This is a genomic window from Seongchinamella sediminis (genome assembly GCF_003457605.1).
Lineage (GTDB): Bacteria > Pseudomonadota > Gammaproteobacteria > Pseudomonadales > Halieaceae > Halioglobus > Halioglobus sediminis.
Genome location: NZ_QRAN01000004.1, coordinates 1 through 112,712, shown reverse-complemented (window position 1 = coordinate 112,712; position 112,712 = coordinate 1). Strand labels below are relative to the sequence as shown.

Sequence of the window (112,712 nt, the reverse complement as noted above, 5' to 3'; positions counted from 1 at the left end):
CTCCGTAAACGACGGCAGGCCCTGGCTCAGGTCGATACTGATTAGCGACTTGATCGTCGCGCTGGTACTTGCCGGCCGGCGCTCGATGAGTATCAATTGATATATGGCGTTGTCCAGTAATTCCCGCAGAGAGTCCGAGGTATGGACTATCCGCCGCTGCAATTGCTCTGCGGCGAAAATGAAGTAGGTGTCATCGGCATCGAACCGTACGGCACTGTGAAAAGACGTCGACAGCCTGGCGTGGTACGCGCTGTTGACAAAAGGCGCCGCTATATTGGCCTGTTCAATCTCCAGCGACTCACCCACCAGCCAGCCGCACAGCGCATGCCATATCAACAAGCCGGAGGCCTTGGCTACCGTGTCCTGGTAGTCCGCGCGGTCCCAGCCATCCGGCACCAGTGCCGCCGCCCCCCGTTCCGTGAAGCGTATCCGGTAGCCCAGCTTTGCGGTATGCCCCTCCGTTTCCAGCCACACCCGGTGGCCGATCATCGGGTACAGCATTTTTTCGTAGCGCTGGGCCAGACCGATCGCCTCCCCCAGGGTGCGAGCGCTGATCATACAATGGCACATCAGTTCGAAGGCCTCACTACCGATACCAGCCGCCCAGGGCAAGGGTTGCTTGAGTGCCTGCATCTGCAGCACCGCCTGCTTGTAGAGCCTGGAATACTGCTGGCCGGGTATGGTTTCGCCGGGTTCCAGCCGAAGGATGACCCGCCGCGACATCCCCGCGCGGGCGGCAATCGCATCCACATCCAGACCCAGCCGTTCGAGGTAATCAAACAGACGCAGGAATTTGTGGACAGGGATGTTGACTATGTGCATGACAGTGCCGAACGATTATGTTTATTAAAATGGCCCCCGTGGCCCTTTACTGGCCACAGGCCCAGCCTATCATAGTGGTCTGACAGGGCAATAAAAGGTCGCCGAAACAGGCGGTGCCCAACCTGGAAATAATTGCTGGAGAATCGCATGGGATTACTGGATAACAAAGTGGGTATCGTCACCGGTGCCGGCCAGGGCATCGGCCGGGCCATTGCCGTTCGCTGTGCGGCGGAGGGTGCCAGCGTGGTGGTGGCTGACTACAACCGGGAGATGGGCGAAGAGACCACGGCCCTGATTCGCGCCGCTGGCGGAGAGGCCACCTTCTGTTTCGGCGATGTCAGCGACGAGGAGTCGGTCAAGCAAATGCTGGACACGGTAGTCGCCAGCTATGGACGTCTGGATATCGCCTGTAACAGCGCGGCGCTCAGCAGGGGGTCGGGGCCGATCCACGAATACCAGCTAGAGGTCTTCGAGGAAACACTGCAGATGTGCCTCACCAACACCTGGCTGTGCATGAAGTACGAGATTCCGCTGATGCTGGCCGCCGGTGCTGGCGCCATCGTCAATATCTCCTCCAACGCCTCGCTGCGCGGCCAGGCGTTCAACACCGCCTACGCCGCCGCCAAGAGCGGCGTCAACCTGCTGACCAAGAGCTCCGCGGCGGAGTATGGCGCGCAGGGCATTCGCATCAACGCCGTGTCCCCGGGCGTTATCCGCACTCCCGGTGTCGAGAAGTATTTCGAGGAACAACCGGAGATGGCGGAAGGCCTGAAGCGCGCCGCGGCGATGAACCGCCTCGGGGAACCGGAAGAGATCGCCGAGGCAGTCGTGTTCCTGTGCAGCGACCGGGCCTCCTTTATCACCGGGCAGATACTCTCCGTTGATGGCGGAGGCGCGGTCAAGTAGGTTTCAGTCTGCTGGTTTCAGCAATTCCGGTGCCAGGTGTTCCACCTGGCTGCGGATCCCGTCACGCCAATCCACCCGGGTCGGGCCAATCAGGCGGTGCATTTTTTCCGTATCAATGGCCAGGCTGCCAAAGGCCCGGACGTTGTCGGCAAACACCGGTTCCAGGCCGGTGAGCTCACTGAGATATTCACACCACTGCTCGATACTGACCTGCTGTGAACCACCGAAATTAACGGTGGTCACGTCGCTGGACGCTGCCGCCAGCAGATAGGGTATTTTATCGATGTAATCATCCACGTGCAGCGGATTGTAATAATTGGGCTGCTCCGGGTGCAATTCGATGGGAATTCCCTGCTGCATCATCAGCAGGTGGTAGTACATCCATCCCCCATTGTCACCGTAGGGAACGCTCAGACGCGCGATCGTGGTGGGTATATTGCAGCTGTGGGCGACGAAGCGACACACCGTTTCCGCGGCAATTTTGGCAATGCTATAGGTCGGGAACATCACCCGGTGGTTATCCCCCAGGGGCGAATTTTCACTGCGCGGCTCGTGCCCGGCGTACTCATACACGGCTGTCGAGGAGAAGTGCAAAAAACCGCGGACGCTGGCACAACGTTGCATCAGGTGCCCCACACCCTCGGCGTTGGCCGCCAGGTCATAGTCAAAATCGCCGGTTTTGACTACGGCGAAGTTCAGTACGTAGTCGATATCCGCGGGGATTCCGTCCAGCGTTTCCGGCCTGGCAAGGTCCGCCTGAATGGCGGTGGCGCCCATGTCCTCGACCTTTTTCCGATCTTCTTCCTTGCTGTACCTCGCCAGGGCATAGACCTCGGCAATGGCCGCAAAATGCGCCACCACAGGCAGGGCGACCTGACCGGTGGGGCCCGTGATCAACAGCTTGCGTCCAGTGAGGTCTACCGCTTCGACGGGCATATCGGGCTCCCTGGTATTGTGTTACTGGTGTTTGTCGATAGCCAGCGGCGGGTAGTCGGTATAGCCCTGCGCGCCCGGCGTATAGAGAGTCGCAGGATCGAATTTGGCCAGTCCGGCACCCTGTCGCCAGCGTTCGGCCAGGTCGGGGTTGGCGATATAATTGCGGCCAAACGAGACCGCACTCAGCTGGCCACTGGCAACGGCGGCTGTCGCCTCCTCCTGGCTGAAACTGTCGTTGCCTATCAGCCGGTCGGCAAACCAGCGCTGGCCCAGGGCGATATTGTCGACCCGACCGGACGGCAGGCGAATCACATGCAGGTAGGCCAGGTCCATCGCGGCCGCCCGCTCCAGCAGGAAGTCAAAGGTCTCGCCCGGGTTCTCATCGGCGAGGTCATTAAAGGGATTGTCGGGGCAAATTCGCATGCCGACGCGACCGGCACCGCGGACACTGGCCATCGCCGCCAGCACCTCCAGTACGAAGCGGGCGCGGTTGGCAACGCTGCCGCCATACTGGTCGTCACGCTGGTTGCTGCCCGTGGACAGGAACTGGGCCGGCAGGTAGCCGCTGGTGCAGTGCAATTCCACCGCGTCGAATCCGGCGGCAAAGGCATTTTCCGTTGCCTGGCGGTACTCTTCCACCACCTGGGCCACTTCCGCCGTGGCCAGGGCGCGAGGCGTATCCATGGGTTGCATACCGGCCTGGTCGGTATAAATCTCGCCGCGGGCGGGAATCGCCGAAGGGGCAACGGTTTCCGCCCCCTCGGGCTTGTTGTAGTGGCTGGCCACCCTGCCCACATGCATTACCTGGGCCGCGATAATGCCGCCGGCCTGGTGTACCGCGGCAGTTACCCCGGTCCAGGCTTCCACCTGGGCCGCGGTATAAATACCCGGGGTGCGGCAATAACCCAGGGCATCGGCGCTGGGCGCTATGCCCTCGGAAACAATCAGTCCGGCGCTGGCGCGCTGCCGGTAGTACTCGACCATCAGCGCATTGGGTACGGCATCAGTGCCGGCGCGGCTGCGGGTCATGGGCGCCATCACAATCCTGTTGTTAAGCGGCAAATCGCCCAGTGTCAGCGGTGTGAATAAATCCATGGTTTGTCTCCTGAGGCTGTTCTGGTTGCTGTGACGAGGGCCTAGCGAACCCTGATTTTTGGATCCGGCGCCCCCCGGCGCATGGTTAGCAGAAACTGTTCCAGCGGCGCCGGTGGCGCCACCTGCGCTTCGTCATCGCCCGGCGGGTTGGCCCAGAATTCCTGCCACGAGGGCCACAGCTCATGGTAGGCCCCCTGGTAAGGTTCACGGTCCGGCCAGCGGATCTTGTTGTCCCCTACCGGCGGTTTGTTGATATCGCTTGCGTACCAGTAACAGGGCAGGCGGCGGCGAAAGTACCAGCGGCCGTCGATGCGTTCATAGTTATCCCAGTACAGCATCTGCATAATCACCCACTCGCTGCTGCCATCGGCACAGGGCGTCTCGTGTTCGTTCTTGCTGTACACCACGCCATGGGCATGATCGGCATCATCGAATTCGATCACGTGATTGCCGATATGGTGGGAGGTACCGGTGAACTGCAGGCGCAGGGTGTCATCCAGCCAGCGCTTGAGATGGGCGCGCCCCACTCGCTCACGACTCACCCGGATATCCTCGGCAAACAGGTTGACGTGGGCGTCCAGGTCGCGCATGTCCAGCGACAGGGAATACTTGGCAGCCAGCTGGCGAATTTCATCCAGTGACTCCAGTCGGTCGACGCGCTCCAGCAATGTCGGGTCCGTCATATACAGCTCTCCTTCCGGCAACAGTGACGAGCTTAGGTTCGCAGTGGCAAGCGGGCAACCACCAGAGCACTCATTTTCGCCGGCAATTGCGCTCGCCGGGAAAATACGCCGGGATGGTACAACTATTGTGGTATAACCCGGCCATGAAAACTCACTATATCGATACGGCTGATGGTGCTGCCGTTCCCTTGTACTGGCTTCACCAGGCGCCGGCGCGGGCCACACTGCTATTGCAACCTGCCCTTGGCATACAGGCCAGGCTCTATCACCGGCTGGCCCAGGGACTGGCCGAGCGGGGCATAGCCACCGCGCTGGTGGAGCAGCGGGGCCACGGCCTGAGCAGCTTGCGCCCCGGTTACCGCAGCAACTACTCGTTCCGGGAAACCCTGGATTGCGATATCCCGGCCGTCGCGCAGTGGCTACAACAGACCCTGCCCGGGGTACCGCGCTATATCGGCGGCCACAGTCTCGGTGGACACCTGTCGACCATTTACACCGGCATGCACCCCAATGCATTCCAGGGGGTTGTTCACCTGGCCTGCGCCTTCCCCTACGCCGGTGACTACCGGGGGCGGACCCGCCACATGTTGCGCCTGTTGACGGCCCTGATCCCGCTGTTCCATGTTGCCCCGGGCTACTACCCCGGTCAATTGCTCGGCTTTGGCGAACGGGAGTCGCTGGCGATGATGATGCAGTGGCGACAGTGGGCGCTGAGCGGCCAGTTTGACTTTAGCGAACGCCGGGGCCTGGCGGACGCGGTGGCCCGGTTCCGGGGCGAGGTGCTGTCGCTCAGCTTTGCCCGTGACCCTTTCAGCACCGATGCCGCGGTCGACCGGGCCCTGTCACCGTTTACCGGGGCACGGATCCAGCGGGCAACCCTGGATACTGACGAGCAGGGTGAGTTTCTCGGGCACACCGCCTGGGCAAAACAGCCAGAAGGCGTGGTGCGCCGAATCAGCGAGTGGCTGGACAGCCAGCCGCGCTAGCGCTTAAAACGGAAACACCCAGGGTAGTAGCACGATCACCACGGTGGAATACGCGATAGACAGGGGCAGTCCGGTGCGGAAATAATCCCTGAGCGTATAGCCGCCCAGGTTCTGCACCATGAGATTGGTGGTGTAGCCATAGGGGGTCAGGAAGCTGGCACTGGCACCGAAGGCGACCGCCATCACAAAGGGCATGTGCGACAGGCCGTAGCTCTCCGCCAGGCCATAGGCGATCGGGAACACCAGGGCCGCAGCAGCGTTGTTGGTCATCAATTCGGTCAACAGCAGGGTGCCGAAATAAATTCCGGCCAGGGCCGCGTAGGGGCCCAGCACGGCCAGGTGCTCATGCAGGAAGTTGGTCAGGATGCCAACGACGCCGGCATTGGTCAGCGCCTGCGACAGGGTCAGTGCTGAGGCGATAATCAGCCACAGCTCGAAGGGGAACCGGCGTCGCAACTCGGAGCCGCGCACCACGCCCATGATCAGCATGCAGACCAGCAGGAAGGCCATACCCTTGATCAGGGGCACAATGTCCAGGGTGGCCAGGGCGATCACCACCACCAGGGTGGCGGTAATACTGTAATTCTGCGCCGGGGTGGTCTTGACCCCGCCCACCGACTCGTCGACCACAACAAAGTTCTTGTCGAGGTTCTTGCGTTCGTTGAAATCCGCCCCCACCGCCAGCATCAGGTTGTCACCCGCCTGGATAGTAATATTGCCCAGCTTGCCGGACAGGCGTTTGCCGCCCCGGCGCATACCAACGACCGCGGCATCAAACAGGGAACGAAAGCCGCTGTCCTTGATGGTCTTGCCTTCGATGGAGGCGTTGGGCATGACGATTACCTCGATCATGTTCTCCCGCAGCAGGCCCTCCTCCACCGCGAACAGCCGCAGCCCGGCAAACTGCTCCAAAGCATTGACCTGGTGGATATCACCGGAAAAAATCAGCTTGTCCCCCGCCTCTATGAACTCGTTGGGTGACACCGGCGAAATCAGGTGCTCATCACGGACGATCTCAACCAGGAACAGGTCCTCCAGCTCACGCAGCCTGTTGGCCATGATCGTCTTGCCCACCAGAGGCGAATCGTCGGCGACTTCCGCCTCGATCAGGTACTCGTTAATATCGATGCTGGAGTCCTCGGACACCGGCAGCAAGCGGGAACTGGCCAGCAGCACCAGCAGACCGAGCACCGTTACCGACAGCCCAACCACCAGGAAGTCGAAGAACGCCAGGCCCTGGCCGGTGACGTCCTCGAGAAAGCTGCTGACGATAAGGTTGGTGGACGTGCCTATCAGGGTCATGGTGCCGCCGAGAATTGCGGCATAGGAAAGCGGAATCAGCAGCCGGGACGCAGCGTGATGTTTGTTGCTGCGCACGGTATGGGCCAGGGTGGCAACCACCGCCGTGTTGTTGACGAAGGCGGAGAAAAACGCGGTCACTGCCCCCAGGCGCAGCAGGCTCGCATTATAACCCGGGGTGATCAACTTGCCCGACAGACGGGTCAGCCAGGACAGTTTTTCCAGCCCCACCGACACCAGCAGTAGCAGGATCAGGGTCATCAAACCGCTGTTGGAGGCTTTCGACAGTACGTCCGCCGTATCCACCAGGCCGAGGAAGTAGGCTGATAACATGGCGCAGGTAAATACCCAGACCGCAGGCCAGTCGGTGAGGATCAGGCTGCCCAGCAGGCTCAGGAATACACCGGCAATCAACAACTGATCAATCATTAGGCAGTTCTGTGTTCCCCAAATTCCAGGGCCTAGCATACTGGGTTGTCGCCCGCGGGAACAGCGGCGGCGGGACTTAGTCTGGACAGCTAGACCAATCGTGCCGATCGCGTTGCGCAGCTGGCAATCAGGCATGCCGGGGCGATAATGCCTGTTCAGCGAGGTACCGACTTATGACAACCAGCCAATCGCTTTTCAGCCCTATCAACCTGGGTGCGCTTTCTCTGGCCAACCGCCTGGCAATGGCGCCCATGACCCGGGCGCGCGCGCCGGATCGCGTGCCCAATTCAGCCATGGTGAGTTACTACGCCCAGCGCGCTGGCGCCGGACTGATTATCAGTGAAGCCACCCAGATATCGGAGCAGGGCACCGGATCGATCGCTACCCCCGGGATTCACAGCGCCGGACAAATTGCGGGGTGGCGCCGGGTCACCGATGCCGTCCATGCCGGCGGGGGCTTGATCGTGTGCCAGCTCTGGCATGTGGGCCGGGTGTCACACACCAGCATGCAGCCCGATGGCCAGTTGCCCGTCTCTTCCTCGGCCACCGCCGGCGATATCAACACCTTCACCGCCAATGGCTTTGAACCGTGCACGCCGCCCCGGGCGCTGACAATCGACGAGATTCCCGGGGTGATAGAGCAGTACCGCCAGGCGGCGCTGAACGCGCGGCAGGCCGGCTTTGATGGGGTGCAGATACATGCTGCCAGCGGCTACCTGATCGACCAGTTTTTGCGCGACGGTGTCAATCGGCGAACAGACAACTACGGCGGCAGCGTGGCCAACCGGGCCCGCTTGCTGCTGGAAGTCACCGATGCGGTGTGCGCGGCCATCGGCGGGGAACGGGTATCGGTTCGCCTGTCGCCATTCACCGTGACCTGGGATTGCCGGGACAGCGATCCCGCGAGCATCTTCAGCCACGCCGTTGCCGAACTGGACAGGCGCGAGCTCGCCTTCCTGGAACTGGTCGAGCGCGGGTTCGACTCGGTCGCGGTGCGCACTGCCGCGGACGGTGATAGCGATGCTTTCTCTCCCGCCGACCTGCGAGCCCTCTACTCAGGTGCCCTGATGGTCAACGGCTGTTACGATCAGGATAGCGCCGCCCGCGCCATCGACAGCGGCTATGCCCAGGCCGTTTCCCTGGGTCGCCCCTTCATCTCCACCCCGGATGTGGTGGAACGCTACCGCACGGGAGCCTCGCTGAATCCGGACCTGGAGCCGATCTACTGGTACGGTGGCGGGAAGGAAGGTTACTGCGACACCCCCGCTCTGCCTGCCCATGGCCCCGGCTCCGGGGTAGGCAATTAATTGCATCGCTTTGTCCGCTCATGATATTTTGGGGGCAATAACTAGTTTTCCACGGATTCCGGGACGCAGGGAACGTGCTGGCGGAAAATCAATAAAAAGCTCCCAGGGCCGGGAGTAAGGGGCATTACGACATGATTTGTCTCAGGCACTTCCACGCCGCCATACCCAGCGCGTCCAGTCCCCTGTGAGCATCGCCACACGTTTCAGCCTGTTAATCGCCGCAGCTATTGCGCTCATGGGCGCGGTCGCGGCTGTGGCCGCTGCCGCTCTGGAGTACAACACCAGGCTCGAGCAGATTATTGCCAACACCCAGTCCCGCTTGCTGGGCAACCCCGGCCTGCAGTATTTCATTTACCGCGAAGACAGTGCCAGGCTGGCAGGCATCCTCGAGGACTTCGTCGCCGCACAGTCCAGCACTCACGCCCAGGCCTTCAACGGCCTCGGTGACAGACTGGCCCAGGTACAGAGCACCGGTGCGGCGCCCACCAGCCTCCCCGCTTTTGGCGTGGTGCGCGGTCCACTGCTGGCGGCTGACGAAGGATTCTTCGCCTTTGATCTCAAAACCGGCGCGCCACACGACGGTGGCTTCCGGGCTATCCTGACCGGCAAGCGCCCCGCCACTATCCAGAGCCTGCCGGTATTTACCGAAGTGAACACCGGCAAAACCGGGCTGACACCCGCCGACTTCGCCATTGCCCTGACTTCCGGCAGTGGCAGCGCCAGCCAGCGGGTGGTCGGCTACCTGCACGTGCTGCACGATGGCCGGGGCATCGCGGCTGGCGCCCTGGCCACCGGCCTGAACGTGTTCCTGCTCAGCCTGGGGGTGGCGCTTGTTGCCGGCCTGCTGGCCTGGGCATTCACCCGCCGGGTCACCCGCCCTTTCCGCGAACTGGCAAACATGGCGGATTCGGTAGCCGCAGGTGAGGTCAGGGAACTGATCACGGTCGGGGGTGGCGGCGAGTTACAGGACATTGCCCGCCTGTTCAACAGCGTCATCCAGGGCTTCAATGATTCGCGAAAGGTACACGAGGTCGACAAGCGGCTGCTGAGCCTGAAAGTCGAGGAGCGCAGTTCCCAGCTCAACGACCGGGAACAAGCCCTGTCGCGGGCGGCGGGCGAGGCGCAACAGGCACAGAGCAGGCTGCAGCAACTGGCCAACTACGACAACGTTACCGCCCTGCCCAACCGGAATCTGCTCACCGAGCAGCTGGACCTGCTGCTGAAGCTGAATCAGCGCCACGGGCACATCCTGGCATTACTGTTTATCGACCTCGACGATTTCAAGCGGATTAACGATTCCCTGGGCATCAGTGCAGGAGACCAGTTGCTGGTGGAGGTCAGCAGGCGGCTCACTCAAACCGTACGTGACAGTGACTCGGTTGGTCGCCTCAACAACACTGGAACCGACATTGACGTTGCCCGTCTCGGTGGCGATGAATTCACGGTGATTCTCAACCAGCTGGATTCACCCGCCGCGGCGGAAATCGTCGCCCGCCGCCTGCACCACAGCCTGGTCCAGCCGGTAACAGTCGAGGGCCACGAGCTGGCTCTGCATCCAGCGATCGGTATCGCCATCGCCCCCAATGACGGCAAGGACGTGGCCAGCCTGCTGAAAGCCGCCAGTGTGGCCAAACACCATGCCCGGCAGGCGGGCAATGGCGGCATTGAGATGTACACCGCCAGTATGGGCAGGGAGGGAGAGGAACGCATTCGCCTGGAAGCGGAGTTGCGCAAGGCGCTGGAAAACAATGCCCTGTCACTGCATTACCAGCCCCAGGTGGACACTCACTCCGGGTCGGTGGTGGGCGCCGAAGCGCTGCTGCGCTGGTCACACCCTGAGCTCGGCGACATACCGCCGGGCAAGTTCATCGCCATCGCCGAACAGATGGGACTGATGCAACAACTGGGGGACTGGGTTCTGGTAGAGGCCTGCCAGCAAATGCGCCGGTTTAGCGACCAGGGACTGAAGCTGGCGAAGGTGGCGGTCAATATCTCCGCCGAGCAGTTCAGCGATGCCTTTGTCCAGCGCGTGGGTGCCGTTATAGCGGAGACGGGCATCGAACCGGCACAACTTGAGCTGGGTCTGAGCGAAGCGGTTATGAGCAGCAACGACCCTGAGACCGTGGTGTCATTGCGAGCGCTCAAGGAGAGCGGTGTTTACCTATCAGTGGATGACTTCGGCACCAGTTCTTCGCCGCTGGGCTATCTCGCCCGCTTCCCGCTGGACGAACTCAAGATCGACCGCAGTTTCCTGCTGGACGCGGCCAATTCGGAGGCTGGCGCCAGGCTGGTGACGGCCATTATCGCCATGGCCAGAAACCTGGGCCTGAGGCTGCTGGCCACCGGCGTGGAGACCGAGGGGCAGTTCCACTTTCTCACTGACAATGGTGCCCACCTGATCCAGGGTTACCTGTTCTCAGCGCCGGTACCGGCCGCCGAACTCGGCCCCATGCTGACTCCCTGGCATTTTGTCGACCAGGTGCAGAAACTGGCGGATTCGGCGCCGGGGAAAACCGGCCCCGGGCGCCACAAGCCCTAGCGCCGGTAAGCGGCTGTAAGAGCAGCCACAAAGTCGTCGAGCATGTCCGCCGGCAGGTCGTTAATCCCCGCGGCTGCGGCGCGCCCTCCCCCGGTGGGAAACTGCATACACAGCTCGGCGGCGCCCTGCTTGTTGTCCAGCGGTGCCCGCACACTGACCAGGAAGTTGCCGTTGGCCTTGGCGGTCAGCACCGCGTGGGCACGCCCCGGGTTAGCCGTTGCCAGGTCATTGCTGTAGACGCCGCTGACCCGCCGCGCCCAGGGCTCGTCGGGTAGCTGGAACACTGCCGCGTGCTCGCTGGCATGTGTCGGCGCCAGGTCTGCCGCCATCGCCATGTCCGCAGCGTAACCCTCGCTGAGGCGGCTGAAGTCCGCCGAGTGATTGACAAAGTCCAGCGCACTCTCCGCCGCCAGCAGGCGTCGGTACAGCTCTTCCGGATCGAAGTGCAGGTCCTCAATCGCGGGGCCGTAACCATTGTAATTGATGCAGACGCCCAACCGCTCCAGCTTCTCCAGTTCGACGCTGGAAATTTCCAGCCCCCTTGCCAGCGTATGCGCGGTCTGCTTGAGGTTGTCGCCAAAGGCACCGGTGACTGCCCAGTCCAGGTAGGCGCCCTGGAGGTGGCCATTGACCAGCGCCGCGGTACACACGTCCGCCGCCTCGTTGATAATGCTGTGCAGCGCGGGATGCTCGGGCACCTCGCCGGGATAGTGATGGTCCACGTACAGCACCGAGGCGCCGGCCGCCAGCGCCCGCTGCAGACCCGCCTGGTTCTTGTCCATGGACACATCCAGCACCGTCAGCCGGTCACCGGCCTGCGCCTCGACCCGGTCGAGGAGCTTGATATCGCGCTTCACACCGGTAACCAGGGTGGCGTCCCTGGGCTCGGCCTTGCGCAGCTGCAACAGGGCGCAGATACCGTCGGCATCGCCATTGAAAACGTCGTAGTCCATGGCGCGGCGTCAGCTGTCGAGGGACTGGTAGTAGTCGGAGAGGATCTTCGCCACTTCCGGACGGGAGAACTCCGGGGGCGGCGCAATACCTTTGCCCAGCATTTCCCGCACTGCGGTACCGGACAGCAACACGAAGTCGTCCTTGCTGTGATCCGGCGCATCGCGCATCATCACTACCTTGTTCAGCTTCTTGCTGTAGGCGGTGTGGTCAGCCTTGTAAATTTCCAGTTCCAGCGCCCCCGCGCGTACCTCCTCGTCGAAGATGGTCTGCGCATCAAAACCGCCGTAGTAGTCCCCGACCCCGGCGTGGTCGCGACCGACGATCAGGTGGGTACAGCCGCAGTTCTGGCGGAATACGGCGTGCAGCACCGCCTCGCGGGGACCGGCGTAGAGCATGTCAAAGCCGTAACCGGTAATCATCACCGTATTGGCGGGGAAATAGACCTCGACCATCTTGCGGATTGCCGCATCGCGCACATCGGCGGGGATGTCACCGGGCTTCAGTTTGCCCAGCAGCATGTGGATCAGGATACCGTCGGCGCCGAGGTCGTCCATGGCCATCCGGCACAGTTCCTCGTGGGCCCGATGCATCGGGTTGCGGGTCTGGAAGGCAACAACCTTGTCCCAGCCGTGTTCGGCGATCTCATTGCGGATCTCCACCGCGGTGCGGAAGGTATCCGGGAAGTCAGCCTGGAAATAGGAGAAGTTCAGCACTTCGATCGGGCCGGACAGCATGGTCCTGCCCAGACCTTTGAACGTGGCAACGCCCGGATGCTGGTCATCCAGGGTGCGGAAGATTTTTTCCGCCATGAAATCAATCTGCTCATCGCTGACCGTTTCAACCGCCTCAACCTGCATAATGGCCAGGACCGGATTGCCTTCAGCATTGGGATCGCGCAGGGCAATACGACTGCCTGCCTCGATGCCGGCCTCGTTGGTCATGTTAACAATGGGTACCGGGAAAAACAGCCCACTGGTGGTATGCATACTCTCAGCTACCGCCATCGAGTCTGCCAGGTTCATGTACCCGGTGAGCGGATTGAAGTAACCGCCGCCCAGCATGACCGCATTGGCCGCCGCCGCGGAGTTGAGCAGCAGCGATGGCAGGTTTTCCGCCTCGGCGACGAGGGCGTGGCGCTTTTCGCTGTCGTAGACGAACAGGGGGTTCAGTTCATCTGAGCCGTGTGGCTTGATCATGGTGTTCTCCGCTTACTGGTTGATGATGCCGCGTTCACGCAGCACGGCAAGGATCTGCTGTACTTCTTCCTCCAGGCTCTGCTGGTCGGAGTGCAGATGAATCTCGGGTTTATCGGGCGCCTCGTAGGGATCATCGATACCGGTGAAGTTCTTGATCTCCCCCGCCCGGGCTTTCTTGTACAGCCCCTTGGGGTCACGGCTCTCGGCCGCCTCCAGGGAACAGTCGACAAAAATTTCGATAAAGTCCATGCCCGCGGCCTCGTGCAGTTCGCGCACCTGGTCGCGATCCGCGCGATAGGGACTGATAAAGCTGGACAGCGCAATCACACCACTGTCGACAAACAGCTTGGAGACCTCACCGATGCGGCGAATGTTCTCGGTACGGTCCTCGGCGGAAAAGCCGAGGTTCTTGTTGATCCCCATGCGCACGTTATCACCATCGAGGCGATATGACACAATGCCCATTTCGTTCAGCGTGCCTTCGAGTTCTACCGCGACGGTACTCTTGCCGGATCCGGACAGGCCGGTGAACCAGAGTGTGGCTCCCTTGTGGCCCAGAATTTTTTCGCGGTGTGCGCGGGTGATATCGCCTTCGTGCCAGTGCACGTTAGTGGCTTTTTGCTCTGCCATTGAAGTCTCCTGTCGGCTGTATGCCGGTGTTATTGATCATCGTGGGGAGCAGGTTACGGCTATTGGAGCCATATGTAAAACAGGATATTATGGAAGCCACCATCGGTTTTACCGATAGCCGGAGAACAGCCAATGAAGTACACCCTGCGCCAGCTGCAAATCTTCCTCGAGGTTGCCAGGCACCAGAGCATATCGGCCGCCGCGCAGCGCCTGCACATGTCCCAGTCGGCCGCCAGCGAGGCGCTGCAAAACCTGGAACACGCCTACGAGATCGCCCTTTTCGACCGGGTCAGCAATAAACTGACGCTCAACGCGGTCGGTCGAACCGTGCGCAAGGAAGCCCAGTCGCTGCTTGACCATGCCCAGAGCTTTGAGGAGGTCCTGAATTCCCACGAGGAAATCGGTCACATCAAGGTCGGCGCGAGCTTCACCATCGGTAACCACCTGGCGACCCGCTACCTGGCCGACTACCTGCACCATTACCCGGAGGCGGATGTTGCCCTGGAGATCGCCAACACTCCGGAGATCGTCACCCGGGTACTCAACTACGAAGTCGATATCGGCATGATAGAGGGTGAGGTCCAGCACCGCGAGCTGGAGTTGATACCCTGGCGCGAGGACGAACTGGTGGTGTTCTGTGCCGCCAACCACCCACTCGCCACCAAGCGCAGCCTGTCTATTCGCGACATCAAGGAAGCCGCCTGGATACTCCGGGAGCCCGATTCCGGCGCCCGCCTGACCTTTGACAAAGCCATGGCGGGCCTGCTGCCCGATATCAACGTGTACATGGAGTTCAGGCATAACGAGGCGATCAAGAACGCGGTCGAGTCGGGCCTGGGGATCGGTTGCCTGTCACGCATCGTGCTCCAGCGCAATCTCGCCAACGGCGATCTGGTACCCCTGGAGCTACCGCGACGGGACATGCGCCGGATCTTTTATTTCGCCCTGCCCCGCAAGCGGTTCCCGTTGGAGTCCGTGCAGTTCTGGATGGATACCTGCCGGGAAGCAGATGCCTAGGGCCTGATATGCGCCAGCGCAAGATCATTCATGTCGATGCCGATTCATTCTATGCATCGGTGGAAGTGCGTGAGAATCCCGCGCTGGCTGGCCAGCCGCTGGCGGTGGGTGGTAGTGCCCGTCGCCGCGGGGTTATTGCCACCTGTAACTACGAGGCGCGCAGGTTCGGCGTCCGTTCGGCCATGCCCAGCAGCCGGGCCCTGCAGCTTTGCCCGACACTGAAAATACTGCCGGCCCGCTTCGCTCTGTACCGGGAGGTGTCGCAGCAGTTTCACCGCATCTTTCGCGCCTACACCGACATCATCGAACCCCTGAGCCTCGATGAAGCATACCTGGACGTGAGCGATTGCGAGCAGCTCCACGGTAGCGCAACCCTGATCGCCGAGGACATCCGCCGACGCATTCGCGAGGAACTGCAACTGACGGTCTCAGCCGGTGTCGCACCCAACAAGTTCCTCGCCAAGGTCGGCAGCGACTGGGACAAGCCCGACGGCTGTTACACAATCGCTCCATCGCAGGTCGCCGATTTTGTCCGCGACCTGCCGGTATCGCGCATCAACGGCGTGGGCGCGGTAACCGCCGCCCGGCTCGAGCAACTGGGCGCGACCACCTGCGGGGAACTGCAGCAGGTTCCCCTGCAGACCCTGGTGCGGCGGTTCGGCAAGTACGGTGCCCGGCTGGCGGACCTGGCCCGTGGTATCGATGACCGGGAGGTCAAAACCAGCCGCATCCGCAAGTCGATTTCCACCGAGCATACCTACAGCAACGATATTGGCGACCCGGAGGCAATGGCCCGGGCCCTGTCGCTGCTGCTGGATGAACTGGAGACACGCTTCCACAGGATTGAGGAGCAATACCGGGCCCACAAACGCTTCGTCAAAGTGAAATTCAACAACTTCAGCCAGACGACGATGGAAGAGCTCATTGCCGAAAACGGGGAGCACTGGCTCAGGGAAGATGCATTCCAGGCCCTGCTCAACCGCGCCTGGCGCCGCGGCCAGCGCCCGGTCAGGCTACTGGGAGCGGGATTACGGCTGGAACCCCTGCGCGACGATCTGGCCCCTCAGCTGCTGCTGTTCCAGTGCTGACGATGCAACTGGTCGCAGCCAGGGGGCAATCTGTCGGCCTGGCGCTGGCGACCGACTGGCAGCCGTGGCATGGTGAAGGCACGCACTGGAAGGAATACTGCTGCCATGAAAATCCTGTTTCGAACGATCGTCGCGCTGTTGCTCATTGCCACTGCCGGCGGCATTTTCGCCGCCTACCAGTTGAGCCGGACATCGCCCTGCCCCGCCGACCAGTCTAGCGCGCTGCTGGTCGCGCCAGAGGGCAAGACCATGATGGCAGTGCGACAACACTGTTACGGCCCGCCCTCCAGCCTGGTCTATGCCCCGGTGCCCAGGCCGGCGCCGGGTCCTGGGGAACTGCTGGTCCGGGTACACGCGGCGGGGGTCAATCCGCTGGACTGGCACACCATGCGCGGTTCGCCTTATCTGATGCGCCTGGGATCAGGTTTCGGCGCGCCCGACGAGTCCCGTTTCGGCGTCGATTTTTCCGGGGTGGTGAGCGAGGTAGGCTCCGGGGTAACGCGCTTCAAAGTGGGCGACCGGGTATTCGGCGGCGCCACCGGTGCGTTCGCGGAATTTCTGCTGGTGCGGGAAAACCAGGCGATCAGCCTGGTGCCGGAGGGAATCAGTCACCAGCAGGCGGCGGCGGTAGCCATTGCCGGGCTGACCGCGCTGCAGGCTCTGCGTGACAAGGGCCAGTTGCAGGCCGGACAGAAAGTGCTGATCAATGGCGCCTCCGGCGGCGTTGGCAGTTTCGCGGTACAACTCGCCCGCCACCTGGGCGCCGAAGTCTATGGTGTGAGCAGCACCCGCAATGTCCGGCGGGTACTGGCCCTGGGTGCACAGCGGGTATTTGACTACACGCGCGAGTCCTATCTCGACAGCGATGAGCTCTTTGACCTCATCGTTGACATGGTCGGCAATCACTCGCCGCTGGCCAACACCGCTGCGCTGACCCCCGGCGGCCGGCTGGTGATTGTCGGTGGTCCTTCAGGCGACTGGTTGGGTCCCGTCACCGGGCCCCTGCTGGCAATGCTCAGCAAGCCCTTCGTCGACCAGGAGATGGTCATTCTGCTGGCGCAGCTCAACAGCGCCGACCTGGACACCATGGCAGAGCTCATGGACACCGGTGCGGTGACGCCGCTGCTGGATAGCCGCTACCCGCTGGCGGAGTACGCCGCTGCCCTCACCCACTCCGAAACCGGCAGGGCAAGGGGCAAGATAATCCTCGACATTCACCCCTAGCCCGGACCGCGCAGCAGCCAGCCGGTCTGGCTGGCACCGCGGGCACCGTCTTCAGCGACGATCAAACTTGGTGGCCAGGACGATGGCCGAGTCGGTATCCCGGACTCCGTCCATTGCGCCGATCCGGTCCAGTACCGCGTCCAGTTCTGCCGGCGCGCTTACCCGGATGATAGCCACCAGGTCGATCTTGCCGGAGACGGTATAGAGCGCCTCCACCTCCGTCATGCGCTCGAGCGCGTTGCCGACCTGGATCCCCAGGCGGGGATCCACCACCAGGTTGACATAGGCCTGGAAAGTGCCCGAGCGATAGCCGTCCCCCAACTTGACCTGGTAGCCGACGATGATGCCACTGGCTTCCAGCTGCGCCAGCCGCTTCTGCACCGTCGTCCGCGACAGGTCCAGTTCCCGGGACAGCTCACTGACGGTTTGCCGGGCGTTGCGCTGCAGGGCCTTGATCAGGCGGCGGTCATTGCTGCTGATATCCATTTTTAATCACTTTGTATAGCGGTATCTTCAATATGACACCAATATGATCATATTAACCAGTATTTGCAACTATTCCCTGAACACCCCTGGCTGGAGAATAAACAGAAAGCCAATAGCGAGTGAGTACCATGGCAGGCAGCGTTGCTAACGCTTTCGACAGGCCCGAAACAGCAAATTTCTACCGCAATGCGGCGGAAATCACCGGGCAGTTAAAGCCGGCGGAACCCCTCTACCTGTTCTGCCCAAGCGTGCTCGCGGCGCGGGCAGCCTGTTATCTGCAGCAGTTCCCCGGCACCATCAGCTACGCGGTCAAGGCCAACCCCGAGCAACGTGTGCTGGAAACGCTGGCTGCAGCCGGCTTGCAAAACTACGACGTGGCCTCGCTGGACGAGGTCAGGCGGGTCAGCGAGTATTGCCCGGGGGCCACCCTGCACTTCAACAATCCGATCAAGGCAGAAGACGCCGTCGCCGAGGCCTATCTGCGCTTTGGCGTGCGTTCCTTTGCCGTCGATGAAATGTCGGAACTGGCAAAAATACGGCGCTGCACTGGCGGTGACCCGGATGTCATCTACACCGTTCGTTTCAAGCTCGATCACGCCAGCGCCGCCTATGACTTCGGGAGCAAGTTTGGTGCCGATACCGCCACCGCCGTGCAACTGCTGCAGGCCGTCAAGTCACTGGGAGCGAGGGCTGCCGTCACTTTCCACCCGGGCTCACAGTGCACCGACCCCGGCATGTACGAACGTTACCTGCAGGCGGCCGCCGGCATCATCGCCGAGGCTGGCGTGGCAGTCGAATTCGTCAACGTGGGCGGCGGTTTTCCGGAGCACTATGCCGGCACTGCCCTGCCGCCGCTGGAGGAATACTTTGCCGCCATCTCCCGTGCCAGGGACAGCTACTTCACCGGGCCCGTGAAGCTCATGTGCGAGCCGGGGCGAGGCATTGTCGCGTCCTGTGTCTCACTGCTGACGCGGGTTATCCACGTGCGCAACTGCGGTAAGAACCTGTTCGTCAATGACGGGGTGTACGGCGGCATGCAGGAACAGTCCCTGGTGGACATCACCCTGCCGGTCAGGGTCTGGCGCGAGGGCAGGATCCTGCACACCCCGGATTCCGACTACCACGTATTCGGCCCCACCTGCGACCCGGTGGACCGCCTGTCCCGGGCCACCGCCATGCCCCAGGGCATCCGGACCGGTGACTATATCGAGTTCGGCCTGCTCGGCGCCTATGGCTCGGCCACCACCACCCGGTTCAACGGCTTCAACTCGAGCACCTATGTCAATGTGCTGGAGGCAACGCCCTTCGTACCCTGCTAGGGCCTGTTCAATCTGACTGGCTTGACCCCGGGGCCGGACGGTACCAGATCGGTGAGGACCAGGCGCGCTCCTGAATCAGCGGTCGGTGTTCGGCGGCACAGCAGCCCGCATAACCCTCGGTGATTGTCCCCGGGTCGTTACAATCGACCCCGGCGGCAATGCATTGCCGCTGACTCCAGCGGCAGCTGGGATTCTCCACCACCCGGGCGTAGTAATAGGCGCGGTGCTGCGGGTTGAAGTCCGGGTCGCGCCAGACTGCGCATAATTGCGCCGCGCCCTCACCACTGGGTTCACAGGTAGCCAGGTCAACAGAGGCGCCATTGTCGCCGTCGCCGGCGACATCAAACACCCGCTGCCGCGACTGGCCGCTGTCATCGACCCAGCCCTTGATCACCTGCAGCCGCTGCAAGGGCATACCCGGCGCGTCCGCTGTCCCCGGGTCCTGGCTGGCGGCAACCAGGAAACCGGGGGCGGTGCCTGCATCCGCTCCGAGTACTCCTCCCATGGGCACACCACCGGCATAGGCCCGGGCGATACGATCGGGTGCGGCACAGAGATCATCGGGGTAATGCCAGCCGCCGAAAAAACGACTGTTGATACGCGGTCCACTGGTGGCGTAGGCCTCCCGCCGCCGCAGCGCGGCAAAGATCGAGTCGCGGCTGTTTTCCTCGGCCCAGACCACCGCCAGCCCCCCCGGGTTGTACTCCAGCTTGTCGGGCAGCCCAGGGGGAATCTCCCCGCCGGCCGGCACACCCGCCCCGCCGTGACCGGGGAAACGGTCTTCCTCAACCGCCCCGGGTGTGCCGAGGTGGGTATCGGTACTGGCTATCACCCCCAGTTGATAGGGATTGACCCCGAGCTTCCGCTCCAGCGCCAGGCCCTCGCCCAGCACCTGGCGGAGGAAGCCGGTGTCCGGTTGCGGCGGTGAGTCATAGCCGGCGATATTGTCCTCGGGGAGTTGTTCAAAGGCGCACAATTCATCAGCACCCGGACCGGCGGCGAAATAGCACTCAGACGCTCCCTTGTGCTGCATGATTTCCAGCAGCGGTTCGAAGCGCCTGCGCTGTGCGGCATACCCGGCGCTCATTGGGCCGTCATCCAGTTCGCCGCTGAACATGTAACCGGCGCTGAGGTTGGCGTTGTGGGGAATGACCAGCGCATCACAGGCGCCCTCCGCCGCCAGGCAGTGGCGCTCGAGACTGCCCCAGAGAAGCGTGGCGGATGGGCTGTCGATGAAGCCGGCAGGCAGGTCCGGCACCTGGGCGTTGCGAAATACCACGTTGCGGTGCAGGTTGCCGCCGGAGGCCGCCTGCATTCCCGTCCACTCGTAGCCGACAAATGTCGAAAACTCACAGTCGCTGCTGCGGTCGTAAAAACGCTCCGCCGCCGCCTGCATTTCCGCCCAGGGTACCAGCGCCTGCATTCGGCACCTGAGGCCGGCTTCGCCACACATACCGAGGTGGGTCTGCCGCATGGAGGCCATGTAGTTGAACAGGTAATAGGCCCCGCGGGGAATGTGGCGGTAGAGCATACATTGCCAACTGTTGTAGCCCTCGACACCGGGCGTAGCACACATGCGCACCTCACCGATCAACTCGGCGTGGTCCGACACCATGGCGAAGTCAAGTGGGCGCCGCAGCTGCAGCGAACGGGCGGCGCGGCCACTATCATCCCAGGGCTGGATACCGATTGCCGCGCCGCGGGCAAACCGGTAAGCCTGGGCAGGCGTTGTCCGGGTACCCTGGGTACTGGCATCCAGCGAGTAACGGGTGTGCACGTGGAGGTCACCAAACAGTGGACGGCGCAGGGGATCGTGGTCGCTGCAGGGCTGGCGCTGCTCGCTGTAAGCCAGGGGGGCCGCCAGTGTCGCTGCGGGCATCAGCTGCAGGCTGGGCAACAAGAGCAGCGCGACAAACACCGGAAAACGTTGCGGGCGCTGGTTTCTGGCGCTCATCTCCATCTTCCTTTGCGCTTTCGTCAGCGGCAACAGTGCGGCCCGGACATCAGAACAGACTGGCCTGTTGCCGCCAGGCGCTGGGCGAGTGGCTACTCCAGCGCTTGAATGCGTGACTGAAGTTCGCCGATTCGGTATAGCCCAGCAGGGAAGAAATCTCTTCGATCGGCAACTGCGTGTTCCCCAGGTACTCCCGGGCCAGACCGTAGCGTACCTCATCCAGCAGCTCCCTGAAGGTACTGCCCTCGTTCTTGAGCTTGCGCCGCAGGGTTCGCGTGGACATGCCCATGCGCTCCGCCACGTATTCGATGTCGGGGAAAAACCCGGGGCGAGCGAGCATAAGCAGCCGAACCTCGTCGATGAAACTGCCGTGGGCAGTCAGCTTGGCGATCAGCATCCGGCACTGCTGCTGCAAGTGCCGGCTGGAATCAGGGTCACTGCGCGGCAGCGGTGTGTCGAGCAGTTCCCTGTCGAAGCAGAAGCGGGCATCGGCGGCGCCAAACTCGACCGAAGAACAGCCAAAGTAGTCGCGGTAGACCTGTTTACGCCCCTTGCCATCATGCGGCAACAACAGCTGCTGGATGGGGAACGGTGCTCCCATGATTTCGGAAAAATCCACGTTAGCGGCAGACATGTCCCGGTCGATATACAAATCGATCAGGTCCTGCTCAATGGGGGGCGGGTTGTCCATGGAGAACCAGCCCCTGCCTTCGCTGACGCCAAAGTGAAAACTGAAAAAACTGAAGGTCAGGCGACCGAAGTTTTCCGCGATTGCGAGGGCATGGCGAAAGGTCTCGGCGCTGAGCAGCGCGTAGCCAAACAATCCGTAGCGCTGGGGGATAAACGGCTCACCCAGTTTGAGCCCGATAACCGGACTACCACTGAGCTCAAGGGTGTTGCGATAAAACCGCAATTCCTGCTGCAGGCTGATACGCAGGTTGGGGTCCGCCAGTTGACTCAGCGACAGGCCGGTACCGAGCAGGCACTGGCTGGCGCTGTGGCCCAGCGTTTCCATGACTTCCAACGGTGGCAGCAAAACGCGGGCCGGATGGTTCGGCAACTCGCGCATCAATCGGGTCATTTTATTATTACCGACCTGTTTCCCAGAGCTGAAATGTAGCACGATGGCCTAAAATAACAAATGCGGCCGATGCTTCTTTTGCGCACACTGGCTGCGTTGCGCTGCCCCGGGGGCCGATGCCCCGGGGGCCGCTGCCCGGGGGCCGATTTCAGGTAGTTTTTCCCCACCTGGTTCGTCGCACGGCAGCCCTGGGGTATGATGCGCCGCATGCAAAAAAAGTACGCTCCAGAAAAATTCCCCTGGCTTCCCGTGGGCGCTGTTGGCATCTTCCTGCTGGCATTGATCGGCTTCGAAACCGGTGTCTCTGTTACCGAGCGGCCGGAACTGGCCAGTGCAGGCGTATTGGCCAGGGCGTATTACGCCCTGAGCCTGTTTGTGGTCGGGGGAGTGGATCTGGGGACGCCCACCGGCGGCCCCCTCGTGGGTCAGGTCATGGTCTGGGCGGCCTATTTCGGCGCCCCGATGCTGGCCGCGTGGGGTCTGATCAGCGCCCTGTTGAGGGCCTTCTCGCCACAACTCTGGCAGTTAAAGCGGCTGAACAACCACATCATCGTGGTCGGCGATGGCGAACTCAGTATCAGCTACCTGCGGGTGCTGAGAGAACACGACCGCAGGGTGCCTGTGGTCGTAGTGAGCAGTGGCGAGCAGACCCTGCGGGAAGAATTCAGGCAGAGCTTCGGTGCCGTGGTGGTCAGTGGCGATATCACCCACGAGTTCTTCCTGCGCGAACTGAAACCGGAGCGGGCCAGGAAAATCCTGCTGCTGGACAACAACAGCCTGCGCAGCTACGAAGCTGCCAGCGTCCTGCTCAACCTGGTGCCGGGGATTGCCGACCGGGTCATCATCCATTGCGCCAACCTGCGCTTCATGCGCTCCATGGCCAACACCCGGGTAGCCAAGAGTTGCCAGTCATTCAATACCTATCACCTGGCCGCGTCCGGGCTGGTGCGCAGCCAGATGCTGCATCACTTTATGGAAACCGATCCCAAGGACGTGGTAATCATCGCCGGTTTCGGGCGTTTCGGACAAACCATCCTGGAGGAATTGCAGCGCAGCGCCATCGAGGAACTGGACACTGTACTGATCATCGACAAGGAGGCGCACCGGCGGGTCATGGTGGCGGATGAGCAGATGGAGTTCATGGGCGGTTATCGCCGGGAAGTGTTTGATGGCGATGTGGCCAACCCGGAGGTCTGGGAACGGGTTCGCCAGGACGCCAACGTGGAGGGCAACAACACGGTTTTCGTCCTCGGCACAGGACGCGAAGAAGAAAACCTGCGTTCGGCCCTGTGGCTGCGCCGGAAGTATCCCGGCGCCATGGTCATCGCCCGCAGCAGCAAGGAGTCGCTGTTCGCCTCGGAGGTAGGCCGGGAGCACAACATCGTCAGCATCAGCATCGCCCAACTGGTGGAGGAGAACATACCGCTGTCGTGGCTGCAATGAGCGCAGTGCCCGGATTGTGCCGCGGGTTCAAACTGTTCATACTTGCCGGCCTCGTTGTACCCCATCAGGAGAACGCCAGATTGTTTCGACTCGCCACACTTTGTTTCAGCGCCCTCACCCTCGCTGCCTGCAGCTCCGATATCGACCAGGCGACGCAACTGCTGACCGACAGCATCCGCATCAAGAGCGATCTGGAAGTCAATGACGTCACCCGCTATCCCGGTGGCGTTGTCTGCGGCCAGTACAGCGCGTATCTCTCCTACAGTGAGCCGCGGCAGGAACACGCACCCTTTATCGTCAAGGACGGGGAACTGGACCGGGCGCCGGGCGCTCTTGACTGGCAGCTCCTGTGCACGGATGACCCGGTGACAGCCCTGGTTGAGGAGACCGGGATTGGTCCCTTCACCGAGAGCAATCGGGAGCTGATAAAGGTCAACCGGGATATGACGCTGTTAACGGCGGCGCTGGAAAACTACCACGCGGATAATTCCAGCTATCCCCTGGAGTCGGACGGCTTGCAGGCCCTGTTGAGCAAACCCCAAAATGACGCCTTTGCCCGCAATTACCGCGAGGGGGGCTACCTTGACGAGCTTCCCCTCGATCCCTGGGGGCGACCCTATCGCTATCAACACACCCGCTGGGGCCGCGTGAAGGGGCACTTCGAACTGAGCACGCTGGGCAAGTCCGGCACTGCGGGAGGCGAGGGGCCGGATGCAGACATCAGCTCAACACACCTGCCCTACCTGCAACGTATCGCGCGCCTGCTGGGTGTGGACTAAGGACTGGTCCGGCTCGTTTGTGCCGCGGCGGTCAGCGCCAGGATCAGCGCCCGCAGGCGGGCGGCATTGACCGGTTTGGAGAGAAAACGAAAACCCGCTGCTTTGGCGCGGTCGCGAATCACATCGCTGTCATCGGCACTGATGATAATGCAGGGCACAGAGTGGCCACTGCTGGCAATCACAGCCTGCATCGCGGCTATGCCGGTGTCATCGCCATCGAGGTGATAGTCAGCGAGCACGATATCAGGGGCCGCGGGTTCGGTGAATCCGGCGAGCAATTGCTCCCTGTCAGCAGCCACACGCACGGTCGCTCCCATGGTTGTCAACAGCTGTTGCATACCCTCCCTAATCCGCTGGTCGTTATCCAGGCACAACAGGCTCAGCCCCTCCAGGTCGCGGTGACCGCCCTCTTCCACCGGCGCGACAGGCTGGGCACCGGCGCGACCGTAGGTCACGGTAACGGAAAACATGGTCCCGTGGCCCCGGCGCGAACGCAGCTGCAGCGGGTGCCCCAGGAGTTTGGCGTAGCGCGAGACAATTGCCAGACCCAGTCCCAGCCCCTCTTCCCCCACCTGGGATGCTCGCTGCAAACGTTCGAATTCCTGGAAGACCCTGACCTGGTCTTCCTCGGCGATACCCGGCCCGGTATCAAACACCTGTAACTCCACCCCGCCAGGCCGGCGCCGGGCGCCCAGCATCACCCTGCCCGCGCCGGTGTACCTGATGGCATTGGAGAGCAGGTTTTGCAGCATGCGGGTAAGCAGCGATTGATCCGAGTACAGCCACAGTGAACTGGGCTGGATCTCCAGGCGCAGCCCGCGCATGGCGGCCATGGAGCCGAATTCCCGCTCCATCGCCGCAAACAGTTCCGCCACCGGGAAGTGGCTTCTGCGGGGCATCTGCCGGCCCGAATCAAGCCGGGAAATCTCCCGCAGTTCGGCAATCAACTGCTCGGCCCGCAGCAGGGAACTGTCAATCTGTTCGACGATATGCCGGGTCGACTCGTCCACCTGGTGTTCTAGCTGTGGCTTGAGTGCCGCCGTAAACAGCCTGGCGGCATTGATCGGCTGCAACAGGTCGTGACTGGTGGCGGACATGAAGCGGCTCTTGCTCTGGTGAGCTTCCCGCAGACTGGCCTCCATGCGGGCACGGGCGCGATTCTCTTCCCGCAGGCGGGCATTGATGTCACTCAGGCTCTGCGAGCCGAATGCGATTTTCTGCTCCAGTTCCTGCTTGGCTTCCTCCAGCTGGGTAACCATGTGGCGGTAGTCTGTTATATCGATATAGGTGGTGACAAAGCCGCCGTGGGGCAAGGGATTACCGTGGATGTCTATCACCATACCGTTGGGCATTACCCGTTCCAGCCGGTGGGAATTGCCCTCGCGCAGCCAGCTGAGCCGGCGCTGTACCTCTTCTTCCTGGCTGCGATCACCGCTGCCGAGAATACCGCGGGCAGCGTTGAAGCGGTACACCCGCTCAATCGGGCAGCCGACGTAGAGAAAGCGCTCGGGGTAATCAAACATCTCCTCATAGCGCTTGTTCCAGGCCACCAGACGCAACTCCTTGTCCACCACGGACACGCCCTGGAGCAGGCTCTCTACCGTGGTCTGCAGCAGCTCGCGATTGAAGGTGTGCAGACGGCTGGCATCGGTCACCATGCTCGCCAGATCACTGAACTCGAGCTGCTGACTGCGCTCCAGCTGCTCCATTGCCTGGTGGGCCGATGTCGCCCCGATAATCCGCGCGAGCACCGCCTCCACCTGGCTCACCACGAATACCGGCGCCCGGTCCCCCGGCAGCAGGCGTTGCTGGTAGCTGTCCTCGAAGCGCTGCCACATGGCGACAAGTTCATCGTGCTCGACAAAAGGTGGCAACAGCGCCTGCAACTGGCTGACCCTGATCAGGCTGAGCTCGTAATCCTTGTCTTCATCCAGGGCCTGGTCGGTGTGGTTCTCGATAAACAGCCTGGACTGGCGCACATCTGCCCGTGACGGGCGCAACAGCAGGGACAGCGCCACCAGTGCGAGGGTGTTGGCACAAAGACTCCAGCCGGTGGCATAGGCAAGCTGGTGCTGCGCCTCAAGGCCAAACAGCTTGACCGGACTGAGCCAGTCGATTCCCAGAGGGCCGAAGCGCAGAATATCGGATTCAGCTGGCAGCACCGAAGTGAGTACCGCGCAGTAGAACCACAGCAATAAGCCCAGCAGCAGTCCTGCGATCGCCCCCCAGCCGTGAGCCTGGCGCCAGTACAGCCCGGCGAGCATGGGAGGAGCCAGTTGCGCGGCGGCGAGGAAGGAAATAAAACCGATTTGCGCCAGCCAGGTTATGCTCATGATCTGCTGGGTGACCAGCCAGGCACAGGCGAGAATACCGACGATGGTGATCTGCCGGATCCGACGCAGGCTGTCCCCGAGTTTCAGCACCGCCGCCGGCGACCTGGCGTTTAAACGCATCACAATGGGTGCGATTACCTCGTTGGTAATCATGATCGCCAGGCTCACCGTCGCCACGATGACCATGCCGGTCGCGGCGGAGATGCCGCCGATAAATGCCACCACCGTCACCCACTGGGCGTCCAGGGAGATGGGCAATAACTGGACGTACACATCCGGGGAAATGGACTGGGACACGGAAAAGACGCTGGAGCCGGCGAGGCTGATCGGCACTACCAGCACCATGAACAAACCGATGTAACAGGGAAACAACCAGCGCGCGATACGGGTATCGGTGTCGCCCTGGGCCTCGACCACCATCACATGGAACTGTCGCGGCAGGCACAGTATGGCCAGGGCGCTGATCAGGGTGCGGGCCAGGAAGTCGGATGTAATGGTGAATTCACCGAGGGCCTGGGAACTGTGGTCCAGCCTGGCCTCAGCGGGCAGCCCGGCCAGGTAGACCAGAGCCAGTCCGGCCACGGCGATAAACGCCACCAGCTTGACCACGGACTCTACCGCTACGGCCGCCATCAGCCCCCGGTGCCGCTCGCGCCCATCCAGCCGCCGGGTCCCGAACAGAATAGTAAAGACCGCAAGAATGATGGCGACCAGTAGCGAGGTGTCGCCACCGATGGCCTCTACCTCAACTTCCAGGGAACCACCGCCAACGATCGCCCAGGCCTGGGACAGGGCCTTGAACTGCAGGGCGATGTAGGGCAGCACCGCCGCGGTAGCGACCAGGGTGACCAGGATTGCCAGTGACTGGCGCTTGCCGTAGCGGGCCCCGATGTAGTCGGCAATCGAGGTCACCCGATGGCGCTCTCCCACCGCCAGCATGCGGCGAATGATCGGCCAGCCGAACACGAACATCAAAATGGGCCCGATGTAAATCGGGGTGTGGCTCCAGGCGGACTCGGTGGCGCTGCCCACGGCCCCGTAGAATGTCCAGGAGCTGCAATACACCGCGAGGGAGAGTGCGTAAACCACCCCCCGCCAGCGCGAACTGGCAAACCAGTGAACGGAGCCATCACTGTCACCGGCGTGGCGGTCCGCATACCAGGCAACCGCAAAAAGAATGCAGATATACAGCAGCGCCAGGCTCAGCAGGTTGGAGGATGTAAGCATCAGCTTGTTAACAGGTTATCCTTTGCCTCGAGCATAGCATGACTGGTCGGCGCCGTGGGCAGTGGCGATTCCCCGCGGGCAGGCTCACGGCAGCGAAGAATTTGCACTACAATTATCGGCAATGCATATACCCCGACTACCTACCGTGCCATTCCTCACCACTCACGGCTTTCTGCCCGCGCTGGGTCTGCTGCTGGCGGTGTTGAGCCACGATGCCCTGGCAAGCCGCAAAACCGACGTTGTCACCCTGTACAACGGCGACAGGATCACCGGCGAGATCAAGTCAATGGACGGCGGCATTCTCAAGCTCAGTACCGACGCCATGGGTACGCTCAGTATCGAGTGGCCGGAGGTAGCCGGTGTCACCAGCGACTATCACTACGAATTGCGCCTGAGTGATGGCAAGCGCCTCTATGGTTCCTTCGGCGGCGAGGGGAGACCGGGGCAGGTAGAACTGGTCGACCTGTTCGGCAGGCACGATATCGAGTGGTTGCAGGTGGTTGAAATCCGGCCGATAGAAGACGAGCTCATGGATCGCCTGGATGTCTACCTGGCCACGACCTTCGCTTATACCAAGGCAACCTCGGTGGCCCAGCTATCCTTCAACACCGAGGTCAGTTACGAGGACCAGAGCTCGCGGACCTCACTCAACGGGCGCACCGACCTGACCACATCCGACAGCGGCGACAGCAACAGCTCGCGTTACGACGTGGAGCGCTGGTCGTGGCGCGAACAACGCTCCGACGCTTTCACGACCATTTTCGCCAACTATGAAAACAACGATGAACTGGGCCTGAATCGGCGGGTAGGCGTCGGTGCCGGCGTTGGCAAATACTGGAAAGACACCCACTCGACGCGTTTTACCGGTGCCCTGGGACTGCAGGCCATTTCCGAAAGCTTCACCGGCGAGAAAACCAACGAGGATGTGGAACTCTACCTGTCCACCACATTCAGCACCTGGAACTTCAATCACCCGGAACTGGATATCGATTTCAGCTTCAGCGTAATTCCCAGCCTGACCGAGCGCGGGAGATTGCGCACCGACGGCAATCTGCGCATTCGCTGGGAACTGATCGACGATTTGTATTGGGATATCTCCACCTGGGTGACCACCGACAACCAGACCAGCGATGAAGGCGCCAGCACGGACTACGCAATCACCACCGGCGTGGGTTGGACCCTGTAGCAGCGCTGTTTACCGACAGCGCCTTCCACTTCGATAACACCAGCGGACTGACGGATGGAGCGATATCACCACCGGCAATGTCGCTAGCCGCGGCGCAGCCGCACCGCGGTGGCCAGTTCCTGCAACAGTGACTCGGTAGCCTCCCAGTCGATGCAGGGATCGGTAATGCTCTGCCCGTAGGTCAGCGCCTGGCCGGCCACCACATCCTGGCGCCCCCCTACCAGGTTGCTTTCCAGCATGATGCCGAAAATACTGTTGCTGCCGCGGGCGACCTGGGTGGCAATGTCCGCTGCCACATCAATCTGCCGCGCGGGAATCTTGCGGCTGTTGGCGTGGGAGGCATCGATCATGATACGCGCCGGCAGCCCGCCTTTGGTCAGCATGGCACTGGCGTCGTCCACCGAGAACATATCGTAATTGGGGTGCTTGCCACCCCGCAAGATAATGTGACAGTCCTCGTTGCCGGCGGTCTGGAAAATCGCCGAGTGCCCCTGTTTGGTCACCGAGAGGAAGTTGTGGGGTTGGGAAGCAGACTTGATGGCGTCAATGGCCACCTGGATATCGCCGTCGGTGGCATTCTTGAAACCCACTGGGCAGGAAAGACCCGAGGCCAGTTCCCGGTGGGTCTGGCTCTCTGTGGTGCGGGCGCCGATAGCGCCCCAGGAAATCAGGTCAGCGTAGTACTGGGGACTGATCAGGTCCAGGTACTCGGTGCCGGTAGGCAGGCCCATTTCCGCCAGGTCCGCCAGCAACTGCCGCGCCAGGTGCAGGCCCTTGTTGATCTGGAAAGTATTGTTGAGGTCCGGGTCGTTAATCAGCCCTTTCCAGCCCACCGTGGTCCGCGGCTTTTCAAAATACACCCGCATGATTACCAGGATGTCGTCGGCCACGGCGTCGGCGGCGGATTTCAGGCGCGCGGCATAATCGCGGGCCGCCTCGGGGTCATGTATCGAGCAAGGCCCCACTACCGCCACCAGGCGATCATCTTCTCCGCTGAGAATGTTGTGGATACCGCGACGGGCGCCGGTGACCATGTCGGCGGCCTGATCGCTGACGCCAATCTCCCCTATCAGCTGTTCCGGTGAGATCAGTTCATTGGTTTTCTGGATCCGGAGATCGTCGGTGCTTGCTGTCATCTTGGCGCTTCCGTCTGCTGTAGGCGGGCATAGCCGCCGCAAAAGGCGCCTAATATACCACTAGTCCCGGTCGCTGGCATGGCCGGGGCAGCGCTGGTCCTGTGCTTCCAGCTGCGCCCCGTGCGCGGCGCAGAACGCCTGAACCGCCGGAACATCCTCTGCCGCCAGCTGCAGCCGGGCATCGATGCCCGTGCCGTAGTCGATCCCGTCCAGCTCACCCTGCAGCGCGGACAGCAGATGCCGCAGCGGCTGTTCCAGGCTGAAATCTCCCCGCAGGTGATAACGTCGCCAGTGGGTGAGCTGGCGGGCCGGGGCAATATCCAGCACCTGCTGGGTCGCACTTGCATAGGCCCGCACCAGCCCCCCGGCGCCGAGCTTGATGCCACCGAAATAGCGGCTGACAATCACCAGCGCATTACCCAGTTCGCCGTACTGCAGTACATTGAGGATGGGCCTGCCCGCGGTTCCCGCCGGCTCACCATCGTCGCTCATTCCCGCGCCGGCGGCATCCGCGGGCCTGCCCAGCAGGTAAGCCCAGCAGTGGTGCCGGGCATCGGGGTAGTCCTGCCTGGCGCGAGCGACGGCAGCATTGACCTGGGCGCGGTCAGTCACCGGCTCTAGGCGGGCGATAAAACGGCTCTTGCGCACCAGCAGCTCGGCTTCACACATCCTCGCCGGGACCATCAGACCCACGCTCAGGCCACCGCCCCGGACAGGCGCTGCTTATCGACCTGCAGCGGCATGGCACCCCGGCGCAGCATCAGCCGGCCGCTGCCGCAAACAGTCGCGACAGGTAGGGATTGAGAAAACGACCCCCGGGGTCCATTTGCCGGCGGATCTCGGCAAAATCATCCCAATGCGGATAGAGTTCACGGAAATCCGCCGCCGTGAGCGTATTGAGCTTGCCCCAGTGGGGCCTGCCGCCATACTTGCGGAAAATAGGCTCCAGGGCTGTGAAATAAGGCTGGTAGTCCTCCTCGAAGTAACGGTGCACCGCGATGGAAACAGAGTCGCGCCCCTGGAAGGGGCTGAGCCAGATATCGTCAGCCTTCACAAAACGCACTTCCAGCGGGAAAAAGACCTCATGATGGCTGCTCTCCAGGGTGCTGATCACCTCGCGCAGCGCCTGCAGCCCGGACTCCCGGGGCAGGTGATATTCCATCTCGTTGAAGCGGACATTGCGTTCACTGGCGTAATTGCTCCAGGAGTTTGCCACCGTGACTTCCCGGTCGAGGAAGCGGGCATAGGTGCCGAGGGCGAAACGCCGCAGGGCCGGCGCCGACTCCATCCAGTCGCGCACCGACTTCAGCGACATCACGCCCTCGTTGGGGTCTTCCCTGTCAGTGGCCCCGATCGGCTCGTCGGTTATATCGTGGGTATCGGTAAAGCCCCAGCCGGAAAATGGCACGTAGTAAAATTCAAAATTACGGTGGCTTGCGGCCAGCAGCTCGGCATTGGCGAGAATCTCCTCCAGCTCCATCCATATCGCTTCCCGGCGCAGGCGGTAGGGTTGGGTATTCTGCAGCCGTACCTGGGTAATCAGGCCCAGGCTGCCCAGGGAAACCCTCGCTGCCTGGAACAACTCCGGGTTGTTATCGGCATCACAGTCGACGACCTGTCCCCTGGCATCGACCAGTTGCAGTCCGGTCACAAAACTCGACATGCAGCCGAGGTCGATCCCGGTGCCGTGAGTCGCCGTGGCGATACAGCCGGCGAGCGTCTGCTCGTCGATGTCGGGCATATTCAGCAGGGCCTGGCCCGCGTCCTGCAGTGGCTGGCCAATATCACCGAGGCGGGTGCCGCCACCGATGGTGGCCTGCAGTGAGTCGGCGTCGACCGCACTGACGCCACCCAGGCGGGACAGGGACACCAGGGTACCGTCCGTGGGTACCAGCGGCGAAAAGGAGTGTCCAGCGCCGACCGGGCGCACCACGCCCGTGCTGCTGGCCAGCAATTCCTGCAGGTCCGCCACGCTGGCCGGGGCCACCCGCTGTTCCGGCAGGCAGTGCTGGGAACCAGACCAGTTGCGCCAGGGCAAACGGCGTTTTTCGGCAGCAAGCGCGCGCAGGCCGCCAGTACCGGCAACGGCAAGGGTCGCCAGGGCAGCGAGCAGGCGGCGCCGGTTCAACACGCTTATTCGCCTGCGGCCATGAACGTGATCAGGGCTGCAAACTGCTCGGCGTCGCAGTCCATGCACAGGCCGAAGGGGGGCATGCCGCCAAAGCCGTTGACCACATTGTCCAGCAGGGTATTCATACCCTTGGCCAGGCGCGGTTCCCAGGCGACCCTGTCACCGGTGAGCGGTGATCCCGTGGCGGCCACGGTATGACAGCTGCGACAACTGCGATCATAAATTTCCGCCAGCGCCGGGTCTGCTGGCCGCAGGGCCCGACTGGCCGCCTCCGCTGCCGGGCTGTTGCCGCCGGGTTCGCCGCAGGCCGTCAACAGCAGGGCCGCCGCGAGGCAGGCGGGTAGCGCGAATTTCATTAGCCGATTCTCTATGTTAGTTATAACTATGCTTCAGTATAGCCTCAACATCCGGAAACACAATCCGCCCCGGCGGCCCCGCGCCAGTGCTGGTCCAGCAGCTCACCCACGGTATTGGGACTGACCAGGTGCGCCGCATACCAGGTGTGCAGGCAGCGTATCCGGCTGCGGTCGGCAATTCCCCCGATACCTTTTTGCCGGAACACTTCGGCGAAGCCCAGCTGATCGATGGCCGCCCTCTCCTGCGCGGAGATGAAACTGTCGCGCAGGGCGATGTAGCGTGCATGGTCCGCGGCCATGGACGAGCGCAGCGCCGTGCTGGCATTGATATCAGCCTGCAGCCGGGCGATCAGGCCACCGGCCTCCTCCTGGTCGATGCGGTAGTTGAGGGCCCGGTCCACCAGCCAGAACAGGGTGGGAAACGGTTTGCGGTCGACCAGCGAGGCAACCCGGATCACCATTGGCCGCCCCCGGGAATCGCTTACCGCAATATCCCGCAGCCCCCGGGGCTCCCGGCCCAGCAATTTCGCCACATGTGCCCGTTGGGCATCGCTTACCGCCACGGTTTACCTCCTGTTTCTCCGGTGGCTGGTATTCTACGCCATCAGCCCTGCCAGTCAGGTCCCCTATTTGACAAAAAAACGGCGTCCGCCCACAATCCCGCCCACGCCAGGTGCCCGCCGCAGCAGTCTGTGGGGCGGGCTAAATGGGAAGTGTGGTTAGACGCCACCGCTGCCCCCGCAACGGTATACAGCAATGCGCTGCGAGCCCGATACCTGCCTGGACACTGCACCGATGAGGCGGAGGGCCTCGACCCAGGTTGCCCGGTCTGCCGATCGCGTTCCCTGCCCCCTCGCCTGATCTTTCACGCCACTTCCTATCCGGGTAGCCCTATGAGTGACGACAAGAAAAACGCCAGGCACAAAGCCTCCATGGAGAAACAGAAGGCCAGGGTCGATGCCCACATCGAGGCGGCGGACGTGGAGCGCGGCGTGGCCATACTGCTGACCGGCAATGGCAAAGGCAAGTCCAGCTCCGCCTTCGGCATGGTCATGCGCGCCCTCGGCTACGGCCACAAGGTTGGCGTCGTGCAATTCATCAAGGGGCAGCAACTCTCGGGGGAGGAAATCTATCTCAGGGAACATTGCCCGCAAGTGGACTTTTACCAGATGGGCACCGGCTTTACCTGGGACACCCAGGACCGGGACGGTGACATCAGGGCCGCCACAGCGACCTGGGCGGTGGCGCGCCCCATGCTCGAGGACCCGGCCTACGACCTGGTGGTACTGGACGAACTCACGTATATGCTCGCCTACAAGTACTTGCCCGAGGACGAGGTCCTCGACGCGCTGCGCAACCGGCCGCCACAGCAGAGCGTGGTGGTCACCGGCCGCGGCGGGGGTTCGGCGCTGCAGGACATCATGGACACGGTCTCCGAGGTCAAGGAAGTCAAGCATGCCTTCCAGGCCGGCATCAAGGCGCGCCGGGGCGTGGACTACTGACCGTGCCGGCGGCACTGATGGTCCAGGGAACCACCTCCGATGCGGGCAAGAGCGTGCTCGTCGCGGGCCTGTGCCGGGTACTGGCCCGCCGGGGTGTCAACGTGGCGCCCTTCAAGCCCCAGAATATGGCACTCAACAGCGCCGTCACGCCCGAGGGCGGGGAAATCGGCCGCGCCCAGGCCCTGCAGGCGGCCGCCGCCGGCATCAGCGCCCACACCGACATGAACCCGGTACTGCTCAAGCCCAGCAGCGACCGGGTGGCCCAGGTGATTTTGAATGGCCAGCCGCTGCAGGACATGGCTGCGGCCGATTACCACCAGTACAAGCGACTGGCCATGGACACCGTGCTGGCGGCCTGGCACCGGCTGCAGCAGCGCCACGAGGTGCTGCTGGTCGAGGGCGCCGGCAGCCCGGCGGAAATCAACCTGCGGGACCGGGACATCGCCAACATGGGCTTTGCCGAGGCCGCGGATGTGCCGGTGATCATTGTCGCCGATATCGATCGCGGCGGCGTATTCGCCCACCTCACCGGTACCCTGGCGCTGCTGTCTCCCAGCGAGCAGGCCCGGGTCCGGGGCTTTGTCATCAACCGTTTCCGCGGTGATATCGCCCTGCTGGAATCCGGGCTGGAGTGGCTGGAGCGACGCACCGGCAAACCGGTGCTGGGGGTAATCCCCTACCTGCACAACCTGCAGCTGGATGCGGAAGACGCCGTCGACAGCGCCCAGGTGGCCTCGGACCAGGCGCCATTACAGGTAGTGGTGCCGGTGTTGCCGCGCATCTCCAACCACACCGACTTCGATGCCCTGCGCATGCACCCCCAGGTACAACTGCACTACGTGGCTGAGCGCCAGGTGCCGCCTCCGGCCGACCTGATCATTGTGCCGGGCAGCAAGAACGTCCGTGAGGACCTGCGCTGGCTGCGGGACAATGGCTGGACCGATACCCTGCTGCGCCACCTGCGCTACGGCGGCAAGGTACTGGGTATCTGCGGCGGCATGCAAATGCTGGGCAGAACGATCGCCGACCCCCGCGGCATCGAAAGCGAGGCCGGGCACAGCACCGGCTTCGGCCTGCTGCCGCTTGAGACCGAGCTGCTGCCGGACAAAGTCCTGCGCCAGTGCAGCGGCCGGCTCCCCGCACTTGGCGGCACCGTGACAGGCTATGAAATACACTGCGGCAACAGCCGCCGCGATCCGGGCAGTGCCTGCTTCGCGGTGCTGGAGGACGGCCGCGAGGACGGCGCTATTTCCCCCGACGGCCAGGTGGCCGGCAGCTACCTGCACGGCCTGTTCGATCACCCCGATGCCTGCCGGGCACTGCTGGCCTGGGCGGGGCTTGCCGATGCCAGCGGCATCGACCGGGATGCGATCCGGGAGCGGGAACTGGAGCGCCTGGCGGATTGCCTGGAACAACACCTGGACCTGGACCAGCTGTTCCCGCAGTGGTTCAGGGCCGCGTGAACACAGCCCGCCAGACCCGTGCCCGCCAGCTGACCACGGCACTGCTGTTGCTGTTGCCGCTGAGCCTGCTGTCGGCCCTGGCCCTGGGCAGCGTCAGCCTCGGCTGGTCGGAAAGCCTGCAGGCAATTCTTGCAATCGGCCAGCAGCCCGCCGAGCGCACGGCGCTCATTATCAACCAGATACGCCTGCCCCGGGCCCTGCTGGCCGGGCTGGTGGGCGCCCTGCTGGGCATCAGTGGCGCTGCCATGCAGGGCATTTTCCGGAACCCGCTGGCAGACCCATCGTTGATCGGCGTTACCGCGGGCGCCTCGCTGGGTGCCGGCCTGGTCATCGCCGGCGCCGGCAGCTGGGTCAGCGGCCTCACCGGACTGACCCTGGTATCGCTGGGCGCCTTTACCGGCGGCATGCTTGCGGTGGTACTGGTATACCGGCTGGCCAGCTCTGAAAACGGCACCTCGGTGGCCACCATGCTGCTGGCCGGCATTGCCATCACCGCCCTGGCCGGGGCCATGAGCAACATGCTGGAACTGTTTTCCTCCAACGAGGTGCTGCGGCGGATCAGCCTGTGGCGCATGGGCGGCCTCGATGGCGCCGACTACCGGCGGGTGGCCATCACCGCGGCGATTTTCCTGCTGGTGATCAGCGTATTGCCGCGCTACGCCACCGCCCTCAACGCCCTGCTGCTGGGCGAGTCTGAGGCCCGCTACCTGGGCATCGACGTGGAACAGACCAAAACACTGATTGTTGTACTGGTGGCGGTGGCAGTCGGCACCTCGGTCGCCATGGCCGGCACCATCGCCTTCGTCGGCCTGGTGGTGCCCCATATCATCCGCCTGCTGATAGGACCCGATCATCGTTACCTGCTGCCCGCCTCCGCCATTGCCGGCGCGCTGCTGCTGATCTGCGCCGACATTCTCGCCCGCACGGTGCTTGCGCCCACGGAATTGCCGGTTGGCATCGTTACCGCCAGCGTCGGCGTCCCCTTCTTTATTTCCCTGCTGCACCGGCGCAGGGATTTCGGTATGCAGTGATGGACGGGCTGCAGCTGCGCAATCTCTGCGCGTCGCCCTGGGGCAGCCCCCTGCTCCGGGACATCAATTTTGCACTGGCTTCCGGGGACGTGCTGGGCCTGATCGGCCCCAATGGCGCCGGCAAAAGCAGCCTGCTGCACTGCATCGCCGGCGGTCTTCCGGCCAGTGCCGGCCAGCTATTGCTGGGCGGCGAACCGTTGGCGGACATACCCACCCGGCAGCGGGCCCGCTGCATTGCCATGCAGGTCCAGCATCCGCTGCTCAACTTCCCGTTCACGGTGGAGGAAGTCATCCTGCTCGGGCGCACCCCGCACGCCTCCGGCCAGCGCGGTGTCCGGCAAATCCTGCGGGAGGTGATGGCCGCCACCGATACCGCCGGGCTGGCCCGGCGGCCCTATACGCAGCTGTCCGGGGGCGAGAAACAGCGGGTGCAGCTGGCGCGGGCGGTTGCCCAGGTCTGGCGTGAAGAGGACGCGCCACAGCGCCTGCTGCTGCTGGACGAACCGAATTCCGCCCTGGACCTGCACCACCAGCAGATGGTACTGGAACTGGTAGGCCAGCTGGCCAGCCGGGGTTGCGCGGTGCTGCTCGCCAGTCACGATTGCAACCTGCTGTCTCCCCGCGTGGACCACCTGCTACTGCTGGATAAGGGCGCACAGGCCGCCTACGGCACGCCCGCCGAGGTTCTCACCCGGGAAATGTTCAGCCAGGTGTTTGCCGTGCAGGTGCACATACAGGCGCACCCGGGCAACGGCGCTCCCCTGGTGATCCAGCGATGATGTGGCGACGCCTTGCAGCCACCGGCGCGCTGCTTGCCGCGGTCACTGCCGGCCAGGCCGCTACCACCGTGGTCGATGCCAGCGGGCGCGAGGTCAGCCTGGAGCGCCCGGCGCAACGCATCGTCGCCCTGGCGCCGCACATCGTGGAAAACCTGTTCAGCGCCGGGGCCGGTAACAAGCTGGTGGGCGTGGTCAGCTACAGCGATTACCCTCCCCAGGCCCTTGCAATTCCGCAGGTGGGCAGCGCCTATGCCTGGAGCCTGGAAAGCGTTGTCGCCCTGGACCCCGACCTGGTGGTGTTGTGGGGTTCAGGCAACGGCCTGGCCGCCCTGCCCCAGCTCGAGCGCCTCGGCCTCACGGTGTACGTCAGCGAACCGCGGCAACTGGCCGATATCGCCAACTCGATTCGCGATTTTGGCATCCTCGCCGGCACCGAAACGTCCGCGCAAAAAAGCGCCGAGAAGCTGGAGCGCGAGATCCGCCAACTGCGCTCACGCTACAGTCACCAGGCAAGCCTGCAGGTGTTTTACCAGATCTGGAACCAGCCCCTGCAAACCATTAACGGCGAGCATATGATCAGCCACGTTATTGCCCTCTGCGGCGGCCGCAACATTTTCACCGACGAAGCCCAGCTGGCCCCGCGGGTCAGCCTGGAAACCGTGTTACAGGCCGACCCCGATGCGATTGTCGCCAGTGGCATGGATGAGTCCCGGCCGGAGTGGCTGGATGACTGGCTGCCGTACCGCAGCCTGCAGGCAGTTAACCGTGGGGCCTTGCTGCATATTCACCCGGATATCATCCAGCGCCCCACCGCCCGCATCGCCGCAGGCGCCGCCGAGCTGTGCCGCAAGCTGGACGCGGTGCGGACTCAGTCAGCGCTTGACAGGGAAACCACGGGTTCGGTTTCACCCCACTGATCGACGGCATAGGTGTAGACCACGTCGGTACTGGAATTGAGGGCGGTCTCTGCCGAGTCCTGGATGACACTGATAATAAAGCCCACCGCCACCACCTGCATCGACACGTCGAGGGGAATCCCGAACAGCGAACAGGCCAGGGGAATCAGCAGAAGGCTACCCGAGGGTACCCCGCTGGCGCCGCAGGCTGACAGGGCGCTGATGACGCAGAGTAACAGCGCCGTGGGCAGGGAAACGGCGATTCCCAGGGTATGGGCCGCCGCCAGCGTCAGCGTGGTAATGGTAATCGCGGCGCCGGTCATGTTGACCGTGGCTCCCACCGGGATACTCACGGTATAGAGTTCTTCGCTGATACCCAGCTTTTTCGCCAGGTTGAGGTTGACCGGGATATTGGCCGCCGAACTGCGGGTGAAAAATGCGGTAATGCCCGACTCTTCCAGGCAGCGAAATACGATTGGGTAAGGGTTGCGGCGCGTCAGCAGGAACACCAGCAGCGGATTGATGACCAGCGCCATCACCAGCATCGCCGCCACCAGCACCAGCGCCAGGCCAGCATAACTGGCGAGTGCCTCCAGCCCTACGGTCGCCACGGTAAAACACACCAGACCGAAGATACCCAGCGGCGCGAGGCGGATCACGTAGCGGACAATATGGCTGACCCCGTCCGCCAGCACCTGCAGGTGATCGCGAAAACCCGCCGGGGCAGAGCGGAAACTGAGGCCCAGCAGCACCGCCCAGCTCAGGCAACCGAGAAAATTTCCGGTCAACAGCGCGTTCACCGGATTGTCGATGAGCTTGAACAGCACATCGCTGAGTACCGAAGCCACTGCCTCCGGCGGCGCGCCCTCGGCCTGCCCGGTCAGGACTATGGTCTGCGGGAACAGCTGGCTCAGCAGCAGGGCCACCAGCGCCGCGCTGATCATGCCGATCAGGTACAGGGCCAGTACCATTAGCGTCCTGCGGCCGTCACTGCCACTGTCGTGGCGGTTGGCTATGGCCGACATCACCAGCACCAGTACCAGCAGCGGTGCCACCGCCTTCAGCATGCCAACAAACAGCTGGCCCAGCAGGCCCAGCGACTCGGCCAGCTGCGGCATCAGCAGCGCTGTTACAGCCCCGAGCACAACCCCGATCAGGATTTGTGGCACCAGGCCCAGTTCCGTCAGTTTCATCGGCGCTCCGGATTGCTCCCACGGTTTGCGGTGATGCCTCACTATAGCGAGAATTCCAGCCCACGGGTACAGCTTCCGGTTTGCCGAATTGCAGGGGTTTGCTAAGCTCTGCGGACCCTGGCTAACAGACCACAAGGACCGACATGAAACCAGAAACCATTGCCCTGCACGCCGGCTACGAGGGCGATCCATCGACCCGCGCCGCCACCACGCCCATCTACCAGACCACCTCCTTCACGTTTGATAACACCCAGCACGGGGCCGACCTGTTCAACCTGGCGGTACCGGGTAATATCTACAGCCGCATCATGAACCCCACCAATGCGGTTCTCGAGGCGCGGCTGGCAGAACTCGAAGGCGGCGTCGGCGCGCTTGCCGTCGCCTCCGGCATGGCCGCCATTCGCTATGCCATCGAGGCCATCGCCGAGGTCGGCTGCAATATCGTCAGCACCTCCCAGCTATACGGCGGCACCTACAACCTGTTTGCCCACACCTTCCCGCGCCAGGGCCTGGAGACCCGCTTTGCCGATGCGGACGACTTCGACCGTGTTCGCGCCCTCATCGACGACAACACCCGCGCCCTGTTCTGCGAATCCATCGGCAATCCGGCGGGCAATGTTGTCGATATCCAGGCCTGGGCGGATATCGCCCACGAGGCCGGTGTGCCGCTGATCGTCGACAACACGGTGGCCACGCCCCTGCTCTGCCGCGCGTTTGATCACGGTGCCGACATCGTGGTGCATTCCCTGACCAAGTACATCGGTGGCCACGGCACCACAATTGGCGGCGCTATCGTCGATTCAGGCAAATTTGACTGGGCCGCTCACCCGGAGCGCTTCTCGGTAATGACCACCCCCGACCCCTCCTATCACGGGGTGGTGTATACCGAGGGTTTTGGCCCCGCCGCCTTTATCGGCCGCTGCCGGGTGGTGCCACTGCGCAATACCGGCGCCGCGCTGTCACCGCACAATGCCTTCCTTATCATGCAGGGGCTGGAAACCCTGTCCCTGCGGATGAAGCAGCATTGCAAGAACGCCAAAAAGGTTGCCAAGTACCTGCGCGACCAGCCACAGGTGAAGTGGGTTAACTATGCCGGCCTCAAGGACAGCCCCCACTACCAGACCTGCAAGAAAATCTGTGACGGCAAGGCCGCGGGGATTCTCAGTTTCGGTATCGAAGGCGGTATCGAGGCGGGAACGAAGTTTATCGACGCCCTGCAGTTGATCCTGCGGCTGGTGAACATTGGCGACGCCAAGTCCCTGGCCTGCCATCCTGCCAGCACCACCCACCGGCAATTAAGCCCCGAGGAGCTTGCCTCCGCCGGGGTCAGCGAGGATATGGTGCGGCTGTCCATAGGCATCGAGCATGTGGACGATATCATCGCCGATATTGAGCAGGCGCTGGCCGCCGCACAATAAGCGGTCAGGCAGTTCACAAAAAAGCCCGGCAGTGCCGGGCTTTTCAGGTACCAGAGATACGACTAGAAGGCTGCGCTGAAGCGAGCGTACCAGAACGCGCCGTTAAAGCCGAAGGGTGACGTAACCGCGTACTCCGCGCCCAGGAACCCCAGGGTGCCATCCGCTTCACTGTCGGGGTACTCGTCGAAGATATTCTCCCCACCGACGCTAACGACATAATGATCGGCGAAGGTATAGCTCAACTCCAGGTCAACCAGCACAGTGCTGTCGTAGGTGGTCGCATCCGAGGCGTCCCCCGGACCGAAAAGTCCTCCGGTAGTGGACCACTCATCGTAATAGTTAACCCGCACCAGTCCGCGGAATGCGTCCCTTTCATAGTCGAAGGTGAGCACGGAACTGTTTTCCGGCACCTGATTCTCCAGGTCGAACACGCGGTCGGGACCGATAGAGCTGTTGTTGACACGGTCGATGTCCTGCTCGTTCCAGTTATGACGCCAATCCGCTACCAGCGTACCGCCACCCAGGTCGTACCAGGTGCTGACCGCAATATCGACACCCGAGACATTGGTGTCAAAGCCGTTGGCAAAATACGCGGCGCCAGCATTGAGCAGCAACTCTGCATTGTCGTAATCGATGGCAATCAGGTCATCAACGTTTTCCTGGTTGATGGTGTTCTGCACCAGGGCCAGGCGGTCGTCGATGCTGATGTCGTAGTAATCCACCGTGATGTTGTAACGGTCACCCGGTGTCCATACCAGACCTACCGTATAGCTCTTGGACTCTTCCGCCTCCAGCGGCTCGGACCCGAGCACCTGGGAGATAGGATGATCAACGGGATAGGTGCCGGTGGGAATCAGGTTCCCCGAGCTGTCGGCAGTAGTGGTGACATTAAGCGTGTTGACCTGGCCGGGCGAAGGGGCGCGAAAGCCGGTATTCGCCGTGGCACGGATCGCAAAGCTGTCGCTAAAATCGTAGCGGGCTGATACTTTCCAGTCAGTGGTATCGTCAAACTCGTCATAGTCTTCGTAGCGCAGTGCGATCGCAGCAGACAGGTTTTCGGTGATGTCGGTTTCCAGATCCACATAGGCGGCCCAGCTGTCACTCTCAAACTCGCCGGAAGATTCCGGGGCAAAACCCTGGAAACCATCGGAACCGAGACCGAATACGGCAAAGGTCGGGCCGACGGCAATTGAGGCGGCATCGCCCTGGTCGATCACGTATGTCTCGTTACGCCACTCGGCGCCAAAGCCGAGGTTGATCGGTGAATTGTCGAAGGTCTTGACGAAGTCGGCGTTGACGCTGCTTTCTTCCTGCGTGAGCGTGCCCGGGTTGAAGGAGGTGGGAGACAAGGCACCGAGGCTGGGGTTGATACTGTCCTCCAGGTTGTACTCGACCTCATTTTCGCCGTAGCGGGCGCGGACATCGTAGCTGAGTCCCGCGTCCATTAACTCACCCCGGCCACCAAACACGACCTCGTAGTCGGTGATATCGGCACCGAACAGCGGGCTGTAGCCGCCCGGATAACGGGTGTGGATCGGGTTCAGCAGATCATAACCACTGGGACTGTTGCCGTTGGCGGTCAGATAATCATTCGGCACCAGGCCCTGGGCGAGAATTGAGTCAACCAGGCTCTGGGAGGCCGCATCGGCAAAGCCATCGCCGTCGTTATCTATCTTGAGTGTCGTGCGCGCTGGCAGATCCCTGTTCAGGTCGCCCGGCAACACCGGACCGCGATAGAAGAAACCACCGGTGGTCTCCTGGTCCATGTAGGTAGCCGTACCATATAGCTCCAGGGCATCACCGAGGGCGTAGGCGGTATTTGCGGCGAATTTCCAGGTTTCAATCTCGGGGTCACCCCAGCGCTGGCCAAGACCATCGTAGGGGACCTGGCTGTCGCCCACGATATCGCCGACAGCAGCCGCATCCGGACGCGCGTTGCCGCGGCTGGTAGTGTCAGATTCCGAATATTCACCGGTCAGGTTCATGAAACCGGTGTCGCCGAGGGCAAGACCACCATTGACAGAAACCGAGGTACGCTCGCCGTCCCCTTCCTGGTACTCGCCATACTGGCCGTTTATGGAGAAGCCTTCAGCGGCATCCTTGAGGATAACGTTGACCACCCCGGCAATCGCATCGGAACCATACTGGGCCGATGCACCGTCACGCAGGACCTCTACCCGCTTGATGGCGGCGGCTGGGAAGGTCTGGAAATCAACGCCCTGGGACCCCTGGTTCACCGTCCCCAGTGGGGCCAACTGCAGGTTGACCAGCGCGGAACGGTGCCGGCGCGTGCCATTCATCAACACCAGGGTGTGATCAGGCGACAGGTTGCGCAGGGTAACCGGCCGCACGAAGGCGGTGCCATCAGCGATTGGAAACCGCTGGGTATTGAGCGACGGGGCAATTTTGGTGAGTGAGTCGGTCAAATCGAAGGCCCCCTGATTGGTCAGGACTTCGCCGCCAATCAGGTCGATCGGGGACAGCGTCTCCGTTGGCGTCAGCCCCTCTTTTCGCGTACCGGTGACAACCACCTCTTCGAGCTGGTTCATTCTTTCCTGCGCGCTGGCGTACGACGCCCCGATAGTGGGTGTCAAAGCCATGATGGCCGATGCCAGGATTGTCTTGTTTACTGTGTGCATTGCGATGCTCCCTGTCGATTAGGATTTCTTATAACTCTGAGTTTTTATTATCGGTTCTAGTCTAGCCATGGACGCTGAAGAATAAACCCGGATGTGACGTAACTATTTCATAACAAAAGTTCACTGACGGAGGCTGCTGCGTTGAGCAGCCAGGTAAAACGGCGGTCCGTCGGGCTACATGGACCGGCGCAGCAGCGGGGGAATATCCCTTATCGAATCGCCGTCGGCCGCCAGCGACTCGGCCAGCGGCTCAAGCGCCGGCCCCAACTGTGGCGTCACTTCCTGCGGCTTCAGGGGCTCGTTGCACTCGCTACAGGTCAGGGTGGGCCTGGTTTTGTTGCCGCACCTGAGGTGCACGTACTCCAGCGGCGCACCCTCTCCCCCGTCCATCCACTCATCGCCCCAGCGGGCCAGGCTCATCAGCACCGGGTACAGCCCCAGGCCCTTGCGGGTGAGGCGGTACTCATAGCGGAGGGGGCGATCGTTATAAGGGACCTTTACCAGCACGCCGGCGTCCACCAGCTTGCCCAGGCGCTCCGACAGCCGATGGCGGGTGATGCCCAGATTGCTCTGGAACTGGTCAAAACGGCGGGTACCAAGGAAGGCATCGCGGATAATCAACATGGTCCAGCGCTCGCCTACCACCGACAGTGACCGGGCCACCGAGCACACCTGCTTGTCTATGTCATCCCAGCGCATTGGTCGCATCCCCGCTCGTCTCTGTGCGCAACAATTTAGCACAGAAAGCCCGGATTGGAACGCGGAGTGACCGCGCCGCGTCCAGGACCTTGAAAAACACGCCTGTACCTGGCAGCGCTAGGCGGCCAACTCAGATTGCAGCAGGTCCATAATGCCGTTGTTACTGTCGCCGTGGGCAATAATCGCGGCATTGAAATCCGTTACGCCGGCATCCCGCAGCCGCTGGATGTCGCCGCGCAGCTGATTTTCATCGCCGACCAGGGCCAGTTCCGCCGGGCCCGAAACCCCTTCCCGGTCGAGCATGGCGCGATAGGAGGGCAGCATGCCATAGATCTTCAGCGTCTCAGCGATCATCTCCCTGGCCCCGTCGACATCGTCAGTCAGGCAAATTGGCAGGCCGCAGACAATCCGCGGGGCGGCGTGGCCGGCTGCCTCCGCCGCCGCTGAGATCGACGGGGCTATATGCTCGGCAATGGTTTTCGGCCCCGTCATCCAGGTGGTGGTGCCGTGGGCCGCGGTGCCGGCCAGTTTGAGCATTGCCGGGCCCAGCGCTGCCACCAACAGCGGCACTGGTTCCACCGCCGGCAAATCCAGCTGAATTTTACCGCTGAGGGTCTCGCCCTCGAAATCCGCCGCCTCACCGCGCAACAGCGGCGCCAGTACCTGCAGGTACTCGGCCATGTGCCGTGCAGGCCTGTCGTAGGACATGCCGAACATCCCCTCGATCACCATCTGGTGAGACAGGCCCACACCCAGTGTAAACCGTCCGCCGCAGGCGGCCTGGGTGGTCATCGCCTGTTGCGCGATCGCGCCGGGGTGGCGGGGATAGGTCGGGGTCACCGCCGTGCCCAGCTCAATATGATCCGTTTCCCAGCCGGCGATGGCGCAGGCGCCAATGGCATCGATACTGAAAATATTCGGCACCCAGACACTGTCGAAACCGCGACTTTCAGCATCCCTGGCGAAGTTGGCCAGCGCCTGCAGGTCGTGGTTGAGCTGGGGGTGGGTGCCGCTGAACAGGCCGATACGCATAAGAAACTCCTCTCATTCTCTGATAATCAGGTACAAATCGTGGACCCGTCGTCCGCCACAGCATAGAACAGGCAGTCCGAGTGGGCGATGGCGGCATTGTTGGTAATCATGAACAGCTTCAGCGGCTGGGCCGGGTACAACCTGCCCCCCGCAATACGCACCAGGCGCGATACCGCACAGTGGCCACCGGCATCCTGGGCGCTAAACAACTGTGGCGCGTCGGCCCTGGCCCAGCCAAGCACCGTGTCAGTGTCGACCGCGCCGAAATTATGGTGTTCAATATCGGGCCGTAGGGTGATGTCGTAGTTGGCGCAGGGCTCCTCGGCGTAAGTCAGGGTCACATTGTCCTTGAGTTCCAGCCGGATAGGGTCGCGCAATAATTCCAGCCCCCAGTCGGTGTCACCGGGGCGCAGCACATCCGGCGCTTCAAAGAAGCGACATAGCCCCTCGAAAGCCAGCTCATGAGCCTGCTCGTCCAGGCGTCCCCCTACCTCCACGGTGACCGTGGGACAGTTGTCCTCGCTGATTTCCATCAGTGCGCCCAGCCCCAGGCTGGAGATGATCAGGCGCTGGGTAAACAGCGACACGAGGGCCTCGTGGTTACGGTCCATAAAGGTACAAACGCCAAACGCGGGACCGGAGCCGGAGGTATTGTGCATGTCGATCACAGCCTCCGGGGCGTGCAGGCGCAAAATTTCCAGGATCTCCTCGGCCAGCACTCCCTGGGCGTCGTCGAAGGGTGGGCGGAAACAGCGATTGAGGTCCCGCGCCCGCGGCAACATCCGGTGGCTGAACAGGGGCTGCTCCAGCGCGGCGCCGACCGAGGCCACCACACAGACCACATTGACCGCCGGACGCCGGCCACTGCGCAGGTAGCGGTGCAAGGCGATGGTCCCCGAGGGTTCATTGCCGTGCAGCAGGGTGACCAGGGCCCGGGTACGGGAGCCGTCCTCTCCTGCCAGCAGGAAACAGCTGGGGCCGGCCATCCAGCGCAGGAACTCGGTCACGTTATTGCCGAGTTCCTCCGGCTGCGGATCCCTGACGAATTTGAAGCGTCTCATAGCGGCCACCGGGCGACGGGGACATTTTTCTCACTGAGGGCAATAAACGCCTCCAGCAGGGCATGCGCTGCCTCTCGCGATGACATCTCCTGCTTCAGTTTCGCCAGTTTAAGCCGCTGCCAGGCAGCTCCCGACTGGCGCTTGTCCAGGCGCTCTTCCACAATACCGATGTAGTGCTCAATTTCACTGTGCTCCAGCCCCATTGACTCCAGCCCTGCCCTCGCCACCGGCAGCATTCGCCTGATCACATCGACAACCGCCTGCTCCCGGTAACCGGACTGGTCCAGTTCCGGCCAGACCAGGCGGGCATCAAGGCCGTACTGGGCCGCGCGATAAAAGTTGTATTCGGCATTGCGAAACGGGATGGCCGGCAGCAGCTGATTGATCACCGGCCTGAGTCCCTCCGCTGCCCCGATCAGGAAAGCGGCATTGGCCACCATGTCGACCGCGCTGGGCCCGGCGGGCAGAGCGCGCATTTCAATGCGCAGGTGGCCATTATCGGCGTCATCGTAAATCGGCCTGTTCCACAACCAGACGGTGCTCTGGTGCAAGCGCAGTTCCGCCAGCGAGGGCGCCTGGCCGGCAGCCATTTCCTCGGCGGCGGTCCGGCCATTACACAGCGGCAGCAGTGGCGGGTAGATGCGCACCACCTCGCGAAACAGCTCCTCCGCGCCACGCCGGGCCCAGCCCTGGCCGAAATTAACCCGGGCGGGTTCTTTCCAGCCGTAGGGGTCGACATAGCGGGTGTCGATGGACTGCTTGAACAGGGGTATGCGCGTTTCGTCCCACAGGGTATGGCCGAATATACCCGGCGAATTGGCCCCGATCGCCAGCGCCAGGGGCGTTACCAGCTGGATCGCGTTAAAGGTATCGGCAAAGGCGTCGGGGGCAACCCGGTAATGCACCTGGAAGGAGGTGTTGGCCCCTTCCAGGGTGATGTCTTTCATGGTCATCTTCAGCGGATTTTCGCCATTGATATCGATGTTGAAGTGGCCGCCGCGACGCTTGATCAACTGCTGCACCAGGGCGTGATAGCGGCGGCGATCAGTCACGCAATGGGGGCCAAAGTCAGTATCGCGCAGGGTCGGCAGAATACCGATGGGCACTACCCGGCCGCCGCGCCTGGCGGCGACCTTGCCCAGCCTTGCCAGGCGCTCGAGTATGGCTTGTTCAGTGGCTGCAAAGGGGCGCTCGGCCAGGCCAAAGGGCGGCAGGTTGAACTCCAGGTTGTAGCGGTTGAGTTCCAGGGTCAAAGAGGGATCGGCTGCCTCCTCCAGGATTTCCTGGTTGGCATAAAGGGGAAAACCCTGGTCATCGACCAGGTACATTTCCAGTTCAGCACCGATAGAGCCGCTGCCCTGGCCAAAGTCAGGGCGCTGCAGCAACTGGTATAGCGCATTGAGGTTTTCCTCCAGGCTGGCGGAAAACGCGTCAAAGTCCGGTACGGAAAATTCTATCTTGTCTATCTCTATGCCCATAATTACTTATTGTGGACTCCCCGGACGCGCCCGTAGTTGATATAGATCGCTATTCGCCGTGGCTACTGTTTAATGGCATAAACCATCTGCACCACAACCCGGTAGCTGTTTTCTCCCGCCATGACCGGCACCGCACCGGCGACCGCATCGGCAGCCATGGCCCGCTCCATACGGTAGTGCTGCGGCATCGGCACAGGGGCCTGGTCTGCCAGGCTCAGTACCTCGCCCAGTTCGACACCGGCGGCGGCGGCCATGGTACGGGCTTTGGTCATGGCGTCGTGCACCGCCCGGGTTCTCGCCTCGGCCAGCGCGGCCGAGGGATCCTCGTTGCCAAACTGGACGCTGCCGCCCTCATTGACACCCAGGGTAACCGACTCATCGAGCAGCGCCCCCAGTTTGTCGAGATCACGCAGCCTCACCTGCAGGCTGTTGCGCACTGTGTAGCCCACCAGCTTCGGCGGATGCTCGTTGCGCGGCTGGGGATAGGTGTAGCGCGGCTGGATGGAAAAATTACTGGTTTGCAGGTCTTTCTCTGCAATACCCGCCGCGCGCATGGCCGCGATGACTTCCGCCATAGCCGCAGAATTCTGGTCCAGCGCGGCCCGGGCGCTGGTCGCCTCGCGCATGACCGTCAGCCGCAGGAACGCCATGTCCGGCGCCAGCGCGGTCTCGGCCTCGCCGGACACCCTGATCTGCGCTACCGGGTCGTCTGCCTGCGCCCCCAGTGACAGCACGATGAGCGTTGTCGCTACTGCCAGCAGGTGAGCGGGCTTGCAAAATCTGTTCATGATGAAGACTCCTTTATTGACTATTGACTACGCTGCCGTTCCAGCAACAGCGACACGGCGGGCGAGAGCGCGTCTCCCCCCTCCCGGGCGTAGGCTGACAACTGCCGGCGCATGGCCGGCGTCCAGAACTTCTGCAGGTGCTCGGCGGTTTTGCGGGCCGCCTCATCGAGGTTACGCTGTTCACCAAAGTTCAGTGCGATCTGGTTGGCCATTTTTACCAGGCGATCGATTTGCTGTCCCGTCATTAACCCTCCGCCTCCATGATCCGCTGCTCGCCACAGTACATGACCTGGCGCCCGGGCTGCACGAAGCCCACCAGGGAAATCCCCGCCTGCATGGCCTGTTCTACCGCCAGCACGGTGGGCGCGGACACCGCGGCCAGCACCGGTATATTACAGGCGGCGGCCTTGGCGACCATTTCATAACTGAGGCGACTGGTCAGCAACACAAAACCCGCCCTGTCACTGCCCTGTGCCGCCATCGCCCCCAGTAATTTGTCCAGCGCATTGTGTCGCCCCACGTCTTCCCGCAGCAAGCGGATATCCCCGTGAGGGTCGCACCAGGCGGCGCCATGCACGCCGCCGGTCAGCGCGCGCAGTTCCTGCGCCGCCCCCAGGGACTCGAGGGCCCGCTGCAGGGCAGCCGGACGGAGGCGGACATCCGCCTCAACCCGCCGCGGGGGAACGCTAGCCTGGGCAAGGGATTCCACCCCGCAGAGGCCACAGCCGCTGCGCCCGGTAAGGCTGCGGCGGCGCCGCTTCAACCCTTCAAATGGCTCGGCGGTAATCTCCATCGCCAGTTCCAGACCCTGCTCCCGCTGCTCGATTTCCACACCCAGCAGCTGCCCGGGACTGGCCAGGATACGCTCCGACAGACTGAAGCCCAGCGCCAGGTCCGCCAGGTCCGCCGGGGTGGCCATCATCACCGCGTGGGAGATGCCGTTGTATACCAGGGCCACCGGTGCCTCCTGGACCACCGCATCGCTGTCCCACCGCAGCTGGCCCTGTTGCCAGACCGTGCGCGCCAGGCGGACCGTGGATTCAGCCATCCACCGGGGCCCCGGCGAGCAACTGGCGCTGGTGCCTGTCCTGCTGTTGCTGCCGTGCCTGCCAGGCCGATGGTTCACTGACCCTGCTGACCTGGACCGCGGTCACCTTGTACTCCGGGCAGTTGGTCGCCCAGTCCGAGTTGTCGGTGGTCACCACATTGGCACCGGACACGGGGTGATGGAAGGTGGTGTAAATCACCCCCGGCTTGACCCGCCCGGAAATTTTCGCATGCAGGACAGTGGTGCCCACCCGGCTCTGGATGCCGACCCAGTCGCCATCACTGATGCCCCGCTCCTGGGCATCGTGGGCATGGATTTCCAGCACGTCCTCCCCGTGCCAGGTGCTGTTGTGCGTGCGCCGCGTCTGGGCGCCGACATTGTACTGGCTGAGTATGCGCCCGGTTGTCAGCAACAGCGGGAAGCGGCGATTGGCGCGCTCGTCGGTGGGCAGGTACTCGGTCAGCGCGAAATAGCCCTGGCCGCGCACAAACTCGTTCACGTGCATGGTCGGCGTGCCCAGTGGCGCATCCTGGTTGCAGGGCCACTGCAGGCTGCCAACCTCGTCCAGCAGGGCGTAGCTGACCCCCTCGAATGTCGGGGTGAGCCTGGCGATTTCAGCCATGATCTCCCCCGGGTGGCGGTAATCCATGTCACAGCCGAGGGCGTTGGCAAAGGCCATGGTCGCTTCCCAGTCGGCCTTGCCCGCCAGTGGCGTCATCACCCGGCGGACCCGGGAGATGCGCCGTTCCGCGTTGATAAAGGTGCCATCCTTTTCCAGGAAGGATGCCCCCGGCAGAAACACGTGGGCGAACTTGGCAGTTTCGTTGAGGAAGATATCCTGCACCACCAGGCACTCCAGGGCACCGAGCGCGGCCTCGATATGCTGGGTGTTGGGATCGGACTGGGCGACATCTTCCCCCTGGCAGTAGAGGCCGCGAAACTCGCCGTCGACCGCCGCATCAAACATGTTGGGGATACGCATGCCGGGTTCCGGGTCCAGCTGCACCTGCCAGTCCGTCTCGAACAGGGCGCGGGTGGCCGGGTCGGCAATGTGCCGGTAGCCCGGCAATTCATGGGGAAAGGAGCCCATGTCGCAGGAGCCCTGCACATTGTTCTGCCCGCGCATGGGATTGACGCCCACCCCCTCGCGGCCGAGGTTCCCGGTCAGCATCGCCAGGTTGGCAATAGCCATGACCGCAGTGGAGCCCTGGCTGTGTTCTGTCACCCCCAGGCCGTAATAGATCGCGCCGTTACCGGCAGTGGCGTACAGGCGGGCCGCCTCGCGCAACAGGGCGGGATCCACTCCGGTGGCCTCCGCCAGTGCTTCCGGCGATTGCCCGGGATCGGCGATAAACGCCCGCCAATCCGCAAACGCCTGGCGCTCACAGCGGCTTGCGATAAAGGCCGCATCGTGCAGGTTCTCGCTGACAATCACGTGGGCCATGGCGTTGAGCACGGCGACATTGGCGCCGGGATTGACCGGCAGGTGATAGTCCGCGCGAATGTGCGGCGCATTCACCAGTTCTATCTGCCGCGGGTCAATCACGATCAGCTTCGCTCCCTGGCGCAGCCGTTTCTTCAGCCGGGAGCCGAACACCGGGTGGGCCTCGGTGGGGTTGGCGCCCATGACAATAGCCACGTCGGTTTTCTCCACCGAGGCAAAGGTCTGGGTGCCGGCGGATTCACCCAGGGTGGTCTTGAGCCCGAAACCCGTTGGTGAATGACAGACCCGGGCGCAGGTGTCGACATTGTTGTTGCCGAAACCGGCCCGCACCAGCTTCTGCACCAGGTACACCTCCTCATTGGTGCAGCGGCTGGAGGTAATGGCGCCGATGCTGTTGCGCCCGTGCTGCTGCTGGATATTGCGGAATTTTTCCGCAGCAAAGCGCACCGCCGCGTCCCAGCTGACGCTGCGCCAGGGCTGGTCGATCCTGTCGCGTATCATCGGGCTGGTAATACGGTCGGGGTGGGTGGCATAACCAAAGGCAAAGCGGCCTTTCACACAGGCGTGCCCCTCGTTGGCCTTGCCTGCTTTCCACGGCGTCATCCGCACCACCTGCTCACCCTTGACCCCGGCCCGGAAGCCGCAGCCAACGCCGCAGTAGGCGCAGGTGGTAATCACCGTGTGCTCGGGAATGCCCTGCTCGATAATGCTGTTTTCAGTCAGGGTGGCAGTAGGACAGGCACTGACGCAGGCGCCGCAGGAAACACACTCCGAGCCGAGGAAATCACCTCCCCCGGGGTTGACTTTGGCATCAAAACCCCGGCCCTCTATGGTCAAGGCAAAGGTGCCCTGGGTTTCCTCGCAGGCGCGCACGCAGCGGGAGCAGACAATGCACCTGGCGGGGTCGAAAGTGAAATAGGGGTTGGACTGGTCTTTTTCCGCGGCCAGGTGATTGGCGCCGTCGACGCCGTAGCGCACCTCGCGCAGGCCGACCTCGCCAGCGGTGTCCTGCAGTTCGCAATCGCCGTTGGCGGGACAGGTCAGGCAGTCCAGCGGATGATCGGAGATATACAGCTCCATCACCCCGCGGCGCAGTTTCGCCAGTGCCGGGGTCTGGGTGCGTACCGCCATACCCGCTTCCACCGGTGTGGTGCAGGAGGCGGGAAGGCCCTTGCGGCCTTCGATCTCCACCAGGCAGATACGGCAGGAACCGAAGGCCTCGAGGGAGTCGGTGGCGCACAGCCGGGGCACCTTGATACCCGCCAGGGCCGCGGCCCGCATCACCGAGGTGCCCGCGGGCACCGCCGTGGTCACGCCGTCTATGGTCAGGCTCACGCTGTCCCCGGATTCCACCGCCGGAGTGCCGTAATCCGCTTCCGGTTCGTAGTACTGCAACATATCGCTCCCCTGCCTCAGGCAAAGTCCTCCGGAAAATATTTCAGGGCACTGCGCACCGGCTGCGGCGTCAAACCGCCCATGGCACACAGGGAACCCTGCTCCATGGTGTCACATAAATCCGCCAGCAGCTCGATGTTCTCCGCGCTGGCTTCCCTGGCGATAATCCTGTCCATCACCTCGGTACCGCGCACCGAGCCCAGCCGGCAGGGTGTGCACTTGCCACAGGACTCTACGGCGCAAAAGGCCAGGGCGAATCGCGCCTGCTGCGCCATGTCCACAGTGTCATCGAACACCACCACACCACCGTGGCCGAGCATGCCGCCGGCGGCGGCGAAGGCCTCGTAGTCCAGCGGGGTATCCCATTGCGATTCGTGCAGGTAGGCCCCCAGCGGCCCGCCCACCTGGATGGCCCGCATCGGCCTGCCGGAACGGGTGCCGCCGGCGTAGGTGGCCAGCACCTCCCGCAGGGTGACGCCGTAGGGAATCTCGATCAGCCCGCCCTGGCGGACATTGCCCGCCAGTTGCAGGGTCAGCGTGCCCCGCGACTTATCCCGGCCAAACGCGGCGTAGGCCTCGGCACCATCGGCCATGATAGTCGCTGCCGCGGCCAGGGTGAGTACGTTGTTGACCACCGTCGGCTTGCCGAACAAACCCTGCAGCGCCGGCAGCGGCGGTTTCGACCGCACCACGCCGCGGCGCCCTTCCAGGCTCTCCAGCATGGCGGTTTCCTCGCCGCAGATATAGGCCCCCGCGCCCTGGCGCAGTTCCAGCCTGAAGTCCCTGCCCGAGGAGCAGATATCGGTGCCGAGATAGCCCGCCGCCTCGGCCTTGGCGATGGCCCGGTGCAGGACCTCCCAGGTGTGGGGGTACTCCGAGCGCAGATAGATGTAACCCTGGCGGGCGCCCACCGCGAGGCCGGCGATAACCATGCCCTCGATGAGCTGGTAGGGATCGCTCTCCATCAGCAGGCGGTCGGCAAAAGTGCCGGAGTCACCCTCGTCGGCGTTGCAGGCGATAAACTTTTCGCTGCCCGGGGCATCGAGCACCGTCCGCCACTTGATCCCGGCCGGGAAAGCGGCGCCGCCGCGGCCGCGCAGGCCGGAGCGGGTGATCTCGTCGACAATGTCCTCCGGGGGCAGATGCAAGGCGTGTTCCAGGCCGTCGAAACCGTGACGGGCAAGGTATGATTCCAGGCACAGGGGGTCCTCCACCCCGGCGCGGGCAAAGGTCAGCCGCTGCTGGCCCGCGAACCAGGGGTGCTCCTCGGGTTTACCCAGGTAACGCGGGTGCCGGGGCCGGTCCGCCGGCGCCAGTGCCAGTAGCGCCGGCACCTCGGCGGCGACCACCGGGCCAAAGCCGACGCGCTCGCCGCCCTCCTCAATCTCCAGCAATGGCTCCAGCCAGAAGGCCCCGCGGGAACCATTCCTGACCAGGGTGGCGTCATTCCCGACGGCGGCAATTGCGCTGGCTACCGCCGCCGCAACGGCCTCGGCGCCGACCGCCAGCGCCGTGGTATCGCGAGGCACAAAGTAGCGCACACTCATGCGCTGCCCTCCCCCGGGCGCAGCCCGGCGATGAGAGCCTTCAGGCCCTCGCCATCCAGCCGCGCGTAGGTCTCGTTGTCTATGCGTACCGAGGGCGAGCAGGCGCAGTTGCCAAGACAGTAAACCCTGCCCAGCTCTATGGCCCCGTCTGCGCTTTTCTCTCCGAAGTCCACGCCCAGGGTGTCCCTGGCCACCTGTTCCAGTTCCCGTCCGCCGCTGGCCTGGCAGGATTCGGCGGCGCAGACCTGCAGCAAGTGCCGGGCACCGGGCCGGGTGCGGAAATCGTGATAAAAGCTGATCACCCCGTGCACCTCCGCCGCCGACAGGTTCATGACCTCGGCAATGGCGGGGATTGATTCAGGGGGAATGTAGCCCAGGTCTTCCTGGATGTCCTGCAGCAGGGGCAGCAGGCCCCCGGGGGTGTCCTGGTACTGGCACAGCAATTGGGCCAGCAGTCTTTCGGTTTCCAATGATGCCTCGCTTAAGCGCCTGTAGAATTCTGGGGGCCGCTCACACTGATTGTGCCGGACCCTAGCAGTATGGCCCAAAACCGGGGCGCCGTCAGGCGCCCCGCCCGCTCACAGGTGCGCCGCGTGGAAGGCGATATGGTCACCGATAAAACTGGCGATAAAAAAATAGCTGTGGTCGTAGCCCGGCTGCATTCTCAGCTCCAGCGGATAATCATTCTCACTGGCCGCCTGCTGCAGCAGTTCCGGCTGCAACTGTTCCGCCAGGAAATTGTCGGCATCGCCCTGGTCCACCAGCGCCGGCAGTTTTTCTTCGGCCCTGCGCAGCAGCGCACAGCTGTCGTGGACGGCCCAGGCGTCCCGATTGTCACCGAGGTAATTAGCCAGTGCCTTCTGGCCCCAGGGACAGGCTGACGGCGAGCTGATCGGCGCAAACGCCGACACCGACCGGAATCGCCCCGGGTTTTTCAGGGCGATGGTGAGAGCGCCGTGACCACCCATGGAATGGCCGGATATCGCCGTGCGCGTTGCATCAAGCGGACAGGCGTCCGCCAGCAGTGCCGGCAATTCGCTGACCACGTAGTCATACATGCGATAGTGCCTTGCCCAGGGTTCCTCGGTGGCGTTGAGGTAAAAGCCGGCACCGAGACCAAAATCCCAGGCGCCCTCCGGGTCATCGGGTACACCCTCCCCCCGGGGACTGGTATCCGGCGCCACCACCGCCAGGCCGAACTCGGCGGCGTAACGCTGGGCGCCGGCCTTGGTAACGAAGTTTTCATCGGTACAGGTCAGCCCCGACAGCCAGTAGAGCACCGGCACCCGCCCCCGCTCGGCCTGCGGCGGCAGGTAAACGGAGAAGTTCATGTCACAGCTGAGCGCGGTGGACCGGTGCCGGTAGCGCAGCTGGCGGCCATCAAAACAGCGGTTTTCAGCGATTATTTCCATCAGTTCTGCCTCAGTACAGGACCACAGAGCGAATGCTCTCGCCCGAGTGCATCAGGTCAAACGCCTTGTTGATATCCTCCAGCGGCATGGTGTGGGTAATGAGGTCGTCGATATTGATCCGCCCGTCCATGTACCAGTCGACGATTCGGGGCACATCGGTGCGGCCGCGGGCGCCGCCGAAAGCGGTGCCTTTCCAGCTGCGACCGGTCACCAGTTGGAAGGGTCGGGTGGAAATTTCCTGGCCGGCGCCGGCCACACCGACAATGCAGCTCTCGCCCCAGCCCTTGTGACAGGCCTCCAGCGCCTGGCGCATGGTGTTGACGTTGCCGATACACTCGAAGGTGTAGTCCAGGCCGCCGCCGGTCATCTCCACCAGGTGCCCTACCACATCATCCACGTCTTTCGGGTTGACGAAGTCGGTCATGCCGAACTTCCTGGCCAGGGCCACCTTGTCAGGATTCAGGTCAACGCCGATGATCCGCGAGGCGCCAACCATCTTCGCGCCCTGGATCACGTTCAGGCCGATACCGCCCAGCCCCCACACCGCGACTGTCGAGCCTGGCTCGACCTTCATGGTGAAGGCGACGGCGCCAATGCCAGTGGTCACGCCGCAACCGATGTAGCAGATTTTGTCGAAGGGAGCGTCCTCCCGCACCCTGGCCAGGGCAATTTCCGGCAGTACCGTGTGATTGGCGAAAGTGGAACAGCCCATGTAGTGCAGGATGGGTTTGCCGTCCAGGGAAAAGCGGCTGCTGCCGTCCGGCATCACCCCGCGCCCCTGGGTTTCACGAATGGATTGGCACAGGTTGGTTTTCGGGTGCAGGCAGAAATCACATTGGCGGCACTCGGGGGTGTACAGGGGAATAACGTGGTCGCCCGGTTTCAGGGAACTGACCCCGGGGCCCACATCCACCACCACACCAGCCCCCTCGTGACCGAGGATGGCGGGAAAGGCACCCTCCGGGTCGTCGCCGGACAGGGTAAAGGCATCGGTGTGGCAGACACCGGTTGCCTTGATCTCCACCAGGACCTCACCCGCGCGGGGTCCCTCCAGGTCGACATCGCATATTTCCAGTGGTTTGCCGGCCTCAAAGGCCACCGCGGCACGTGTTTTCATCGGGCTCTCCTCTCGGTTTTGCAGCTGTTGCAAATAAACTCAGGGCAATTGTGATCATTTCCAACTAGGGATTCTGGCTTCCGTCAGAATGACATTAACCAGAGATTCCTCAGTGTAATTAGCTACCATATGCAAGATAAACACCCTATTCTGCAAGTCACTGTTGCACCACAGCAACAATCAAGGGGCCAATCATGGCAACACATCGTTGGGAGAGTATAGAAGCCTTTGAGCGGGTCGTCCGCCTGGGCAGTTTCACCCGGGCTGGGACTGGTACAGCTGCCCGGTTTCTATCTCGGGCACGACATCCAGCAGGGCACGCTGGTGCCGGTGCTGGAGGCTTACCGGCCCACCGACAGCGGCGTCTGGGCGGTGTATCCCCACAATCGTCACCTCTCGGCCAAGGTGCGCCTGTTCGTTAATTTCCTGGCGGACAGGTTTAACCGGTAAGCGCTGAACACATCCCGACCGAATCTGTATACTCAGTCTCTTTTCTGACAACCGCAGCGGAGAATCGCAATGTCTGATCTGGTCACCATCGATATCCAGGACCACGTCGCCCACGTCCGGCTCAATCGGCCGGAAAAAATGAATGCGCTCAGCATGGCCATGTTCGAGGCCATCACTGCCGCCGGCCGGGAGGTCGCCGGCGACCGGAATGTGCGCGCCGCGGTGCTGTCGGGCGAAGGGCGGGCGTTCTGCGCCGGCCTGGACCTGGAGAATTTCGCCAACAGTGACCCGAATGACGATTTTTTTGGTGCCGGCAGGGGTGGATTCTGGCCCAACTTTTACCAGTTGCCCGCCTACGCCTGGAAGTCCGTACCGGTGCCGGTCATCTGCGCCCTGCACGGGGTCGCCTATGGCGGCGGGCTCCAGATTGCCCTGGGCGCCGATATCCGCATCGCCCATCCCGACACCCGAGTCTCGCTGATGGAAATAAAATGGGGGCTTGTTCCTGACATGAGCGCCTCCCAGACCCTGCGCGACCTGGTGCGACTGGATGTGGCCAAGGAACTCACTTTCACCGGCAGGGTCGTAGAGGGAAGCGAGGCCGCCGACCTCGGCCTCGTCACCCGGCTCGCTGACGATCCGCTTGCCGCCGCACTGGACATGGCAGCGGGCATTGCCGGCCGCAACCCGGATGCAATCACCCACGGCAAGTACTTGCTGGACAACAGCTGGCACGGTGACCATCTTGCGGGCCTGCGGCTGGAGGAAAGACTGCAGGACCGCACCATGGGCAAGCCCAACCAGCTGGAGTCGGTAATGGCGGGTATGGAGGGCCGCTCCGGCAACTATACACCGCGGCACATTGCAACCTTTGAGGACCTGGACAACTTATGAGCAACAACGAAACCGGCTACACCCCACCACCCGTGTGGACCTGGGACAGCGAGAGCGGCGGCCGCTTCGCCAACATCAATCGGCCGGTCGCCGGCGCCACCCACGACAAGGACTTACCCGTGGGCGAACAGCCCCTGCAGCTTTATTCGCTGGCCACGCCCAACGGGGTCAAGGTCACGATCATGCTGGAAGAAGTGCTCGCGCTGGGCAAAACAGCGGCGGAATACGATGCCTGGCTGATCAACATCAGCGAAGGTGACCAGTTTGGCAGCGGCTTTGTCGCCGCCAACCCCAACTCCAAGATTCCCGCCCTGGTGGACCACAGCACTGAGTCACCTACGCGGGTCTTTGAGTCCGGCGCCATCCTGATGTACCTGGCGGAAAAATTTGACGCCTTCCTGCCGGCGGCACAGCCGGCACGCGCCGAGTGCCTGTCCTGGCTGTTCTGGCAAATGGGTAGCGCGCCCTTCCTGGGTGGCGGCTTCGGACACTTCTACGCCTATGCGCCGGAAAAATACGAGTACCCCATCAACCGTTACGCCATGGAGGTAAAACGCCAGCTCGACGTGCTCGACCAGCGCCTGGCGCAGGCTCCCTATCTCGCCGGTGAGGACTACAGTATCGCCGACATGGCCGTGTACCCCTGGTACGGGGTACTGGTTACCGGGGAGATTTACGACGCCCAGGAGTTTTTGCAGGTGGACGGCTACACCCAGGTCAAGGCCTGGGCCGGGAAAATCGCCGCCCGCCCCGCGGTGCAGCGCGGTGAACGGGTGAATCGTGTCTGGGGCCCCGAGGAACTGCGGGTACCCGAGCGTCACTCCGCCAGCGACCTGGACTGAGCCTGGGGCTGTACCGTGACCTCGCCGGACCCAATCAGGGAACAGAAACGCATGGGCCTGGGCATGATGATCATGGCCTGGGTGGTGCTGCTGGGGCTCGGCGTGCTGTTCTTCGGCGATGTCCTGGAAAGACAGTTCAATCCCAACCAGCAACTGGAAACCCGCTATTCGACGGAAGGCATTCGCGAGGTGGTGCTGCAGCGCAACCGCTTCGGTCACTACGTGACCACGGGAAGCATCAACGGCAAACCGGTAACCTTCATGCTGGATACCGGCGCCACCGGGGTCGCCATTCCCGAAGCGGTGGCCCGGCGGCTGCAAATTCCCCGTGGCCGGCCCTACCGCACCCAGACCGCCAACGGTGTTTCAACCAGTTACGCGGCGACCCTGGACAGCGTGGCGGTCGGCGACATCGAATTGCGCAATGTCCAGGCCGGCATCGCGCCCGGCCTGGCCATGGACGAAATCCTGCTGGGCATGTCCTTCCTCAAACACATTGAATTCAGCCAGCGCGGTGACAGCCTGATCCTCAGGCAGTACCCATAGTACGGACGCACCGCGCTGGCCGGAACACAGTCAGCGCATGGTGAGTATCACCTTGCCCCTGGCCCTGCGCTCAATGAGACAGTTGAAGGCATCCTCGTACTGTTCGATGGGGAACACGTCGGTCACCACCGGGTTGAGTTTGCCGGCGGAGAACAGCTCCCACAGCGCGTGAATATTCTTCAGGTTTTGCTCCGGTTCCTCGCCGGCAAAGCGACCCCAGAATACACCCACCAGGGAGCAGCCCTTGAGCAGGGTGAGGTTTAGCGGAATCGCCGGTATCGGCCCGCTGGCAAAACCGATCACCAGGTAGCGACCTTTCCAGGCCATACTGCGCACCGCCGGCTCGGCGTAATCGCCGCCCACGGGATCGTAAACCACATCCACGCCCTTGCCGCCGGTCAGTTCCTTCACACGGTCCTTGAGCGACTCCTCGGAATAGTTGATCAACTCGTCGGCGCCCAGTTGCTTGCACAGTTCCAGCTTTTCAGCGGAACTGGCCGCCGCGATAACTGTTGCTCCCATCAGCTTGCCCAGTTCCACCGCCGTGGCACCCACGCCGCCGGCGGCGCCCAGTACCAGCAATGTCTCGCCGGGCTGGATATTGGCCCGCTGCTTGAGCGCATAGTAGGAGGTGAAATAGGTAATGCTCACCCCGGCAGCCTGCTCAAAGCTCAGCCCCTCGGGCATGGGAAAAACCCCGAACTCGTTGGCAACCACCTGCTCACTGAAGGCGCCTGCGCCTCCCATGGCCACCACCTTGTCGCCGGGCTTGAAGCGGCTGACCTCGCTGCCCACTGCACTGACGACGCCAGCGGACTCACCGCCGGGAATAAACGGCATGTCGGGCTGGGTCTGGTACTTGCCCTGGATCATCAACACATCCGGGAAATTCAGCCCCGCCGCATGCACATCGATCAGCACATCGTGCTCACCCATTTCCGGCTGCGGCCAGTCGGTGACCAGTTCCAGTTTTTCCGGCAGGCCGTGTTCCTTACAAACTACTGCTTTCATTCTCTTGCTCCTATTTGTCCACCAGGCCGAGACCTTGCATGGCTTTGCCGGTGAATTTAACCGTTTGCTCAAAACCGGCTTCCGGCTGGCGCTCTCCCTCGGGCGAGCTGATCTCATCCCAGTGGGCGGCGATCCCCTCTGGCGTCTGCTCCTCCGGTTTCAGCCATACCCCGTCGGTTTCGACGATCCTGGCCACGGCGTAGGCGCCGGCGCCGGCGCAGACGATGGTCTTGTTGGGTGCGTCCTCGCTGACCATGTACAGTACGGCGGGGGTAACGGTTTCCGGAGTCAGCAGGGCGAAGGCCTCTTCCGGAATCAGGCCCTCGGTCATCCGGGTTCCGGCGGTGGGCGCCAGCGCATTGACCCGGATATCGTATTTGCCACCCTCCTGTACCAGGGTGTTCATGAGGCCGATTACTCCCATCTTGGCGCTGCCGTAGTTGGTCTGGCCGAAGTTGCCATACAGGCCCGAGGAGGAGGTGGTGACCACAATACGGCCATAGCCCTGGTCGCGCATGATGTCCCAGCAGGCCTTGGTGCAGTTGACGGTGCCCATCAGGTGCACGTCAAGCACCAGCCTGAAGTCCTCGAGTTCACCCTTGGCGAAGCTCTTGTCGCGCAGGATGCCGGCGTTGTTGACCAGGATGTCCACCCGGCCCCACTTGTCCATGGCCTGTGTGACCATGGCCTGCACCTCATCGTAGCGGGCAACGTTGGCGCCATTGGCGATAGCCTCGCCACCCAGCGCCTCGATTTCGGCGACCACGGACCGGGCTGCCTCGGAACCGGCACCGGAGCCGTCGACGCTGCCGCCGAGGTCATTGACCACCACTTTGGCACCGCGTTTGGCCAGTTCAACAGCGTGACTGCGCCCCAGGCCCTGGCCGGCGCCGGTAACAATGGCAACTTTGCCGTCATAGCGAATAGACATTCTCGTTTCTCCCCCTTATCTCTCTAAGCCGTAACAACCATGGACAGCCACTCGGCCACCAGCGCTGGCGTTTCCTCACCCTCGATTTCCACCGACACACCCTGCTTGATCAGGAAACGCTTGTCGTCCTTGCGGGTCACGTCGAGCACCTCAACGTGGCTGCGCACGCGTTTGCCGGCGCGCACGGGCGCCAGGAAGCGCACCTTGTCGAAGCCGTAATTGAGTCCCATTGCCATGTTTTCGGGTATCACACCGTTGCCTTCTATCATCTTGCTCAGCAACGACAGGGTAAGAAAGCCGTGGGCAATAGTGCCGCCGAACGGCGTATTCTTTGCCGCCTCTTCATCAATGTGAATGAACTGGTGATCCTCGGTACAGTCAGCGAAGGTATTGATCCGGTCCTGGGTGATTTCGATCCATTTACTGGGCTCGAAGCGGCTGCCCACGGCATTGACCATTTCATCCGCGGGTACGACTTTAATCGCCATAAATGCTTCCTTATCTGTGTTCTTGCCGGGATTGGCAATTTTTGGAGCCCAGATACTAACAACCGGGACCCGCTGCTGCTGTCACCAAGGTGACACCCGGGAACGCGGTTTCGGCGCATACTACGGTCATTGCCAGCCGGCTACATTGTGCGCGGCTCTACAAGGGTAGCGTCGCCGTCGCGATTCGAGCGAGGACAATCTGATGAGACCACCTTCACTGGCACTGGCCCTGAGCGATGCACCGCGCGCCCTGGTGGACGCCGCCGCACTGCGCCTGACCACACCGCTGCTCCGGCGACTGCCCAGGGCGCGGCGACAGCATACGGTCATGGTGCTCCCCGGCTTTCTTGGCGATGATCTCGGCAACGGCCCGCTGATTCGCTTTCTGCGCGAGCTGGGTTACCAGGCGACGGGTTGGCAGCAGGGGCGCAACCTGGGCGTGGCCAGCTTTGACCAGGACAGACTGATCGCCACCCTCGCCGCCCTGGCCGAGCGCGGTGGCGGCCAGGTGTCGCTGGTAGGCCACTCGCTGGGCGGCATTTACGCCCGCGAAATCGCCCGGGAGGCGTCGCAGGGAATCCGCCAGGTCATTACCCTCGGCAGTCCCTTCGGCCCGGGCCACGAGGACGCCTCGCACGCCTCACGCCTGTATGCCAGGCTCAACCCGGGCAGCCCCCGGGGGCGACTGAACCCGGATCCACCGCCGGTGCCGACCACCGCGATCTACACCCGGGCCGATGGCATCGTCAACTGGCGCACGTCGCGACAGGGCGGTGCTCACCCCAATGTCCACAATATCGAAGTGCCGGGCAGTCATATCGGGCTGAACGTCAATCCCGTTGTCTGGTACTGGGTAGCGAAAAAGCTGGTGCAGCACTAGGGCCTGTTCACACTACCCGGGTCAGGCCTCCGGATCCTGCGCTCTCGCCCGTGCGACGTCTGCTTCGAGCTTGCGCGCCCCCAGCATGAAAAACACCACCCCCAGGCTGCTGATCAGCGCCACCGTGAGCATGGCGTAGCGCAGGCTGTCAGTACCCAGGCTGCCCTGGTAGAGATCACTGAGCACGCCGACCGTCAGCGGGCCCAGCCCGAGCCCGATCAGGTTCAATACAAAGAACAGCACCGCCGAGGCCATGGCCCGCATGGAGGCAGGCACCAGCGCGTGCGCCGTGGCGAGGACGGGACCGAGGTAGGTGTTGAGACAGAGCGAGACCAGGAACAGCAGCGCGAGGACCACCGCGGTATTGTCCAGTAGCAGGTAGGGAAAGCCCAGGGGTATGGTCAGCGCCCCCGCCAGGGCCGGCAACCACAGATACCAGCGCCGGTCCCCCACCCCCAGCCTGTCCGCCAGATAGCCGCCCAGGAAGGTGCCCAGCATGCCGCCGCCACCGCCAAGCAGCGCCAGGATCACCCCGACCTCGCCGACGCTGAAGCCGTGGTTGCGGATCAGGTAGGAGGGGGCAAAGTTGCCATTGCCGTAACCGGCGAAGGCGGTCACGCCCGCCGCCAGAGCGAGATACCAGAAGGTGGGCACCGAGGACAGGTGAGCCAGCGTCTGTTTCAGGCTGGGCCTGTTCAGTCTGGCCGCCGCATCGTCCCAGTGCCCGCGGACCGGCTCCCTGACCGTGAGCAGGAAAACCACCGCGAGCGCGATACCCGGGATGCCAACGGCGAAAAACGCAATACGCCATCCATAGATCTGGCTGACAACGCCACCGACGATAAAGCCCAGCAGCACCCCCAGGTGCACCCCGGTCGAGTAGATCGCCATGGCGGTAGCGCGCTTCTCCGGCGGGTAATAGTCGCTGATCATCGAGTGCGCCGGCGGGCTGCCGCCGGCCTCGCCAATGCCCACCCCGATGCGCGCCAGCAGCAGCTGGGTATAGTTCTGGGCCAGCCCCGAAAGCGCCGTCATCCCGCTCCAGACGGACAGCGCCAGGGCAATGATATTGCGCCGGTTACTGCGATCCGCCCAGTAGGCGATGGGAATGCCGGCAGTGATGTACACCAGGGCAAAGGAAAAGCCGCTCAGCAGGCCGAGCTGGGCGTCCGACAGCCCCATATCATTCTTGATCGGCTCCTGGAGGATGACCAGGATCTGGCGGTCGACAAAGTTGAACGCGTACACCAGGGTCAGCATGAACAGGCCGTAGCCTGCCGCCCTGCCGCTGATCGGCTCGCCCGGAGGGGCACCGGCTGTAGAACTCATGGCATTTCCTTGTTGTTATTGTCTCCAGTGTGCCACAGCCGGACAGATGCCGGCCGTCGCTTTCAGGCCTCCCGGCAGAACTGGGCGATACTGGCGGCGGTCTCCCGGCTGATATCGGGACAGGCAATGGCGAAAATCTCGATGCCGTGGATGGTACCCATGACCTGACGGCAACGGGCGGCAACGCCGGCCCTGAGCAGCAAGCGGTAAAACTCGATGCCCTCGTCACGCAGCGGATCACACTCGTTGACGCTGATCACCGTCGGCGGCAGGCCCGCCACGTCTTCCTCGCTGGCGAACGCGGGCCAGGCCAGCGGGTTGCCGGCGTTGAAGGCCTCAATACCGTAGGCCATGGCGCCGTAATTGCTGTGCAGGTCCAGCAACAGGCCGTTGTTTTCGGTCGATGAGGGATAGCGTTCCTGGGGCCAGGCGCCGGCAATGTAGGGGCACAGGGCATACAGCCCGCGAATCAGCCCCAGGTCATTGTCCTGTTTCAGCCTGAGTCCGGTTGCCAGGGTCAGGTTGCCGCCACCGCTCTCACCCGCCACGATAATATGCTCGCGGTCGATACCCAGGCTGTCGGCCTGCGCCGCCAGCCAGCGGACGCCGGACACACAGTCATTGAGACCGGCGGGAAAGGGGGCCACTTCCGGCGCCGATGACGGATTGACGCAATTGCGAAAATCCACCATCGCCACGGCGACACCCTGGGCGGCAATTATCTTGCCCCAGGCCCGGTACATACCGTAGTAGCAGGACATGGACTGCATCCCCCCGCCGTGGATGTAATACACACAGGGCAGGGGCTCGGGACTTTCCGGCCTGATGAACTGCACCTTGATGGAATTACCATCGGGCTGTGAGACAAATTCGTGATCGGTGATGACCAGGCCGGCCGATGGCGCCACCTGTTCATTATCCACCATGTCGAACATCGCCTTCATGTTTTCCAGGCGCTCGATGCTCTCTGGCTTGCTGGCTTCCTGCAGCAATTGCTCCCGCGACTCGACGTCTTTGGTCGGGGTGAGAGGCATGGATCCCATCAGCGCCTTGATGCGCGGGTCGATACGGGGGTCGTCATTCATGTTGCTCATATTGTCATCTCGGTAATCGGGGGGCCCCAGTATAAGCGGCAATTGCAGTGCTGTGCAGCAGGTCGGGCGTTCTGCGGCCAAAGAATGCTGTTTGCTATGTCTCCAGCGACACTTCCGCCGCCAGTGCCTCGAGGTCTTTTACGGTAATGCTGTCGCCATTGCGTTCAACAATTCCCCGTTCATGCCAGTCCCTGAATATCCGGTTCACCCGCTGCCGTGAGCCCAGCGCCAGACGGGCAAAATCGTTCTGGGTCAGCTTCATTTCCAGCGACACTTCACCGTTACTGTGAATGCCGTGATTGTCCAGCATGTGCAACAGGCGGCTGGCCACCCGGGCCCGCAGAGGGTAGAACAGTACCTCGCCCAGCAGGCTGTAGAGCTCCCGGGAACGGGCGACGTGATGCCGCAGCAGGTTGCGATACAGTCCGGGCCAGGCCTCGGCCACCTCCAGCATGGCGGACCGGGGTAGCACCAGTATGTGGGAATTCACCAGCGCCTCGGCACTGGCCGCCCGCCCCGTCTCGCTCACCAGTCCCTGCTCGCCAAACCAGGCGCCGTGGGTAAGGTCAGTGATGGCGAAGTGATGGCCACCCTCGCTGGAAATGGCGATACGGATGCGGCCGGTGACGACACAGTACACGTCGGTGTCGATTTCCCCTTCGGTGAACACATAGGCACCGCGGTTGAACGGGCGAATACTGGCGGCCTGGGCCAGCTGCTGCAGCAGCGACGCCGGCAGGCCGACAAACCAGGGCGAATCGCCAATCATGTCCAGGGGACTGACATCAACCATCACCGGCCCGCACGCTGAAACTGGAATACACTGGAGTTAGGGCCTGTTAAGTGGGGGGGCGCACATAGTAGCAGCAGCCCGGATGATAGGTAAAACCACTATGAGCAATAGCAACATACAATTAGATTAATGCCGTTTAATAGAATATCTTTATTCAGGTAAACCCACGATCGAAGGAGATCATCATGGCTATCGAACAAGTACCCAACGTTGTATTCAAGACCCGTGTCCGCGATGAGTCGGTGGAAGGCCCCAACCCCTACCGCTGGCAGGATATGACCACGGAGGATCTTTTTGCCGGCAAGAAGGTCGTTGTCTTCTCCCTGCCCGGCGCCTTTACCCCCACCTGTTCCTCCAACCACCTGCCGCGCTATGAAGAACTGTACGACGAGTTCAAGGCCAACGGCGTCGACGCCATCATCTGCGTGTCGGTCAATGACGCCTTCGTCATGTTCAAGTGGGGCAAGGAGATTGGTAACAAGAATGTCTTCCTGCTGCCCGACGGCAATGGCGAATTCACCCGCAAGATGGGCATGCTGGTCGACAAATCCAATCTCGGCTTCGGCATGCGCTCCTGGCGCTACTCCATGCTGGTGGACGATGGCAAAATTGAAAAAATGTTCATCGAACCGGATTTTGGCGACAACTGCCCGATCGACCCCTTCGAGGTTTCCGACGCAGACACCATGCTGGCCTACATCAAGGGCGCCGAGGCTCCCGGGGTAACCGAAGCCCGCAAGGCATTTGAAGGCTGATCGACCCACCTGGCGGGCTGTCAATTGAGCAGCCCGCCCCCTCAACTGAACCCGGTACGGCAGCCGCATACACCACTTGCGCCGCCGCTACACCCTACATCGCCACCCGGAAAGCTGTTACTGTTAGCGCCAGCCTGCACACCTGCCGACAGTACAAATTTTGAGCGACACAAGCATTTCCAAGAAGCAATCCGGCCACACCCCGATGATGGTCCAGTACCTGGCCATAAAGGCAGAGCACCCCCACGACCTGGTGTTCTACCGCATGGGCGATTTCTACGAACTGTTCTACGACGACGCCAAAAAAGCGGCGGAACTGCTGGACATCACCCTCACCGCGCGGGGCAAGTCCAACGGCGACCCGATACCCATGTGCGGAGTGCCCTACCATGCCGCCGAAAGCTACCTGGCCCGGCTGGTGAAAGCCGGGGTCTCGGTGGCCATTGCCGAGCAGATCGGCGACCCCGCCACCAGCAAGGGGCCGGTGGAGCGCAAGGTTGTGCGGGTGGTGACCCCCGGCACCCTGTCCGATGAAGCGCTGCTGGAAGAGCGGGTGGATAACCTGCTGCTGGCGGTATCAATGCGCGGCCAGGACTACGGCCTCGCCTACCTGGACCTGGCCAGCGGCCGCTTCCGGATACTGGAGGTGAATGGCGACGAGGCCCTCACCGGGGAGTTACAGCGCCTGAATCCGGCGGAAACCCTGTACTGCGATACCATTGGCCACACGGCGATCACCTCCCGCCGGGGCGCCCGGCCGCAACCGGAGTGGGAATTCGACGGTGACAGCGCCCGCCGTGCCCTCAACACCCAGTTCCAGACCCACGACCTCAAGGGCTTTGGCTGTGACGGCCTGGACCTGGCGATCGGGGCCGCCGGCTGCCTGCTGCAGTACGTCAAGGATACCCAGCGCTCCAACCTGCCCCACCTGCGCAGCATGAGCCACGAGAGCCGCGAGGCCAGTGTCATTCTCGACGCGGCCACCCGGCGCAACCTGGAAATTGACACCAACATGGCCGGCGGCGACAGCAACACCCTGTACTCGGTGCTGGACAAGGGCGTTACCGCCATGGGCAGCCGCCTGTTGCGACGCTGGTTGCACCGGCCGCTGACCGATATCACCGTCCTGGAAACCCGCCAGGACGCCATCGCCGCACTGTGCGCCAACTACCACTACGAAACCGTGCGCGAGGCCCTGAAGCCCATCGGCGACATGGAGCGCATCCTCACCCGGGTGGCCCTGCGCAGCGCCCGGCCCCGGGACCTGACCCGGCTGCTGAGTTCGCTGGCCGCCCTGCCCCGGCTGCGCTCGGAGCTGGGGCACTGCGCTGCGCCCCTGCTGGCATCACTGTCGCAACAGGCCGGCGACTACCCGCAGCTGACCGACCTGCTGCAGCGGGCAATCATCGACAATCCCCCAGTGGTGATTCGCGACGGTGGCGTCATCGCCGATGGCTACGATGAGGAGCTGGACGAACTGCGCAAAATCAGCACCGGGGCTGCCGACTACCTGCTGGAAATCGAACAGCGTGAACGGGAAGCCACCGGTATCCAGACCCTGAAAGTCGGTTACAACCGGGTGCACGGCTACTACATCGAAATCGGCCGGGCCCAGTCCGAGCGGGCACCGGCCGGGTACGTCCGCCGCCAGACCCTGAAGAATGCCGAGCGTTTCATCACCCCCGAGCTCAAGGAGTTCGAGGACAAGGCCCTGTCCAGCAAGAGCCGGGCACTGGCCCGGGAGAAAGCGCTGTACGATGAACTGCTGGAACGGCTCAACGAACAGCTGGCACAGTTGCAGGACACCGCCGCCTCGGTGTCCCAGATCGACGTCCTGTCATGCCTGGCGGAGCGCGCCGACAGCCTCAGCCTGTGCCGGCCGCAGTTCTGCCAGGAGCAGGTCTTCGAGGTGACACAGGGCCGCCACCTGGTGGTGGAACAGGTGCTGGCAGAGCCCTTTATCGCCAACGACACCCTGCTTGACGACAGCCGGCGCATGCTGCTGATCACCGGCCCCAATATGGGCGGCAAGTCGACCTACATGCGCCAGAACGCGGTCATTGCCCTGCTCGCCCATATCGGCAGCTACGTCCCCGCCAGCGCCGCGCGGCTGGCGCCCATGGACAGGATTTTTACCCGTATCGGCTCTTCCGACGACCTGGCCTCGGGGCGCTCCACCTTCATGGTGGAAATGACCGAGACCGCGAACATACTGCACAACGCCACGCCCCGCTCCCTGGTATTGATGGATGAGGTCGGGCGCGGCACCAGCACCTTCGACGGCCTCAGCCTGGCCTGGGCGGCCGCGGTCGAACTGGCTCGCAATGTTCAGGCCTTTACCCTGTTCGCCACCCACTATTTCGAACTCACCGCCCTGCCCGAGCTCTGCCCGACCATGGCCAACGTGCACCTGGACGCCACCGAACACCAGGATCATGTGGTGTTCCTGCACCATATCCAGGAGGGTCCCGCCAATCGCAGCTTTGGCCTGCAGGTGGCGAAACTGGCGGGCATACCCGCGCCGGTGCTGCGGGCCGCCAGTGACAAGCTCGCTGAACTTGAGGCCGACGGCGCCGGGCAACAGCGGGCGATGCCGGGGCAAACAGCGTCGCCTGCCGCTTCGCCGCAGGTGGATTTGTTTGCCAGCGCGCCAGCGCATCCGGTGATGGAGGAACTTGAGGAGCTGGACGTGGACGGCCTCAGCCCGCGCCAGGCCCTGGAAAAACTCTACGAGCTCAAGCACAAACTGTAACTGCCCGGGACTTCATTTCCCGGGGGCTTGCAGGTAAACTAACGCGCGCACGTCTGGAGTGCCCGCCACGGGAGTGCCCGCCACGGGAGTGCCCGCCACGGGAATGCCCGCCACGTGCGAACCTGTCACTGTCATTCCCGCCCGGCGGGAGGCCAGAGAGCGCAAACCCACTGGATCCGGGCCAGTCCATGGATGACGGTGAAGCAATACAGATAGAGGTTTTTTGAGCATGACATTTGTTGTAGGCGAAGATTGTATCAACTGTAAACACACGGACTGCGTGGAAGTGTGCCCGGTAGACTGCTTTTACGAGGGCCCGAACTTCCTGGTCATCCACCCCGACGAGTGCATCGACTGCGCGCTGTGTGAGCCGGAGTGCCCGGTAGACGCCATCTTCTCCGAAGACGAATTGCCGGAGGACCAGCAGGTGTTCCTCGAGCTCAATGCGGAACTGGCGGAAGTGTGGCCCTGCATTACCGAGATGAAGGACGCACTGCCCGACGCCGAGGAATGGGCCGGCAAGCCCAACAAGCTGGAATTACTGCAGCGCTGAAACCAGCACAGGAACACAGCCCCGCCACGGCGGGGTTTTTTATGCCGGCATCAACTACAGCGGGTGGACCCTGACCGCCAAAGTCTCGTAGCCGCGGACAAAATTGGACTGCACCCGCTGCGGCTCCGCCACCACTTCGACGCGACTGAAGCGTTGCATGATCTCCTCCCACAGGATGCGCAACTGCATCTCCGCCAGCCGGTTACCCATGCAACGGTGCACGCCGAAGCCGAAGGAAATATGGTGGCGTGGATTCTCCCGGTCGATGATGAACGCATTCGGATTGTCGATGCTGCGCTCATCCCGATTACCTGACATATACCACATCACCACCTTGTCGCCCTCGCGAATCTGCTGGCCACGAAACTCGAGGTCGCGGGTGGCGCGGCGGCGCATATGCAGCAGCGGCGTCTGCCACCGGATGATTTCCGAAACCATGGAGGGAATCAGCCCCGGGTCGTTGCGCAGCTTTTCGTACTCGGCCGGGTTCTGATGCAGGGCGAGCACCCCGCCGGTGGCGGAGTTGCGGGTGGTATCATTGCCGCCGACGATCAGCAACAACAGGTTGCCAAGGAACTCGATCGGGTTATCCACCATGTCGCGGGTATTGGGGTCGCGCTGCAGCAGGCTGATCAGGTCAAAGCTGTCACTGTCCGTTGCCCTGCGCGCGTGCCAGATCTGGGTAAAAGTGGCCAGGCAATCCAGCAGCGCTGCCTCGCGTTCCTGCCGGTCGGCATTACCGCCCGACAGTTCCGGCGCCGCAGTCGCCATGTCCGACCAGTAAGTCAGCTTCGATCTCTGCTCGAAGGGGAAGTCAAACAGCGTCGCCAGCATCTGGGTGGTGAGATTGATGGATACCCTGTTTACCCAGTTGAAGGTTTCACCCACCGGCAGGCTGTCCAGTATCGCGGCGACCCGGGAGCGAATAAGCGCCTCCATCTGGGCCAGGTTTTTCGGCGCCACCACCGATTGCACCGCCCTGCGCTGCAGGTCATGCCGGGGCGGGTCCATGGCGATGAACATGTCCAGCGGCATATCCTCTTCCGGATCGCCGATGACGATGACCGGCTCCGAGGAAAAATCCTGGTGGTTGCTGTCCACGGCAACAATATCGTCAAAACGGGTGACCGACCAGAAAGGCCCGAAAGGACTCTCCGCCTGGTAATGTACCGGGGCCTCGTCCCGCAGGCGGGCAAAATAGGGCTGCCAGCTGTCCTCGAGAAACAGCCGCGGGTCACTGAAGTCGATCTCGTCCAGGGGAGTGACTGCCGGGTCCGGCAGCTGCGCCATGTGGTTCATCTGATCTCTCCTCCCCTCACATCTGGAATTCAGGCAAGCGCACGACCATGCCGTCCATGGCCTCGGTTACCTCGATCTGGCAGCTCAGCCGCGAGGCGGCCTCCCGGTCGGGGCGCATGGACAGCATGGCGTCTTCCAGCGGATTGGAGTCACCCAGCGCTTCCAGCCACTGGGGCTCCAGGAACACGTGGCAGGTACCACAGGCGCAGGCGCCACCGCAGTCGGCGTCAATGCCGGGGATGCCGTTGTCGATGGCATTGAGCATCAGGGATTTACCGGTTTCGGCATCAATGGTGTGGTCAGCCCCGTTGAATTCCACCAGGGTAATTTTGGGCATTGCCGCTCTCCTCTCGGGTTATGCCAGACAGTGTACGGCGGCCAGCATCTGATGGGAGGTCATTTGTTGACACGAGGGGGTCATTTATCGACACTGCTGGCATGGCCCCTGACAGTGATCGCTATTTCATCCCCAGCAGCTATTCCCGCATCGTTGCCCGCGAGCTGGGCCTGCAGGAACGGGAGCTGCCGCGGCTGCTGGCGGGCACCGGCCTGCCGGTTGAGGTGTTACTGGCCGGTGACGAGAGCCGGCTGACCGGCGCGCAGCAGGTGCAGCTGCTGCGCAACGCCCGGGTCATGTCCGCTACGCCGGCCCTGGGCCTGCGTATCGGTCGGCAGCTGAATCCCGCAGCCCACGGCCCGATTGGCTTCCTGGCGCTGTCCAGCCCCGACCTGCTGACAGCACTGCAGTCGCTGCGCGATTTCCTGCCGCTGCGCATTCCTTTCGCCCGACTGGAGATCAGCGAGGACCAGCAGTGGCTCAAATGCGAGCTGCGGATCAAGTTACAGCCCGGGACCGGCGAGATCCGCATGCTGATGGAATGTTTCGCCATGGCAGTGCAGTCGCTGGTGGAGGCATTCCTGCGCCGGAAACTCACCGAGGCCCTGTTTCGCTTCCGCTTTGCCCGCCCCGACTACCACCGGGACTATCCGCTCTACCTGCACTCGATGATCAGGTTTGAGCAGCAGGAAAACTGCCTGCTGATACCCCGCTCGCTGGCCAGCGAGAGCAATCCCTCCGGCGATGCAGCGTCCTATGCGATTGCCCGCGAGTTGTGCGCGCAACTGCTGGCGGAAACACCGGTGGCCGCCCTGTCCATGACCAACCGGGTGCGCCGCTTTCTGCTGGCTCAGCCCATGGGCAGTGTCACCGAGGAAGACGTGGCGAGATCGCTGTATGTCTCCAAGCGCACGCTCGCCCGGCGCCTGGCAAGCGAGGGCACCGGTTACCGCGCCATTAGCGAAGAGCTGCTCTCGGAGCTGGCGTTGCGCCACCTGGCGCAACCGGACCTGAGCATCGAATCCATTGCCGTACTTCTCGGCTATCACGACAGCGCCAACTTCCGGCGGGCATTCAAGCGCTGGCATGGCATGCCACCGGCGGACTACCGCAGGCAGGCACTAATGCATTAGGATAGAGTCCCGGCTGACGCCCCACTGGCAAGGTCGCTCACAACCCGGATACCACAGGACTAACAACAATGGACAACAAACTGGTCGCGCCCATCGCCGCCATCGCGCTGACGGTGCTGTCGCTCTGACAATGCGCAAGCAGCGAGTCGTGCAGCGATGAGTGACGACAAGCCCGTTGGCCTGCTGGGGATGGACTGGCGGGTCGCCTTCGGCCTCACCGTCACCCTGGTCTGGATCAGCGCCGGCCTGGTCTACCTGATTTCGATTGTCGGCCTGAAGGGATTCGTCAACCTGCCAACTGCGGATATCGGCAGCTTCCTGGAAGGGGCATTTGCGCCACTGGCCTTCCTCTGGCTGGTCATCGGCCATTTCATGCAACAGAAGGAGATATCCGCCAACACCCGGGCCATATCCATCCAGGAGCAGAGTGCCCGCCGGCTGGAGGTCCATTCCCAGCGCGATTCCTACTTCAAGCTGCACGACCTCGTCCAGGACCAACTGGGGGCCATTGCGGCCTTTCATTACATGTCCGTCTGCGGTCCCACGGGAACCGGCGAGATTAGCGGCGAGGAATTTACCGAGCAACGGCAGCGCTCGGCCACCGGCGACAGCTCCTTCTTCATTCGCAAAATGATTGGTCTGGCGGTCAGCTATCGGGAAGACATGGACATGCTGTGCGATATTTTCTACGGCACCGATATCCGCCGGCGACACTCGAAAACCTTTACCCGCACCTTCAAGAAACTGCTGAACAACGCCGAGGCCGTCGATACCGACGACATGGTCGCCGATGCGCTGCTCAATGGCTCTCCGGCCGGCCTGCTGTACCGTATCATCCAGCACGTGCGCGGCGAGGAAGGTATCGAGCCCCTGATGGGCTTTCCCATCCAGTCGGACCTGCCGTTACCTGGCCAGCAAGCACCCGCAGAGGACGAGCCACGGTCATCACGCTGATGGCGACAGGCGAAATTTGTTGAGGTCAATCAATTGCCACTCAACAAACTCTGGACTAGCATCAAAAGACCCTGAGCCCAGCAAGGCATCGTCATGCGATATAAATCATCCCGGTTGATTTTGGCAGCATCCGTCCTGGTCGCGCTCCCCGCTATGGCAAATATATTCCAGGACGAACTGGATCAGGTCGACTATGCCCTGAAAAACAATCCCACCCATGCGCTGCAGCAATCCCTGGAATCCTGCCTGCGGCAGCGGAATGCCGCGGTGAAACTCAACAAAATGGGCGATGAGGTGCGGGCCCGACGCGCACTCCAATACTGCTTCGATTCCCTGAATCTCTCCAAAAAATACGTGGTACGGGTTGCCGCGCCGACCGAGGAAGAACTGCTGGCCCGCGCCAAAAAGGAATTTGACAAGGCACTCAGCCTGACCCCTGACGTGGCCAATGGCCTGGCAATCTACCGCGAGTGCGCCGCCTGCCATGAACCGGAGGGCTGGGGACGAACCACCGGCAGTGTGCCGCAAATCGCCGGCCAGCATCGCAAGGTCATCATCAAGCAGCTAGCCGATTTTCGCGCCGGCAACCGTGACTCGGTGCTGATGGTGCCCTACGCGACGGTGGAAAGCATCGGCGGCGCCCAGGCAGTTGCCGACGTGGCGGAGTATATTTCCACTCTCGAGATCAGCGTCGACAATGGCCTTGGCCCGGGCGACAATCTCGCCCTGGGTGAGGAACTGTATCGGCAGCACTGCCTCGACTGCCACGGGGCAAACGGCGAAGGCAGCAATGATGAACTGGCCCCGCGCATCCAGGCACAGCACTACAAGTACATGGTTCGTCAGTTCAAGTGGCTGCGCGAGGGCGCGCGTCGCAACGCCAGTGAAGAGATGACCAGCCTCAGCATGTCACTGGACGAGAACGAGATGGAGGCGGTTCTCGACTATGCCTCCAGGCTGCAACCGGCAGAAGAGTATCGGGCACCGCCGGACTGGAAAAACCCCGACTTCGAGCATTAACGGGCGCGGCCCGGCGCGACTGGCGCAGGAATCAGCTGAACAGCGACTCGCCGCTGAGGCCCTGGGTTTCCATGATACCCCGCAGTCGCTTCAGCGCTTCGACCTGGATCTGGCGCACCCGCTCGCGGGTCAGGCCGATCTCGCGGCCCACCTCCTCCAGGGTGCTGCTTTCGTAGCCGCGCAGGCCGAAACGGCGGGAGACGACCTCGCGCTGTTTTTCCGAAAGCTCATCCAGCCAGGAAGCAATACTGTCCTTGATGTCTGAATCCTGCAGCAGTTGCGACGGGTCACTCTCGTGGCTATCGGCAATGGTATCGACCACCGCCTTGTCGGAATCGGGCCCCACCGGCGTGTCCACTGACGTCACCCGCTCGTTCAAGCCCAGCAGGCGCTTTACATCGTCCGCCGGTTTGTCCAGCATTTCCGCGATCTCTTCCGCAGTGGGCTCGTGATCCAGCTTCTGGGTCAGCTCGCGCGCCGCGCGCAGGTATACGTTGAGCTCTTTGACCACATGAATCGGCAGCCTGATGGTGCGGGTCTGGTTCATGATGGCCCGTTCGATGGTCTGGCGAATCCACCAGGTGGCGTAGGTGGAGAAGCGGAAACCCCGTTCAGGATCGAATTTTTCCACCGCGCGAATCAAACCCAGGTTGCCCTCCTCGATCAGGTCCAGCAGGGTCAGTCCACGGTTGATGTAGCGGCGGGAAATCTTCACAACCAGGCGCAGGTTACTTTCAATCATTCGCTTGCGCCCGTTCTCGTCGCCTTTGATTGCCAGACGGGCATAGTGTTTTTCTTCCTCTGCGGTCAGCAGTGGAGAATAGCCTATTTCATTGAGGTAAAGCTGAGTGACATCAAGGGATTTCTCGACCTTGCGGGCTGTAGCCGTGCGAGCCTTGGCCTGGTCGAAACGAGCGGCTTCCGCTGCCTGGGCTGCACTGTCACCTGTCGGCTTGGCCGCTTTTTTTCCTGCCCCCGCACCGGACTTGCTCCGGCTACAGGTTTTGGCCTTCGTCTTCATCGCTGCCCCTGTTGCCCGTCCCGTATCCGAAGTCCGTTTCGGGCTGGTTGCGCTATCCAGATCCATGGCTATACCTCATCTTCTTCTAGTGGTATTGAGTGTATTTCCCGCCGGGCCAATCAGCCTAACCCAACCTGGAGATCAATTACAAGCAGCTATGCAAATAATTGCAGTGGCTAACTTCTGCTATCTGCCCCACCTGCGAGGACCACACGAGGGGGCCTGACTCAGCGCCTGGGCAACAGGCGCAGCGGGTCAATGGGCTTGCCTTCCTTGCGGATTTCAAAGTGCAGTTGCACCTTGTCGGTACCGCTGTTGCCCTTCTCCGCAATTTTCTGCCCCGCCTTCACCAGTGTCCCCTCCGCCACCAGCAGGCGATTGTTGTGACCGTAGGCACTGAGATAAACATCGTTGTGCTTGATGATGATCAGTTCCCCCAGGCCGACGATCCCGGTGCCCGCGTACACCACCTGTCCCGCGGCGACCGCTTCAATGGCGTCGCCGAGGTTGCCACTGATGTCGATGCCCTTGTGCACCGTGGATGAGTAGCGCCGCACGACCTTGCCGCTGGTTGGCCAGCGCCAGGTTTTAACCGGGCCGCCCACCGGCGCCGCAACGGCTGCTGGGCGGGTGGTGCCAGGTGTTGTAACAGGCCTGGATGACGGCCTGGTGACAGGCGGTTTGCTCGCCGGAGCGGCCGCGGGTGCCGGGCTGCCGGCGGAAGCGGCGGAAGGGCCGCCGGGAGCAGCAACAGGACGGGAACTGCTGGTGCTGGCGCTGCGCAGGGGGGGATCTGCCTCCCGCAACTGCAGGCGCTGGCCGGGATAAATCGTGTAGGGCAGTGCGATGCGGTTCGCGGCCGCCAGGCGCCGGTAGTCCAGCCCGTAACGGAAGGCAATGGAGTAAAGTGTGTCCCCCCGCTGCACGGTGTAGCCGTTGCCAGCGGAACCGGAGTCGCTGCGGGAGTGACGGTCCTCCACGGGCGCCGGGGGGTTGCCCCCGCAGGCAACCGCCAGGCACAGCAGCAGTGAACTGCAGATTACCGCCCTGATAGCGTAGTCTCCTTTGCCAGGCCCGCCGCAGCGGGCTGTTCAACGCACTGCTCAGGCAGCGGGCTCGCCCCAGCGCGCATCGATCACCCAGACGAGGATAAAGCCCAGTAGCATCAACCCCAGGCACAGGGGCACCTGGGCAGGTTCGCCGGTCAACACGGTAAACTCGACCGGACCCACCGGCACCTGTTGTGCCGGCTTGAGCTGGCCATGACTGCCTGCCACCCAGGCCAGCACCTGCTTCCAGGGCCACACCACCAACAGGGAACCGAACAGAAATCCGGTCAGCACCGCCATGGTAGCCGCGTGAAAGCGGTGGAGCAGGAAGTGCAGCAAGCGGGAAAAACACAGTAGCCCGACCACCGCCCCGCTGGCCAGTACCGCCAGGAACGCCAGGTCAAAGGCATTGACGGCGGCCAGCACCGTGCCGTACATGCCCAGCAACACCAGGATGAAGCTGCCTGAAATGCCCGGCAGTATCATCGCGCAAATGGCCAGGAAACCGGACAGGAAAACCCCGGCGAGACCAAACTGCATATCGACCACCGGAGCCAGGGCAATAGTTGCCGCCACGGCCACGCCTGCCAGCAGGCACAGGCCGCGGGCGGGCGTCCAGCCCCTGATCTGGCGCAACAGCACCAGCGCCGAAGCCAGGATCAGGCCGAAAAAGAACGCCCACAGGGGAACCGGGTGGTACGCGAGCAGCCAGCTAATCAGCCGGGCGAGCGTAATAATGCTGGTGATGATGCCGGCCAGCAAGGCCAGCAGGAAGCCGCCGTTGATGTGCTCCCAGGCGCCGCGCACATCGAACCTGAGCAGGCGGCGGACAAACTCGACATCCACCGAGCGGATACTGCCCAGCAGGGTGTCATAGATACCGGTGATAAACGCCATGGTGCCGCCGGACACACCGGGGACAATATCGGCGGCCCCCATCAGCATGCCGCGCAGGAAAACCCCGAGGGAAGTCAAGGCTAACGCACCGTACCCGGACGCAATGGCACAAAATTGACCGCCTCGACCACGGTGGTTTCAAAGCCCTCGTGGGTGCGATCGACCACGTGCAGGTACTGGGTATCCCCGCCCACGGGAATCACCAGCCGGCCGCCGGGGGCCAGTTGCTCCAGCAGGCCCTGGGGTATGCGCTCCGGCGCCGCCGCGGCGAGGATGCCGTCAAAGGGTCCGCGCTCGACCCAGCCCATGCCGCCATCGGCATGATTCATGTGCACGTTACGCAGCTTCAGCTGGCGCATCCGCTGGCGTGCTTTTTGCTGCAGTGGCTTGATGCGCTCGACGCTGTAGACCTCGTCCACCAGCTGGGCGAGGATGGCGGTCTGGTAACCGGAGCCGGTGCCGATTTCCAGCACCCGCCCGGGCGTACCACCCTGCAGCAGCAGCTCGGTCATGCGGGCAACGATATAGGGCTGGGAAAGCGTTTGCTGAAAGCCGATTGGCAGGGCGACATCCTCGTAGGCGCGATGGGCCATGGCCTCATCCAGAAACAGGTGCCTGGGGGTGATGCGAATCACATCCAGCACCGCCTGGTTGCTTATTCCCTGGTCGACCAGGCGCTGGATCAACCGCTCCCGGGTGCGCTGTGAGGTCATGCCAATGCCGTTGAGGTCTACCCTGCTCACTCCCCTTACCACTCCAACTCTGTCCCCATTTTATGTTTTAGTAATCCTGAACTACGCGTACCGGAAACACTCTCCCAGCAGCGCCGTGGCAAAGCTGCCGGCACCGAGTCGGAACTCCAGTTGCAGGCTGCCATGATCACAAAACTGCCAGCAAAAGTCATCTGGAACAAGGCGGCTGGCGCGCCAATCGAGATCCAGTCCCTGGGCCAGCAGGAAGTCCGCCACGCCGCAAAAATCCGCCACGGCCAGCGACCTGCGCTGCTGTGCGTCCCCGGCCAGCTGCTCTATGCCGCGCCCCCACAGCGGCAGCGCCGGGTGCAGGTCGGCGGCGGCGCAGCGCCGGGCGATATCGGCATCCGGCTCGGGGCAGAAAAACTGGCTGCGGGTGCCGGCCAGTATGCAGCTGTCCCCGGCCAGTACCCGGTTCCAGTCGCCAGTTCGCACCCGGTCCGCCAGCAGCAGGTTGAACAGCTGCGCGCGCAGTACCGAGAGATACAGGCTGCGTTTGTTGCGCGACAACCGGCGCCCACCGCTGTCAATCCAGCGCAGGGCCTGGACCAGGTTTGCCCCGCCGCGGCCAAAACGCTGCTCGCCGAAGTAGTTCGGTGCGCCCTGCGCGCGGATAGCTGACAGCCGCTGCTCGATGGCGCCGCGGTCGCCAGTCAGTTCCCGCAGCACCAGGCGGAAGCGGTTCGCCCTGTGCACGCCCCGTTTCAGCTTGCGCCGATGCCGGCTCACCTGCAGCACGGCGACATCGCCGCTTGCGGCGAGTTCAGTCCAGTCCGGCTCTGCCCTGCCCGCCATCCGCACACTGAACCACTGCCGGGTGACCGCGTTGCGGTCCTTCATGCCGCTGAAACTGATATCGCGCAGGTGAATGCCGCTCAACGACGCAATGCGCTGGGCCAGGTCGCTGGTGTTGAGTCCGGTTTTTTCCAGTCGCAGGAACACATGCTCACCGTCGCCGTCCGGTTCAAATCCCAGCTCCTCGTCCACCCGAAAATCGCCGGCAACGCTGCGCAAGCGGCCGCTGGCAACCGGACCACCCAGGGCACAGGGCCAGGGCTCGCTCATCCGCCGGCGGGTTCCAGCAACACCACCGCGTGGGCGGCAATCCCCTCTTCCCGGCCGGTGAAACCCAGTTTTTCGGTGGTCGTGGCCTTCACATTGACCCGCTCAACCGCCACTGCCAGGTCCGCCGCCAGGTTAGCGCGCATGGCCTCGATATGGGGCGCCATCCTCGGGGCCTGGGCGATCAGCGTCGCATCGAGATTGCCCAGCGCGTAGCCGGCCTGCGCCAGCATGGCGACCACCCGGCGCAGCAGCAGGCGGCTGTCGATATTTTCGTTGGCGACGTCATCGTCGGGAAAGTGGCGACCGATATCGCCGCCGGCAATCGCTCCCAGCAGGGCGTCACAAATGGCGTGAATCAGCACATCCCCATCCGAGTGCGCGGCAAGGCCCTTGTCGTGGGGGATGTGCACGCCGCCCAGCACCACGCCGCTGCCCGCCTCGAAACGATGCACATCATAGCCGTGACCTATACGCATGTGTTCTCCCCGGCGCCCAGGTACCAGCTCGCCAGGGCGAGGTCCTCGGGCACGGTAACTTTGAGGTTAGCGGCCGAACCCGGCACCAGCTGCACCGCATGGCCGGCCATTTCCATGGCCGAGGCCTCGTCGGTAACGGCCTGGCCGCTGGCAACCGCCTGCTGCAGGGCCCGGGTCAACTCGCCGAGGCGAAACATCTGTGGCGTCTGCGCCCGCCAGAGCCGGCCGCGCTCCAGGGTTGCCTCGATCCGGCCCCGGGCATCGGCCTGCTTGACGGTATCGACCACCGGCAGCGCCAGGATCCCCCCCTGCCCCGCCGACACGACCCGCTCGATCAGCCGCTGCACCGCCGCCAGCGGCAGACCGGGCCGGGCGGCGTCGTGCACCAGTACCCAGCCCTGTTCGTCACCCGCTATCGCCAGCAAGGCCGCCAGCACCGAGTCGGCCCGCTCCTTCCCGCCGGTGGTAAACCTCACTCGCAGGTCCTGCAGCAGGGGCAGCCCCCGTGCGCGGTCGTCATCGGGGTGAAGGGCGATGGTCAGGCTCGCCATGCCCGGCACCCGCAGCAGCGTCTGCGCGCTGATCTCCAGCAGGGTGCGCCCGTCTATCTGCAGGTACTGCTTGGGGAGCTCGGCTGCCATGCGGGCGCCGATACCGGCGGCGGGAATCACCCCGTGCAGCCCGGCGCTCACTCCGCAGCACCCGGCTTCACAGGCGCGGCGCCGGCCTCTTCCACCTGGTAAAAGATTTCACCCTCGCGCACCAGGTTCAGCTGCTCACGGGCCCGTTGCTCCACCCCGGCATTGCCGGTTTGCAGCTCCAGCACCTCTCGCTCCAGCACCGCGTTGCGGGCTTCCAGCTCGGCGTTGACCCGGGTGAACTCCTCCACCTGGGCCTTGAGGCGCTGCTGCTCGGCAATGCTGCCCTCGGCAATCCACAGGCGATACTGCAGGATGACCAGCAGGACGAGCAGTATCCCCAGCACCCAGCGCAAGCGTCTTCCGCCTAGCGCTTGAATTCCGCGATGCCGCGGTAGGGCGCCCTGCCCGCCAATTCCGCCTCGATGCGCAGCAGGCGGTTGTACTTGGCAACCCGGTCGGAACGACACAGGGAACCGGTCTTGATCTGGCCGGCGGCAGTGGCCACCGCCAGGTCGGCGATGGTGGTGTCCTCGGTTTCACCGGAGCGATGGGAGATCACCGCGGTGTAGCCCGCTGCCTTGGCCATGGCGATCGCGTCCAGGGTCTCGGTCAGGCTGCCGATCTGGTTGAACTTGATCAGGATGGAATTGCCCACCCCCATATCGATGCCCTGCTTGAGGATTTTGGTGTTGGTCACGAACAGGTCGTCACCGACCAGTTGCACCCGGTCGCCGATCTTGTCGGTCAACAGTTTCCAGCCATCCCAGTCGGATTCGTCCAGGCCGTCTTCAATCGAGATAATCGGGTGCCCCGCCGCGAGGTCCGCCAGGTAGTCGCAGAAGGCCTCGCTGGAGAACTGCTTGCCCTCGCCCGCCAGGTCATAGACCCCGTTGTTATAAAATTCCGAGGCGGCACAGTCCAGCGCCAGGGTAATGTCGCTGCCGAGCTTGTAGCCCGCCTTGTTGACCGCGTCGGCGATCGCTTCCAGGGCGGCCTCGTTGGAAGGCAGGTTGGGGGCAAAACCGCCCTCGTCACCCACCGCCGTGCTGAGCCCGCGGGAAGACAGCACCTTTTTCAGCTGGTGGAAGATCTCGGCGCCGGCGCGCAGGCCCTCGGCGAAGGTGGGCGCCGCTACCGGCTGCACCATGAACTCCTGGATATCGACGTTGTTGTCCGCGTGCTCGCCACCGTTGAGGATGTTCATCATCGGCACCGGCATGGTGTAGTCGCTGCTGCCATTGACCTCGGCGATGTGCTGGTACAGGGGAATACCCTTGGCCTGGGCCGCGGCCCTGGCCGCCGCCAGGGAAACCGCGAGAATGGCATTGGCGCCAAACTTTGCCTTGTTCTCGGTACCGTCAGCAGCGATCATCGCCTGGTCCAGGTCGCGCTGGGCCAGCGCATCGGCGCCCAGCAGCAGATCGCGAATGGGGCCATTCACATTGCCGACCGCGTTGAGCACCCCCTTGCCCAGGTAGCGGCTGTTGTCGCCGTCACGCAACTCCAGCGCTTCCCGGGAACCGGTGGAGGCGCCGGAGGGCGCACAGGCGCAACCCACCTGGCCGGATTCCAGCCGGACTTCCGCCATCACCGTGGGATTGCCCCGGGAGTCCATGACCTCGAATGCCTGTATGTCTGCGATGTTGCTCATTAGCTAGTGCTCCGTGTGTGCTAATCGATTTGCAGGGGGGGCATGGACTTCACCAGGTCATCCACCGCTTTTACCTGCGCAAGAAAGGGTTCCAGTTGCTCCAGTGGCAAGGCGCTGGGGCCGTCACACCGGGCGTTGTCGGGGTCCGGGTGCGCCTCCAGGAACAGGCTGGCCAGGCCGGTGGCCATACCCGCCCGGGCCAGTTCGGCCACCTGGCCGCGGCGCCCGCCAGAGGCCGCGCCCCCCGGGTCGCGGCACTGCAGTGCGTGGGTAACGTCAAACACCAGCGGCGCGTTGCCGCAGGCCTGTTTCATTACCCCGAAGCCGAGCATGTCGACCACCAGGTTGTCATAACCGAAATTACTGCCGCGCTCGCAGAGGAGGATGCGGTTGTTGCCGCACTCGGCAAATTTGTCGACCACGTTGGCCATCTGCGAGGGGCTGAGAAACTGCGGCTTCTTCACGTTGATCACCGAACCGGTCGCCGCCATGGCCGCCACCAGGTCGGTCTGCCGGGCCAGAAAAGCCGGCAGCTGGATAATGTCGACCACCTCGGCCGCCGGTGCCGCCTCCTCCGGGCTGTGCACGTCGGTGATCACCGGTACGCCGAAGGTCGATTTTACCTCGGCCAGAATGGCCAGTCCCTCGTCCAGCCCCGGCCCGCGGAAGGAGTGAATGGAGGAACGATTGGCCTTGTCATAGGAGGCCTTGAAGACATAGGGAATACCCAGTTCGGCGCACACCTTGACATAGTGCTCGGCCACCGACAGGGCGAAATCCCGGCTCTCGAGTACGTTAACGCCGCCCAGCAACACAAAGGGCTCGCGGTTGTCAAAGCGGATGTCTCCGAGAGTAACGGTCTGGTCGGTCACGGCCTGTCCTCTTTCTGCTAAGCCGGTCAGCCGGTGGCCCCGGCCTCGGCGTGGTCAATTGCGGCCCTGATATAGCTGGTGAACAGGGGGTGTCCACCCCGTGGCCGGGAGGTGAATTCCGGGTGGAACTGGCAGGCCACGAACCAGGGATGATCAGGCAGTTCCACCATTTCCACCAGCGAGCGGTCGGCTGACCAGCCGCCAATCTTCATGCCGGCGGCGCACAGCTGGTCGACATAATTATTGTTCACCTCATAGCGGTGACGATGACGCTCCTCGATGGTATCGACGCCGTAAATCTCCCGCACCCGGGTGCCGGGCTCCAGGTGGCAGGGCTGCGCCCCCAGGCGCATGGTGCCGCCCATGTCCGATGACTCATCGCGCTGTTCGGTGCTGCCGTCGGCGTTCTGCCACTCGGTGATCAGGCCGACAATGGGGTGTTTGGTGCTGGCGTCCATTTCAGTGGAATGGGCGCCCTCCAGGCCGCACACGTTGCGGGCGTATTCCACCAGCGCAACGTGCATGCCCAGGCAGATACCGAGGAAGGGGATGTTGTTTTCCCGGGCGTAGCGCACCGCGGTGATCTTGCCCTCGATACCCCGGTCGCCAAAGCCGCCAGGCACCAGGATGGCGTCCACCCCTTCCAGCGCGGCGGTGCCCTTTTCCTCGATTTCCTCGGCGTCTATATGGTCGATGCGCACCTTGGTCAGGGTTTGCAGGCCGGCGTGGGCCAGGGCCTCATTGAGCGATTTGTAGGCGTCCAGCAGGTCCATGTACTTGCCGACCATGGCCACCCGCACTTCTCCGGCGGTCTCGCAGAACTCGCGCTCGATCACGTCATCCCATTCCGACAGGTCCGCCGGCTTGCAGTCGATGCCAAAGCGCTCGACCACGAAGTCGTCCAGGCCGAAGCCGCGCAGCATGCCCGGGATCCGGTAAATGGAATCTGCGTCCTGCAGGGGGATGACCGCCCGTTCCTCGACGTTGGTGAACAGGGAGATTTTCTTGCGGGCGCTCTCCTCGATATCCACCGAGCAGCGGCACAGCAGGATATCCGGCTGCAGGCCCAGGGCGCGCAGCTCCTTCACCGAGTGCTGGGTAGGTTTGGTCTTGATCTCGCCGGCGGTGGCGATATAGGGCACCAGGGTCAGGTGCATCAGCAGCGCCCGGCCGGGGCCCATTTCAACCTTCAACTGACGGGCGGCTTCCAGAAACGGCAGGCCCTCGATGTCGCCCACGGTACCGCCGATTTCGATTACCGCGATGTCCGCATCGCCGGCCCCGAGCACCACCCGGCGCTTGATTTCATCGGTGATGTGGGGAATGACCTGCACCGTGCCACCGAGGTAGTCGCCGCGGCGCTCCTTGCGCAACACCGCGTTATAGACCCGGCCGGTGGTAAAGTTGTTGCTGCGTTTCATCGTGGTGTGGGTGAAACGCTCGTAGTGACCCAGGTCGAGGTCGGTCTCGGCGCCGTCCTCGGTGACGAAAACCTCGCCGTGCTGGAACGGGCTCATGGTGCCCGGGTCGATATTGATATACGGATCGAGTTTCAGCAGGGTGACTTTCAGCCCACGTGCTTCGAGCACAGCGGCAAGGGACGCCGCGGCGATGCCCTTACCCAACGAGGAAACCACACCACCAGTGACGAAGACGTAACGCGTCATGAAAAGCCTTTAATTACGCTATATTTCGGGATACACAAACCCTCCACGACGCTCCCTGCGGGGCGGTGGAAGTCCTGTGAAAAGATGGGAAGCCAGCGTACCAGAAAGCCCTGATCAGCTCAATCGCGGCAAGCGGTATTTGTCGCTTCCCAGACCAGCTCCCAGGGGGCCTCCGCATCCTGCCCCCGGTCGCCCCAGCGAGTGCTGTGGCAGGCCCCGATGGCACCGATGGCGACCAGCTCCTGCCCCAGGTAGAGCAGCGGCACGCGCCGCCGCCACCAGGGCGGCACGGCCGCCTCCTGCAGCACCTTTTTCAGGGTTTTGCTGCGCTTGTCACCGGCCAGGCGAACCCGCTCGCCACCGTCGCGCCAGCACAGTTGCAGCTCTTCGTCCGCCGCCAGCCAGATACCCTCTCCCTGGCAGCGCCGCAGGGCAACTCGCCCCACACCGGGAATATCCCGGGCCTGCCCCGGCGCCAGCACTGTATCCTCCTCCGGCGGCGGGCTGTCCGCCGGCAGCAGATACAGGTGCTCCCGATACCGCTGCAAGCGGTAGCTGCCGGTATTCAGCAGGGGCCGGGCATCTGTCCGCGCCTGGCGCAACTGGCGCAGGAATTCCTCCAGTAGCGCCTGGTCCGGCAGCTGCAGGCCCAGCGTTCGCAGCCAGCTGCGAATAAGCAGCACCGCATGGTCGTCAGCACTGCCGGCAAGGAAATCCAGCGGCAGCCCGGGGTCACCCAGGCTGCTGTAGCTGGTAGTAGGCACAGGCAGGGCCTGCTCCCGGCCCAGGGACAGCCCCGCCAGGTGCCTGGCGGCCCGGCTGACGGTCTGCCGGTAGGCCGGCCAGCGCTGTTGCACCCGCGGCATCACCTCATGGCGCAGGTAGTTGCGGTCCTGGCTGGTGCCGGCGTTGGAAGGATCATCGATCCAGCGCAAACCCTGGGCCTCGGCGTAGGCCTGCAACTGTGAGCGACTGGTATCGAGCAGCGGCCGCAACAGGCGGCCGCGCCCCAGCTCGCGCTCCCGCGGCATCGCGGCGAGCCCCTCCACCCCGGCGCCGCGCAGCAGGCGCAGGAAGAAGGTCTCTACCTGGTCATCCAGGTGGTGGCCCAGAAACAGCAGCTCGCCCTTCCCCAGCTGTTCCTCGAAGCAGGCGTAGCGCGCCTCGCGGGCTGCGGATTCCAGCCCCTTGCCGCGCACCGAAACTTCCGCGCGCAGGGCGCTAAAGGGGACATTGAGGAAGCGGCAGATCCAGGCACAGTGATTCTCCCATTCGGTGGCCTGGTCCTGGATACCGTGATTGACATGCACGGCGCTCAGTGGCGGCGCGTCCTTGTGGGCGCGGCACCACTGGTTGAGCAACTGCAGCAGCGCGGTTGAATCCACACCGCCGCTGAAGGCCACATACCAGTGCGGCGCCTGCAGATGATCGGCGAGCGCTTCATCCAGCAGGGTATGGCGGATGACCCGGGCCATGTCAGAGGCAGGTGAAAGTATTTAGTTACCGTAGGACATGAGGCGCTGGTAGCGCTTGGCCAGCAGGTCTTCCAGCGGCAGCTGCTCCAGGCCCTGCAGTTGCTCCAGCAGGTGGGCCTTGATGCGCTCGGCCATGGCATCCACATCCCGGTGGGCGCCGCCCAGGGGCTCGGGAATGGTGGCGTCGACGATCCCCAGGTCCTGCAGGACGGCCGAGGTCACGCCCATGGCCTCGGCCGCATCGGGGGCGTTGGCCGAATCTTTCCAGATGATATTGGCGCAGCCCTCCGGCGAAATCACGAAGTAGGTGGAGTACTGCAACATGGCCAGGTGATCGCCAACGCCGATGCCCAGTGCGCCACCGGAACTTCCCTCGCCTATCACCACGCAGACAATGGGCGTGGCCAGGCGGGACATGACCGCCAGGTTCTGGGCGATGGATTCACTGATGCCCCGCTCCTCGGAATCGATACCGGGGTAGGCTCCGGGGGTGTCGATGAGGGTGATCACCGGCATCTTGAAGCGCTCGGCCATTTCCATCAGGCGCAGCGCCTTGCGATAGCCTTCCGGTTTGGGCATGCCGAAGTTGCGCATGACCTTGTCCTTGACCGCCCTGCCCTTCTCCTGGCCGATGACCATGACCGGGCGACCATCCAGCCGGGCGATGCCGCCGACGATGGCGTTGTCATCACCGAAATGGCGATCACCGTGCAGCTCGTCGAACTCGGTGAAGATGCGCGGAATATAATCCAGGCTGTAGGGCCGCAGGGGGTGGCGCGCCACCTTGACGATGTCCCAGGAGCTGAGGTTGGCGTAGATTTTCTCGGTCAGCCGGGTGCTCTTCTCCCGCAGGGTCTCGATTTCCTCGCTGATGTTGAGCTCATTATCAGAGCCCACCAGCTGCAGTTCCTCGATCTTTACTTCGAGTTCGGCGATGGGCTGTTCAAAATCAAGGTAATTGGGGTTCATCAGCTATCCATTGGTGGCATTCGGGCAAGGCCACAGTGTACAAAAATTCAGGGGGCTCCACCAATGGCAGAATGCCCCAAACTATCGGCCAGGTAGATCCGCACATCCCGGAACTCCACCGACTCATCCAGGTCCGGCAGGGTGCAGCTGTCCCGCCTGCTGAGCGCCCGGTAGGGGGGATAGTCGAAGTCCTTGACCCGGGAATCGGCGACCAGTACCTGCGGTGCCCGGGCTGCGAACCGCTGCAGCCAGGGCAGATTCTCCCGGTCGTAGAGAACATCGGCAACGATGATGATATCCAGCTCGCCGCTCACTGCGAAATAGTCATCACTGAGGCTCAGCTCGACCCCGTTGAGACGGGCGTTGACCCCGGTGGCGGCGAGCGCCAGGGGGTCGATATCGCAGGCGATCACCTCCCGCGCACCGGCCAGGGCGGCGGCGATGGCAACCACCCCTGAACCGCAGCCGAAATCCAGTACCCGCCTGCCCCTCACCCGGGCCGGGTTATCCAGCAGGTAACGGGCCAGTACCTGCCCCGAGGCCCAGCAGAACACCCAGTACAGCGGGTTATCCATAATCCGTTGCATCTCGGCTGCACTGAGATTTCCGCGCGGATAATCGGGCGACAGCAGCAGTAGCTGCATCTCGGGGACATCGGGCAGGGTCATGGTCGCCAGCTCGCCGCCGGGGATAATGGCAGCGAGTGCGGACTGTAAAGCTTCTCGAGGGTCAGACATGGGCGCGGATTATAACGCTTGTGCTGGCGGACACGGGTATTACACTAGCGGCCATGTCCGAACTGCCCCCCTACCTCGTCCCCCACAGCCAGGAGGAAATCCGTATCCTGTACGCGGACGAGCACCTGTTGCTGGTGCGCAAACCGGACCTGCTGCTGAGCATTCCCGGTCGCCATCCGCTCAACCGGGATTGCCTCATTACCCGCCTGCAGCGGGACTATCCCAGCGCCAGCATCGTCCACCGGCTGGACCTGGACACCTCGGGCATCATGATCATCCCGCTGGACAAGCCGACCCACGCCCATATCAGCCGGCAGTTCCAGCAACGCAAGGTGGAGAAAAGCTACCACGCGGTGGTCTACGGCCGGGTGGCGGAGGATGAGGGCAAGATCGAGCTGCCCATTCGCTGCGACTGGGAGCGTCGCCCGCTGCAGATGATCGACCATGAACGGGGTAAATACGCCCTCACCCACTACCGGGTGCTGGAGCGACAGGCTGATCGTACCCGCCTGTTGCTCAAACCGGTGACCGGGCGCTCCCACCAGCTGCGCATTCACCTGCGCGAGCTGGGTCACCCGATCCTGGGCTGCGACATGTACGCCCATGCCGAAGCGCTGGCGATGGCGGACCGCCTGCTGCTGCACGCCACGAGCATCGGCTTCGAGCACCCGGCCACCGGCCAGTGGCTGAGCGCTGAGTGCCCGCCGGATTTTTAAACGCCTAGAAGTGGTTGAGGATATAGCCCAACACCATCACCTGCGGCACCGTGATCAACGGCAGGTACAGGGCGATCTTCCAGGAGCGGGAGGTATCCCTGATTGACATCACCTCGGTATAGTCGGTGGCCACTCCCGCCATCAGGAAGGTAAAGGCGTTGCCCGGCGCCCCCGCCCGGTTGAGCAGGTCGGCTGCGATCGGTGTGGAACCCTCACTGCAGACTTCGATGATGGTGGTCGCCAGCAGGGTCAGCCACAGTCCGCCCATGGTGGCGCCGAACCAGGTGGCGAAACTCTCTTCCGGCATCAGCGCGCGAATCGCCCCCGCCAGGATAAGGCCGAACAGGGACCAGCGGATAACCACCCGCGAACCGGCGAAGCCATCCCTGAGGATACCGGCGGTGCCACTGGCGGAGAGCGTCATCGACTGGCGCAGCTCGGCCCACATTTCTCCCAGCGGCCGCTCCTCACCCAGTTCCTCCCGCGAGGGATTTTGCGGCAGGGTACCGCGGGCGACCAGGGCGTCAAAGATAAGCCCCGAGATAATCCCGATCACCAGTGACAGGACAATAAACAGCAGCGTCCAGCCGACACCGATCAGACCGAACAGGATCAGGGTCAGCGAAAAGGAATTCCAGGGACTGGCCAGCAGGAAGGCCATCACCTGGCCAATGGTGGCGCCCCGTTCGTAGAGTTTCATGCCCACGGCGAGAATACCGTGGCTGCAGAGGTCGAGAAACACGCCGGCCAGCGTGGCCCGCAGCAGCCCGTGCAGGCCGCCATCGCGTCCCAGCACGCCCATCACCAGCTCCCGCGGCACCCGGCTCAGCAGGCCCACGAAGACAATACCCAGGGCCATCCCCCACCACATTGCATTAAACAGTTCAAAGATACCGCCGGTAAATACCCCGAAGGCCGTGTCATGGTCGTGAGGAGCCAGGGCACCCAGGGGATAGGCGACAGCAACAATCACCAGGCAGGTCCAGAGGAAATAGTCCCTGTTGGCCGGGGTTTCACAGCAGCTGTCGTCACTCTGCGCCGGGTGACAGCTGGCGCTGGTCTCCGCCGCTTGTTGGCTGGCGCAGCAGCTGCCTTCCCGGCGCTGGTCGCCCTGTTGTTGGTCAATGGCTGTCATGGGCTGCGCTCCTCACCGTGGGCCAGGTCTTCGAGAATGGCGCACTCCGGTCCCTCGTCGCCCCGGCAGCGGCTGGCCATATCCTCCAGCACCCCCTGCATCGACTTCAGCGCATCGATGCGCTGCTGCAGCTGGGCGCTTTTTTCCAGCACCAGCTGGCGGGCATGGCGGCTCTGGCGCCCGCTATCCCGGTGCAGGTCGAGCAATTGCCGGCACTCTTCCAGGTCGAAGCCCACTTCCCGGGCCCGGCCCAGGAACTGCAGCTCTTCCACCGCCGCGTCTTCATACTGGCGGTAGCCATTGTCGCCGCGCCGGGGGCTGGCGATCAGGCCGATGTCTTCATAGTAACGAATGGTTTTACTGCTGAGCCCGCTGCGACGGGCCGCTTCCGAGATATTCATCAGCACCTCCTGGCTGTCCATAGCGCCAATGTAAACCTTCCTGTAGCTGGAAGGTCAAGCCCCTTGCCGGAATGTTATCGGGGCCCGCTTCAAGCGGACAGCGACCCGCTTCCCGGGACTCCCAGCTCGCGCCCCAGGTACTCGGCAAACAGCCGGGCCCGGGCGCTGACCGCCTCCGGCAGGTCAGTCACCAGGTAATGGGAGTGTCGGGCCTCGACGGTGGGCCCGCCCAGGGCCACCAGGGAACCGTTGCGCAGGTCGCTGGACACCTCTATGCGGTCCGCCAGGAATACGCCGCAGCCATCCCTGGCGGCGGCTATACCCAGGTAGGAGTCCTGGACATAGATATGCGACCGGGCATCGCGCTCGCGCAGCCCCTGGTTTGCCAGCCAGCGCTGCCAGCGTCCATGGCGGTCGTGAATCAGCGGCAGACGCAGCAAGTCGCGGGGCTCGCTGACAGCACCCTCCGGCGGCAACAGGGCCGGGCTGAGCACCGGGCCATAGGATTCGCGAAACAGCTCCCGCACCACTTTTTTGGGCGCCCGGGGTTCGCCAAAGCAGACCGCGACCTCGACGTTGGCGGGCAACTCCTGCTGCAGGGGATTGATGTTGTCGAGACGGATCTCGATTTCCGGGTAGCTGCGGTTGAAGTCGGCAATCATGGCCAGCAACCAGCAGGCGGAAATTGACGGGGGCGCGGCGATCACCAGTTCCCCGGGCAGGGAGGTCGGATCCACCGACAGTGCGCCCTCGGTCAGCCGGTCCAGGGCCTCGCTGACGGCCCGGGCCAGGCGCCGTCCCTCCAGGGTGAGCGCCAGCCGGTTATTGCTGCGATCGAACAGCTGTGTTCCCAGCTGCGCTTCCAGCTGGCGGATCTGCCGGGAGACCGCGCCGTGGGTGACCCCCAGTTCGTCGGCGGCTCGCCGCAGGTGGCAGTGGCGGGCCGCCACCTCAAAGGCCCGCAGGGCATTGAGGGGCAGGTTGCGACGGGTAATGTCCATGGGCTCGCCTTTGGTTACTTTTAATCACCAATAATGTGCAAATATATCGATTGTAGTGAGATATGCAATACGGACAATAAGCACCATGCAAACCGTAGCGGAACCAGGCAAGCCCATGAATCTCCACCTCCATGACCCCGCCCTGCTCCACGCCGACAGCTTTATCGACGGCCAGTGGCGCGGCGCGCAGCAGCGCTTTCCCGTCTGCAACCCCGCCAGCGGCGAGACCATTGCCGAGGTGGCCGATCTCGGGGCGGCCGCCACCCGCGAGGCGATAGCCGCGGCACAGCGGGCCATGGCCAGCTGGCGCGAGCGCCCGGCGACAGAGCGCAGCACCCTGCTGCGGCGCTGGTTCGAGCTGATCCTGGCCCACCGGGAGGACCTGGCCCGGCTGATGACCGCGGAACAGGGCAAGGTGCTGGCGGAAGCACGGCTGGAAATCACCTACGCGGCATCCTTTGTCGAGTGGTTCGCCGAGGAGGCCAAGCGCATTTACGGTGACCTTATCCCGGGCCCCGCGGATCGCAGGGCGATCGTGATCAAGCAGCCGGTCGGCGTGGTTGCGGCAATCACCCCCTGGAACTTTCCCAGCGCCATGATCACCCGCAAGGTGGGACCCGCCCTGGCCGCCGGCTGTGCCGTGGTACTGAAACCGGCGGCGGAAACGCCGCTGTCGGCGCTGGCGCTGGCGGAACTGGCGGACCGGGCCGGCATTCCCCGCGGCCTGCTCAACGTGGTTACCGGCACGGATGCCGAGGCCATCGGCCGGGAACTGACCGCCAGCGATACCGTGCGCAAACTCACCTTCACCGGCTCCACCGCGGTGGGTAAAAAACTGCTGTCCCAGAGTGCGGATACGGTGAAAAAGGTATCCATGGAGCTGGGCGGCAACGCGCCCATCCTGGTGTTCGCGGACGCCGACCTGGATGCCGCGGTGCAGGGCGCCATCGCCAGCAAGTACCGCAACGCGGGACAGACCTGCGTCTGTGCCAACCGCCTGCTGGTGGATGACAGTATCTACGACAGCTTCCTGGAAAAATTTGCCGCCCGGGTGGCCCGCTTCACCGTCGGCGACGGCATGGACGAAAACACCACACTCGGGCCGCTGATTGATCCCCGCGCGCGGGCCAAGGTCGGTGCGATGGTGGAAGATTCAGTTGCTGCCGGCGCCCGCCTCGTCACGGGTGGCCAGGCACTGGATGAACTGGGCCCCAGCTTCTACCAGCCCACGGTGCTTGCGGATGTGACTGCCGATATGCGCGTGTTCCGCGAGGAAATTTTTGGCCCCGTGGCCCCGGTGCTGCGCTTTCGCGATGAGGCGGAAGCCATTGCCATGGCCAACGACACTGAGTACGGTCTCGCCGCTTACCTCTATACTGCAGACATTGGCCGGGTATGGCGGGTCAGCGAGGCCATCGAGTACGGCATGGTAGGGGTTAATGAAGTGGCCATTACCTCGGAACTGGTACCCTTCGGCGGCATGAAGGCGTCCGGGCTGGGACGGGAAGGTTCCCGTTACGGCATCGATGACTACGTCGAGGTCAAATATATTTGCATGGGCGGAATAAACCCGGCCTGAGCACGGCGCAACAACAGGAGACAAGATCATGTCCGCAGTCATCTACCCCACCACCAACCTGGCGGCCACCGAGCAACTGAAGTTTGAGCGCGGCGAAGGCGTGTATGTTTACGACCAGGACGGCAAACAGTACCTGGAAGGACTGGCCGGCCTCTGGTGCACCGGCCTCGGCTACGGCAACCGGGAGCTGATCGATACCATTACCGAGCAGCTGGGCAAACTGTCCTACACCCACACCTTCGGCGGCAAGACCCACCAGTCCGTCATCGACCTCGCCGACAAACTGGCCGCCATGGTGCCGGTCCGCGATGCCATGGTGTTCTTCGGCAACTCGGGCTCCGACGCCAACGACAGCCACATCAAGCTGTTGCGCTACTATTTCAATGCCATCGGCAAACCGGAGAAGCGCAAGATCATCACCCGCCAGCGCGCCTACCACGGGGTGACCGTCGCCGCCGGTTCCCTGACCAGCCTGCCCGCCAACCTGGCCCATTTTGACCCGCCGCTGGAGGCCCTCGGCATTCTGCGCACCGACCACCCGCACTACTACCAGGGCGCCCAGGGCAACGAAACCGAGCCGGAGTTTGTCGCCCGTATCTGCAACAACCTGGAACAGCTGATCCTCGCCGAGGGCCCGGAAACCATCGCCGCCTTTATCGCCGAGCCAATTACCGGCGCCAGCGGGGTCATCGTGCCTCCCGCCGGTTACTACGAGAAGGTACAGGCCATCCTCGACAGGTACGACATCCTGTTCTGGGCAGACGAGGTCATTACCGGTTTCGGCCGCACCGGCAAACTGTTTGGCTGCGACACCATGAACATCCAGCAGCCGGCAATGATGACTTTCGCCAAACAGCTGTCCTCCGCCTACTACCCGATCAGCGCCGCGGTCATTCGCGGCGACATGTACGAGCCGATGGTGGCCGCCAGTGAAAAAGTCGGCGTTTTCGGCCATGGCTTTACCTACTCGGGGCACCCGGTCGCCTGCGCCGCCGCGCTCAAAACCCTGGAAATCTATGCGCGCGACGGGCTCTACGACAACGCGGCAGTCCAGGGTGAGTACCTGCAGTCGCGGCTGGCGGAATTCATGGACTTCGAGCAGGTGGGGGAAGTCAGGGGCAAGGGTCTGCTGGCGGCCATCGAGCTGGTGGAGGACCGCCGCAGCAGGTCGCCCGACATCGCGCTGGCCAAGAAAGTAACCCAGGCGGCCCAGGACAACGGCCTGATTGTGCGCAACGTTGCCGGCAACGCGCTGGCGATGTGCCCGCCGCTGATCATCACCCGGGCACAGGTCGATGAGATGCTGGAGAAACTGAAGCTGGCTTTGCAGCAATCCACCTGAAGTCGCGGTGCCTGTGATGGATCCCGGCCTTCGCCGGGATGACGATTGCGGAACACGGATGAGCGGAAGAAATTTATAAGCCGCTGTCATCCCGGCGCACGCCGGGATCCATAACTACTCGAGTTATACGGCCCGCAGGTACTCCACCATCAACTGCAGGCTCCTGTTGCCCCGGAACTCGTTGACATCGAGACGGTAGGCAATTTCCACCTGGCTGGCTGCCGCGTCCGGCCATCGCTCCAGGTCCACGTTGAAAGCAATGGCATCGACGACCCGCGAGGTGCCGGGCGCCGACAACACCAGCTTGAGGTGTTTCTCCCCCACCAGCCGCTGCTGGACAATATCGAACACGCCATCGAATACCGGCTCCGGGAAATGCTGCCCCCAGGGGCCGGCGAAGCGCAGCTCAGTGGCCAGCTCCAGCCGCATTTCGTCCGCGGCGAGCTCGCCGTCCGACTCCACCACCGCCTGCAGGTGGACATCGTCGGCATGGCGCGCGACCTCGGCGACAAAAGCGCGATTGAAGTCATCATAGGCATAGGCGGGAATGCTCAACCCGGCGGCCATGGCGTGGCCGCCGAATTTGAGGATCATCCCCGGATGCCGTGTCGCCACCGCGTCGAGTATGTCGCGAATGTGGATACCCTGGATAGAGCGGGCGGAGCCCTTAATCTCGCCGTTGTCGCCGTCGGCAAAGGCGATCACCGGCCGGTGCAAGCGGTCCTTGATGCGCGAGGCCAGAATGCCGATAACCCCCTGGTGCCAGTCCGCCTGGTACAGCGTCATGGCCACCGGCAGCCCCTCTTCTTCCAGCGGCAGCTGGTCCAGCAGTTGCAGCGCCTGCTGCTGCATGTCCTGCTCGATCTGGCGGCGGTCCTGGTTTTTCTGGTGCAGTTCCGCCGCCAGGGTTCTGGCGCCAGCCCGGTCCTCGCTCAGCAGGCACTCGATACCCACCGAAATATCGTCGAGCCGGCCCGCGGCGTTGATCCGGGGCCCCACGGCAAAGCCGAGGTCGGAGGCGACTACTGAATGCAGCGGTCGCGCGGCGACCTCCAGCAGCGCCAGGATGCCGGCACGCGCCTGGCCGGCGCGAATGCGCTGCAGCCCCGCCGCCACCAGTATGCGGTTATTGCGGTCCAGCGGCACCACATCGGCCACCGTGCCCAGCGCCACCAGGTCGGTCAGCCGGCCCAGGTTGGGCTCCTCGCGCCCGGCGAACCACTGGCGCCGGCGCAGTTCGGCGCGCAGGGCCAGCATGATGTAAAAAATCACCCCCACGCCTGCCAGGCTCTTGCTCGGGAACTCACAGCCGGGCTGGTTGGGATTGACGATCACGTCCGCCAGCGGCAATTCCTGCCCGGCCAGGTGATGATCGGTGATCAGGGTGGCTATGCCCTGCTCCCTGGCGGCCGCTACCCCGTCGAGACTGGATATCCCGTTGTCCACGGTGATGATCAGGTCAGGCCTGCCGCGGGACAGGGCCAGTTCGACAATCTCCCGGGTCAGTCCGTAGCCGTATTCGAAGCGGTTGGGCACCAGGTAGGAGACCTCACTGGCACCAAAGGAGCGCAACGCTGACAGTGCCAGTGCGGTGCTGGTGGCTCCGTCGGCGTCATAATCGCCGACCACGAGAATACGCTGCTGGCGGGCAATGGCGTCCGCCAGTAACACGGCGGCGCGGTCGGCGTTGAGCAGTTTCGCCGGCGGCACAAGCTGGCCCAGACCCAGCTCGAGCTCCTCCGGGGATCTTATCCCGCGGGCGCTGTATACCCGGGCCAGCAGAGGATGCAGGCCACCGCCAGCCAGCGCTGCAGCGGCTGCCTGGCGGCGGCGGATGTGTCTGTTCATCGCGGCGCCCGTCAGGCGTTGAGGTTGGCCACCATGAATGACTGCACCGCGGCCAGCTCGTTGGGCAGAACTTCACAGCGCTCGGGCCGCTCGAACAGGTCCCGCAGATGGTGGGGCAGGAAGGGTTCGTCGTCCAGGCCCGCCTTCTTCACCGCGCCGGGAAACTTGGCCGGATGGGCTGTCGCCAGGGTCACCACCGGCACACCGGCGGGCAGGTCCGCGGCGAACGCCGCTTTTACCCCAATAGCGCTGTGCGGGTCGAGCATGTACTCACAGCGCCGCCAGGTCTCGGCCATTTGCGCGCAGGTGCCAGCGTCATCCACGCACTGGCTGGAAAACAGGGCGCGCGCGCGGGCCATTGCCTGCTCGGAAAAGCTGATGTCGCCCTGGTCAAAATCGGCCATCAGGCCGGCGATGGCGCTGCCGTCCCGGTCGTACAGATCGAACAGCAGGCGCTCGAAGTTGGATGACACGGTAATGTCCATGCTCGGCGACAGCGAATGCGCCAGGGGCTGACGGCCGTAACTGCCCCGGGTCATCACCCGGTGGAGGACATCGTTGCGGTTGGTGGCAATGATCAGGCGCTCCACAGGCAGTCCCATCTGCCTGGCCAGGTAACCGGCGAAGATGTCGCCGAAATTGCCGGTGGGCACCGAGAAAGCGACCTTGCGCGCCGGGGCGCCCAGCGCCACCGCCGCGTAAAAGTAGTAGACGATCTGGGCCATGATGCGCGCCCAGTTAATGGAGTTGACCGCCACCAGGCTGCGGTCCCCGGCCAGGAAGCTGCGATCATTGAAGCTCGCCTTGACCATGGCCTGGCAGTCGTCGAAATTGCCCTCAATGGCCAGGTTGTGGATGTTGTCGCCCACCACCGTGGTCATCTGCTTGCGCTGCACGTCGGATACCCGCCCGTGGGGATGGAGGATGAAAATATCGATGTTCTTGCAGCGCTTGCAGCCCTCGATCGCCGCCGAGCCGGTGTCGCCGGAGGTCGCCCCCATGATGACGACTTTCTGGTGCTTGCGCTCCAGCACGTAGTCCAGCAGGCGGCCGAGCAGCTGCAGGGCAAAGTCCTTGAAAGCCAGGGTCGGGCCGTGGAACAGTTCCAGCACCCACTGGTTGTTCGCCAGTTGCACCATCGGCGCCACCGCGCCGTGGCGGAATTCGGCGTAGGTTTCGTCGAGGATGGTTTCCAGGTCGCTCGCCGGAATACTGCCGGCGACGAAGGGCGCGATAATTTTCTGCGCCAGCCGGGGGTAATCCAGCTCGGCCATGGCCGCGATTTCCTCGGCGCTGAATGTCGGCAGTGACTCGGGCACATAGAGCCCGCCGTCGGCCGCCAGCCCGGTCAGCAGGACCTGTTCAAAATCGAGGGTGGGGGCCTGGCCCCGGGTACTGATGTATTTCATGTCCTTACCTTAACCGTCCAGGTCTTCCACCCGGATCCGGGCTACCTCGCCGGACACCGAATCCAGCGCTTCAATGGTCGCCACGGCCTCATCCATATTGCCCTGGGCCGCGGCATTGGTCAGCATGATCAAGGGCACCCGGGTTTCACCGGCCGCCGGCGCCTTCTGGATAAGCGCCTCGATGCTGATTCCGTGTTCACTGAAAATCGACGTGATCGACGACAGCACGCCAGGCTTGTCCTCGGCTTCCATGCGCAGGTACCAGGGCGTGACCACCGCTTCCATCGGCAGCACCGGCAGGTCTTTGAGCCTGGCGGTGGCGAAGCCAAGGGCCGGCACCCGGCAGACCTGGCCCGCCGAAAGTTCCCGCGCCAGGTCAACGATGTCGGCCACCACCGCGGAGGCGGTCGGCTCGGCCCCGGCGCCGGCGCCATAATACAGAGTCGGTCCCACCGCGTCGCCCTCGACCAGCACCGCGTTTTTCACCCCGTTGACGTTGGCGAGCAGGCGGGCCTCGGGTATCAGCGTGGGATGTACCCGCAGTTCCACACCCTCATCGCCCTGCTTGGCCACACCCAGGTGCTTGATGCGGTAACCCAGTTCCTCGGCGTACTCCACATCGTCCGGCGTCACACGGGCAATGCCCTCGGTGTAAACCGAGCTGAACTGCAGGGGCATGCCAAAGGCCAGCGAGGCGAGAATAACCAGCTTGTGCGCGGCATCGATGCCCTCGACATCGAAGGTGGGATCGGCCTCGGCATAGCCCAGCGCCTGGGCTTCCGTCAGCACCTCGGCAAAATCCCTGCCCTTGTCGCGCATTTCACTGAGAATAAAATTACCGGTACCGTTGATAATGCCCGCCAGCCATTCCACCCGGTTGCCCGCCAGCCCCTCGCGCAGGGCCTTGATAATGGGGATGCCGCCGGCCACCGCTGCCTCGTAGCGAATGACCACGCCGTGCTGTTCGGCAAGGGCGAACAGTTCGTTACCGAACTCGGCGATCAGCGCCTTGTTGGCCGTGACCACGTGCTTGCCATTGGCAAGGGCTTCCTCGACCAGTTCTTTTGCCACCGTGGTGCCACCGATCAGTTCCACCAGCACCTGCACCTGCGGGTCGCGGGCCACCGCAAAAATATCGCGGCTTACCGGGGTGTCGCCCAGCGGGCAGTCCGGGTTGTCGCGCCGCGCCCCGACCAGGGCAATATCGATATCCGCCTGGGCGCGGGCACTGATGGCTTCTGCGTTGCGGCGCAGCACCTTGAAGGTGCCGCTGCCCACGGTACCCAGACCACAAATACCAATTTTTACTGCTTGCGAAGTCATTCCTTCCTACTGTCTCCGGTGGTTCCGGCCGCGCCTCAGGCGTGGCCGTCGTTCTTGATCATCTTGCGGATATTGCGGATCGCCTGGCGGGTCCGGTGTTCGTTTTCGATCAGACCGAAGCGCACGTAGCCCTCGCCGTATTCACCGAACCCGATCCCCGGCGACACGGCGACCCTGGCCTCCCTGAGCAGCTTCTTGCTGAAGTCCAGGGAGCCCATCCCGGCGTAGAACTCGGGAATTTTCGCCCACACGAACATGGTCGCCCGCGGTGGGTCGACGGGCCAGCCGGCATCGCTGAGACCGCTGCACAGCACATCCCGACGCGACTGGTACATGGCGTTGATTTCGGCAACACAGGACTGGTCGCCCTCCAGTGCCTTGATCGCGGCGACCTGGATGGGCGTGAACATGCCGTAATCCAGGTAGGACTTGATGCGGGCAAGCGCGCCCACCAGGGTTTTATTACCGCAGCAGAAACCCACTCGCCAGCCCGGCATGTTATAGCTCTTGGACATGCTGAAAAACTCGACCGCCACATCCATCGCGCCCTCTACCTGGAGGATGGAAGGCGCCTGGTAGCCGTCGTAACAGAGATCGGCGTAGGCCAGGTCCTGCACCACCCAGATCTTGTGTTCCTTGGCAATGGCGACCACCCGCTCGAAAAACTCCAGTTCCACGCAGTAGGTGGTGGGATTGGACGGGAAGTTGAGCACCAGCATCTTGGGCCGGGGCCAGCTGGTGTGAATCGCCTTTTCCAGTTCGACAAAAAACTCTTCCTCATTGGCGCCCATGGGCACATGGCGAATATCGGCGCCGGAGATCACGAAGCCGTAGGGATGGATGGGATAGGACGGGTTGGGCACCAGTACCGCATCGCCGGGACCGGTGGTCGCCAGCGCCAGGTGCGCCAGCCCCTCCTTGGAGCCGAGAGTGACAATGGCCTCGGTATCCGGATCCAGGCTCACCTGGTAGCGGCGCTGGTACCAGTCACAAATCGCCTTGCGCAGGCGCGGGATTCCCTTGGACTGGGAGTAGCGGTGGGTGTCGCCGCGCTGGGCGGTCTCCACCAGTTTGTCGACGATGTGATCGGGGGTCGGCTGGTCCGGGTTACCCATGCCAAAGTCGATGACGTCCTCCCCTGCCGCTCGCGCCTGCTGCTTTAAATCACCAATAATATTGAACACATAGGGAGGAAGGCGCGATATCCGCCGAAACTGATCGTCCACGGTAAATAACTCTGGTTTGGTGGCCCGGGGGGCCATGGGTGATAACAAAAAAGGTCAGAAACAGTACGGTTTCAGGGTGGGTATGTCAACGCGGGGATGACAGTGATTGAGCCCGCAACAGTGGAACTCGTCAACAGCAGCCTACGTCATCCCCGCCCAGGCGGGGATGACCGGGAGGACGGGAAGAAAAGTTTCCGAATAGGCCCTAGTCAAGCCCCAGGGTCACCATCAGCTGGTCGGCGCTCTGGTAGCCGGGAATCATCTGCCCGGTTTCAGTCACCATGGCCGGCGTGCCGCGAACGCCCATCTGCTGGCCCAGCTGGTATTGCGCCTGCACCGGATTGTCATCGCATTGCTTCACCGGCACCGCTTCCTTGTTTTTCAGCCGGGTCAGGGTGTCCTGGGGGTTGTCCGCGCACCAGGCCCCCACCATCTGGCGGTAACCGGCGGAATCCACCCCGGAGCGCGGATAGGCCAGGTAGCGCACCTCGACACCGCGCTTGTTCAGCTCGGGCACCTCCTTGTGCAACTTCTGGCAGTAGAAACAGGTGACATCGGTAAACACGGTGATGTGGGCGCGGGTTTCCCCTTGCGCCGGAAAAATAATCATGTCGTCGGTGCTCACGCTTTCCAGCTGGGCGACCCGTTCCCCGTCCCGGCGCTTTTCCGCCAGGTTAACGTACTGGCCATTGCTGACCTGGAACAGGTCACCGAGCAGGAAGTAGCCGCCATCTTCGGTGGCGTACACCAGCGGCCCGGATTCGAACTGCACGGCATACATGCCGGGTATTTCGCTGGTTTCCACCGACGCGACCTTGAGGCCCATGGCCGGACTGTTCAGCGCCGCGCTCAGCCTGTCGCTGAGCGCCTTGTCGACGGGGTTTCCCGCCTGGGCGAAAGCAGCCAGCGTCAGCAGCATCAGCGCGATAAAATTGCGGTGGAGTCGGGTGAGCATGGTGTTTCCTCTGTTACAGGTGACGGGGGTCGCCTGGCCATCACCAGGTGGGTGTGTTGTGTTTGAGCGTCATATACGCCAGGAGTTCCTCAACCCCGCGGATGATGCCGGGCGTGCAGTTCCTGCATCCGCTGCCTGGCCACATGGGTATATATCTGGGTAGTGGTCAGGTCGCTGTGCCCCAATAGCATCTGCACCACCCGCAGATCAGCTCCGTGATTGAGCAGATGGGTTGCAAAGGCGTGGCGCAGTGTATGGGGCGACAGGGCCTGCTTCAGCCCCGCGCGCTGGGCATACAGTTTAATACGATACCAGAAGGTCTGGCGAGTCATCTGCCGCCCTCTTTTGCTGGGAAACACCACTTCCGAGGGAATACCCTTCAACAATTCCATCCGCGGCCCCGCCAGATAGCGCTGGAACCAGCTTAGCGCCTCCTCGCCCATGGGCACCAGCCGCTCCTTGCTGCCCTTGCCAAAAACCCGGACCACCCCCTGGTTAACACTGACCTGGTTGACCTGCAGGCTAGTCAGCTCGGTCACCCGCAACCCGCAGGCATAGAGCAACTCGAGCATGGTGCGGTCGCGAAATTCCAGCGGGATGTCCAGGTCAGGGGCTTCCAGCAGTTTGTCCACGTCCGCCTCGGACAGGGACTTCGGCAAGGGCCGCCCCAGCTTCGGGCTGTCCACGTCCAGCGTGGGATCGACGGTCAGCCGGCCCTCGCGCAACAGATACCTGTAAAAACCCCGGGCACAGGACATAAAGCGGGCGGTAGAGCGCTGCGACTGACCCTGCTCCAGGCGCGCGCCCAGATAGGCCTGCAACTGGGAGCGATCGGCGCGGATCACGGAGCTGTTCCTGTGCTTGTCCAGCCACTCGTTGAACTGGCGCAGGTCGCGGCGGTAGGAACTCAGGGTGTTGTCGCTGAGACCCTTCTCCATCCACATGGCGTCGATGTAGCGTTCGATTTCGGGGTGTTCGATGAGTTCGGTCGACATTCCGTTAAGGTAGCATGAAATGTTGTTCTTTTGACTATCCGGTCCGGCGCCGGGGAGTACCTTGCTCCACGGCCACAAGCTCCGCCGCGTGTGCGGGCTGCTGCGCAACTCGACCATTTTTCGCTGCGCGAAAAATTGGGACTCAGACAGTGCTCGCAGAAAGCCCCCGCACACCCGGCTGCGCAAAAAGCAGTGGCCTGATTGTTCCGCAAGGAACTCCCCGACACCGGACCTACCACTGCTCACGAGCCCAACCGCGGGCTTGGTAGGAAGAGGTTTAGAGAAGGACGAGGTGAGGGTGATCCCGACCGCTCACCGTGTGCGCAAAAAATCGCCAGGGACAAAAAAACGGCCACTGGGGCCGCTTTCGGAAACTGCTGGAGAAAAGCTGGCTTAGCCCAGCTTCTCCTTGATGCGGGCCGCTTTACCAGACAGCTCACGCAGGTAGTACAGCTTGGCCTGGCGCACGTCGCCGCGACGCTTGACCGCAATGCTGTCAACCAGCGGGCTGTAAGTCTGGAACGTACGCTCAACGCCGACACCGTGGGAGATCTTGCGAACGGTGAACGCAGAGTTCAGGGCGCGGTTACGCTTGCTGATAACAACACCTTCGAACGCCTGCAGACGCTCGCGGTTGCCTTCCTTTACTTTTACCTGAACAACCACGGTGTCACCGGGGCTGAAATCAGGCAGCTGTTTTTCCATCTGTTCAGCTTCAAGCTGAGAAATGATCTTGTTGGTGCTCATGGCGCGCTCCTGTTGATTTCCAATCGTAGCTTCACAGCTAGCGGGTTAAATAATGTTCACTCCCGTTCGCGGAGATATTCCGCCAACAATTCCTCTTCCTCGGCCGTCATCGGCCGGCCGTGCAACAGGTCGGGGCGGCGCTCCTGCGTCCTGCCCAGTGCCTGCTTCAGGCGCCAGCGGCGAATCTGTTCGTGATTGCCACTGAGTAATACATCCGGTACCTGTTTACCCCGGTACTCCTCGGGCCGGGTGTAGTGCGGGCAGTCGAGCAGCCCATCGGCGTAGGAATCTTCCTGCGCGGACAACTCATGCCCCAGTACCCCGGGCAACTGGCGGGTCACCGCGTCGATGACCACCATGGCGGCGAGTTCGCCACCGCTTAACACATAGTCGCCAATGGAGAGTTCTTCATCCACCTCGGCCTCGATCAGGCGCTCGTCCACGCCTTCGTAACGGCCGGCGACCAGGATCAGCCCCTGCTCCTTCGACAGCGCCACCACCTTGTCGTGGTCCAGGCGCCTGCCCTGGGGCGACAGGTAGATGACTTTTGCACCCTGCCCTGCCTTGCCCCTCGCTGCAGCGATAGCCTGCTGCAGCGGATCTATCTTCATCAACATCCCCGGGCCGCCGCCGTAGGGCCTGTCGTCCACCGTGCGATGTTTGTCGCTGGTGAAATCCCGCGGGTTGCTGTGACTGATATCCACCAGCCCCTGCTTTACCGCCCGACCAGTTACCCCGTGCTTGCTGACCGCATCAAACATTTCCGGGAACAGGCTGACCAGTGCTATGCGCATCCTATTCCTCGAGGTACCAATCGACCTCCATCAGCCCCTCTTCCAGGCTCACCCGGACGACGGTGTCGTTGGGGAGATAGGGAATCAGGCGTTCCCGCTCGTCGATACTGCCGGCGCTGGCCTTGACCACCAGCACGTCATTGGCGCCGGTTTCGATCAGGTAGTCCACCTCACCCAGCAGTACCCGCTGGTCGCTGGTTCCGGGCTCCCGACCCCACACCTGCAAACCCTGCAGCTGGTGCCAGTAGAAGTCGCCCTCGTCCAGCGTGGGGAGGCTGTCGCCATCCACCACAATGTCGAGCCCCTTGAAGGACTCCGCCAGGGTGCGGTCATCGACCCCGGCAATATGGGCAATCATGCCCTTGCCGTGGCGCTTCCAGGCGTCGAACTCAATGCTTTCCATCGAGCCCCGGCGCTTGAGCTGCCACTTGCCGAAACGGAACAGGTTCTCTTCCGGATCGGTATATGAGTGTATTTTCACCCAACCCTTGATGCCGTAGCAGCCGGTAATCTTACCGGCAGTCAGCGAGTTGGCTCCGGACTCACCCATTAAAGACCGGTCGCCCGGCCTTAAGCCGCGGCGGCAGAGGCGTCCTTAACCAGCTTGGCGACGCGCTCGGACAACTGGGCGCCCTGGCCCTGCCAGTACTCGATGCGGTCGATATCAACGCGCAGGCGCTCTTCCTGGCCGCGCGCAACCGGGTTGAAGAAACCCACGCGCTCGATGAAGCGACCATTCCGCGCAGTGCGGTGATCGGCGACAGTCAGGTGGTAGAAGGGGCGCTTCTTGGAGCCGCCACGTGCAAGACGAATTGTTACCATTTGTATTAATTTCCCAATAAATTAGAGGCATCTGACGCGATCTCGATCATCTGCCCACGACAAAACCCGACACACGGGCCGGAAAGGTGGCGTATCATACGGAAATCACACCGGGAAAGAAACCCTGTAAACAGAATTTTTTCAGGTAATTCCGCGGGTTAGGGGCGTTAAGGGAGGACGACCAGGGCCGGGTCACTTCTGGCTTACCGGCGACCGTCATCCCGGCGCACGCCGGGATCCATATCTCGAATTTCGGTAAGTCACTCAAAGGCAATGGATTCCGGCGTGCGCCGGAATGACGAAGAGTTGGCCATGGGTTCCGGCGTGCGCCGGAATGACGAAGAGTTGGCCATGGGTTCCGGCGTGCGCCGGAATGACGAAGAGTTGGCCATGGGTTCCGGCATGCGCCGGAATGGCGAAGAGTTGGCAAAGTATCCCGTTGCGCCGGGATGACCTTCGGAGAACCGAAGGTCACTTGAATGGCGGCATCCCGCCGGGACCACCCATGCCGGGCGGCATACCGCCACCGGGGCCGCCCATCATGCCGCCCATGCCGCGCATCATCTTCTGCATGCCGCCGCCCTTCATCTTTTTCATCATCTTCTGCATCTGCTTGTGCTGCTTGAGCAGACGATTGAGGTCCTGCACCTGGGTGCCGGAGCCCTTGGTGATGCGACGTTTGCGCGAGCCCTGGATCAGCTCGGGTTTGCGGCGCTCGGCCGGGGTCATGGAATTGATCATCGCCTCCATGCGGGCAAACTGCTTCATATCCAGGTTCTGCTGGGCCATCTGGGCCACATTACCCATGCCCGGCAGCTTGTCCAGCATGCCGGTGATGCCGCCCATATTGTTCATTTGCTGCAACTGGTCGCGGAAATCTTCCAGGTCGAAGCGTTGGCCTTTCTTGACCTTGCGCGCCAGTTTCTCGGCCTTCGCCTTGTCGACCTTCTGCTCCGCCTCCTCGATCAGCGACAGCACATCGCCCATGCCGAGGATGCGCGAGGCCAGGCGATCCGGGTGGAAGGGGTCCAGCGCCGCGGTTTTCTCGCCCACACCGAGAAACTTGATCGGCTTGCCGGTCACCGAGCGCACTGACAGCGCCGCACCGCCCCGGGTGTCGGCATCGACCTTGGTCAGGATTACCCCGGTCAACGGCAGGGTCTCGCCAAAGGCCCTGGCGGTATTGGCCGCGTCCTGGCCGGTCATGGCGTCAACCACAAACAGGGTCTCGACAGGGTCGAGGGCCTTATGCAGGGCGGCAATCTCGGCCATCATGTCGGCGTCGACGGCCAGCCGGCCGGCAGTATCGACGATCAGCACATCCGCGAAGTTTTTGCGGGCGTGACTGAGGGCCGCATTGGCAATATCCACCGGCTTCTGCGAGGGATCAGAGGGGAAAAAGTCCACGCCCACCTCTGCCGCCAGGGTCTCCAGCTGCTTGATCGCCGCCGGGCGGTACACGTCCGCCGACACCACGGTGACTTTTTTCCTGTCACGCTCCCTGAGCAGCTTCGCCAGCTTGGCCACCGAGGTGGTTTTACCCGCGCCCTGCAGGCCCGCCATCAGGATGATTGCCGGCGGCTGGGTGGCCAGGTTCAGGCCTTCGTTGGCACTGCCCATGACCGATTCCAGTTCACTCTGGACGATCTTCAGGAACACCTGGCCCGGGCTGAGGCTCTTCATGACCTCCTGGCCAAGGGCGCGCTGCTTCACCGCCTCGACAAAGTCCTTGACCACCGGCAGGGCGACATCGGCCTCCAGCAGGGCCATGCGCACTTCCCGCAGGGTATCCTGAATATTGTCTTCGGTGAGGGTGGCCTTGCCGGTGATGGAACGCAGGCTGTTTGACAGGCGATCGCTGAGACTCTGGAACATCTTGATACTCTCGAACTACTTTTAAGGAGAGCGGCCGCTATTGATTCTACCGGGCCACTTCTGTACAAAGGTGCGAAGTATACGCCACCTCGGTCCAACCCCCAAACTGATGTCAGCCAGCCTCCTAGCACCCATCGTCGCGCTGCTCTACCTCGCCGCGACGGCCCTGCACGTGATGCACATATTCCAGCACCGCCAGGGGCTTAGCCGGGGCGTTGCCGTGCTCGGCGGGCTGGCGATACTCTGCCACAGCGTGGTTGCGGTCCAGGGCGTTAGCGGCGTCGGCGGACTGAGCCTGGGCTTCTACCGGATATCCGCCCTGATGTTTCTGGCCATCAACCTGGTCTGCGTGCTGCTCATGCTCCGGCGCCCATTGCAGAACCTGCTGGTAGTACTGTTTCCGCTCTCGGCCATGTCGGTGCTGGTCTCGACCTTCGCCCCGGAGACCGCGGCCATCACCACCCGGCTGCCGGGGGGAATGCTGCTGCATATCGGCAGCTCGATTCTCGCCTATGCGGTGCTGACCCTGGCGGCGGCACAGTCGGCTTTGGTGGCGGCCCAGGACTACCAGCTGCGCCATCGCCACACCCGCGGCATCGTGCAGATCCTGCCGCCCCTGCAATTGATGGAAACCATGCTGTTCGAATTGTTGCTGGTGGGCGTCATCCTCCTCACCGTGGCCATCGTCAGCGGTTTTATATTCATCGACGACATCTTTGCCCAGCACCTGGTGCACAAGACCGTCCTGACCATGCTCGCCTGGGTGTTGTTCTCGGTGCTGCTGTGGGGGCACTACCGACTGGGCTGGCGCAGCCAGCTGGCGGTGCGCCTGACCCTCGCCGGCTTTGCGGCGCTGATGCTCGCCTTCTTCGGTTCCAAGCTGGTACTTGAAGTGGTGCTCCAGCGGGGCTGAAACCAAAGGTTGCGGGGCTTGCCCCGACCCGGCTTTTTCTTCAAGATACCGTCTCAGAAATTACTACAGGTTTGCTTTTCTCTTGAACGAAGCACCGCTGGGTCTCCTCTTCTCGATTCTGGCTGCACTCATACTTCTCTCCGGTTTCTTCTCCAGTTCAGAGACCGGCATGATGTCCCTCAATCGATATCGGCTGAAACACCTGCAAAACAACAAACATCGTGGCGCTATCCGCGCCGGCAGGCTGCTGGAACGGCCGGACCGGCTGATCGGCCTCATCCTCATTGGCAACAACCTGGTGAATATCTTCGCCTCCGCCATCGCCACCATTATCGCCATCCGGCTGTGGGGCGATGCCGGTATTTTCATCGCCACACTGGCGTTGACGCTGGTAATCCTGATATTTGCCGAGATCACCCCCAAGACCATTGCCGCCCTGCACCCGGAAAAAATCGCCTTTCCGGCCAGCCTCATCCTGCTGCCGCTGCTGAAAATGCTCTATCCAGTGGTGGCCGCGGTCAACTGGATCACCAACGGCCTGCTGCGAATGCTGGGTGTCGATCCCGCCAAGCAGAACGATGAACACGTCTCTTCCGATGAGCTGCGCACTATCGTCACCGACGCCGGGCAGCTGATACCCGCCCGGCACCGGGGCATGCTGCTCAATATTCTCGACCTGGAGCAGGTCAGCGTCGACGACATCATGGTGCCGCGCAACGAAGTCTTCGGCATTGACCTGGATGACAGTGACGATGAGATCCTGCGCCACATCCAGAACAGCGCCCATACCCGCCTGCCAGTGTGGAGAGAGGACATCAACAATATCGTGGGCATGTTGCACATGCGCAACATAAGCCGGGTAATAGACGCCCAGGGCCTGGATCGGCGCGCCCTGGAACGGGAAATAGACGAGCCCTACTTCATTCCCGAAAGCACGCCTCTGCATACCCAGTTGCTCAACTTCCAGAAGCAGAAACACCGCCTGGCCGTGGTCGTGGATGAATACGGGGAAGTGATGGGCGTGGTGGCGCTGGAGGACATCCTCGAGGAGATCGTCGGTGAGTTCACCTCCAGCATCGCCGGCGCCGAAGAAACCATATTCCCCCAGCGGGACGGCAGTTTCATCATTGTCGGCAATGCCAATATCCGCGAGGTCAACAAGTCACTGGACTGGAGCCTGCCGACCGACGGGCCGAAAACGCTCAGTGGCCTCATCCTGGAGTACCTTGAAGGCTTCCCGGACGGCAACGCGGGGCTTTCCATCGACGGCTACCGGCTGGAAATTCTCGAACTCCAGGGCAATGTGGTGCAGGCGGTACGCGCTGACGTCATACCCGCGGCGCCCTCGATGTAGGGCCTAACCCAGGCGGATATGGCTTGATTCCCTGCGCCGGGCAATGGCTTTTTGCAGAATGTCCTGTTTACCCTCGGGCGTTTCCATAAACCAGTCGGTTATCTCCTTGGCGCTGCGAAAGCAGCCCAGGCAGATGTCATCGTCATCCAGCACACAGATTGACACGCAGGGTGACGGCACTTCGTTATCGTTCACGATTGTTCCTCCAGTTCCCGCAGGTAACGCCGGGCGTTGCCGACGTAGTGATCCGCATTGTGCTGCAGCGCCAGTTGCATCTCCTTACTCAACTCCCGTACCACCTTGGCGGGCGACCCCAGCGCCATGGAGCCATCCGGAATCTCGGTGCCCTCGGTCACCAGGGCGTTGGCGCCGATCAGGCAACCCTTGCCGACCCTGGCGCCGTTGAGCACCACCGCATTGATGCCGACCAGGGTGCCGTCGCCGATATGACAGCCGTGGATCATGGCGTTGTGGCCGACGGTGACATTTTCACCGATCACCGCGGGAAAGCCGGGGTCGGCGTGAATCACGGTACCGTCCTGGATATTACTGCCCGCGCCGATTTCGATCCGGTCAGCATCGCCGCGCAGCACGCAACTGAACCAGACGCTGGCATTTTCGTGCAGTACGACATCACCGATCACCGCCGCGTTGGGGGCGATAAAGTGACCGTCGCCCTGCAGGTCCGGCTGCTTGTCCCCGAGAGAATATTTCATGGTTTGCTATTCCAGTTGCGTTGTAAATCGAGCCCGGCATCGTAGGCAATATTGGCCAGCAGCGCCAGCACCGCGGCAGTAACGCCCCAGATATTGTCCCCCTCCATCCGGTAGTGGGGAACCTTGCGCGGGCGCCCATCCACCCTGATGGTCTCGAGCCGGAACAACTCGCGGTCGGCAAAGCGATACAGTGGCTGGGTAAACACCGAATCGAATTCCTCGCGGTCGACGGTCAGGTCCAGCGCCGGCGGCACCCGGGCGATACAGGGGTGCACCTCGAACCCGGTGCGGGTCACCAGGGGCTGCAGTTCCCCCAGGGCATGGACCAGGTTCTCATCCAGACCCACCTCCTCCAGCGCTTCCCGCCTGGCGGTAACCCAGGGCGTGCGGTCCTGGGGCTCACGCTTGCCACCGGGAAAGGCGATTTCCCCCGGATGCAGTGTCAGGTGCAGGGCCCGGCGACCGAGGATCACCCGGGGCTGGTCCTCGTCGGACAGGGCCACCAGTACCGCGGCCTGGGGCAGCGAGCTGTGATCCCAGGTCAGGCCATCCAGCGCCAGCTGCTGTTCCAGGGTTTGCAGCACGGGAGACGACAGCGACATCAGCCTGCCCAACGGCTGGCTGGCATCGCTGCTGCCGCCAGCCGCCTAAACGCCACGGTCCTGCGCCGCGTAGAACCCGCTGGCGAACTCATCCAGCCTGCCCTGCTCTATTGCAGTGCGAATGCCCTGCATATGCTGCTGGTAGAAGTATAGGTTATGAATGGTGTTCAGCTGCGAGCCGAGAATCTCATTGCATTTGTCCAGGTGGTGCAGGTAGGCGCGGCTGAAGTTCTGGCAGGTATAACAGCCGCACTCCTCGTCCAGGGGCAGGGTGCTGGTCTTGTGGCGGGCGTTGCGCAGCTTGAGCACGCCGCGGGAGGTAAAAATATTGCCGTTGCGGGCGTTGCGGGTGGGCATCACACAGTCGAACATATCGACCCCGCGACGCACCCCTTCCAGCAGGTCCGCGGGGGTGCCAATCCCCATCAGGTAGCGCGGCCTGTCGACCGGCATGATCGGCTGCATCACCTCCAGCACCGCCATCATCTCCTCCTTGGGTTCACCGACGGACAGGCCGCCAATTGCATAGCCGTCGAAACCGATATCGGTGAGGCCGGCCAGGGACTCAGTGCGCAGGTGTTCGTACATACCGCCCTGGACGATACCGAACAGGGCCGCCGGGCTGTCGCCGTGGGCCGCCTTGCTGCGGGCAGCCCAGCGCAGGGACAGCTCCATGGACGCCCGTGCTGCTTCCTCGGACGCCGGATAGGGCGTACATTCGTCGAAGATCATCACAATATCGGCGCCGAGGCTGCGCTGGATGGCCATGGATTTCTCCGGATCGAGGAACACCGGGGAACCGTCCACCGGCGACTGGAACTTCACGCCCTCCTCGGTGATCTTGCGCATATCGCCCAGGCTGAATACCTGGAAGCCGCCGGAATCGGTGAGGATGGGGCCGTCCCAGTGCATGAAGTCGTGCAGGTCGCCGTGCTGCTCGATGATATCGGTGCCGGGGCGCAGCCACAGGTGGAAGGTATTACCGAGGATGATCTCGGCGCCGATTTCGCGGATATCCCGCGGCAGCATGCCCTTGACCGTGCCGTAAGTCCCCACCGGCATAAACGCCGGGGTTTCCACCGTGCCCCGGGGAAAATGCAGGCGGCCCCGGCGGGCGTTACCGTCGCTCCCCAGTCGCTCAAAGCGCATATGGCAGTGGCGGCTCATGCGTGCCCTGCCCCGGCGGTAATAAACATGGCATCTCCGTAACTGAAAAAGCGGTAGCGATTCTCCACCGCCGACCCATAGGCATTCATTATATGTGCCTTGCCGGCAAACGCACTGACCAGCATAAGCAGCGTGGATTCGGGCAAATGGAAATTGGTGACCATGGCATCCACCGCGCGAAACCGGTAGCCGGGATAGATAAAAATGTCGGTATCGCCGGTGAAAGGGGCTATGTCGCCCCCCTGGCTGGCGGACTCCAGCGAACGCACGGCGGTAGTGCCGACAGCGACTACCCGCCCGCCCCGCGCCCGGGTTTCCCGCACCGCGGCGCAGACCGCCTCGTCCACCTCCACGAATTCCGCGTGCATCACATGGTCCTCGATATTGTCGGCCCGCACCGGCTGGAAAGTGCCGGCGCCCACGTGCAGGGTGACCGTCACACTGCGCACCCCCAGCCTGGCGATATCAGCGAGCAGTTCCCGGGTAAAATGCAGGCCCGCGGTCGGTGCAGCCACCGCCCCTTCCCGCTCGGCGAATACCGTCTGGTAACGCTCCTGGTCGGAACCCTCATCCTCGCGCTCGATATAGGGCGGCAGGGGCATGTGGCCGATGTCGCCCATGATGTCGGCCAGAGCCGGGCCGCCCTCGCTGGAAATGGCGAACAGGGCATCCTCCCGACCCGTCACCTGCAGGCGATAGCGGCCCGGTTGGGCGCCCTCCTCTGCGGCCAGCAGGATAGCGGTGCCGGGTTTCGGCGATTTACTGCAGCGGATATGGGCCAGGGCGGTGTGGGAACCGGTGACCCGCTCCACCAGTAGCTCCAGCCTGCCGCCGGTCTCTTTCTGCCCCCACAGGCGCGCCGGAATGACCCGGGTATTGTTGAATACCAGCAGGTCGTCGGGGCGCAGCAGGCTTGTGAGGTCGGTAAAGCGGCGATGTTCTACCTGGCCGGTCATCCCGTCCAGGCACAACAGACGGCTGTCGCTGCGACCCGGGAGGGGGTACTGGGCGATGAGCTCTTGCGGAAGCTGGTAATTGAAGTCACTGCGTTTCATGCTTGCCCGTGAGGAACCCGGGCCGGCCAAACGCCAGCCCATTGACAGAAAAGCCGGCACTGGGCCGGCTTCGGGTTGCGGAACCGGGGACGTCAGTCTGCGCTGGCGTCGCCCTCTGCCTCGGCCGGCGCCTCATCGGCAGCGGCTTCATCTTCAGCCGGTGCTTCCTCGGGCTCGGCGGGCAGGGTCACCTTGATCAGCTCCTCGGCAACCAGGATTTTGACCTTCTCCTCACCATTGACCGGCTTCTTGTCCGCATCCTTGACCGCGTAGCGATCGTCGCTGCGCTTGTAAATGCTGTAGTCGGCAGTTTTCTTTACCAGTTTCATGGCCATGTTCTTTTCTCCTCAAAAGGTACTCAGATCACCCGCCCGCGGGCGGTGCGCGTGGTTAATAATTGCTCGAATCGGAGCTGGCGCGCAGTGTACCGCCAATTGCCGGTGGGGTTAAGGAAAAATATTGCAGTTTAAAGGCCGGTTGCTATAATCCCGCGCTCTCCAGATGGACACTTTCCGGTCCATTCCCCCTCTGTGCCGGAGTGGTGAAATTGGTAGACACAGGGGATTCAAAATCCGCAAGCGATTTTGTATCCTAGAGGGAAATAGTTACAATCTAAGCAGTGCCAGAGTGGTGAAATTGGTAGACACAGGAGATTCAAAATCTCCCGCCAGCAATGGTGTGCCGGTTCGAGTCCGGCCTCTGGTACCATCCTCCTTTCCTTTTTAAACCCAACGGATTATTTCCTGCCCCAAACCATAGATTTGGTCTTGGGATGCATCTGGGATACAAACTGAAGAACCTGGCTCTCCCCCATTAAGGGGGGATGGGCCGATATTCACTAAACCCGGTTAATAATGCCATCCCACCCGCAGTGGGTTAAGACGCGTAATCGGTAATTCTCAAAATTCCTGAATCCATAG

General features: G+C 62.9%; 107 protein-coding genes, 1 tRNA gene and 1 riboswitch (1 of these 109 running past the window's edge). Of the genes, 35 read left to right on the top strand and 73 right to left on the bottom strand.

The genetic code is table 11. The annotated features are described in order from the left end of the window. Positions 1-822 carry the 5' portion of an AraC family transcriptional regulator gene (locus tag DWB85_RS05165; protein ID WP_117953142.1) on the bottom strand. It extends 267 nt beyond the left edge of the window, so the window shows 822 of its 1,089 coding nt (coding positions 1-822); it begins with the start codon at positions 820-822; its stop codon lies off the left edge, out of view. Positions 823-969: 147 nt separating this feature from the next. On the opposite strand from DWB85_RS05165, the gene DWB85_RS05160 reads away from it, so the two are divergent. Then, positions 970-1,728 (top strand): SDR family NAD(P)-dependent oxidoreductase, encoded by a 759-nt coding sequence (locus DWB85_RS05160; RefSeq protein ID WP_117953141.1) that lies wholly within the window; start codon positions 970-972, stop codon positions 1,726-1,728. Positions 1,729-1,731: 3 nt separating this feature from the next. On the opposite strand, the gene DWB85_RS05155 is transcribed toward DWB85_RS05160, so the two are convergent. The 3 genes from DWB85_RS05155 to DWB85_RS05145 are packed head-to-tail and all read right to left on the bottom strand — an operon-like array spanning position 1,732 to position 4,442. Beyond that, a complete protein-coding gene (locus tag DWB85_RS05155) occupies positions 1,732-2,664 on the bottom strand; it encodes an NAD-dependent epimerase/dehydratase family protein (RefSeq protein ID WP_117953140.1) in 933 nt (310 codons plus the stop codon). Positions 2,665-2,685: 21 nt separating this feature from the next. After that, on the bottom strand, positions 2,686-3,759 hold the full coding sequence (locus tag DWB85_RS05150) for an alkene reductase (RefSeq protein WP_117953139.1): 1,074 nt from the start codon (positions 3,757-3,759) through the stop codon (positions 2,686-2,688). A gap of 41 nt (positions 3,760-3,800) precedes the next feature. Continuing rightward, positions 3,801-4,442 (bottom strand): nuclear transport factor 2 family protein, encoded by a 642-nt coding sequence (locus DWB85_RS05145; RefSeq protein WP_117953138.1) that lies wholly within the window; start codon positions 4,440-4,442, stop codon positions 3,801-3,803. A gap of 113 nt (positions 4,443-4,555) precedes the next feature. Between DWB85_RS05145 and DWB85_RS05140 the strand changes: the two genes are divergently transcribed. Next, a complete protein-coding gene (locus DWB85_RS05140) occupies positions 4,556-5,428 on the top strand; it encodes an alpha/beta hydrolase family protein (RefSeq protein WP_162846013.1) in 873 nt (290 codons plus the stop codon). A 3-nt stretch (positions 5,429-5,431) separates the two neighbouring features. On the opposite strand, the gene DWB85_RS05135 is transcribed toward DWB85_RS05140, so the two are convergent. Further along, the gene (locus DWB85_RS05135; protein WP_117953137.1) at positions 5,432-7,156 is read right to left on the bottom strand and encodes an SLC13 family permease; all 1,725 of its coding nucleotides are present in this window, start codon (positions 7,154-7,156) and stop codon (positions 5,432-5,434) included. 173 nt (positions 7,157-7,329) lie between these two features. On the opposite strand from DWB85_RS05135, the gene DWB85_RS05130 reads away from it, so the two are divergent. Both DWB85_RS05130 and DWB85_RS05125 read left to right on the top strand, forming a co-directional pair. After that, on the top strand, positions 7,330-8,463 hold the full coding sequence (locus tag DWB85_RS05130) for an alkene reductase (protein ID WP_117953136.1): 1,134 nt from the start codon (positions 7,330-7,332) through the stop codon (positions 8,461-8,463). Positions 8,464-8,647: 184 nt separating this feature from the next. After that, the gene (locus tag DWB85_RS05125; RefSeq protein WP_117953135.1) at positions 8,648-11,002 is read left to right on the top strand and encodes a putative bifunctional diguanylate cyclase/phosphodiesterase; all 2,355 of its coding nucleotides are present in this window, start codon (positions 8,648-8,650) and stop codon (positions 11,000-11,002) included. Here DWB85_RS05125 and DWB85_RS05120 read toward each other — a convergent pair. From DWB85_RS05120 to cysC, 3 genes are read right to left on the bottom strand one after another with little or no spacing between them, the layout of a single operon-like run. Continuing rightward, positions 10,999-11,955 (bottom strand): DHH family phosphoesterase, encoded by a 957-nt coding sequence (locus DWB85_RS05120; protein WP_117953134.1) that lies wholly within the window; start codon positions 11,953-11,955, stop codon positions 10,999-11,001. The genes DWB85_RS05125 and DWB85_RS05120 overlap by 4 nt on opposite strands. 9 nt (positions 11,956-11,964) lie before the next feature. Continuing rightward, positions 11,965-13,152 carry a sulfate adenylyltransferase gene (gene sat / locus DWB85_RS05115; protein ID WP_117953133.1) on the bottom strand — a complete coding sequence of 396 codons (1,188 nt, stop codon included), beginning with the start codon at positions 13,150-13,152 and terminating at the stop codon, positions 11,965-11,967. A 12-nt stretch (positions 13,153-13,164) separates the two neighbouring features. Further along, positions 13,165-13,782, bottom strand: a complete 618-nt coding sequence (gene cysC / locus DWB85_RS05110; RefSeq protein ID WP_117953132.1) for an adenylyl-sulfate kinase — start codon at positions 13,780-13,782, stop codon at positions 13,165-13,167. 132 nt (positions 13,783-13,914) lie between these two features. Between cysC and DWB85_RS05105 the strand changes: the two genes are divergently transcribed. From DWB85_RS05105 to DWB85_RS05095, 3 genes are all read left to right on the top strand, one after another. Next, positions 13,915-14,799 (top strand): LysR substrate-binding domain-containing protein, encoded by an 885-nt coding sequence (locus tag DWB85_RS05105; protein WP_117953131.1) that lies wholly within the window; start codon positions 13,915-13,917, stop codon positions 14,797-14,799. Positions 14,800-14,807: 8 nt separating this feature from the next. After that, complete coding sequence (dinB, locus tag DWB85_RS05100) at positions 14,808-15,887, top strand: DNA polymerase IV (RefSeq protein WP_117953130.1); 1,080 nt, start codon at positions 14,808-14,810, stop codon at positions 15,885-15,887. Between the two features lie 105 nt (positions 15,888-15,992). Next, positions 15,993-17,111, top strand: coding sequence for an NAD(P)-dependent alcohol dehydrogenase (locus tag DWB85_RS05095; protein WP_162846012.1), 1,119 nt, complete (start codon positions 15,993-15,995; stop codon positions 17,109-17,111). 51 nt (positions 17,112-17,162) lie between these two features. Here the strand turns inward: DWB85_RS05095 and DWB85_RS05090 are convergent, their stop codons facing one another. Beyond that, positions 17,163-17,597: an Lrp/AsnC family transcriptional regulator gene (locus tag DWB85_RS05090; RefSeq protein WP_117953128.1), complete on the bottom strand. Its 435-nt coding sequence runs from the start codon at positions 17,595-17,597 to the stop codon at positions 17,163-17,165. Positions 17,598-17,725: 128 nt separating this feature from the next. Between DWB85_RS05090 and DWB85_RS05085 the strand changes: the two genes are divergently transcribed. Further along, positions 17,726-18,916, top strand: a complete 1,191-nt coding sequence (locus tag DWB85_RS05085) for a type III PLP-dependent enzyme domain-containing protein (protein ID WP_117953127.1) — start codon at positions 17,726-17,728, stop codon at positions 18,914-18,916. Positions 18,917-18,923: 7 nt separating this feature from the next. On the opposite strand, the gene DWB85_RS05080 is transcribed toward DWB85_RS05085, so the two are convergent. Both DWB85_RS05080 and DWB85_RS05075 read right to left on the bottom strand, forming a co-directional pair. After that, positions 18,924-20,870, bottom strand: a complete 1,947-nt coding sequence (locus DWB85_RS05080) for a DUF3604 domain-containing protein (RefSeq protein WP_239017224.1) — start codon at positions 20,868-20,870, stop codon at positions 18,924-18,926. Between the two features lie 49 nt (positions 20,871-20,919). Further along, the gene (locus DWB85_RS05075; RefSeq protein WP_117953125.1) at positions 20,920-21,951 is read right to left on the bottom strand and encodes an AraC family transcriptional regulator; all 1,032 of its coding nucleotides are present in this window, start codon (positions 21,949-21,951) and stop codon (positions 20,920-20,922) included. A gap of 207 nt (positions 21,952-22,158) precedes the next feature. Between DWB85_RS05075 and DWB85_RS05070 the strand changes: the two genes are divergently transcribed. Both DWB85_RS05070 and DWB85_RS05065 read left to right on the top strand, forming a co-directional pair. Further along, positions 22,159-23,394 (top strand): NAD-binding protein, encoded by a 1,236-nt coding sequence (locus DWB85_RS05070; protein ID WP_162846011.1) that lies wholly within the window; start codon positions 22,159-22,161, stop codon positions 23,392-23,394. 80 nt (positions 23,395-23,474) lie between these two features. Continuing rightward, positions 23,475-24,173 carry a type II secretion system protein GspG gene (locus DWB85_RS05065; RefSeq protein WP_162846010.1) on the top strand — a complete coding sequence of 233 codons (699 nt, stop codon included), beginning with the start codon at positions 23,475-23,477 and terminating at the stop codon, positions 24,171-24,173. Here the strand turns inward: DWB85_RS05065 and DWB85_RS05060 are convergent. Beyond that, on the bottom strand, positions 24,170-27,733 hold the full coding sequence (locus tag DWB85_RS05060) for a hybrid sensor histidine kinase/response regulator (protein ID WP_117953122.1): 3,564 nt from the start codon (positions 27,731-27,733) through the stop codon (positions 24,170-24,172). The two genes, DWB85_RS05065 and DWB85_RS05060, sit on opposite strands and share 4 nt — an antisense overlap. Before the next feature lie 121 nt (positions 27,734-27,854). Here DWB85_RS05060 and DWB85_RS05055 point away from each other — a divergent pair, with 121 nt between their 5' ends. Continuing rightward, the gene (locus DWB85_RS05055) at positions 27,855-28,919 is read left to right on the top strand and encodes a DUF481 domain-containing protein (RefSeq protein ID WP_117953121.1); all 1,065 of its coding nucleotides are present in this window, start codon (positions 27,855-27,857) and stop codon (positions 28,917-28,919) included. A gap of 83 nt (positions 28,920-29,002) precedes the next feature. Here DWB85_RS05055 and DWB85_RS05050 read toward each other — a convergent pair whose 3' ends face one another. The 5 genes from DWB85_RS05050 to DWB85_RS05030 form a co-directional block, all read right to left on the bottom strand. Continuing rightward, positions 29,003-30,055, bottom strand: a complete 1,053-nt coding sequence (locus DWB85_RS05050; RefSeq protein ID WP_117953120.1) for a 3-deoxy-7-phosphoheptulonate synthase — start codon at positions 30,053-30,055, stop codon at positions 29,003-29,005. A gap of 60 nt (positions 30,056-30,115) precedes the next feature. Continuing rightward, positions 30,116-30,724, bottom strand: a complete 609-nt coding sequence (locus tag DWB85_RS05045; RefSeq protein WP_205422662.1) for an IMPACT family protein — start codon at positions 30,722-30,724, stop codon at positions 30,116-30,118. A 91-nt stretch (positions 30,725-30,815) separates the two neighbouring features. Further along, the gene (locus DWB85_RS05040; protein WP_117953118.1) at positions 30,816-32,186 is read right to left on the bottom strand and encodes a D-arabinono-1,4-lactone oxidase; all 1,371 of its coding nucleotides are present in this window, start codon (positions 32,184-32,186) and stop codon (positions 30,816-30,818) included. A gap of 2 nt (positions 32,187-32,188) precedes the next feature. Next, positions 32,189-32,542, bottom strand: coding sequence for a c-type cytochrome (locus DWB85_RS05035; RefSeq protein ID WP_117953117.1), 354 nt, complete (start codon positions 32,540-32,542; stop codon positions 32,189-32,191). A gap of 44 nt (positions 32,543-32,586) precedes the next feature. Beyond that, entirely contained in the window at positions 32,587-33,105 is a 519-nt protein-coding gene (locus tag DWB85_RS05030) for a DUF501 domain-containing protein (RefSeq protein WP_117953116.1), read from the bottom strand. 91 nt (positions 33,106-33,196) lie between these two features. Continuing rightward, a riboswitch (cobalamin riboswitch) is annotated at positions 33,197-33,340 on the top strand. Positions 33,341-33,435: 95 nt separating this feature from the next. Between DWB85_RS05030 and cobO the strand changes: the two genes are divergently transcribed. Genes cobO through DWB85_RS05005 form a run of 5 tightly spaced genes read left to right on the top strand, consistent with a single transcriptional unit; the run spans position 33,436 to position 38,234 of the window. Next, positions 33,436-34,044 (top strand): cob(I)yrinic acid a,c-diamide adenosyltransferase, encoded by a 609-nt coding sequence (gene cobO, locus DWB85_RS05025; protein ID WP_117953115.1) that lies wholly within the window; start codon positions 33,436-33,438, stop codon positions 34,042-34,044. A 17-nt stretch (positions 34,045-34,061) separates the two neighbouring features. Beyond that, a complete protein-coding gene (locus tag DWB85_RS05020) occupies positions 34,062-35,507 on the top strand; it encodes a cobyric acid synthase (RefSeq protein WP_117953289.1) in 1,446 nt (481 codons plus the stop codon). Continuing rightward, positions 35,504-36,538, top strand: coding sequence for a FecCD family ABC transporter permease (locus DWB85_RS05015; RefSeq protein WP_117953288.1), 1,035 nt, complete (start codon positions 35,504-35,506; stop codon positions 36,536-36,538). The genes DWB85_RS05020 and DWB85_RS05015 overlap by 4 nt, the downstream gene beginning before the upstream one ends. After that, positions 36,538-37,317 carry a heme ABC transporter ATP-binding protein gene (locus DWB85_RS05010; protein WP_117953114.1) on the top strand — a complete coding sequence of 260 codons (780 nt, stop codon included), beginning with the start codon at positions 36,538-36,540 and terminating at the stop codon, positions 37,315-37,317. Before DWB85_RS05015 ends, DWB85_RS05010 begins: the two co-directional genes overlap by 1 nt. Further along, on the top strand, positions 37,314-38,234 hold the full coding sequence (locus DWB85_RS05005) for a cobalamin-binding protein (protein WP_117953113.1): 921 nt from the start codon (positions 37,314-37,316) through the stop codon (positions 38,232-38,234). The genes DWB85_RS05010 and DWB85_RS05005 overlap by 4 nt, the downstream gene beginning before the upstream one ends. Here DWB85_RS05005 and sstT read toward each other — a convergent pair. Next, positions 38,186-39,406 (bottom strand): serine/threonine transporter SstT, encoded by a 1,221-nt coding sequence (sstT, locus tag DWB85_RS05000; protein WP_117953112.1) that lies wholly within the window; start codon positions 39,404-39,406, stop codon positions 38,186-38,188. The two genes, DWB85_RS05005 and sstT, sit on opposite strands and share 49 nt — an antisense overlap. Before the next feature lie 143 nt (positions 39,407-39,549). On the opposite strand from sstT, the gene DWB85_RS04995 reads away from it, so the two are divergent. Further along, positions 39,550-40,824 carry an O-acetylhomoserine aminocarboxypropyltransferase/cysteine synthase family protein gene (locus DWB85_RS04995; RefSeq protein ID WP_117953111.1) on the top strand — a complete coding sequence of 425 codons (1,275 nt, stop codon included), beginning with the start codon at positions 39,550-39,552 and terminating at the stop codon, positions 40,822-40,824. A 62-nt stretch (positions 40,825-40,886) separates the two neighbouring features. On the opposite strand, the gene DWB85_RS04990 is transcribed toward DWB85_RS04995, so the two are convergent. From DWB85_RS04990 to DWB85_RS04930, 13 genes are all read right to left on the bottom strand, one after another. Beyond that, on the bottom strand, positions 40,887-43,463 hold the full coding sequence (locus tag DWB85_RS04990) for a TonB-dependent receptor plug domain-containing protein (protein ID WP_117953110.1): 2,577 nt from the start codon (positions 43,461-43,463) through the stop codon (positions 40,887-40,889). A gap of 174 nt (positions 43,464-43,637) precedes the next feature. Then, positions 43,638-44,162 carry a winged helix-turn-helix transcriptional regulator gene (locus tag DWB85_RS04985; RefSeq protein WP_117953109.1) on the bottom strand — a complete coding sequence of 175 codons (525 nt, stop codon included), beginning with the start codon at positions 44,160-44,162 and terminating at the stop codon, positions 43,638-43,640. A 117-nt stretch (positions 44,163-44,279) separates the two neighbouring features. Beyond that, positions 44,280-45,194, bottom strand: a complete 915-nt coding sequence (locus DWB85_RS04980) for an LLM class F420-dependent oxidoreductase (protein ID WP_117953108.1) — start codon at positions 45,192-45,194, stop codon at positions 44,280-44,282. Between the two features lie 26 nt (positions 45,195-45,220). Continuing rightward, positions 45,221-46,255 carry a M14 family metallopeptidase gene (locus tag DWB85_RS04975; RefSeq protein WP_117953107.1) on the bottom strand — a complete coding sequence of 345 codons (1,035 nt, stop codon included), beginning with the start codon at positions 46,253-46,255 and terminating at the stop codon, positions 45,221-45,223. Beyond that, entirely contained in the window at positions 46,252-47,733 is a 1,482-nt protein-coding gene (locus tag DWB85_RS04970) for a glutamate-cysteine ligase family protein (protein ID WP_117953106.1), read from the bottom strand. The genes DWB85_RS04975 and DWB85_RS04970 overlap by 4 nt, the downstream gene beginning before the upstream one ends. A gap of 62 nt (positions 47,734-47,795) precedes the next feature. Beyond that, on the bottom strand, positions 47,796-48,521 hold the full coding sequence (locus DWB85_RS04965) for an SIMPL domain-containing protein (protein ID WP_117953105.1): 726 nt from the start codon (positions 48,519-48,521) through the stop codon (positions 47,796-47,798). Between the two features lie 20 nt (positions 48,522-48,541). Beyond that, positions 48,542-48,766 carry a formate dehydrogenase subunit delta gene (locus DWB85_RS04960; protein ID WP_117953104.1) on the bottom strand — a complete coding sequence of 75 codons (225 nt, stop codon included), beginning with the start codon at positions 48,764-48,766 and terminating at the stop codon, positions 48,542-48,544. Continuing rightward, the gene (gene fdhD, locus DWB85_RS04955) at positions 48,766-49,569 is read right to left on the bottom strand and encodes a formate dehydrogenase accessory sulfurtransferase FdhD (protein ID WP_117953103.1); all 804 of its coding nucleotides are present in this window, start codon (positions 49,567-49,569) and stop codon (positions 48,766-48,768) included. Before fdhD ends, DWB85_RS04960 begins: the two co-directional genes overlap by 1 nt. Continuing rightward, positions 49,562-52,411: a formate dehydrogenase subunit alpha gene (gene fdhF / locus DWB85_RS04950; RefSeq protein WP_117953102.1), complete on the bottom strand. Its 2,850-nt coding sequence runs from the start codon at positions 52,409-52,411 to the stop codon at positions 49,562-49,564. The genes fdhD and fdhF overlap by 8 nt, the downstream gene beginning before the upstream one ends. Before the next feature lie 14 nt (positions 52,412-52,425). Then, on the bottom strand, positions 52,426-53,955 hold the full coding sequence (locus DWB85_RS04945) for an NADH-ubiquinone oxidoreductase-F iron-sulfur binding region domain-containing protein (protein ID WP_117953101.1): 1,530 nt from the start codon (positions 53,953-53,955) through the stop codon (positions 52,426-52,428). Beyond that, positions 53,952-54,425, bottom strand: coding sequence for a formate dehydrogenase subunit gamma (locus DWB85_RS04940; protein ID WP_239017223.1), 474 nt, complete (start codon positions 54,423-54,425; stop codon positions 53,952-53,954). The genes DWB85_RS04945 and DWB85_RS04940 overlap by 4 nt, the downstream gene beginning before the upstream one ends. 108 nt (positions 54,426-54,533) lie before the next feature. After that, on the bottom strand, positions 54,534-55,367 hold the full coding sequence (fghA, locus tag DWB85_RS04935) for an S-formylglutathione hydrolase (protein WP_117953100.1): 834 nt from the start codon (positions 55,365-55,367) through the stop codon (positions 54,534-54,536). A 10-nt stretch (positions 55,368-55,377) separates the two neighbouring features. Beyond that, on the bottom strand, positions 55,378-56,484 hold the full coding sequence (locus tag DWB85_RS04930) for an S-(hydroxymethyl)glutathione dehydrogenase/class III alcohol dehydrogenase (RefSeq protein ID WP_117953099.1): 1,107 nt from the start codon (positions 56,482-56,484) through the stop codon (positions 55,378-55,380). A gap of 228 nt (positions 56,485-56,712) precedes the next feature. Here DWB85_RS04930 and DWB85_RS04925 point away from each other — a divergent pair, with 228 nt between their 5' ends. The 4 genes from DWB85_RS04925 to DWB85_RS04910 all read left to right on the top strand — a co-directional run bounded on the left by DWB85_RS04925 (position 56,713) and on the right by DWB85_RS04910 (position 59,216). Then, on the top strand, positions 56,713-56,934 hold the full coding sequence (locus DWB85_RS04925) for a LysR substrate-binding domain-containing protein (protein ID WP_239017222.1): 222 nt from the start codon (positions 56,713-56,715) through the stop codon (positions 56,932-56,934). Between the two features lie 69 nt (positions 56,935-57,003). Further along, positions 57,004-57,828 (top strand): crotonase/enoyl-CoA hydratase family protein, encoded by an 825-nt coding sequence (locus tag DWB85_RS04920; RefSeq protein ID WP_117953098.1) that lies wholly within the window; start codon positions 57,004-57,006, stop codon positions 57,826-57,828. Next, the gene (gene yghU, locus DWB85_RS04915) at positions 57,825-58,670 is read left to right on the top strand and encodes a glutathione-dependent disulfide-bond oxidoreductase (RefSeq protein ID WP_117953097.1); all 846 of its coding nucleotides are present in this window, start codon (positions 57,825-57,827) and stop codon (positions 58,668-58,670) included. The genes DWB85_RS04920 and yghU overlap by 4 nt, the downstream gene beginning before the upstream one ends. 15 nt (positions 58,671-58,685) lie before the next feature. Beyond that, the gene (locus tag DWB85_RS04910; protein ID WP_117953096.1) at positions 58,686-59,216 is read left to right on the top strand and encodes a retropepsin-like aspartic protease family protein; all 531 of its coding nucleotides are present in this window, start codon (positions 58,686-58,688) and stop codon (positions 59,214-59,216) included. A 30-nt stretch (positions 59,217-59,246) separates the two neighbouring features. Here DWB85_RS04910 and DWB85_RS04905 read toward each other — a convergent pair whose 3' ends face one another. The 3 genes from DWB85_RS04905 to DWB85_RS04895 are packed head-to-tail and all read right to left on the bottom strand — an operon-like array spanning position 59,247 to position 61,646. After that, positions 59,247-60,227 carry an NADPH:quinone oxidoreductase family protein gene (locus DWB85_RS04905; protein ID WP_117953095.1) on the bottom strand — a complete coding sequence of 327 codons (981 nt, stop codon included), beginning with the start codon at positions 60,225-60,227 and terminating at the stop codon, positions 59,247-59,249. Positions 60,228-60,237: 10 nt separating this feature from the next. Then, a complete protein-coding gene (locus DWB85_RS04900; protein WP_117953094.1) occupies positions 60,238-61,158 on the bottom strand; it encodes an SDR family NAD(P)-dependent oxidoreductase in 921 nt (306 codons plus the stop codon). 23 nt (positions 61,159-61,181) lie between these two features. Further along, positions 61,182-61,646, bottom strand: a complete 465-nt coding sequence (locus tag DWB85_RS04895) for a MaoC family dehydratase (RefSeq protein WP_117953093.1) — start codon at positions 61,644-61,646, stop codon at positions 61,182-61,184. Positions 61,647-61,848: 202 nt separating this feature from the next. On the opposite strand from DWB85_RS04895, the gene DWB85_RS04890 reads away from it, so the two are divergent. Next, positions 61,849-62,526, top strand: a complete 678-nt coding sequence (locus DWB85_RS04890) for an esterase/lipase family protein (RefSeq protein ID WP_117953092.1) — start codon at positions 61,849-61,851, stop codon at positions 62,524-62,526. 21 nt (positions 62,527-62,547) lie between these two features. Here DWB85_RS04890 and DWB85_RS04885 read toward each other — a convergent pair whose 3' ends face one another. From DWB85_RS04885 to DWB85_RS04875, 3 genes are all read right to left on the bottom strand, one after another. Further along, positions 62,548-63,855, bottom strand: a complete 1,308-nt coding sequence (locus DWB85_RS04885) for a spinster family MFS transporter (protein WP_239017221.1) — start codon at positions 63,853-63,855, stop codon at positions 62,548-62,550. A gap of 62 nt (positions 63,856-63,917) precedes the next feature. After that, on the bottom strand, positions 63,918-64,949 hold the full coding sequence (locus tag DWB85_RS04880; protein WP_117953091.1) for an alpha/beta hydrolase: 1,032 nt from the start codon (positions 64,947-64,949) through the stop codon (positions 63,918-63,920). 94 nt (positions 64,950-65,043) lie between these two features. Next, entirely contained in the window at positions 65,044-65,742 is a 699-nt protein-coding gene (locus DWB85_RS04875) for a Crp/Fnr family transcriptional regulator (RefSeq protein ID WP_117953090.1), read from the bottom strand. 185 nt (positions 65,743-65,927) lie between these two features. On the opposite strand from DWB85_RS04875, the gene DWB85_RS04870 reads away from it, so the two are divergent. The 3 genes from DWB85_RS04870 (at position 65,928) to fdxA (ending at position 69,802) form a co-directional block, all read left to right on the top strand. Further along, entirely contained in the window at positions 65,928-66,497 is a 570-nt protein-coding gene (locus DWB85_RS04870) for a peroxiredoxin (RefSeq protein ID WP_205422661.1), read from the top strand. Positions 66,498-66,702: 205 nt separating this feature from the next. Beyond that, entirely contained in the window at positions 66,703-69,249 is a 2,547-nt protein-coding gene (mutS, locus tag DWB85_RS04865) for a DNA mismatch repair protein MutS (RefSeq protein WP_117953088.1), read from the top strand. Between the two features lie 229 nt (positions 69,250-69,478). Further along, positions 69,479-69,802 carry a ferredoxin FdxA gene (fdxA, locus tag DWB85_RS04860; RefSeq protein ID WP_117953087.1) on the top strand — a complete coding sequence of 108 codons (324 nt, stop codon included), beginning with the start codon at positions 69,479-69,481 and terminating at the stop codon, positions 69,800-69,802. 54 nt (positions 69,803-69,856) lie between these two features. Here the strand turns inward: fdxA and DWB85_RS04855 are convergent, their stop codons facing one another. Together DWB85_RS04855 and DWB85_RS04850 are read right to left on the bottom strand one after the other, a co-directional pair. After that, positions 69,857-71,101 carry a cytochrome P450 gene (locus DWB85_RS04855; protein ID WP_117953086.1) on the bottom strand — a complete coding sequence of 415 codons (1,245 nt, stop codon included), beginning with the start codon at positions 71,099-71,101 and terminating at the stop codon, positions 69,857-69,859. A 16-nt stretch (positions 71,102-71,117) separates the two neighbouring features. Further along, on the bottom strand, positions 71,118-71,438 hold the full coding sequence (locus DWB85_RS04850; protein ID WP_117953085.1) for a 2Fe-2S iron-sulfur cluster-binding protein: 321 nt from the start codon (positions 71,436-71,438) through the stop codon (positions 71,118-71,120). Positions 71,439-71,539: 101 nt separating this feature from the next. Here DWB85_RS04850 and DWB85_RS04845 point away from each other — a divergent pair, with 101 nt between their 5' ends. From DWB85_RS04845 to DWB85_RS04835, 3 genes are all read left to right on the top strand, one after another. Then, the gene (locus DWB85_RS04845) at positions 71,540-72,571 is read left to right on the top strand and encodes an AraC family transcriptional regulator (protein ID WP_162846009.1); all 1,032 of its coding nucleotides are present in this window, start codon (positions 71,540-71,542) and stop codon (positions 72,569-72,571) included. Between the two features lie 156 nt (positions 72,572-72,727). Then, positions 72,728-73,525, top strand: a complete 798-nt coding sequence (locus DWB85_RS04840) for a hypothetical protein (RefSeq protein ID WP_205422660.1) — start codon at positions 72,728-72,730, stop codon at positions 73,523-73,525. A gap of 153 nt (positions 73,526-73,678) precedes the next feature. Next, complete coding sequence (locus DWB85_RS04835) at positions 73,679-74,545, top strand: c-type cytochrome (RefSeq protein WP_162846008.1); 867 nt, start codon at positions 73,679-73,681, stop codon at positions 74,543-74,545. A 31-nt stretch (positions 74,546-74,576) separates the two neighbouring features. On the opposite strand, the gene rpoS is transcribed toward DWB85_RS04835, so the two are convergent. The 14 genes from rpoS to DWB85_RS04765 form a co-directional block, all read right to left on the bottom strand. Beyond that, entirely contained in the window at positions 74,577-75,632 is a 1,056-nt protein-coding gene (gene rpoS, locus DWB85_RS04830) for an RNA polymerase sigma factor RpoS (protein ID WP_420820253.1), read from the bottom strand. A gap of 161 nt (positions 75,633-75,793) precedes the next feature. Next, positions 75,794-76,546, bottom strand: coding sequence for a peptidoglycan DD-metalloendopeptidase family protein (locus tag DWB85_RS04825; RefSeq protein WP_239017220.1), 753 nt, complete (start codon positions 76,544-76,546; stop codon positions 75,794-75,796). Positions 76,547-76,669: 123 nt separating this feature from the next. Further along, positions 76,670-77,590: a DUF368 domain-containing protein gene (locus DWB85_RS04820; RefSeq protein ID WP_117953080.1), complete on the bottom strand. Its 921-nt coding sequence runs from the start codon at positions 77,588-77,590 to the stop codon at positions 76,670-76,672. A 2-nt stretch (positions 77,591-77,592) separates the two neighbouring features. Next, positions 77,593-78,255 (bottom strand): protein-L-isoaspartate(D-aspartate) O-methyltransferase, encoded by a 663-nt coding sequence (locus DWB85_RS04815; protein WP_117953079.1) that lies wholly within the window; start codon positions 78,253-78,255, stop codon positions 77,593-77,595. Positions 78,256-78,306: 51 nt separating this feature from the next. Further along, on the bottom strand, positions 78,307-79,329 hold the full coding sequence (gene truD / locus DWB85_RS04810; protein ID WP_117953078.1) for a tRNA pseudouridine(13) synthase TruD: 1,023 nt from the start codon (positions 79,327-79,329) through the stop codon (positions 78,307-78,309). Then, a complete protein-coding gene (gene ispF / locus DWB85_RS04805) occupies positions 79,326-79,805 on the bottom strand; it encodes a 2-C-methyl-D-erythritol 2,4-cyclodiphosphate synthase (protein WP_117953077.1) in 480 nt (159 codons plus the stop codon). The genes truD and ispF overlap by 4 nt, the downstream gene beginning before the upstream one ends. Beyond that, on the bottom strand, positions 79,796-80,497 hold the full coding sequence (ispD, locus tag DWB85_RS04800; protein ID WP_117953076.1) for a 2-C-methyl-D-erythritol 4-phosphate cytidylyltransferase: 702 nt from the start codon (positions 80,495-80,497) through the stop codon (positions 79,796-79,798). The genes ispF and ispD overlap by 10 nt, the downstream gene beginning before the upstream one ends. Then, on the bottom strand, positions 80,494-80,790 hold the full coding sequence (locus DWB85_RS04795) for an FtsB family cell division protein (protein ID WP_239017230.1): 297 nt from the start codon (positions 80,788-80,790) through the stop codon (positions 80,494-80,496). Before DWB85_RS04795 ends, ispD begins: the two co-directional genes overlap by 4 nt. Before the next feature lie 20 nt (positions 80,791-80,810). Then, on the bottom strand, positions 80,811-82,097 hold the full coding sequence (gene eno, locus DWB85_RS04790) for a phosphopyruvate hydratase (RefSeq protein WP_117953074.1): 1,287 nt from the start codon (positions 82,095-82,097) through the stop codon (positions 80,811-80,813). A 20-nt stretch (positions 82,098-82,117) separates the two neighbouring features. Further along, a complete protein-coding gene (gene kdsA, locus DWB85_RS04785; protein ID WP_117953073.1) occupies positions 82,118-82,969 on the bottom strand; it encodes a 3-deoxy-8-phosphooctulonate synthase in 852 nt (283 codons plus the stop codon). Positions 82,970-82,995: 26 nt separating this feature from the next. Beyond that, positions 82,996-84,636 carry a CTP synthase gene (locus tag DWB85_RS04780; protein WP_117953072.1) on the bottom strand — a complete coding sequence of 547 codons (1,641 nt, stop codon included), beginning with the start codon at positions 84,634-84,636 and terminating at the stop codon, positions 82,996-82,998. Between the two features lie 119 nt (positions 84,637-84,755). Further along, a complete protein-coding gene (gene tilS / locus DWB85_RS04775) occupies positions 84,756-86,111 on the bottom strand; it encodes a tRNA lysidine(34) synthetase TilS (protein ID WP_117953071.1) in 1,356 nt (451 codons plus the stop codon). 21 nt (positions 86,112-86,132) lie between these two features. Next, the gene (gene accA, locus DWB85_RS04770; RefSeq protein ID WP_117953070.1) at positions 86,133-87,080 is read right to left on the bottom strand and encodes an acetyl-CoA carboxylase carboxyl transferase subunit alpha; all 948 of its coding nucleotides are present in this window, start codon (positions 87,078-87,080) and stop codon (positions 86,133-86,135) included. 47 nt (positions 87,081-87,127) lie between these two features. Further along, on the bottom strand, positions 87,128-87,817 hold the full coding sequence (locus DWB85_RS04765; protein WP_117953069.1) for a class I SAM-dependent methyltransferase: 690 nt from the start codon (positions 87,815-87,817) through the stop codon (positions 87,128-87,130). Positions 87,818-87,870: 53 nt separating this feature from the next. Here DWB85_RS04765 and DWB85_RS04760 point away from each other — a divergent pair, with 53 nt between their 5' ends. Further along, positions 87,871-88,533, top strand: coding sequence for a pseudouridine synthase (locus tag DWB85_RS04760; protein ID WP_117953068.1), 663 nt, complete (start codon positions 87,871-87,873; stop codon positions 88,531-88,533). Between the two features lie 4 nt (positions 88,534-88,537). Here DWB85_RS04760 and DWB85_RS04755 read toward each other — a convergent pair whose 3' ends face one another. The 3 genes from DWB85_RS04755 to DWB85_RS04745 all read right to left on the bottom strand — a co-directional run bounded on the left by DWB85_RS04755 (position 88,538) and on the right by DWB85_RS04745 (position 91,070). Beyond that, complete coding sequence (locus tag DWB85_RS04755) at positions 88,538-89,668, bottom strand: permease (protein ID WP_117953067.1); 1,131 nt, start codon at positions 89,666-89,668, stop codon at positions 88,538-88,540. Beyond that, complete coding sequence (gene cueR, locus DWB85_RS04750) at positions 89,665-90,069, bottom strand: Cu(I)-responsive transcriptional regulator (RefSeq protein WP_117953285.1); 405 nt, start codon at positions 90,067-90,069, stop codon at positions 89,665-89,667. Before cueR ends, DWB85_RS04755 begins: the two co-directional genes overlap by 4 nt. 89 nt (positions 90,070-90,158) lie before the next feature. Then, positions 90,159-91,070 carry a LysR substrate-binding domain-containing protein gene (locus DWB85_RS04745; RefSeq protein ID WP_117953066.1) on the bottom strand — a complete coding sequence of 304 codons (912 nt, stop codon included), beginning with the start codon at positions 91,068-91,070 and terminating at the stop codon, positions 90,159-90,161. Positions 91,071-91,185: 115 nt separating this feature from the next. Between DWB85_RS04745 and DWB85_RS04740 the strand changes: the two genes are divergently transcribed. After that, positions 91,186-92,649: an NAD-dependent succinate-semialdehyde dehydrogenase gene (locus tag DWB85_RS04740; protein ID WP_117953065.1), complete on the top strand. Its 1,464-nt coding sequence runs from the start codon at positions 91,186-91,188 to the stop codon at positions 92,647-92,649. A gap of 28 nt (positions 92,650-92,677) precedes the next feature. Then, complete coding sequence (locus DWB85_RS04735) at positions 92,678-93,991, top strand: aminotransferase (RefSeq protein ID WP_117953064.1); 1,314 nt, start codon at positions 92,678-92,680, stop codon at positions 93,989-93,991. A 123-nt stretch (positions 93,992-94,114) separates the two neighbouring features. On the opposite strand, the gene recJ is transcribed toward DWB85_RS04735, so the two are convergent. The 10 genes from recJ to rpsP form a co-directional block, all read right to left on the bottom strand. Continuing rightward, positions 94,115-95,839, bottom strand: coding sequence for a single-stranded-DNA-specific exonuclease RecJ (gene recJ, locus DWB85_RS04730; RefSeq protein ID WP_117953063.1), 1,725 nt, complete (start codon positions 95,837-95,839; stop codon positions 94,115-94,117). An 11-nt stretch (positions 95,840-95,850) separates the two neighbouring features. After that, positions 95,851-97,248 (bottom strand): threonine synthase, encoded by a 1,398-nt coding sequence (gene thrC, locus DWB85_RS04725; protein ID WP_117953062.1) that lies wholly within the window; start codon positions 97,246-97,248, stop codon positions 95,851-95,853. A gap of 9 nt (positions 97,249-97,257) precedes the next feature. Continuing rightward, positions 97,258-98,571: a homoserine dehydrogenase gene (locus DWB85_RS04720; protein ID WP_117953061.1), complete on the bottom strand. Its 1,314-nt coding sequence runs from the start codon at positions 98,569-98,571 to the stop codon at positions 97,258-97,260. Positions 98,572-98,606: 35 nt separating this feature from the next. After that, positions 98,607-99,797 (bottom strand): alanine transaminase, encoded by a 1,191-nt coding sequence (alaC, locus tag DWB85_RS04715; protein WP_117953284.1) that lies wholly within the window; start codon positions 99,795-99,797, stop codon positions 98,607-98,609. Between the two features lie 205 nt (positions 99,798-100,002). After that, positions 100,003-100,752: a thioredoxin fold domain-containing protein gene (locus tag DWB85_RS04710; RefSeq protein ID WP_117953060.1), complete on the bottom strand. Its 750-nt coding sequence runs from the start codon at positions 100,750-100,752 to the stop codon at positions 100,003-100,005. A gap of 89 nt (positions 100,753-100,841) precedes the next feature. Beyond that, entirely contained in the window at positions 100,842-101,747 is a 906-nt protein-coding gene (gene xerD, locus DWB85_RS04705; RefSeq protein ID WP_117953059.1) for a site-specific tyrosine recombinase XerD, read from the bottom strand. Positions 101,748-102,140: 393 nt separating this feature from the next. After that, the gene (rplS, locus tag DWB85_RS04700) at positions 102,141-102,494 is read right to left on the bottom strand and encodes a 50S ribosomal protein L19 (protein WP_117953058.1); all 354 of its coding nucleotides are present in this window, start codon (positions 102,492-102,494) and stop codon (positions 102,141-102,143) included. A 56-nt stretch (positions 102,495-102,550) separates the two neighbouring features. After that, positions 102,551-103,288, bottom strand: coding sequence for a tRNA (guanosine(37)-N1)-methyltransferase TrmD (gene trmD, locus DWB85_RS04695; RefSeq protein ID WP_117953057.1), 738 nt, complete (start codon positions 103,286-103,288; stop codon positions 102,551-102,553). A 1-nt stretch (position 103,289) separates the two neighbouring features. After that, positions 103,290-103,838 (bottom strand): ribosome maturation factor RimM, encoded by a 549-nt coding sequence (gene rimM / locus DWB85_RS04690; protein ID WP_117953056.1) that lies wholly within the window; start codon positions 103,836-103,838, stop codon positions 103,290-103,292. 20 nt (positions 103,839-103,858) lie between these two features. Next, positions 103,859-104,110 (bottom strand): 30S ribosomal protein S16, encoded by a 252-nt coding sequence (gene rpsP / locus DWB85_RS04685; protein ID WP_117953055.1) that lies wholly within the window; start codon positions 104,108-104,110, stop codon positions 103,859-103,861. A 285-nt stretch (positions 104,111-104,395) separates the two neighbouring features. On the opposite strand from rpsP, the gene DWB85_RS19495 reads away from it, so the two are divergent. Continuing rightward, a complete protein-coding gene (locus DWB85_RS19495) occupies positions 104,396-104,563 on the top strand; it encodes a hypothetical protein (protein WP_162846007.1) in 168 nt (55 codons plus the stop codon). An 18-nt stretch (positions 104,564-104,581) separates the two neighbouring features. Here DWB85_RS19495 and ffh read toward each other — a convergent pair whose 3' ends face one another. Then, on the bottom strand, positions 104,582-105,985 hold the full coding sequence (ffh, locus tag DWB85_RS04675) for a signal recognition particle protein (RefSeq protein ID WP_117953053.1): 1,404 nt from the start codon (positions 105,983-105,985) through the stop codon (positions 104,582-104,584). Between the two features lie 109 nt (positions 105,986-106,094). Between ffh and DWB85_RS04670 the strand changes: the two genes are divergently transcribed. Together DWB85_RS04670 and DWB85_RS04665 are read left to right on the top strand one after the other, a co-directional pair. Then, complete coding sequence (locus DWB85_RS04670) at positions 106,095-106,898, top strand: cytochrome C assembly family protein (protein ID WP_117953052.1); 804 nt, start codon at positions 106,095-106,097, stop codon at positions 106,896-106,898. Positions 106,899-106,980: 82 nt separating this feature from the next. After that, positions 106,981-108,252, top strand: a complete 1,272-nt coding sequence (locus DWB85_RS04665; protein ID WP_117953051.1) for an HlyC/CorC family transporter — start codon at positions 106,981-106,983, stop codon at positions 108,250-108,252. Positions 108,253-108,255: 3 nt separating this feature from the next. Here the strand turns inward: DWB85_RS04665 and DWB85_RS04660 are convergent, their stop codons facing one another. From DWB85_RS04660 to DWB85_RS04635, 6 genes are all read right to left on the bottom strand, one after another. After that, positions 108,256-108,447 carry a DUF1289 domain-containing protein gene (locus tag DWB85_RS04660; RefSeq protein WP_117953050.1) on the bottom strand — a complete coding sequence of 64 codons (192 nt, stop codon included), beginning with the start codon at positions 108,445-108,447 and terminating at the stop codon, positions 108,256-108,258. Then, complete coding sequence (locus tag DWB85_RS04655; RefSeq protein WP_117953049.1) at positions 108,444-108,968, bottom strand: gamma carbonic anhydrase family protein; 525 nt, start codon at positions 108,966-108,968, stop codon at positions 108,444-108,446. The genes DWB85_RS04660 and DWB85_RS04655 overlap by 4 nt, the downstream gene beginning before the upstream one ends. Next, on the bottom strand, positions 108,965-109,570 hold the full coding sequence (locus DWB85_RS04650) for an NUDIX hydrolase (protein ID WP_117953048.1): 606 nt from the start codon (positions 109,568-109,570) through the stop codon (positions 108,965-108,967). Before DWB85_RS04650 ends, DWB85_RS04655 begins: the two co-directional genes overlap by 4 nt. 45 nt (positions 109,571-109,615) lie before the next feature. Beyond that, positions 109,616-110,719, bottom strand: coding sequence for a tRNA guanosine(34) transglycosylase Tgt (gene tgt, locus DWB85_RS04645; RefSeq protein WP_205422667.1), 1,104 nt, complete (start codon positions 110,717-110,719; stop codon positions 109,616-109,618). A 14-nt stretch (positions 110,720-110,733) separates the two neighbouring features. Beyond that, on the bottom strand, positions 110,734-111,792 hold the full coding sequence (gene queA, locus DWB85_RS04640; protein WP_117953046.1) for a tRNA preQ1(34) S-adenosylmethionine ribosyltransferase-isomerase QueA: 1,059 nt from the start codon (positions 111,790-111,792) through the stop codon (positions 110,734-110,736). 92 nt (positions 111,793-111,884) lie between these two features. Then, positions 111,885-112,127, bottom strand: coding sequence for a hypothetical protein (locus tag DWB85_RS04635; protein ID WP_117953045.1), 243 nt, complete (start codon positions 112,125-112,127; stop codon positions 111,885-111,887). 286 nt (positions 112,128-112,413) lie between these two features. Here DWB85_RS04635 and DWB85_RS04630 point away from each other — a divergent pair. Beyond that, positions 112,414-112,500: transfer RNA gene (locus tag DWB85_RS04630), tRNA-Leu, on the top strand. Positions 112,501-112,712: the final 212 nt, after the last annotated feature.

What these genes read in the sequence shown, in the direction of transcription:
- DWB85_RS05080 (WP_239017224.1), bottom strand. Translation starts at nt 20,870, where the DNA reads ATGAGCGCCAGAAACCAGCGCCCGCAACGTTTTCCGGTGTTTGTCGCG.
- rimM (WP_117953056.1), bottom strand. Translation starts at nt 103,838, where the DNA reads ATGGGTGAGTCCGGAGCCAACTCGCTGACTGCCGGTAAGATTACCGGC.
- thrC (WP_117953062.1), bottom strand. Translation starts at nt 97,248, where the DNA reads ATGAAATACATCAGTACCCGGGGCCAGGCCCCCACCCTCGATTTTGAA.
- DWB85_RS05035 (WP_117953117.1), bottom strand. Translation starts at nt 32,542, where the DNA reads ATGAAATTCGCGCTACCCGCCTGCCTCGCGGCGGCCCTGCTGTTGACG.
- DWB85_RS04670 (WP_117953052.1), top strand. Translation starts at nt 106,095, where the DNA reads ATGTCAGCCAGCCTCCTAGCACCCATCGTCGCGCTGCTCTACCTCGCC.
- DWB85_RS04740 (WP_117953065.1), top strand. Translation starts at nt 91,186, where the DNA reads ATGAATCTCCACCTCCATGACCCCGCCCTGCTCCACGCCGACAGCTTT.
- eno (WP_117953074.1), bottom strand. Translation starts at nt 82,097, where the DNA reads ATGAGCAACATCGCAGACATACAGGCATTCGAGGTCATGGACTCCCGG.
- DWB85_RS04975 (WP_117953107.1), bottom strand. Translation starts at nt 46,255, where the DNA reads ATGAGACGCTTCAAATTCGTCAGGGATCCGCAGCCGGAGGAACTCGGC.
- DWB85_RS04995 (WP_117953111.1), top strand. Translation starts at nt 39,550, where the DNA reads ATGAAACCAGAAACCATTGCCCTGCACGCCGGCTACGAGGGCGATCCA.
- DWB85_RS04900 (WP_117953094.1), bottom strand. Translation starts at nt 61,158, where the DNA reads ATGTCTATTCGCTATGACGGCAAAGTTGCCATTGTTACCGGCGCCGGC.
- DWB85_RS05150 (WP_117953139.1), bottom strand. Translation starts at nt 3,759, where the DNA reads ATGGATTTATTCACACCGCTGACACTGGGCGATTTGCCGCTTAACAAC.
- sstT (WP_117953112.1), bottom strand. Translation starts at nt 39,406, where the DNA reads ATGAAACTGACGGAACTGGGCCTGGTGCCACAAATCCTGATCGGGGTT.
- fdhD (WP_117953103.1), bottom strand. Translation starts at nt 49,569, where the DNA reads ATGGCTGAATCCACGGTCCGCCTGGCGCGCACGGTCTGGCAACAGGGC.
- DWB85_RS04845 (WP_162846009.1), top strand. Translation starts at nt 71,540, where the DNA reads ATGGCCCCTGACAGTGATCGCTATTTCATCCCCAGCAGCTATTCCCGC.
- truD (WP_117953078.1), bottom strand. Translation starts at nt 79,329, where the DNA reads ATGAGCGAGCCCTGGCCCTGTGCCCTGGGTGGTCCGGTTGCCAGCGGC.
- sat (WP_117953133.1), bottom strand. Translation starts at nt 13,152, where the DNA reads ATGATCAAGCCACACGGCTCAGATGAACTGAACCCCCTGTTCGTCTAC.
- DWB85_RS04965 (WP_117953105.1), bottom strand. Translation starts at nt 48,521, where the DNA reads ATGAACAGATTTTGCAAGCCCGCTCACCTGCTGGCAGTAGCGACAACG.
- DWB85_RS05105 (WP_117953131.1), top strand. Translation starts at nt 13,915, where the DNA reads ATGAAGTACACCCTGCGCCAGCTGCAAATCTTCCTCGAGGTTGCCAGG.
- dinB (WP_117953130.1), top strand. Translation starts at nt 14,808, where the DNA reads ATGCGCCAGCGCAAGATCATTCATGTCGATGCCGATTCATTCTATGCA.
- DWB85_RS04760 (WP_117953068.1), top strand. Translation starts at nt 87,871, where the DNA reads ATGTCCGAACTGCCCCCCTACCTCGTCCCCCACAGCCAGGAGGAAATC.
- DWB85_RS05010 (WP_117953114.1), top strand. Translation starts at nt 36,538, where the DNA reads ATGGACGGGCTGCAGCTGCGCAATCTCTGCGCGTCGCCCTGGGGCAGC.
- DWB85_RS04885 (WP_239017221.1), bottom strand. Translation starts at nt 63,855, where the DNA reads ATGAGTTCTACAGCCGGTGCCCCTCCGGGCGAGCCGATCAGCGGCAGG.
- DWB85_RS05050 (WP_117953120.1), bottom strand. Translation starts at nt 30,055, where the DNA reads ATGACAGCAAGCACCGACGATCTCCGGATCCAGAAAACCAATGAACTG.
- DWB85_RS05160 (WP_117953141.1), top strand. Translation starts at nt 970, where the DNA reads ATGGGATTACTGGATAACAAAGTGGGTATCGTCACCGGTGCCGGCCAG.
- DWB85_RS05130 (WP_117953136.1), top strand. Translation starts at nt 7,330, where the DNA reads ATGACAACCAGCCAATCGCTTTTCAGCCCTATCAACCTGGGTGCGCTT.
- DWB85_RS04920 (WP_117953098.1), top strand. Translation starts at nt 57,004, where the DNA reads ATGTCTGATCTGGTCACCATCGATATCCAGGACCACGTCGCCCACGTC.
- tilS (WP_117953071.1), bottom strand. Translation starts at nt 86,111, where the DNA reads ATGGCCCGGGTCATCCGCCATACCCTGCTGGATGAAGCGCTCGCCGAT.
- DWB85_RS05055 (WP_117953121.1), top strand. Translation starts at nt 27,855, where the DNA reads ATGCATATACCCCGACTACCTACCGTGCCATTCCTCACCACTCACGGC.
- DWB85_RS04850 (WP_117953085.1), bottom strand. Translation starts at nt 71,438, where the DNA reads ATGCCCAAAATTACCCTGGTGGAATTCAACGGGGCTGACCACACCATT.
- DWB85_RS05075 (WP_117953125.1), bottom strand. Translation starts at nt 21,951, where the DNA reads ATGACCCGATTGATGCGCGAGTTGCCGAACCATCCGGCCCGCGTTTTG.
- DWB85_RS04905 (WP_117953095.1), bottom strand. Translation starts at nt 60,227, where the DNA reads ATGAAAGCAGTAGTTTGTAAGGAACACGGCCTGCCGGAAAAACTGGAA.
- DWB85_RS05145 (WP_117953138.1), bottom strand. Translation starts at nt 4,442, where the DNA reads ATGACGGACCCGACATTGCTGGAGCGCGTCGACCGACTGGAGTCACTG.
- DWB85_RS04880 (WP_117953091.1), bottom strand. Translation starts at nt 64,949, where the DNA reads ATGAGCAACATGAATGACGACCCCCGTATCGACCCGCGCATCAAGGCG.
- DWB85_RS05095 (WP_162846012.1), top strand. Translation starts at nt 15,993, where the DNA reads ATGAAAATCCTGTTTCGAACGATCGTCGCGCTGTTGCTCATTGCCACT.
- cueR (WP_117953285.1), bottom strand. Translation starts at nt 90,069, where the DNA reads ATGAATATCTCGGAAGCGGCCCGTCGCAGCGGGCTCAGCAGTAAAACC.
- DWB85_RS04720 (WP_117953061.1), bottom strand. Translation starts at nt 98,571, where the DNA reads ATGACTTCGCAAGCAGTAAAAATTGGTATTTGTGGTCTGGGTACCGTG.
- DWB85_RS04755 (WP_117953067.1), bottom strand. Translation starts at nt 89,668, where the DNA reads ATGACAGCCATTGACCAACAACAGGGCGACCAGCGCCGGGAAGGCAGC.
- DWB85_RS05070 (WP_162846011.1), top strand. Translation starts at nt 22,159, where the DNA reads ATGCAAAAAAAGTACGCTCCAGAAAAATTCCCCTGGCTTCCCGTGGGC.
- tgt (WP_205422667.1), bottom strand. Translation starts at nt 110,719, where the DNA reads ATGCGCTTTGAGCGACTGGGGAGCGACGGTAACGCCCGCCGGGGCCGC.
- DWB85_RS05085 (WP_117953127.1), top strand. Translation starts at nt 17,726, where the DNA reads ATGGCAGGCAGCGTTGCTAACGCTTTCGACAGGCCCGAAACAGCAAAT.
- DWB85_RS04855 (WP_117953086.1), bottom strand. Translation starts at nt 71,101, where the DNA reads ATGAACCACATGGCGCAGCTGCCGGACCCGGCAGTCACTCCCCTGGAC.
- DWB85_RS04765 (WP_117953069.1), bottom strand. Translation starts at nt 87,817, where the DNA reads ATGTCTGACCCTCGAGAAGCTTTACAGTCCGCACTCGCTGCCATTATC.
- DWB85_RS04960 (WP_117953104.1), bottom strand. Translation starts at nt 48,766, where the DNA reads ATGACGGGACAGCAAATCGATCGCCTGGTAAAAATGGCCAACCAGATC.
- DWB85_RS04945 (WP_117953101.1), bottom strand. Translation starts at nt 53,955, where the DNA reads ATGAGTGTGCGCTACTTTGTGCCTCGCGATACCACGGCGCTGGCGGTC.
- DWB85_RS04875 (WP_117953090.1), bottom strand. Translation starts at nt 65,742, where the DNA reads ATGGTTGATGTCAGTCCCCTGGACATGATTGGCGATTCGCCCTGGTTT.
- DWB85_RS04780 (WP_117953072.1), bottom strand. Translation starts at nt 84,636, where the DNA reads ATGACGCGTTACGTCTTCGTCACTGGTGGTGTGGTTTCCTCGTTGGGT.
- ispF (WP_117953077.1), bottom strand. Translation starts at nt 79,805, where the DNA reads ATGCGTATAGGTCACGGCTATGATGTGCATCGTTTCGAGGCGGGCAGC.
- recJ (WP_117953063.1), bottom strand. Translation starts at nt 95,839, where the DNA reads ATGAACAGACACATCCGCCGCCGCCAGGCAGCCGCTGCAGCGCTGGCT.
- mutS (WP_117953088.1), top strand. Translation starts at nt 66,703, where the DNA reads ATGATGGTCCAGTACCTGGCCATAAAGGCAGAGCACCCCCACGACCTG.
- DWB85_RS04840 (WP_205422660.1), top strand. Translation starts at nt 72,728, where the DNA reads ATGAGTGACGACAAGCCCGTTGGCCTGCTGGGGATGGACTGGCGGGTC.
- DWB85_RS04980 (WP_117953108.1), bottom strand. Translation starts at nt 45,194, where the DNA reads ATGCGTATCGGCCTGTTCAGCGGCACCCACCCCCAGCTCAACCACGAC.
- DWB85_RS05135 (WP_117953137.1), bottom strand. Translation starts at nt 7,156, where the DNA reads ATGATTGATCAGTTGTTGATTGCCGGTGTATTCCTGAGCCTGCTGGGC.
- DWB85_RS04930 (WP_117953099.1), bottom strand. Translation starts at nt 56,484, where the DNA reads ATGAAAACACGTGCCGCGGTGGCCTTTGAGGCCGGCAAACCACTGGAA.
- accA (WP_117953070.1), bottom strand. Translation starts at nt 87,080, where the DNA reads ATGAACCCCAATTACCTTGATTTTGAACAGCCCATCGCCGAACTCGAA.
- DWB85_RS04710 (WP_117953060.1), bottom strand. Translation starts at nt 100,752, where the DNA reads ATGCTCACCCGACTCCACCGCAATTTTATCGCGCTGATGCTGCTGACG.
- DWB85_RS05020 (WP_117953289.1), top strand. Translation starts at nt 34,062, where the DNA reads ATGGTCCAGGGAACCACCTCCGATGCGGGCAAGAGCGTGCTCGTCGCG.
- rpoS (WP_420820253.1), bottom strand. Translation starts at nt 75,632, where the DNA reads ATGGATCTGGATAGCGCAACCAGCCCGAAACGGACTTCGGATACGGGA.
- xerD (WP_117953059.1), bottom strand. Translation starts at nt 101,747, where the DNA reads ATGTCGACCGAACTCATCGAACACCCCGAAATCGAACGCTACATCGAC.
- DWB85_RS05090 (WP_117953128.1), bottom strand. Translation starts at nt 17,597, where the DNA reads ATGGATATCAGCAGCAATGACCGCCGCCTGATCAAGGCCCTGCAGCGC.
- DWB85_RS04635 (WP_117953045.1), bottom strand. Translation starts at nt 112,127, where the DNA reads ATGGCCATGAAACTGGTAAAGAAAACTGCCGACTACAGCATTTACAAG.
- queA (WP_117953046.1), bottom strand. Translation starts at nt 111,792, where the DNA reads ATGAAACGCAGTGACTTCAATTACCAGCTTCCGCAAGAGCTCATCGCC.
- DWB85_RS05155 (WP_117953140.1), bottom strand. Translation starts at nt 2,664, where the DNA reads ATGCCCGTCGAAGCGGTAGACCTCACTGGACGCAAGCTGTTGATCACG.
- DWB85_RS04985 (WP_117953109.1), bottom strand. Translation starts at nt 44,162, where the DNA reads ATGCGCTGGGATGACATAGACAAGCAGGTGTGCTCGGTGGCCCGGTCA.
- DWB85_RS05120 (WP_117953134.1), bottom strand. Translation starts at nt 11,955, where the DNA reads ATGGACTACGACGTTTTCAATGGCGATGCCGACGGTATCTGCGCCCTG.
- DWB85_RS04970 (WP_117953106.1), bottom strand. Translation starts at nt 47,733, where the DNA reads ATGGGCATAGAGATAGACAAGATAGAATTTTCCGTACCGGACTTTGAC.
- DWB85_RS04895 (WP_117953093.1), bottom strand. Translation starts at nt 61,646, where the DNA reads ATGGCGATTAAAGTCGTACCCGCGGATGAAATGGTCAATGCCGTGGGC.
- fdhF (WP_117953102.1), bottom strand. Translation starts at nt 52,411, where the DNA reads ATGTTGCAGTACTACGAACCGGAAGCGGATTACGGCACTCCGGCGGTG.
- rpsP (WP_117953055.1), bottom strand. Translation starts at nt 104,110, where the DNA reads ATGGTAACAATTCGTCTTGCACGTGGCGGCTCCAAGAAGCGCCCCTTC.
- DWB85_RS04650 (WP_117953048.1), bottom strand. Translation starts at nt 109,570, where the DNA reads ATGTCGCTGTCGTCTCCCGTGCTGCAAACCCTGGAACAGCAGCTGGCG.
- DWB85_RS04745 (WP_117953066.1), bottom strand. Translation starts at nt 91,070, where the DNA reads ATGGACATTACCCGTCGCAACCTGCCCCTCAATGCCCTGCGGGCCTTT.
- DWB85_RS05045 (WP_205422662.1), bottom strand. Translation starts at nt 30,724, where the DNA reads ATGTGTGAAGCCGAGCTGCTGGTGCGCAAGAGCCGTTTTATCGCCCGC.
- trmD (WP_117953057.1), bottom strand. Translation starts at nt 103,288, where the DNA reads ATGCGCATAGCACTGGTCAGCCTGTTCCCGGAAATGTTTGATGCGGTC.
- rplS (WP_117953058.1), bottom strand. Translation starts at nt 102,494, where the DNA reads ATGAGCACCAACAAGATCATTTCTCAGCTTGAAGCTGAACAGATGGAA.
- DWB85_RS04990 (WP_117953110.1), bottom strand. Translation starts at nt 43,463, where the DNA reads ATGCACACAGTAAACAAGACAATCCTGGCATCGGCCATCATGGCTTTG.
- DWB85_RS05005 (WP_117953113.1), top strand. Translation starts at nt 37,314, where the DNA reads ATGATGTGGCGACGCCTTGCAGCCACCGGCGCGCTGCTTGCCGCGGTC.
- DWB85_RS04890 (WP_117953092.1), top strand. Translation starts at nt 61,849, where the DNA reads ATGAGACCACCTTCACTGGCACTGGCCCTGAGCGATGCACCGCGCGCC.
- cobO (WP_117953115.1), top strand. Translation starts at nt 33,436, where the DNA reads ATGAGTGACGACAAGAAAAACGCCAGGCACAAAGCCTCCATGGAGAAA.
- DWB85_RS04870 (WP_205422661.1), top strand. Translation starts at nt 65,928, where the DNA reads ATGGCTATCGAACAAGTACCCAACGTTGTATTCAAGACCCGTGTCCGC.
- DWB85_RS05140 (WP_162846013.1), top strand. Translation starts at nt 4,556, where the DNA reads ATGGTACAACTATTGTGGTATAACCCGGCCATGAAAACTCACTATATC.
- DWB85_RS05060 (WP_117953122.1), bottom strand. Translation starts at nt 27,733, where the DNA reads ATGCTTACATCCTCCAACCTGCTGAGCCTGGCGCTGCTGTATATCTGC.
- cysC (WP_117953132.1), bottom strand. Translation starts at nt 13,782, where the DNA reads ATGGCAGAGCAAAAAGCCACTAACGTGCACTGGCACGAAGGCGATATC.
- DWB85_RS04735 (WP_117953064.1), top strand. Translation starts at nt 92,678, where the DNA reads ATGTCCGCAGTCATCTACCCCACCACCAACCTGGCGGCCACCGAGCAA.
- yghU (WP_117953097.1), top strand. Translation starts at nt 57,825, where the DNA reads ATGAGCAACAACGAAACCGGCTACACCCCACCACCCGTGTGGACCTGG.
- fdxA (WP_117953087.1), top strand. Translation starts at nt 69,479, where the DNA reads ATGACATTTGTTGTAGGCGAAGATTGTATCAACTGTAAACACACGGAC.
- ffh (WP_117953053.1), bottom strand. Translation starts at nt 105,985, where the DNA reads ATGTTCCAGAGTCTCAGCGATCGCCTGTCAAACAGCCTGCGTTCCATC.
- DWB85_RS04655 (WP_117953049.1), bottom strand. Translation starts at nt 108,968, where the DNA reads ATGAAATATTCTCTCGGGGACAAGCAGCCGGACCTGCAGGGCGACGGT.
- fghA (WP_117953100.1), bottom strand. Translation starts at nt 55,367, where the DNA reads ATGGAAATAATCGCTGAAAACCGCTGTTTTGATGGCCGCCAGCTGCGC.
- DWB85_RS04835 (WP_162846008.1), top strand. Translation starts at nt 73,679, where the DNA reads ATGGCAAATATATTCCAGGACGAACTGGATCAGGTCGACTATGCCCTG.